We start from the raw sequence: 113,500 nt of genomic DNA, 5'->3' as shown, positions 1-113,500 counted from the left end.
TGCTGCTTGAGTACTTCGATGACATCGACCAACAGCTCTTCCAGGGCCAGGTCGGTGTGTTCATCCTGATAGACCCAGGCATCGAAGAACTCGTCGGCGAGATTGGCGGCCAGGGCCTGGAACTGCGGCCCGCGCATGCCTTCGACGGTGCCCTGCAGGAGGCGTGCGGCGATATCGCTGAGCGCGTCGTCGAGCGTCGCGGCCAGTCGATTGCCGAGCGGCAGCCTTCTGAGGCTGTGCATCTCCGGATTGTCCTGCAGCGCCTGGTGGATCAGCTGGCTGACATAGCCTTCAATGGCGCCGCGATTGTCCCGGTAACCGGTCTCCAGCATGTCCCGCAGGCGCCGCGACAGGTCGTTGAGCACGCGCTGCTTGCGCGGTCGGACCACCTCCTGCAGAAGACGCCGGGAGAGGTCATCGCTGGCGCCGATCTCCTGCTGCAGGCGGCCGAACAGGCGCACCATCACCCGGTCGGAGAGCTCCTCGATCAACAGGTAGTAGTAGCGGCTGAACAGCCCGTAGACGGCCCAGCGGCGCATGTCGATCAGGCCCAGACGCTGCAGGCGGATCAGCAGGCTGCCAACCCGCAGTACCCGCAGCCAGCGGAACCCCGCCAGCGGAATGCAGCCGAGCACGTCATACCAGTGGGCGAACGGGTAGTAGTACCAGCGCGCATAGCGGCGCTCGAACAGCGCGACCGTCCAGCCGAGCAGCACGTCGAGAAGGAAGACCGCGACGAACCACAGGTCGATGTACTGGAAGTTGGCGTGGATGCTTTGCTGATAGCGCTCGTGCAGTTGCGGCATCAGGTTGGCAAGCGCCGTGTTGACTGGCTGCAGCGCGAACAGGCTGTCGAACAGGATCAGCGCCAGGTTCACGCAGACCAGCAGGACGATGAAGGCTTCCCAGGCGGCATGCAGCCCGTCGCGCCGTCGCGCCTGTTGATCCACGCGGTGCTCAGTCATCCGCGCGGGCTGCCGCGGCGGCGGGTTGCCAGAGGATCTCGCCACACCCCTGGCGCCGCGCAATCAGGCGGGCGGCGACGAACAGCGCATCGGACAGCCGGTTCAGATAGGCCAGCAGCACCGGGCGCACGGTTTCGCTGGCATTGAGCTGCTGGCAGCGGCGCTCGGCAGTGCGCGTCACGCTGCGGCACAGGTGGGCGAGGGCGATGAGCCTGGAACCGCCCGGCAGGATGAACTCCTTGAGCGGCCCCAGCTCCTGATTCCAGCTGTCGATGGCCTGCTCCAGGCGCTCGATCTCGCTTTCCTGCAGCGCCTGGTAATCGGGCATGGCCAGCTCGCCGCCAAGATCGAACAGGCGGTGCTGACAAGGCCCGAACACGCTGATCAGCTCATCGAGCGCCGGCCATTGCACCTGCGCCTCAGCCAGTTCGGCAAGCAGCAGACCGAGCTGACTGTTGAGCGTGTCGACCTCGCCCATGGCTTCCACACGGGGATGATCCTTGGCGACCCGGCGGCCATCGCCCAGGCCGGTTTCACCGCTATCGCCGGTACGGGTATAGATCTTCGACAGTCGATTGCCCATCTATTGGTTCCTTGTTCAGGCCGCCGGCGGCTCGCCAGGCGAACTCAGTGGCAGGCGCAGGGTAAACGTGGAGCCATGGCCGGGTTGGCACTGCACCTCCATCTGGCCCTGGTGGTTGTTGGTAATGATGAAATACGAGACGGAAAGGCCCAGTCCGGTTCCCTGACCGACTTCCTTGGTGGTGAAAAACGGTTCGAATATGCGTTTGCGAACGTTCTCCGGAATGCCGCCACCGTTGTCTTCGACCTGAATCTCTGCCCATGGCGGGTTCAGTCGAGTGCGCAGGATGATGCGCCCGCGTTCCTGAGCCTGGTTCTGGTGGATTGCCTGGGCGGCGTTCTTCAGCAGATTGAGCAGAACCTGTTCCAGTTCGTTGGCGATGCAGGGCACGCGATCGATCTGCGGATCGAAGTCGCGAACGATCTCGATCGACCTGAAATCGAAACCCTCCATCAGGGCGAAATCGTTGCCGGCGATCTCCAGCGCCTGGTCGATCAGCATCGGCAGCTGACAATCGGCCAGCTGCCGGTTGCTCATGCGGCTGAAGCTGAGCATGTGGCTGACGATCTTCGCGGCCCGGGAGCCGGCCTGCTGGATGCCGTCGAGCAACTGCGGTACTTCGCGGCGTTGCAGATACTGGTTGACCGCCTCCAGGCGCACGCCGGTTTCCTCCGCTGCCTCGCGATTGCGTTCCAGTTCGGGCGAAAGCCGGCGGCGGATGTTCTGCGCGTTGTGCAGGATGGCGCCGAGGGGATTGTTGATCTCGTGAGCCATGCCGGCGGCCAGGCTGCCCACCGAGAGCATCTTCTCCGACTGCACCATCATCTCTTCCATGTTGATGCGCTGGGTGATGTCGTCGATGCGGATCACCACGCCGCGACCACCTGCCCCGCTGAGCGGGTAGAAGGTCAGTGCATAGTGGTGCGGCTCGTCGTTGCGCTGCCAGGTCACCCGCTCGATCTTTTCCACCACATGCTGCTCGGAAGTGCGGCGGATCTGCGCCAGGAAGGGCTTGAGCGGCTCGAAGGCGACGAACACCGGCTGATTCAGCGCGTCGTCCAGCGGCGTTCCGGAGAGGGCGCTGGCTTCCTGATTCCACTGGGTGACGTAGAGCTGCTCATCGAGGGCGATCAGCGCAGAGGGCATCGAATCGATGATGCTGTTGAGGTACTTCTGGAAGCCGGTGAGCTTCTGCTCGATCTTGCTGCGAACCTGGACCTCCAGCTCCAGCTTGCGGTTGGAGTGCCGCGTTTCCTCGGCCAGCCCCTGGGCGTGATCGAAGGCTTCCTGGGCATCGTCACGGGCGCGCTTGAGCTGCTGCTCGCGAGCCTCCATGCGTGACAGCATGGTGTTGAAAGCGTCGGCCAGGCGACCGATCTCGTCCTGGTTGCCGGGCTTGGCCCGTAGCGAGTAGTTCTCCTCGCGGGTTACCTGGCGGGACAACGCTTCGAGGTCGCGAATTGGCCGCGTGATCAGCTGGCGGATCTGCCGGACGACCAGAACCCACAGCAGCAGACTGGCCACGAGGATCGCCAGGCTCGCGGTCAGCGTGCCGGTGTAGAACGCCCCGGGCAGTTCGCTGCTGGCGACCATCAGCAGATGCCCGGCGCTGCCGTCCGGTTGTGGCAAGCGGACCAGCAGATTGGCGCGGATCTCGCCGGCGCGCCAGTCGGCGACCGCGCTCAGCCGTTCCGGCAGACGCAGGCGCTCGCCCTGCTGGACCTGTGCCAGGCTGTTGCCGTCGCGGTCGTAGATGACCGCTGCGCGCAGCGGCGCATAGCCGTCCAGGCGTCTGAGTAGCGAATTTGCCGCTTCTGGTGAGGTCAGCGCGCGCGTGCTCAGTTCTTCGGTAGCGAACAGTTCGCCCAGCGTATGCATGGCCTGGGGCGCTACGCTCTGCCGCGAGATCCAGTAGGCGGCGCTGATGAAGGTGAGGTTGGACACCAGCAGGACCGCAGCCAGGAGAACGAGCAGGGCGAGTAGCAGCTTGCGGCCGACCGGGAGGTTTTCGAGGCGTTGACGCAGGATCATTGGCGGTACGAGGCGGCAGAGGTTTCTGCAGGGTAGCCGCGGCTCAGTCGGTGGGCAATCCGCGCTGGCGCAGGTGCTCGCGAAGACGCTGGTGCAGCGCGTGCAGCTTCGGCGTGGGCAGCCCCAGGGTTTGCGCCGTGGCACAGGCGTGGCCGAGCAGATAGGCGATCTCCGTGCGTCGGCCAAGACGGACGTCCTGATGCATGGACGAGTAGTTGGCCGCCGTGGCTTCGATGACCCGTAGCACCTCGTTCTCCAGGTCGTTGGCGGCCGCTGGCTGGCCGCTGGCTACGAGCAGTCTGCCGAGTTCTTCGCTCAGCGCAGCGAGTTGCGCAGGGTGCTGCAGCAGCTCGCCGTTGCGGCAGTCATGGAGCACTGTCAGTGGATTGATTGCACAGTTCAGCGCGAGTTTGCGCCAGAGCCGCGAGAGAATTTCCGTGCTCCACGTCTGCGCGATGCCGGCCCGGTCCAGCTCGCCCAGCCAGGCAGGCGCTGCGCCGCCATGCGGGTCGCCCAGCCAGTTCTGCCCGCGGCCGGCGAACAGTACCTGGAAATCAGTCTCGCGATAGGCCCCTTCGGTGCTCGACACGAAGATGCAGCGGGCCTGCGGCCAGCGCTCGGCGATCGCTTGCTGACTGCCGAGACCGTTCTGCAGCAGGAGCAGTTCGGCGCCCGGGGCCAGGCGAGCGGCGATCTGGGACACAGCGGCTTCGGCATCGTAGGCCTTGCAGGCAACCAGCAGTCGTCTGATGGTGGTCGGTGCGTCGGGCAGTTCCGCCGGGATGTCGAAGCGCTCGAGATTGCCGTTCTCCCGCAGGCCGAGCCCGCCGGCGCGTTGGTACTCGTCCAGGCGTTGCGCCGAGCGCAGGATCAGCCGTACCGGCAGACCGGCACGAGCCAGCCGGGTGGCCCACAGGCTGCCGAGCGCACCGGCGCCGAGAATGTACCAGGTCATCGACTCATGCCGACTGCTTGAGCCGGAAGGGAACGATACGGCCCGTGCTGTAGGCGCTCGGCAGCAGCGCAGCGGCACGTTCGATGATGGCCTGCGGTGTGACCGGGAGCGCGTCGGCATCGAGGCTGATCAGGCTGATGCCTGCCTTGATCGAAATGAAGCCTTCGCTGGTCTTCAGCGCGCGCAGGTTCAGACCCTCGTGCAGGCGTTTGAAGCTGCTCGGCGAACAGCCCTTCAGGTCATCGACCAGCGCCAGCAGGCCGAACTGTTGCTCGTCGATCCGGCACACCACATCCAGTGGGCGGACCAGCTGCTGCAGGCGAGCACCGATGGCACAGAGGATTTCCGCATAGACGGGCTTTCCGTAACGTTCGCGCAGTGCATCGGCGTCCGGCAGGCCGATCTGCAGGTAGTACAGCGCGGTACCACGATTCTCCATTTGCCGCAGGCTGGCGGCCAAGCGCTGCTGTAGATAGCGGCAGTTGCCCAACCCGGTCAGTGGGTCGTGCAGGCTCTGTTCCTCGAGGCTGGCGACGCTTTCGGCCAGCTGATGGTTCTCCTGCTTCAGCTGCTGCAGCGAGGCGCATAGCCGGTCGGCAGCGAAGATTCTCGGCAGTAGTTGCTCGTTCATTGCCGACTTGCTGATGAAATCGTCGACGCCATGGTCGAATGCCAGGCCGAGCGCATTCTCGCTGTCGCGCCCGGTGAGCAGGATGACGTAGCTGTAGTGGCCGCTCAGGGCGTCGCGTTGGCGGATCTGCCCGGTCAGCTCGAGACCGTCCATCTCCGGCATCAGCCAGTCGGCCAACAGTACGTGGGCAGGACGTTGCGCATGCTGCGTCAGCGCGTCAGCGGCGCTGCTGGCGAAGCGGATATCCTGGTAGCCGGCCTTGCTCAGGGCACGACCGATCATGACGCTGGAGAACTTGGCGTCATCGACCACGAGGATGCTCAGGTGGGGGTTGGGCATGGCAAGCTCAATCAGTTGGAGGGGGACGTCCTGTCACTCCGTAGGGGCGGGCGCTGAAACGTCGAAGCGTTATAATGACCGCGCTTTCTTAACCGTCAAGACACGCGCGCTCGGCTCATGCGGCCCGTCGCGCTACATAGTGGAGGAATCCCATGCCCTCGTTCGACGTGGTGTCCGAACTGGACAAGCACGAAGTCACCAACGCGATCGACAACGCGATCAAGGAACTCGATCGTCGCTACGACCTGCGTGGCAAAGGCAGCTTCGAGCAGAAGGACCTGACCGTGCAGCTGACGGCAGAAGCCGAGTTTCAATTGGAGCAGATGCTAGAGATTCTCAAGTTGAGCCTGGTCAAACGCAAGATCGATATCCAGTGCCTGGAAGTCAAAGAGCCCTATGCCTCCGGCAAGACCACGAAGCAGGAAGTGACGCTGCGCGAAGGCATCGACAAGGAGCTGGCGAAGAAGATCGTCGCGCACATCAAGGACGCCAAGCTCAAGGTGCAGGCTGCCATCCAGGGCGAGCAGGTGCGCGTCACCGGCAAGAAGCGCGATGACCTGCAGGAAGCCATCGCCCTGCTGCGCGGACACGAGTTCGGCATGCCGCTGCAATTCAACAACTTCCGCGACTGATTCCCGCCGCGCTTCGGCGCACGCAACCCCGCTGTTCTCGGTGCCCGGCCCGCCGGCACCGATTCCTGAAGGAGCATTTCTGCATGGACCTCTCTATCGACTATCTGGTCGATCTCTCCGAAGCCTGGCTGCCGGTCGTTCTGCAATACGGCGCCCAGGTGACGCTGGCATTGCTGACCTTTCTATTCGGTTGGTGGCTGATCAATACGCTGACCGCCAAGGTCAGCGGCCTGTTGCAGCGGCGCAAGGTCGATCCGACCCTGCACGGTTTCATCGGCAGCCTGGCCGGTATCATCCTCAAGGTATTGTTGCTGGTCAGTGTGGCCTCGATGATCGGGGTGGAAACCACTTCGTTCATCGCCGTGATCGGTGCTGCCGGCTTGGCCATTGGTCTGGCCCTGCAGGGCAGCTTGGCGAACTTCGCCGGCGGCGTGCTGATCCTGCTGTTCCGCCCGATTCGGGTCGGCGAGTGGATCGAAGCCCAGGGCGTAGCAGGCACTGTCGATTCGATTCAGATCTTCCATACGGTGCTCAAGTCCGCCGACAACAAGACCATCGTGGTGCCCAACGGTGCTCTGTCCAACGGGCATATCACCAACTACTCCCGCGAGCCGCGGCGTCGTGCCGACATCAACGTCGGTATCGACTACGGCGCGGACATCAAGCTGGCACGGCAGATCCTGCTGGAAATCGCGCAGGATGAGCGTGTTCTGCGCGATCCCGAGCCGGTGGTGTTCGTTACCGGTCTGGGAGACAGCTCGGTCAATCTGTCGTTGCGGGTGTGGGTCGCAACCGGTGATTTCTGGCCAGTGACCTTTGGCTTCACCGAACTGGTGAAGGAGCGTTTCGACGCTGCTGGGATCGGCATTCCGTTTCCGCAGCGCGTGGTGCACCTGGTTCAGAGCTGAAGTCTTGCCTAAACGAAGCGAAGCCGGCATCTGCCGGCTTCGTCGTTTCTGCTGGTCGCCTCAGGACTGTTCCGAGGCTGCTTCGCGCTGCGCCTCGCCGGGTTGCTGGCGGTCTCGGCTCCATTGCCAGGCGATCAGGATCAGCGTCGGCACGCCGAGCAACGCGGTGACCAGGAAGAAGTCGCTGTACCCGAGGTGTTCCACCATGACCCCGGAGTAGCCACCCAGCAGACGGGGCAGCAACAGCATGAGCGAACTCAGCAGCGCGTACTGGGTGGCCGAGAACTTCAGGTTGGTCAGGCTGGACAGGTAGGCGACGAAGGCGGTGGAGGCGAGGCCGCCGCTGAAGTTGTCGCAGGAGATGGTGACGATCAACATGTTCAGGTTCGCGCCCATCTCCACCAGCAGCATGAACATCAGGTTGGTCGCCGCGGAGGCGACGCCACCGATGAACAGGATCGGCAGGATGCTGAAACGCACGATCAGCAAACCGCCGAAGGCCGCTCCCAGCAGCGTCATCACCAGCCCGAACAGCTTGCTGACGCTGGCGATCTCGTCCTTGGAAAAACCCTGATCGATATAGAAGACGTTGGCCATCACGCCCATCACCGTGTCCGACATGCGATAGGTGGCGATCAGCCCCAATAGCAGCAGCGCCTGCCAACGGTAGCGCACGATGAAATCGGTGATCGGCGTCAGCACCGGCCCCATCAGGATGCGTCCTGGGGCAGACAGGCAGCCCCAGCAGATCAGCAGGTACATGGTGCCGCGCGGCCAGTAGCCGCCCCAGTAGGACTGGAACATGCCGGTAGTGGAAACCATCAGGATGATCAGCACGATTACCGACACGGCCTGGTGGGCGAAGTCGAAGCGCACCGGTCGCTGGCGTTGCTTGGCTTGACTGAAGATATGCCGTACCGGGACGAACAGCGCCCGGCCCACCGGCGATACGCTGCCGAGGATGAACAGGGCGTACAGCGTGGCGCGCGGCCAGGCCTGGGCGATCAGCGCATTGATCATCGCCGGCACCGAGACCAGCAGGACCAGCAGCAGGCCGACCGCGGCCAGCTGATGATTGAAGGTGTAGCGCGAGGGCTCGTTGGGCAGTGGCGCGGCTACGTCCGGCTCGCGGATCACCAGGCTGGTGATCAGGCCCGGCAGGATCAGCAGCGCGAAGACGAAATAGGTCGTGGTCCAGGCCGCCTGGTTGTAGTCGAGGCTGCTCGAACCCAGCCATTCGGCGAGGAAGAGGGCGCCGGCGCTGGCGAGCAGCATGGCGATGCGATAGCCGGTCATGTAACTGGCGGCGAGGGTCGCCTGCAGCTTGTCCTCGACGATCTCCAGGCGATAGGCGTCGATGGCGATGTCCTGGGTGGCCGATGAGAATGCCACGACCACCGCCAGGGCGATGAGCATCGTCAGGTTGTGCTGCGGGTTGCACAGGGCCATGCCAATCAGGCCGACGGCGATCAATGCCTGCGACAGCACCAGCCACGAGCGGCGTCGGCCCAATGCGCCGATCCAGGGCAGCCGCCATTGGTCTAGCATCGGCGACCACACCCACTTGAAGGCGTAGGCCAGGCTGATCCAGCTGGCGAAGCCGATGGTTTCCCGCGAGACGCCCGCTTCGCGCAGCCATACCGACAGTGTGGAGAACACCAGAACGGCGGGAAGACCCGCAGCGAAACCCAGCAACAGCAGGGCTAGCGTAGCGGGACTGGCGTAGGCGGCTAGCGCATCGCGCCAGGTTTCACGGGACATACATCGAGGTTCTGCACGGATTGGACGAAGGGCGCACTCTAACCGCTGTGCTCCGTCGAATGCCAGCCATGCTGACGCATGTCCACTCGGTCGTTGACGATGGTCAGGCCCTCTGCCCGCAGGCGCATCCGCTGTTCGTGACCTGCTGCTGTTCCGGCTGGCAGGCTGAGGCGGCCGCCGGCGGCAATCACCCGATGCCAGGGGAGTGTGGTGTCGTCGGGCAGCTGCGACATCAGCCGACCGACCCAACGTGCAGCCCGGCCGAGCCCCGCCATGGCGGCCAGCTCGCCATAACTCACCACCTTGCCGGGCGGGATTTGCGACATCACCAGATAGACGGCAGCTCGGCGCGTTTCAGCGTCGGCGGAGGGCGGCAGCAGCGGTGCGTGGTCATTCATGCTGGGGCTTCCGGGGAGGTAAATCGACGGGCCAGAGAACTCGGGTTCCGTTCGGCGGTCTGTGCTTGCTGTGGTTAGACGCATAGGGATAATGCCAGCCTTTCAACCGACCCAGACCTGATTTCAATACCCGTATGTTCCCCAGAACCCTGCTTTGCGTGACCCTCTCCGCTCTTGCTCTGCCATCGTTCGCCGACACCGTATGGCTGAAGAACGGCGATCGCCTGACCGGCAAGATCAGTGTGCTCGACGGCGGCAAGCTGCTCATCGAAACCGAGTATGGCGGTTCGATTCCGCTGAAGTGGAGCAAGATCGCCACGCTGGAAAGCGACCAGAAACTGCTGATCAAGCAGGACGACGTGACCGGCGAGGTCGCGCAATCGCTGCAGGCAGCCGACGAGGGCAAGGTCGTCATCGCCAACGGTGCCGCGCCGCGCACGGTGGAGCTGGCGAGCATCACCCAGATCATCCATCCCAAACCGCTCGTTCAGGATTTCACCTGGAGCGGCAACGTCGATGTGGCGATGGACTACAAACGTGCCGAAACCGATACGGATGACTATGACGTCTCCTTCGACACCAAGGCGCGGCACGGGCTGTGGCGCCACAACGGCACCGGCAACTACAACCGCGAGTACCGCGACGGCGTGACGGTCACCGACAACTGGGATGCCGAGTACGCGCTGGACCGCTTCCTCGATCAGCACTGGTTCTGGCAGGGGCGGTTGAGCTACAAGCGCGACCAGATTGAGGACGTGCGCCGTCAGCGCACCATCGGTACCGGTCCCGGTTACCAGTTCTGGGACAACGAGCTGGGCGCCTTCTCCCTGGCAGGGCTGATCAACCGTAGCGACTACGAGTTTGCCGACGGCGAAAAGGAGAACTTCTACCTGGCGGCGATGAAGTGGGACTACAACCGCTACCTGGTGGGCAAGACCTTCGAGCTGTTCAGTACCGGCGAACTCGGCAAGCCGCTGGAAAACGTGGCCGATTACGCGCTCGATGCCGAGGTCGGCCTGCGTTACAAGGTGACCGACTGGGCTTCGCTGAACATGAAGGCAGAGAAGGACATCATCAGCGGTGCCGACAACGATCTCGACGAGACCCGCTACAGCATCGGTTTCGGCGTGGGCTGGTAAGCCTTATCGATCCGGTGTGCATATATAAGAAAGGCAGCCATCTGGCTGCCTTTCTTCTTTGGCCCTGACGCCCCGATCAGAGACGCAGCCCGCCGTCCAGTTCGAGGATGCGGCCGGTGTAATAGTCGTTCTCGAAGATGTACGCCACCGAGTGGGCGATCTCCGCCGGCTTGCCCATGCGCTTGAGCGGAATGCCGGACGTCATTTTCTCCAGGGCTTCGGGCTTCATGCTGGCGACCATCTCGGTCTCGATGAAGCCGGGCGCCACGCCTGCCACGCGAATGCCGTAGCGCGCCAGCTCCTTGGCCCAGACCACGGTGGCCGAGGCCACGCCGGCCTTGGCCGCGGAGTAGTTGGTCTGGCCCATGTTGCCGGCGCGGGAGATCGACGAGATGTTGATGATCGCGCCTTCGCTCTTCAATTCGACCATCTTCGCCGCGACTTCGCGGGTGCAGAGGAACACGCCGGTGAGGTTGACGTCGATCACCGCCTGCCACTGCGCCAGGCTCATCTTGCTGATCTCGCCGTCCTTGACCTTGAGCAGCAGGCCGTCGCGCAGGATGCCGGCATTGTTCACCAGGCCATGCAGGCCGCCGAAGTCTTCGGCCACTCGCGTGACCATGTCGCTGACCTGCTCTTCGTTGGCGACATTGCACAAATAGGCGCGTGCATCGCCGCCGGCGGCCTTGCAGGCGGCGACGGCCTCGTCCAGACGCTCCTGGTTGAGGTCCACCAGCGCCAGCCGCGCGCCCTTGCTCGCCAGGTACTCGGCCATGGCCCGGCCGAGGCCCTGGCCACCGCCGGTGACGATGATGACCTTGTCTTGCAGTTGCATGCGCGTCTCCTGTTGTCCTTGTAAGGCGGGAACGACGCCCGCCAGGGAAATCGTTATGCTGGGCGCTCCGTCGTCCCGGACCCGTCTCGAGGAGCCACAGGTGAGCGCCGAAGCCCGCAAGCATGCCCGACAACTCCTGCTCAAGGAATACCGCGGTGTGCTCTCCACCCATTCCCAGGCCATGCCCGGCTTTCCGTTCGGCTCGGTCGTGCCGTACTGCCTGGACGCCAATGGCTGGCCGCTGATCCTCATCAGCCGGATCGCCCAGCACACCCGCAATCTCAAGGCCGACGGGCGCTGCTCGTTGCTGGTCGGCGAGCGCGCCGCCGAGGACGTGCAGGCGGCGGGTCGGCTCACGCTGCTGGCCGAGGCCCGCCAGCTCGACGACGCGGCGACGGTCGAGGCGGCTGCCCAGCGTTATTACAGCTACTTCCCCGAATCGCAGGATTACCACCGCGTACACGACTTCGACTTCTGGGTGCTGGAACCGGTGCGCTGGCGCTACATCGGCGGTTTCGGTGCGATCCACTGGCTGGATCAGGTCGCATTGGCCAACCCCTTCGCGACGGAGAACGGCGAGGTGGAGCGGGGCATGGTCGAGCACATGAATGACGATCACGCCGCGGCCATCGCGCACTATGTCGAACAGGCCGGGCTGCCGCGCGAATCCGCGGCGCGGATGACCGGCATCGACAGCGAAGGCTTCCACCTGCGCATCGGCCAGGCGCTGCATTGGCTAGCCTTCCCCGAACCCTGCGTGACGCCCGGGGCGGTGCGGCAGGCGTTGGTGGCGATGGCGCGTCGCTGATTCGATTCAGCTTGGCTTCAGCGGCGCCGCGCATAATCCGGTTACAGGGCTTTTTTCACCCGGGTTGAATTAGACCCGGGATGCCGCCATCTACAGAGGACTGGAAGCTGATCTTCCGCCAAGGACCATCGATGCGAATCTTTTTTGTGCTGTTTCTGTTGTTTCCGCTGGCCGAGCTGTATGTGCTGATCAAGGTCGGCAGCTCCATCGGCGCGCTGGCCACCATCCTGCTGCTGGTGCTCAGTGGCATCGCCGGTGTCCTGCTGCTGCGTCTGGCCGGTTTCGCCACCGCCTGGCGTGCCCGCGAGCGCCTGGCGCGCGGCGAGCTACCCGAGCGCGAGATGCTGCAGGGTCTGATGATGGCTATCGGCGGCGGCCTGCTGTTCCTGCCCGGCTTCATCAGCGACGTGCTGGCGCTGATCGTGCTGTTCCCGCCGACCCGCAACTTCCTCTTCCGTCAGATCAACCGGCGCATGGAGGCGCAGGTGCGCCGCCAGCGCGCCTTTGCCGATGATTTGCAGGCGCGGTCCAACCCGCAGCGGCCGAATGTGATCGAAGGCGAATGGGAGCGGCGCGATCAGGACAAATGATCCGCTCGCTCGAAGACCGGCATGCCAGCAGGCATGCCGGTTTGCATTTGTAGCCATGAAAATTTCATCCGCGCCCCTTGAAATGCTCTTGAACGCCCGCATGTAGCGGACACCGCAAGGTCGCTGTCGTGTTCGACAGTCCGTCTTCTGCGGCTCGCATTGCGGGCCGCAACCGGCACCGCCGGATTTGCCCAACCCGCCGATGAAGGGTCATCGGCATGGAACCACTCTACTAGGAGAGATCGACAATGAAGCTTCGTCCTCTGCATGACCGCGTCGTGATTCGTCGCAGCGAAGAAGAAACCAAGACCGCAGGCGGCATCGTCCTGCCGGGCTCCGCTGCCGAAAAGCCGAACCGTGGCGAAGTCGTTGCTGTGGGTACCGGCCGTGTGCTGGACAACGGCGAAGTGCGCGCTCCGGCCGTGAAGGTTGGTGACAAGGTGGTCTTCGGCCCTTACTCCGGCAGCAATACCGTCAAGGTCGACGGCGAAGACCTGCTGGTGATGAGCGAGAACGAAATCCTCGCTGTCATCGAAGCCTGATCACCCGCGAATCTCCATCGATAATTCAAGAATTGAGGATCAATCAACATGGCTGCTAAAGAAGTCAAATTCGGCGATTCCGCACGCAAGAAAATGCTGGTCGGCGTGAACGTCCTGGCTGATGCGGTAAAAGCGACCCTCGGCCCGAAAGGCCGCAACGTGGTGCTGGAGAAGAGCTTCGGTGCTCCGACCATCACCAAGGACGGCGTTTCCGTCGCCAAGGAAATCGAGCTGAAGGATCGCTTCGAGAACATGGGCGCCCAGCTGGTCAAGGACGTTGCCTCCAAGGCCAACGACGAGGCCGGTGACGGCACCACCACCGCCACCGTGCTGGCCCAGGCCATCGTCAACGAAGGCCTGAAGGCCGTCGCTGCCGGCATGAACCCGATGGATCTGAAGCGCGGCATCGACAAGGCCACCATCGCCATCGTCGCCGAGCTGAAGCAGCTGGCCAAGCCGTGCACCGACTCCAAGGCCATCGCTCAGGTCGGCACCATCTCCGCCAACTCCGACGCATCCATCGGTGACATCATCGCCGAAGCCATGGAGCGTGTAGGCAAGGAAGGCGTGATCACCGTCGAAGAAGGCTCGGGCCTGGAGAACGAACTGTCCGTCGTAGAAGGCATGCAGTTCGATCGCGGCTACCTGTCGCCGTACTTCATCAACAAGCCGGACACCATGGTCGCCGAGCTGGACAGCCCGCTGCTGCTGCTGGTCGACAAGAAGATCTCCAACATCCGCGAACTGCTGCCGGTGCTGGAAGCCGTTGCCAAGGCCGGTCGTCCGCTGCTGATCGTTGCCGAAGACGTCGAAGGCGAAGCCCTGGCGACTCTGGTGGTCAACAACATGCGTGGCATCGTCAAGGTTGCTGCGGTCAAGGCCCCGGGCTTTGGCGATCGCCGCAAGGCCATGCTGCAGGACATCGCCATCCTGACTGGCGGTACCGTGATTTCCGAAGAAGTCGGCCTGAGCCTGGAGACCGCTACCCTGGAGCACCTGGGTAACGCCAAGCGCGTCGTGCTGAACAAGGAAAACACCACCATCATCGACGGCGCTGGCGCCCAGGCCGATATCGAAGCCCGCGTTGCGCAGATCCGCAAGCAGGTCGAAGACACCACTTCCGACTACGACAAAGAGAAGCTGCAAGAGCGTCTGGCCAAGCTGGCCGGCGGTGTTGCCGTGATCAAGGTCGGTGCCGGTACCGAAGTCGAGATGAAAGAGAAGAAGGCCCGTGTCGAAGACGCCCTGCACGCCACCCGTGCAGCCGTCGAAGAAGGCGTGGTGCCTGGCGGTGGCGTGGCTCTGGTACGCGCTCTGCAGGCCATCTCCGAGCTGAAGGGTGACAACGAAGACCAGAACGTCGGTATCGCGCTGCTGCGTCGTGCCGTTGAAGCGCCGCTGCGCCAGATCGTCTCCAACGCCGGTGGCGAGCCGAGCGTGGTGGTCGACAAGGTCAAGCAGGGTTCGGGCAACTACGGCTTCAACGCTGCGTCCGACACCTATGGCGACATGATCGAGATGGGTATCCTCGATCCGGCCAAGGTCACCCGTTCCGCGCTGCAGGCTGCTGCCTCCATCGGCGGTCTGATGGTCACCACCGAAGCCATGGTTGCCGAAGTGGTAGAAGACAAGCCGGCCCCGGCTATGCCGGACATGGGTGGCATGGGTGGCATGGGCGGCATGATGTAAGCCGACCGGCCTCTTGGCACCATAAAAAAGAACCCCGCCTCGTGCGGGGTTTTTTTTGCGTGCCGTTCAGTGCATCCTCGACCGTTCGTCAAAAACAACGCAGGAATTAACTAGCTGAGCTACGGTCAGTTAACCACCGCCTAATCAAGGGTTTACGCCATGAAGCTGGAAATCGCTCGAGGATTGTTCCTCATCGGCGCGCTCGGAGTGACCACGCTTTGCGTAGCGGCATGGAATGAGCCCGGAGCGACACTGGTGCAGAGCAGCGAAAGCCGCAGCTACTGCCCGTTGCCGCCAGGCGGCAAATCCCGCTTCGAGGCGGTGCGTCCCGATCAGGATCTGCTCTTGCTTCTCTACGGCCTGTCACAAGGCATGCGCTAACGCCTCTGGCGTTAGGCGATGCCGGGCGTGCTAGCCGGCAGCGGTGCCTTGTCCGGCCTGGCCAGCAGTTCATAGACGGCAGGCAGCACGAACAGGGTGAACAGCGTGCCGACCGACATGCCGGTGGCAATCACCAGGCCGATGTCGAACCGGCTGACCGCACCGGCCCCACTGGCGATGATCAGCGGCACCATGCCGAACACCGTCGCCGCGGTGGTCATCAGCACTGGCCGCAGGCGAATCGCTGCCGCTTCCTCCACCGCTTCACGGCGGCTCAGGCCGCGCTCACGGCGCAGCTGATTGGCGAACTCGACGATCATGATGCCGTGCTTGCTGATCAGGCCGATCAGCGTCACCAGGCCCACCTGGGTATAGATGTTCATGCTCGACAGGCCGAGGAACAGTGGCACCAGCGCCCCGCACACCGAAAGCGGTACGGTGACTAGGATCACCAGCGGATCGCGGAAGCTCTCGAACTGCGCGGCCAGCACCAGGAAGATCACCGCCAATGCCAGGGCAAAGGTCAGGTACAGCGCATTGCCTTCCTGAATGTACTGGCGCGAAGCGCCTGCGTAATCGAAGCTGAAGCCCTCCGGCGCTTCCTCGCGGGCGATCCCCTGCAGCGTCTCGATCGCCTCGCCCATGCTGACGATGGGGAAGCCCTGGATCATCGCGGCGTTGAGTTGCTGGAATTGCTTGAGCTGAGTCGGCCGGGCGCGGTCGTGCACCTTGATCAAGGTCGAGAGCGGCAGCATCTGGCCCTGCTGGTTGCGTACGTAATAGTTGCTCAGCCAGCCGGGATTGTCGCGGTAGGCGCGCTCGACCTGGGCGATGACCTTGTAGCTGCGGCCTTCGATGGTGAAACGGTTGATCTCGCCTTCGCCGAGCAGGGTGCTCAGGGTCAGGCCGAGGTCTTCCATGGACACACCCATCTGCGCGGCTTTCTCGCGGTCGATATCGACCACGATCTCTGGCTTGTCGAAGGCGAGATCCACGTCGAGGAAGGCGAACTTGCCGGACTCCTCGGCGCGTTTGCGGATGCGCTCGGTCACTTGCAACAGCGTCTCGTAGTCGTTGGCGGTGTTGATCACGAACTGGAATGGCAGGCCTTCGCCGGTGCCGGGCAGCGAAGGAAGGTTGAAACCGAAGATCTGCAGGCCAGGCAGGCGATCGAGCTTGGCCTGGACCTCGGGCAGGATTTCCATCTGCGAGCGCTCGCGCTCGTCCCAGGGCTTGAGCAGGAAACCGCCGATGCCGCTCTGCACGCCGTCGAAGCCGTTGATCTGGAACCAGGAGTAGTACTCCGGAAAGCTCTGGAAGATCTCCAGGAACTGATCGGTGTAAGCGTTCAGGTAGTCCAGGTTGGCGGTCTTCGGTGCGCTGGCCATCATGAACACGATGCCCTGGTCCTCCTCCGGCGCCAGCTCGCTTTCGGTGAACATCAGCAGCACCGGAATCAGCGCGAGCACGAGCACGGCGAACACCAGGACCACCGGGCGGGTGTTCAGGGTGCCGTGCAGGGCGCGCTGATAGCGCTGCTTGAGGCGCTCGAACAGCTCGTCCAGGCGATGGGCGAAGCCGCTGGGGTTCTCTTCGTGGCGCAGCAGCTTCGAGCACATCATCGGCGATAGCGTCAGTGCCACCACACCGGAGATCAGTACGGCGCCGGCCAGGGTCAGGGCGAACTCCTGGAACAGCGCACCGGTCAGCCCCTGCAGGAAGCCGATGGGGGCATAGACCGCGGCCAGGGTGATGGTCATCGAGACCACCGGCATGGCGATCTCCCGGGCGCCGTCGAGCGCCGCCTGGAACGGCGATTTGCCCTGCTCGATGTGCCGGTGAATGTTCTCCACCACGACGATGGCATCGTCCACCACCAGGCCGATCGCCAATACCATGGCCAGCAGCGTCAGCAGGTTGATCGAGTAACCCATCGTCTGCATGAAGAACAGCACGCCGATCATCGACAGCGGAATGGTCACCACCGGGATCAGCACCGTGCGCAATGAGCCGAGGAACAGAAAGACAACGACGATCACGATCACCGCGGCCTCGGCCAGGGTCTTAACCACCTCGTCGATGGAGGCCTGGATGAACTCGGTGGCGTCGTAGGCAATGGTCGCCTTCAGACCCGGCGGCAGCTGCGCCTCGATCTGCGGCATGACCGCGCGCACTTCCTTGATCACGTCCAGCGGGTTGGCGCTGGGCGTGCCCTTGATACCGATATAGACTGAGGGAATACCGTCGAACGAGCTGATCGAGTTGTAGCTTTCGGCGCCCATCTCCACCCGTGCCACGTCGCCCAGCAGGACGCGGCTGTCGCCCTGGGTCTTGAGCGGGATGGCGGCGAACGCTTCCGGTGTCTTCAGCTCGGTGTCGGCGTTGATGCTGGTGACCACGTACTGGCCTTTCACTTCGCCAGCCGCGGAGAGGAAGTTGTACTTGCGCACCGCCTCGTTCACGTCGCCCGCGGAGACCCCGTAGGCGGCCAGCTTCACCGGGTCGAGCCAGAGGCGCATGGCGAACACCTGGTTGCCGAGGATTTCCGCCTCGGCCATGCCCGGCAGCGTCGCCAGCTTGGGCTGGATGACCCGCGACAGGTAGTCGGTGATCTGCGGGTTGCTCAGCTGGTCGCTGTAGAAGCTGATGTACATCAGCGCGGTGGAGTCGGCTGCCTGCTTGTTCAGCACCGGGTCCTCGGCATCCTGCGGCAGCTGGTTCTTCACCGAGTTGGCCTGGCTGAGCAGCTCGGTGTAGAGGCGATCAGTGTCGGCACCGATGCGCGCATAGACCGAGATCACCGAGGCGTTCTGCTGGCTGACGGAGGTCATGTAGTCCACCCCTTCGGCGCTGGCCAGGCTCTGCTGCAGCGGCTGGGTGATGTAGCCCTGGATGGTTTCGGCGTTGGCGCCGGGATAGGCGGTAGTCACCGTGATCAGCGCGCTTTCCATCTGCGGATACTGGCGAATGGTCAGGCTGTTGAAGGCCTGAATGCCGAGCAGCACGATCAGCAGGCTGATGACGCTCGCCAGTACCGGGCGGCGGATGAAGGGATCGGTGAAGGCCATGGGCAAGTCCCTGGAACTGTTCGATGTGGCGCTGCCGCCGGAGCGGCAGACCGCTTATTCGGACGCCGGCTCGGCGCCGTCCAGCTTGAGCGTGCGGCTCTCGGCGATGGCGACATGGGTGCCGCTGTCGAGCTTGAGCTGGCCGGCAGTGATCACCTGTTCGCCGCCTTCCAGGCCGTCGAGGACCACCACCAGGCCGTCGCGACGCTCGCCCGTGGTGACGAAGCGGCGCTCGACCACCAGGTACGGCTCGTCACTGCTGACGCCTTCCGGCGGCGTGCCCTCGGTCACCAGCAGTACCGAGTTGCCGTACAGGGTGTAGGTGATGGCGGTTTCCGGCACCACCACCTGCGCGGTTTCGGTCGGTAGCAGCACCTGCAGGTCGGCAAACATGCCGGGCAGCAGACGCCCATCCGGATTGCCGAGTTCGGCGCGCACCTGAACGTTGCGGGTCGTGGTCTCCACCTTCGGGTTCAGCGCGCTAATCACGCCTTCGAAGCGCTCGCCGGGATAGGCGGCGACCTGCAGCTGCACTCGCTGGCCGAGCTTCAGCAGCGGCACATGCTGTTCGGCCAGGAAGAAGTCGACGTACAGCGTGGACAGGTCCTGAAGCGTGGCGATCGGCGTACCGGCGGCGAGGTAGTCGCCGACATCCACCTGGCGGATGCCGATGGTGCCGGAGAAGGGCGCCAGCACACGCTTCTTCGCCAGGCTGGCGCGCAACTGGGCGACGCTGGCCTCGGCCTTCTGCGACTGGGCGTTGAGGCGGTCGTACTCGCTGCGGGAAATGGCCTGGCGGTCGAGCAGGCTGCGGGCGCGCTGGAACTCCAGGCGGGACAGGTTCAGGTCGGCCTCGGCGCTGGCCAGGCTGGCCTGCTCCACTTCACTGTCCAGCAGCACGATGGCCTGGCCCTTGCTGACCTTCTCGCCGGACTGGAACTGCACGTCGCTGATGGTGCCGGCGATCTCGACGCTGAGGTCGATGCCCTGCGATGCCTTGAGCGTACCGATCGCCGGCAGGCGGCTCTGCCAGTCCATGCGCCGGGCGACCTCCGCCTCGACGTTGATCGCCGGCTTGGGCGCCTGGAACTGCTGAACCTGTTGGTAGATCGAGTTGAACTTGAAGGCGGCGAGGATCGCAACGACGACGACCACCGCGCCCAGCATGAACAGCATGCGGCGCAACATTTTCCGATTTCCTTGGAGATGTGAGCCGGCTGTCTACTGCCGTGATCGAGGCAGCCGTTCGAACGTCCGGTCAGCGTCGCTTGGACGATGGCTGCACTGGGGCAGCCGAACCGGGGAGGGAGGAACTTAGCCCCGAATCGGAGGCAAGTAAAGGGGGAGAGAGGGCGCATGACTGCTGAAATGCGGGGCAGGCGACAGACTGTCGAGCCGCCCCGCTGATCGTCAGCCTGCGAGGCGGCGGGTAACCTCGGTAAGCTGCGCCGACAATCCGTGCAGGTTCTGGCTGGCGGCTTCGGTGCGTTCGACGTTCTGCTGGTTGGTGGTGGCGATGGACGTGATCTCGGTGAGGTTGCGCGAGATGTCCTCGGCCACGGCGGTCTGCTCCTCGGCTGCGGTGGCGATCTGGCGGTTCATGTCGCGGATCGCTTCGACCGCTTCAGTGATGCGTTGCAGCATCTGGCCAGCTTCGGTCACCTGGCCGACGCCCTGTTCGCTGCGCGCCTGGCCGCTCTCGATGGCGCGCACGGCGTTGCTCGCGCCGGTCTGCACGGTGTCGATGATCTGGTGGATTTCGGCGGTGGATTCCGCGGTGCGCTGGGCCAGCGTGCGTACCTCGTCGGCGACCACGGCAAAGCCGCGGCCGGCGTCGCCCGCGCGAGCGGCCTCGATGGCGGCATTGAGCGCGAGCAGGTTGGTCTGGTCGGCGATGCCGCGGATCACTTCCAGCACCTTGCCGATGCGCCCGCTGTCACCCTCCAGGCGGCGGATGACATCTGCCGTGCTGGCGATCTCGTTGCTCATATCGGTGATCGTGGCGATGGTGCCGCGCATCACCTCTTCACCCTGTTGGGCGGAATGGTCAGCGTCGTCGGCAGCCTGCGCGGCTTCGGCGGCATGCCGCGAGACTTCCTGAGCGGTCGCGGACATCTCGTGCATCGCCGTGGCGACCTGATCGGTACGCGAGAACTGCTCGCGGGCGCCTTCGGCCATCAGCCTGGCGATGGCGTTCAGCTCGCCGCTGGCACTGTCCAGATTTGAGGTGCTCTGTTGCAGGCGGGTGAAGGTATCGGCGAGGAAGTCGCGCAGCACGTTGGCGGCGGCGGCCAGGCGGCCCAGTTCGTCAGCGCGGCTGGCATCCACGCGGTCGGCGAACTTGCCCTGGCTGAGGCGCGCGATGTGCTCGATCAGGTTGCGAATCGGTTCGATGATCCGGCGATTGACCAGCCACAGGCTGAACAGCGCCACCACCACGCTGGCGAGGATCATGATGATCGGGCCGAAGGATGCGGTGCTCTGTGCATCGGCACGGATGGTCTCCGAGCGCTGCGCGGCGGCTTCTCCCAGCTGCTCGACCAGCTCGCTCAGCTGAGCGCTGGTCGCCCGGTCGATACCGGCGACCGCGGCGTCCCCGGCGAGCGGGTCGCTGTCGGCGGCAATGTAGGCATCCAGGCCCTTGCGGTAGGCAGCGCCGAGAGTGCGGTGCTCGTTGCGCAGGCTCTCGATCTGTCTGGCCAACTCCGGCTCGTCAGCGCTCAATACGAGCAGGTCGCCGAGGATCTTCTGCACCTTGGCTTCCTGGGCCTCGAACTGGCTCCAGTAGCGGTTGCGCTGTTCGGGCTGCTTGCCGCGCAGCAGTACGTTCTTCCATTCCTGGACCTGCACCTTGAACTCGAGGTTGGCCTCGTCGATCAGCTGCACTTCGGCCAGCGGGCCGTCGAGCAGCGTCTGGAAGTGGTCGATGTTGTTGCTGAGCAGGCGAATGCAGGCAAGGGCGATGAGGAGGGTCAGCAGCAAGCTGCCGCCGATCAGCGCGAGGATCTGCGCGCGCAGGGATTTCTGGAGCATGGGCAAGGTCTCGTCATTTGAGAAAACGTCAATGAGCATCCCTGCCGTTGCCCTGCATCATCGGCCGGCTGACGTTTTTCTTGAGCTAGACGATGCGCAAATGGTTGTCCCAGAGCCCGGCCGGCATTTTCAGGTGGCTGCTGACGATATGCGCGCCCCGGCAGTCGAACAGCCGGCAGCGGCCCTGTCCGGAGCTGACGACGAAGCCTTCGGTGACGGCGGCGACACCCGCGCAGTCGGGCAGATGGGTCTCCTGACGCAGCTCTGCGGAGTCCAGGTCCCAGAAGAACACCTTGTTGCCACGCGGTGCGGTGACGGCCAACAGGCGTAGTTCATCGTGAATGGCCAGGCTCGCGGTGTACTGGTTCATGCTCTGCCGCTGCGCCTCGCCGAGAGGAAAATGCTGGAACGGCTGACCCGGACGCTTGATCGCCAGCAGCGGGACGCGGTCCATGGCGTCGCCTTCGTACTGCTGGCCGCTGACGATGGTGCCGTCCGCCGCAACCGCGAGGTGACGCACGCTGTTCATCTGCTCGGGCAACTGTTCCTTGCTCACCAGGCTGCCATCGCGGCGCAGCAGCACCAGGCTCGGCTCCATGGCGTCGAGGTTCATCATCTCGCGGCTGTCGGCCTCGGTGCGGATGCCGCCGTTGGCGATGACCAGGGTTTCGTGGTCGGGCATCCACAATAGTTGGTGCGGGCCGATGCCATGGGTGGCATGTTCGCCGACCCGCACGAGCTGCCGGCCGTCCAGGCGGTAGACGCCGAGTACTCCGCGGCCTGGGTCGGCGGTGTCGTTCTCGGTGGCGTAGAACCATTCGCCGTCGCGATGGAACACCCCGTGGCCGTAGAAATGGCGATCCTTCGGCGAGACCAGCACCTGCAAGAGCTGCCCGTCGCGTGAGTCGATCAGGTAGCTCTCGCGGCTCGGGCGGCGGCCGACGAAGACCGCCAGCGGCAGGTAGGGGTGCGGATAGACGTCGTGGCAGCGTTCGGCGACCGGGGTGGCGAACACCTGACTGCCATCGAGCCGATAGCCGACGGCGTAGTGCTGGCCGTCATTGCCATCACGGGCCGAGAGCAGCACCGGTTGCCCGCCGTTACGCGTCAGCGTCCAGCCGGTAATTCCGCCGGCGGCCAGCATGGCACCACCGAGGCCGAGCAGGGTTCGACGCTTCATGTTCAGTCTCCGTCGTGGGCGTTGAACCCGATCTGCACACCTAGCGCGCGGGCCAGTTCCAGCTGATGCAGGCGGTGCAGACGGTCGATTCGCGCGTACAGCTCGTCGAGTTGTGCTCGACCCTCTTGCTCGGCGAGCAACTTGCCGAACGGCTGCTTCAGGCTCGCCAGTTGCTGCAGCACCTCGCCGTAGCTGGCATCGATACGTGCAGCCAGTTCGCTCTGCTCCTGGCCCAGCAGCGCGCGCAGCCCGTTCTGCTCGGCGCCTGACCACAAGCGCTCGGCGCCCTTGACCGCGGCCTCGATGCTGCCGAGCGTCGTGTCGCTACGCCAGCCTTCGGCCTGGTAGGGCTGCGGATGACCCTTGGACTGCCGGCCGAGGGGCGCGCCGAGTTTCTTCTTCAGGCCATCGAGGGCGGTGACCTGTATCCGCAGTAGCTCGGCAATGGCCTCGTTCGGTTCGGCATAGCGCTCGTTGGGAAAGCTGCGCAGCTGGTCGGCCATGCCGTCCTTGTCCTGCCAGCGCTGAAGCACGCCCGCGGCGAGTTTCTGCTGATGTTCGCCGATAGCCGCCAGCAGCGGACAATACCGGGCCTTGGTGGCCTGGTCGTTCAGATCGATGCTGCGGTCGAACAGGATGTATTCGTAGGCACTCAGTCCCTGGACCACTACGCTGGCATTGTCGAGGTCGGCCTGGCTGAGGTCGGGTTTGGCTTCGAGCAGGGCGCCGACCTGACGCGCGACCAGGTTCTTCTTGTCCGGCCAGAACTGGACCTGCCAGGCCAGATTGCCCTCGCCCAGCGGGCCGATCAGCAGGGGTTGCAGGCCCGCCCAGGCTGTCTGGGCGTGCACGAAGGCTTCGCGCGCCTCCTCCAGCGTCTGGTTGTCGGCACAATAAGCGATGGCGCTCGCCGCGAGCCGACGATCCACTTCCGACCATTGGGTGTAGGCGGGTAGCAGCACGTCATCGGCCAGCGCCTTGCTGGTTTCCACTTGCGGATCGGCCGGGGTGCAGGCGCTCAGCAGGAGCGCGGCGAGCAATCCGCCGCTGGCGATGCGCAAGGAATTCGAACGGATCATGGTGTCCTCTTTGGCAGAGCCGGTTTGCAGGCCTGCAGCGATACGCAAGCCCGGCTGAATGTTGGATCTGGAGACTCAGAGCGACTCCAGGAAGCTCAGCAGCGCGTCACGCTCCTGCTGGTCGAAGCCGAGCACGACCTGGCGTGCTTTTTCCGCCTCGCCACCGTGCCAGAGTATCGCTTCGAGCAGGTTGCGGGCGCGGCCGTCATGCAGGAACTGGCTGTGGTCGCTGACCGTCTGGGTCAGGCCGACGCCCCAGAGCGGCGGGGTACGCCACTCGCGACCGCTGGCCTCGAACTCGGGGCGGTGGTCGGCCAGGCGTTCGCCCATGTCATGTAGCAGCAGGTCGGTATACGGGCGGATCAGCTGGTTGGCCAGCTCCGGTTCCGCCGCGTCGGCTGCGGTGGTGAACTGCGGCACATGGCAGCTTTGGCAGCCGGCCCGGTGGAACAGCGTCTTGCCGGCCAGGACCTTGGGGTCGTCGACGTTGCGCCGCGCCGGCACGCCGAGGTTGCGCGTGTAGAACAGCACCTGGGCAAGGATGTTGTCGCTGACTTCCGGCTCGCCACCGTGGGGCATCGCCAGGCAATCGGTCTGGCGCTCCGTGCAGCTGTTTCCGCTGAAGAGGCTGGTGGACAAGCCCATGTCGTTGAAGAAGGCATCGGCGTTCTGCTGATTGAGGCTCGGTTGCCCGGCCTTCCAGCCGAAGCGACCCATCACGGTCTCCCGGGTGGTCTGATCGAAAACCCGATTGGGGCGCCCGGAGATGCCGTCACCGTTGCGGTCGTCCGGGTCGGCATTGGCCAGCAGCGCCTGCTCGGGGATGGCTTCGAGCAGGCCGAGGCCGATCATCTGCGGCGCGATGCGCAGCGACACAAGGGTGTCTGGATGCATCTCGCCGTAAGCCAGCTCGCTCAGCTCGACCTCGGGCTTGCGCAGTTCCACCTCGGTGCCATCGGCGAAGCGTACCCGCTCGGTCGAATAACGCAGGCGAGCCTTGCCTTCGGGGGCGACTCCGGGCACCGCCATGTCTTGCAGCTGACCGCCGTAGCACGGCTCCGGAGCGATGCCACGTTCGCGGACGACTTCGGCATGCTCGGGACCCGCCGGGATGGACAGGCGCACCAGCATCGAAACCGCGCTGGCCGCGTCTTCCGCGGGCGGATGGCCACGGCCGTCCTTGATATGGCAGTTCTGGCAGGCATTTGTGTTGAACAGCGGGCCGAGTCCGTCGCGCGCGGTGGTGGAGGACGGCGCGATGACCCAGGGATTGCGGAAGAAACTGTTGCCGACACTGAAGTCGAGCCGGCGCATCGGCGCCAGGTTCGCAGCGGGCATGGAGAAGGCGTTGTGGTCGAACTTCATCACGGTAGCATCGCCTGCGGACAGGGCTTCGCCGGGCTCGGCCTGGGTGAAGCTGGGGGTTTCGTCGTTACAGGCGGCCAGAGCCAGAACCAGCAACGGAAGGAGGCCGCGGACCAACGGGCGCATCGGAAATACCTGCACAGCGGTGAATTAAGCCGCGCAATCTTAGCAGGCTAATCGACTTGAAATAAGAGGGATTTGCATTTGCGCGGGAGGCCTGTCCCGCAGCGCTGAAGGGAGAAGCCTTGGCGCGACAAAGCGTCGCGCCAAGGCTGAGCGATCAGAACTGGTGATCGGCCGTATCGGGGTTGAGGTCGCTGATGCCGAGGGCGGCGGCGGCCTGTTCGATCGATGCGGTCTGCTTGACCAGGGCGGCGATGGCGTTGCGCACCTTTTCCTGGCCTTCGGCATTGTCCGGCGCGATCAACTGATCGAAGGCTTCGCCATCCTCAGCGCTCTGCACCAGCACCTGCAGTTTGGCTTCGGTGCTCTCCAGGTCGGTCTTCAGCGTGCTGTCCACTTCCGGGCTCGCATCCTGAACGAGGGAGGCGAGGGACGGGCCGGTCAGCGTGGTGCCGTCGATGCGCTTGTACTCGCCCAGATAGACGTTGCGGATACCACGCGCATTGAAGAAATGCGAGTTATGCGTGTTGTCGCTGAAGCAGTCATGCTCGTCCTCGGTGGAGTTAGCCTCCAGTGCGACCTTCATACGCTCGCCCGCCAGCTCGCCGAGCGACAGGCTGCCCATGCCGAACAGCATCTTGCGCAGGCCATTCTCGGCGGACTCCGCCTCGAGGCTGGCGCGGTAGTTCTCGGCGCCCGGCTGCCACTGTTCGACCATGTCCTGTAGATCGCTGACCAGCAGGTCGGTCGCTGCCTTCAGATAGGTCCGACGGCGGTCGCAGTTGCCACCGGTGCAGCCTTCGCCTTCGACGTAGTCGGTATATGGACGCTGGCCGGCGCCTGGGCCGGTACCGTTGAGGTCCTGCCCCCAGAGCAGGAATTCGATGGCGTGGTAACCGGTGGCGACGTTCGCCTCCGAGCCGGCAAGCTCGTTGAGGCTGGCCAGCAGCTCGCCGTTGATCACGCTCGTATCGATCTTGTCTTCGCCGATCTGCACTTCCGGATTGGCGATGATGTTCGCCGTCGCGCCCGGGTTGCCCAGGGCATGCTGATAGTCGCCCTCGACGTAGTCGATCAGGCCCTCGTCGAGCGGCCAGGCGTTGAGCTGACCTTCCCAGTCGTCCACCACGGCGTTGCCGAAGCGGAAGACTTCGGTCTGCATGTATGGCACCCGGGCTGCCAGCCAGGCCTCACGGGCGGCCTGCAGCGTCTCTTCGCTGGGATTGGCGAGCAGGCTGTCGACCGCCTCCTGCAGCTTCACGCCGGTGGCATGAGCATCGCTGAACACGGCCAGCGCCAGGTCGGCGTAGTGAGCCACGACGGCCTTGGCGGCTTTTTCGTCGAGCGTCTTTGCCTGTTCGGCAGGCACTGACTCGGTTGTCGCCTGCGGGGCCGCCGTCTGGTTCGTGGGCGTCTTGTCCTCGCCGCAACCGGCGAGCGAAATAGCCACGGCGAGAAGGCTGGCGGTTGCCCAGGTGGGAGTGCGTAGCATGTGCGGATTCCTTTGCGTGCGGGTGAACGAAGCCGAGTGCTGCTCGGAAGCGCCTAATAATGCGAAAGATTTTCATTTTGTGCAAAGCCAATGCGTGCACGAGCTCTCTATTCCGTTCCGCCCCCGTCGGTAGAATGCTGGCGATTTGCTTATGTATCCCCGGAGACGCGACGATGAGCCTTGGCGTAGTGGCTGTGCTGGTAATCCTGTTCCTTATCGCTGCGTATGCGGTGACTCTCTATAACGGCCTGGTCCGCCTCAAACATGGAGTTGGTAAGGCCTGGGCCAACATCGATGTGCTGCTGCGTCAGCGCCACGAGGAACTGCCCAAGCTGGTGGAGACCTGTCGGCAGTACATGCAGCACGAGCGCAGCACGCTGGAGCAGGTGATCAGCGCTCGCAATGCCGTTTCCAGTGCGCGTGAGCAGGGTGATGTCGGTGCACTGGGGCAGGCCGAGACCGGGCTGCGCGCTGGGCTCGGGCGGCTGTTCGCGCTGGCCGAGAACTATCCGCAGCTCAAGGCCGACGAGAGCTTTCGCCACCTGCAGCAGCGCATCAGTGGACTGGAGAGCGGCATTGCCGATCGGCGCGAGCTTTATAACGAAGCGGTCAATCTGAACAACGTGCGCATCGAACAGTTTCCCGACGTAATCCTTGCACGTCTGTTCGGCTTCAAGGAGGCGGCTCTGCTGCAGTTCAGCGAGGCAGAGAAGGCCGATGTGAATCTGAAGGCGCTGTTTGGCTAAATGGATTTCGCTCAGGTCTTCAGCCTTGTCGCAGCCGGTGCCCTCGCCGTCGGTGGTGCAGGGTTAAGCATTGGGCGGTGGGCACGTGCTCGCCATCTGCTCGACACGCCGACCTCGCGCATCCGCTCGGCTGCCCAGGGTTATGTCGAGCTGGTTGGCATCCTGCGCGAACTGGTGGTGCCGCAGCCGGTGGCGCCGCTGACGGGCGAGCAGTGTCTATGGTGGCGCTACCGTATCGAGGAGTACCGCTCCAACGGCAAGCGCAGCAGCTGGCGCGTGGTCGAGCGAGGTGTCAGCGATGCCTGGCTGCGTCTGGCCGATGCCACTGGCGAATGTCTGATCGATCCGCGCGGTGCGGAGGTCCATCCGGCCTTTCGCAGGGTCTGGACCGGCGATCTGCGCCACCCGCGCGGCACTGCGCCGAGTGGCTGGCTGAGCCTGTTCGCTGGCAGCAAGCGCTATCGCTATACCGAGGAGCGCCTGCACGAAGGTGAGCCGCTGTATGCCATCGGCGACTTTCGCACCAGTGGTGGTGGGCGCCAGGGGCTTGATCTCGACGCGGCCCGGCGAGAAGTTATCCGTCACTGGAAGGGCGATTTCGCCGGTCTGTTGCAGCGTTTCGACAGTAATGCCGACGGCGTGCTCGACGAGCAGGAATGGCGCCGGGTGCAACTGGCTGCAACGCTCGAAGCGGAAGACCAGCACCGCCAGCGCAGCGCAGTCCCGGAGCGGCACCAGCTGAGTCGTCCGCAGGAGGCGCTGCCGTTCGTCCTGTCCAGTCATGGCGAGGAGGTCCTTGCTCGACGCTTCTACTGGCAGGCGGCGGGTGGGGTGCTGATGTGTCTGGCCGGCGCTCTATGGCTGGCCTCACAGCTGGGTGTGGACGGCTGGTAAGGCGTACCGCTCCGGCGGCTGCGTCGATGCACTCGGCTCCCACAAGCGCTTGCGGTTGTCCGGGATTTCGCCTCCATGTTCACAAGGCTTGTAGCGGATGCCGGCCTTCCTCGTGAGCGCGCCGAGGTTCGCACAAGCCATTTCTTCTGCGCTTAGCGCAACTCGGAATTGGCGGCCCGATCGAAGGGTTGTGACTGGCGCAGCAGCAGCTCCAGGTCGCGCGCAGGCAGTGGCTTGCTGTAGTAGTAGCCCTGACCTTCCTGGCAGCCCTCGGCGATCAGATAGGCCTCCTGCTCCGGGGTTTCGACCCCCTCGGCGATGACTGTCATGCCGAGGCTCTTGCCGAGCTGGATGATTGCCCGAACGATGGTGGCGCCTTCGTCCTGGCCGATGTCCTGGACGAAGCTCTTGTCGATCTTGATCTTGTCCAGCGGCAGGCTCTTGAGGTAACTGAGCGAGGAATACCCGGTGCCGAAGTCGTCGATGGCGATGAGCGCCCCGGAGCGCCGCAGGCTGTGCAGGTTGTGTGCGGCGGCTTCGATGTCTTCCATCAGTCCGGTTTCGGTCACCTCCAGCTCGAGGGTTTCGGCTGGCAGCTGATGGGCCTGCAGCAGCTCGCCGATCATCTCCGGCAGCTGCGGGTGGCGCAGTTGCACCGTCGAGAGGTTCACCGCCACGCGCAGGCCGGTGTAGCCCAGCGCATGCCAATGGCGCAGCTGGCTGCACGCCTGGTCCAGCACCCATCTGCCGATCTCGATGATGCTGCCGTTCTGCTCGGCGAGCGGAATGAACAGATCCGGCGGAACCAGCTTGCCCTGGGGGTGCTTCCAGCGGATCAGCGCCTCGACGCCGATGATGCGGTTCTGCTGATAGTCCACCTGTGGCTGGTAGACCAGGTGGAACTCATCCCGCTTGAGGGCTTCGCTGAGGTCCTTCTCCAGCTCCCGGCGTGCACGCATCTCGCTGTCGATACTGGCGACATAGAACTGGTAGCGGTTGCGCGAGCGGCTCTTGGCCAGGGTCATGGTCTGCTCCGCCTTCTGCAGGAGCTTCTCGGTGCTGTCGCCGTCTTCGGGGTAAAGAGTGATGCCGATGGTGGCGCGCAGGCGGATCAGATGGCCGTTGAGCTCGATCGGATTTTCCAGGTCGTCGAGCAACTCCTGCGCCAGCTCGGCGGCTTCGTAGGGCTGTTCGATGCCGCCGAGCACCAGGACGAACTGGTCGCCGCCCAGTCGCGCCAGTGCCCCGAGCCGGCTGCCCGAATCGCGTAGTCGGTCGGCCAGCGCCTTGAGCAGATGGTCGCCGGCCTGGTAACTGTACTGTTCATTGATGCCTTTGAAGTCGTCGAGGCCCAGGCAGAGCACCGCGATGCGGCGTTGCAGGCGCCTTGCCTCGTCGAGGATGTGGTCGAGCTGCCGTTGCAGCTGCTGGCGGTTGGGCAGGCCGGTCAGCGAATCATATTGAGTCATGCGCTGCAGGCTGCTTTCGGCCTGCTGGCGCAGGTGCATGTTGTGCTCGATGGAGGCGAGCAGGCCATTGGCGGTTTCCACCCAGAGGCCGAGTTCATTGGCCTCGTGGCCCTTGATCATCGGCAGCTTGTGCGCACCGGGGCGGTCCGGGTTGATCTGCGCCAGGTGCTCGATGAGCTTGGTGAGCGGACGAGTCAGCAGCCACTGATAGATCAGATAGAGAATGAGCCCCAGCGTCAGCGCGCGCAGTATGCCGACGATGAAGATCACCACCGAATCGCTGATGAATTCCTGGCCGTACTGGGCGGTATCCAGGGTGATGCGCAGATCGCCGTAATACTCGTTGTAGGGTGGTTTACCGACCAGGGGAATCGAGAATTGCTGATCGCGGCCGAGGATCGGGTCGGTCAGCCAGCGTGTCGGCAGTTTGATCGGTGGGCGGATCTTCAGCGCCAGCATGCCTTCGTCCGGATGACCGATCGAGGCCATGCGGATCGACTCGTGCTGAAACAGGCCCTCCATCACTTGGGCACCCATCTCCCGGTCGAGGCTGTAGATCGCCTGGGTGGACGGGTCGCGGGTCATGCGCAGGATGCGTTGGGCGTCGGCCTCGATCAGGTGGCGGGTCTTGTAGGCGCCGAAGATGATCTGTGCGCAGCTCAGCACAAGCCCCACCGCCAGGGCTGACAGGAGAACGATACGTAGGAGCTTCCGCGACAGGCTATTGCGCAATTCCAGCTTCAAGTGAAGGTCCTTTTCCGTGCCACGTGCTCGGTTGCGCAAGTATTGATAGTCATTGAGCAATCGTCAAAGAGGCAGTTATCACCGGGAAAACCAGTAGCACCGAATGTGCGGGCGATACAACACGGCATGCAAGTGCGGATTATCCTCGAAGGCCCGCCGTGTGCCGAATTCATCCGTCGGGTCGCAGCTTTACGGGCCCGTAAAGCATATAGCGGCAGGTGATGCAGAAGCCTTAAATGAAAATGCCCGCACGGGTGCGGGCATTCTCTGTACGGCGCTGAGGCGCTTAGCCGGCGAAGTTCTTCGCGACGAAGTCCCAGTTGACCAGGTTCCAGAACGCCTCGACGAACTTCGGACGAGCGTTGCGGTAGTCGATGTAGTAGGCGTGTTCCCAGACGTCGCAGGTCAGCAGCGGCTTGTCGCCCGCGGTCATCGGGTTGCCGGCACCGATGGTGCTGGCCAGGCCCAGGCTACCGTCGGATTTCTTCACCAGCCAGGCCCAGCCGGAGCCGAAGGTGCCGATGGCGGTCTTGGTGAACTCTTCCTTGAACTTGTCGAACGAGCCGAAGGAGGCGTTGATGGCATCAGCCAGCGCGCCGGTCGGCTGGCCACCGGCGTTCGGCGCCAGGCAGTTCCAGAAGAAGGTGTGGTTCCAGACCTGGGCGGCGTTGTTGAAGATGCCACCCGAAGAGGTCTTGATGATGGATTCCAGATCCTTGCCTTCGAACTCGGTGCCCGGGATCAGGTTGTTCAGGTTGGTCACGTAGGCAGCGTGGTGCTTGTCGTGATGGTAGTCGAGCGTCTCGGCGGACATGTGCGGCTCGAGGGCGTTCTTTTCGTAAGGCAGCGGCGGCAATTCGAAAGCCATGATGTATCTCCTACTCAGGTGTCGAGGATTGATGCGGCCAGCTCGGAGGGACGAACGGGGTTTGCCGGCGTAGCCGGTGAGCAGGCGCTGCATCGCGTCCTGCTCTTGCCTCTGTCGTTCCCTTCGCTCGCTACATGCTTGCGCAATCTCTGGCCGTTCACGGTCGGCCGAACAGACAGACTGAAGCCTTCCGCTCCATGTCTGCGAGCCAGCGATCATAGCACCCGACCTGCGGCAAAACCACGCGGCAACTGTATGGACTATTCGTTCCAGAGCGGTTGCGGCGCGGCGCCTTGGATGCCAAGCACTGGCTGCGCCTTGCGTGGACCGCATAGTCGGGCGTGGTGTTCCGTACGATGTGGGAAAAGGTGCGCGGTGCAATGCCGCGCGCTGACGTTCAGGCAGCGAATGCCAGTTGGGCGGCGATGGCGAACATCATGGCGGCCACGCCGAGATCGATCAGCCGCCAGGTCAGCGGACGGGCCAGCCAGGGGGCGAGCCATGCGCCGCCCAGCGCAAGGGTGAGAAACCACAGAGTCGAAGCACTGGCGGCCCCCAGGGTATAAGCCCCGGGTTCGGGCTGCTGCGCGCCGAGGGTGCCGATCAGTACCACGGTATCCAGATAGACATGCGGATTGAGCAGCGTCACCGCCAGCGCGGCCAGCAATACCGCGCGTAGCGGGCGCGGTTGCGCGTCTTCGCTGCGCAGGCTCTGTGGCTTGGCCGCGCGACGCAGGGCCAGCGTGCCGTACCAGAGCAGAAAGGCCACACCGCCCCAGCGGGTGATCTCCAGCAACAGCGGGCTGCTCGCCAGCACCGCGGCCAGCCCGAACACCCCGACGCTGACCAACAGGACGTCGCAGACGATACACAGCGCCGCCACCGGCAGGTGATGCTCGCGGCGCAGGCTCTGGGCTAGCACGAAGGCATTCTGCGCGCCGATTGCCATGATCAGTCCTGCCGCTACCAGAAGTCCGTTGATATAGCTCTGCCAGATCGCACTCATGTCGCACGCCTCGTTCGTTTTCTGCTGGCGAGTCTGCGGATTGACGGGCTATAAGAGAAACCAATTTTGCTCACGTAGCATTAGGGGAACTGATGTTCGACTACAAATTGCTGGCCGCGCTTGCGGCGGTTGTGGAGCAGGCCGGCTTTGAACGCGCCGCGCAGGCGCTGGGCCTGTCGCAATCGGCGATATCACAGCGGATCAAGCTGCTCGAGGCACGCGTCGGCCAGCCGGTATTGCTGCGCGACACACCGCCGAGACCCACCGAGTTGGGCCAGCGCCTGCTCAACCATGTGCAGCAGGTGCGCCTGCTCGAGCGCGACCTGCAGGGGCAGGTCCCGGCGCTCGATGAAAACCGTCTGCCGGAGCGCCTGCGTATCGCGCTGAACGCCGACAGCCTGGCGACCTGGTGGGCCGGTGCGGTGGCGCCGTTCTGTGCCGAGCACCAGGTGTTGCTCGATCATGTGGTGGAAGATCAGGCCGTCGGGCTCAAACGCATGCGCGCGGGCGAGGTCGCGGCCTGCGTCTGCGCTGCCGAGCGGCCGGTGGCCGGCGCGCGCAGCCAGTTTCTCGGGGCGATGCGATATCGGGCGTTGGCCAGCCCGGCGTTCATCGAGCGGCATTTTCAGCGTGGTGCGAACGCCGCGGATCTGGCGCGTGTCCCGGCCGTGGTGTTCGGCCCGGACGATCAGCTGCAGCATCGTTACATGTCGGCGGTCGGTGGCGGTGAGGTGTTCATTCACCATTTGTGCCCCTCGTCGGAGGGCTTCGTGTGCATGTTGCGAAGCGGCCTGGGCTGGGGGCTGGCGCCCGAGCTGCAGGTGCGCGGCGAACTTGCGCGTGGTGAACTGGTCGATGTGCTGTCCGGGCCGCCGATCGACGTGCCGCTGTACTGGCATCACTGGCGTAACGGCGGACAACTGCTCGATGAGCTGACGCGGCATCTGGTGCGTTGCGCCAGCGACTGGCTGTTGGTCGGGTGAGGTGCGAGTCAGGCGAGCACGCGCTGGCCTCGGTAGATGCGAACCGCCGGACCACTGTTGGCCGGACGTGTCGGTGGCGGCGGTGCGGGCGGTAGCTGGTCGCTGAAAGCCGCGAGCTGACGGCCGAGTTCGCGGGTCAGTTCGTCGTTTGAGCGCATGCTCGCTGCGAGCATTGCCACCACCGCGTCCGGCTGGTTGAGGTGGATGTCCAGTTGCTGTTCGTCGCGCAGTCTGCGGCGCAGGGCGCGCATGCAGTCGATCACTGCCTTGTTCAGCTCCATGCTGTATTCCTCGTGATTGCCCTAAGGCCCGACATCCCTGTCGGAAGTGTCTATCCGCTGGCGAGGATGACGGAGCAAGCGGCGTACCAGATCTGCTGGCTGCGTCTCGGCAGAAGTGTGACCGGCAAGCGAAACCCCCGGCCGGCGAGGCGTGCAGACTGTCGATCCATTGCGCAACCGCGTCCAGTGGCTCGTCGGTGATCGAGCCGGCCCCGGCTTTCAATGCACCGTGATGCGCGTTGCCGCCGTCGCGATGCTCCACTGCGGTGCAGCCAGGATGGCAGACTTGAGTCGCTGATGGCCTCACCCCGAACCGTTATACTGCGCGCTGTTTTTCGCACCGCGCCATCGAAGGTAACCCATGCGCAACGATGCTCACGACGAACTGGACAACATCCCCAGCCTGACCGCAGGCCGTGACCGTGTGGAGCCCTATCCGGCGCCGGATCTCGAGCCGATTCGCCGAACGCCGGATGACTACGGCGATGATTCGCGTGCGCGCCAACGGCGTCGCCCGGCAGGCGCTGCGAAGGCCAGCACCGCGCCGCTGTGGGTGATGGTCGTGGCGTTGTTGATCAGCCTCGCTGCGCTGGGCTGGTGGAGTTATCGGCAGATCGCCATGCTGGAACTGCAGCTGGTCGCCACGCAGGAGAGTTTCGCCAGGATCAGCGAAGACGCCGCCGGTCGCTTGCAGGATATCTCCGGCAAAGTGGTCGCCACCGAATCCAACGTGACGACCGAGAGCGAAGCCGTGAAGCTGCGCATCAAGCAGCTCGAGCAACAGACGCAGGAGCTCGCACGCAAGCAACAGGCCTTCGCCACCGAGCAGCAGAGCCTGACGGGCAGGCAGGGCAATCAGGACCAGCGCCTGGATGAGCAGGGCAAGCGTATGGAGCGCCTGACTGCCGATCTGCAGGCCCAGCAGGGCAGCAGTGCGACCCTGGCCGAGACGGTGAAGACTCTGCGCAGCGAGCAGGCCACGCTGAAGTCTGCAGTCGACGAGCAATCCAAGCTAGCGACGCGAATCGATGGTCTGGGCAAGGAGGTCGCGGCGCTGAAACAGGCCGGCAACCAGAGTCAGGCGATCAGCCGTCTCGAACAGGACATCCTGGTTCTGCGCAGCGAGCTGGAGAATCGTCCGGCACCGAGCGCCGCCAACAGGGCCGAATTCGATTCCTTCCGCGCGCAGGTCACCCGCACCATCAATGCCATGCAGGGGCAGATCGCCAATCTGCAAGGGCAGATCGACGGGCGCTGACTATCGCCTCGTTTGGCCGCCGCGCGTATCGCGACGGCGGCCGCTTCCAGCCAGACCCTTTCTTACAGATCCAGTGCCAACGACAGCCCCACCCCATGGTCGCGGTTGTCGTTGCCGCGGTAATGGTAGTTGGCGCGTAGCGCCAGACCTGGCGTCAGACGGTGCGCCAGCCCCACGCTGAAACGCGTCTGGTCGCCGGTCTGCGTTGCACCGGGCAGTTCGAAGCTGTTGCCTGGCACGCTGTTCAAGGACATGCGCAGGTCGCGCCGGTCGTCGTCCTCGCGTTCCACTTCGCGCGCAACCTCACCGAACAGGCGGGTTCTCTCACTCAAGGCGTACTCGCCGAACAACCCGAGCGACAGGCGCAGCGAGTCCAGGTCCTGGTCGTCATAGCTCAATGCCGTGGAGCGGGCACCCTCTTCGCTGTAAGCGTCCACTTCGACCTTTTGATAGCTGGCGCCGACGAATGGGCCGAACTGCATCTGGTCGCCTGGCTGCATCAGATTGAAGCCGACCTTGGCCGCTGCACCCCAAACGGTGCCCTCGGTGTCACCTTTCTCCGCGCGTTCGGTGATGCCCAGGGCGAAGGTGCGTTGCAGGTCGTGGTAGTCCAGATAACCGGCGCTGAGGCTGAAGTCGGCGAACAGGCGGTGTTGCTCGTAACGGGCGAAGGCCGTGGCCAGGTAGCTGCGCATGTCGTAATCGGAGTCGCTGCGACCCAGCTCCAACGAGTTCTCTGCCAGCCCGAGGCTGATGCCGGCAAGCCAGGCTTCGCTCAGTCGATGGGTAACACCCAGCGACAGGCTAAGGCCGTGGCCGTCGCCGCCGCCGTAACCGTCGTACTCAGGTCGGTTGTAACCGCCCTGAACGAAAGTGCGCCAGGCACCGACTGCCTGCCAGTCGCCTCGCTGGGCGGCGAGTTCGCTATCGAGCTGTTGCAGGTGGGCGCGTAGCGCCGAGTGGCCCATTTCCGGCAGAAGCGAGACCTCCCAAGGCGCAGAGATAATCGAGTAGAGATAATCGGCGCTGATCTGATGAACCGCCGCCGTTGGATGGACGCCATCATTGAACATCAGTCGATTCGGGTCCGGCGCGCTGCCACCAAGGCTGTAGACCGGGTCCGGTTGGCAATTGCCGGCCGAGGAGTCAAAGCAGACAGCGGTCTGCGCCACGTTCGGATCGAAGCCGTATGCGGCAAGGTCCGCTCTCACCTCGGCGAGCAGCAGTCGATTGTTCACCAGCACATAGTTGCCGCCCTGAGCTTGCAGCTGGCTGGCCAGTTCGGCATTGAACTGGTCGCTCAGCGAATTGAACGCTGCTTCCTGGGCGATGAAGGCTCCCAGTGGCGTTGTGCCGACATCGGGCAGATCGGAGACGATGATGTAGCGCGCTCCAGCTGCCTGCAGCGCACCGACCCCTGCTACCAAATAGCTGGCCGCTATGTTCATGGGGGTCGGGCTGGCGAAGTATTGAAGAACGTCGTTGCCGCCTCCGTTGATGTAATACAGGGCGTTGCGGTCGGCCTGCGGGTTTTCGACCAGATAGCCCAGACGCGGAATTCCTCCTGGGCTCGAAGTAGTCGTGATCGAATCTCTGATCTGGTTAGTGCGATAGCCGCCAACGGCGTAGTTAGTCCCATCCGGATCAGGAAACAGAACGGGAGCGGCGGGTTCCGATTGCAGGCCGAGCATGGAGGCTAGGCGCTGAGTACCCACCTCTGCATAGGGCTCGCCGGGGCCGTAGGTCGGCCCGATACGGTTGGTGAAGCGCAACCCATCGAAGGTCGGACTCGACAGGTCGGGGAACGTGCCGGCATCGCTGAGCGAGTCGCCGAATACGATGAACTGGCTGAACGGTCCGCTATCGGCGGCGCTGACGGCTGTCGTGCAGCCGAGCAGGACGGCTGCCGCAAGCGGCTTGAGGGCGCTATGCACGAAGGTATCTCCTTATTGTTCTTTTTTTGGATACGTCGCCGGATAACAGAGCGACCTGCTCACGCTAATGGCTGTGCTACGCCGGCATAAGCGCCCGAAAGGGCGATTGTCGGTAGCCCAGGGCATCGCACTAAAGGCTTACTGGCGGTTTGACCGTACGCCATTTATTGTCCTGGCTCAAAAGGCGCAGATATCAAACTGCTACCATCTGCCGCGCTTGTGACTCGGGTGACGGAATGCCATGGCCATGAGCAACTGCCTGCTTGGAAAAAGGTGCTGAGGGCCAGTCTGGCGTTTGGATTCGCCGGGTTGCGCTCACCGTGCAAACGATCGTCCCGACATGGGAGCAGAACAATAAAATGCCATCGCTTCTCGATCTGCTGCGAAACCGACTGACGACGCTGCTGCCCAGCGAGCTGAGGTCCAGCGAGCTCCGCCATCTGCTCGACCCCCGGCGCCATCCGGTGCTGCTCTGTCAGCGTCGCGCGACGCTGATCGTCAACCGCGTGCGGCTGTTCGCCTTCCTCTTCGCCGTGCTGACGCCACTGTGGAGCCTGATCGACCTGATGGTGTTCGAGCCGAAGCTCTGGCTGGCGCTGGCCGGGTTGCGCATGATGGCCTGCCTCGCCTTCACGGGCCTGCTCTTGTTCTACCGGCCCAGTGGCAACCTCCTGGATGCCTACCGCGCGATCGCTATCCTCTTTGCCATCCCCACCGCCTTCTATATCGCGTCGCATACCCTGCTCGGCAGCTACCAGCTGGCGCAGTTCTCCGCGGTGGTCGGTGCCGGTTACGCTTTTCTGCCTTTCGTGCTGATGGCAGGTCTGACGATCTTCCCGCTGACGTTGGTGGAGAATCTGGTCCTGTCGAGCCTGTTGCTTCTGGCGCAGGCACTGGCCGGATACCTCAGCTGGGCGACGCTGAACTGGCCATCGTTCGCAGGAGCGTTCTGGCTGCTGATTCTCATCGCCGGCGTTGCCAGCCTGGCCAGCATGAGCCAGCTGGCGTTCATGATCGCACTGGTGCGCCAGGCGATCCGCGATCCGCTCACTGGCGTGTTTTCCCGCGGCAGCGGCGAGGAAATCCTGCGTCTGCAGTGGGACAGCGCGCAGCGCAAGGATTCCGCGCTGGCCCTGGCATTCATCGATCTGGATCACTTCAAGTCGATCAACGATAACTACGGCCACGAAGCCGGCGATCAGGTCCTGCGTGAGGCCGCTCGACGACTGGTAGCGACACTGCGCAGCTCCGACAGCCTGTTGCGGTGGGGCGGCGAGGAGTTTCTCCTGATCATGCCGGAGACCGACATGGAGCAGGCCCACAAGGCCATCGAACGCATCGTCGGCGAGGGGCTGGGCGTGCGGCCGGATGGCCTCGCGCTGACCGCAAGCATCGGCCTTGCCGAGCGCCGCAACGACCGGGTCGATGACTATCGTGACCTGCTCGAACTGGCGGACCGGCGCATGTACCTGGCCAAGACCGGCGGCCGCAATCGGCTGTGCGCCGCGGAGTCGGAGAAGCCCCAGCACCAGCGCGCGCTGGCCCTGGAAAGCTAGGCCCGACGCACTCGTCGCGACGGCCGGGCGCTGCGCTGCTGCTCAGCGTTACGCCAGACCGAAGACATGTCGCAGATAACCGACGAAGGCCTCGTCGCGGCACATGGTCTTGCCCGGTGAGTCGGAAATCTTCGCCACCGGCTGGCCATTGCACGCCGTCATCTTGATGACCATGTTGGTGGGTTCGACACCCGGGATGTCGCAAGTCAGTCCCGTGCCGATGCCGAAGCTCGGATTGCTGCGACCAGCCAGTGCACGATGAATCTGCAGCGCCCTGGCGAAATCCAGACCGTCGGAGAAGATCAACTGGCGCGTCCTCGGGTCGATGCCCAGTCGCCGATAATGCGCGATGGCTTTTTCAGCCCAGACGAGAGGATCGCCGGAGTCGTGGCGCAGACCATCGAACAGCTTGGCGAAGTACAGATCGAAGTCACGCAGGAAGGCGTCCATGGTGATGCAGTCGGTCAGCGCGATACCCAGCGCGCCCCGGTACTCGCGAACCCAACAGTCGAGCGCGGCGATCTGACTGTCGATGAGCCGTGGGCCGAGCTGCTGATGCGCCATGATCCATTCATGGGCCATGGTGCCCATCGGCTTCACGTCCAGCGTGCGCGCCAGATGCACGTTGCTGGTGCCGACGAAACGGCCGGGAAAGTCGCAGCGCAGACGTTCGACCACCATTTCCTGTACCGCGAAGGAAAAGCGTCGGCGTGTGCCGAAGTCGGCCAGGGTGAAGGTGGCCAGCTCTTGTTCGCCGGCCTGGCTGCGCAGCCAGGCCAGTTTCTCGTCGAGCCGGTCGCGCGCCTGCGTCAGGCTCACTTGCGGGTAACGGGCGCGGTTGCGTACTTCGCTGATGATCGCCAGCAGCGGCACTTCGAACAGAATCACGTGCAGCCAGGGGCCGCGCAGATGGATCACCAGCTCGCCGTCTTCCACATCCAGGCGCAGGTAGCGCAGGTCGAAACGAAACAGTCCGAGAAAGCGGATGAAGTCCGGCTGCATGTAGGGGATGCGCTCCAGATAAGCGAGCTCCTCGGGCGTCATCTGTAGCTCGGCGAGCGCTTCGATCTGCTCGCGTATGGCGTCGAGGTAGGGGCGCAGGTCTTCCCCTGAACGGCTGCGGAAAGCCCATTCCACCTCGGCATTGGGATAGTGATGCAGAACCGCCTGCATCATGGTGAGCTTGTAGAAGTCGGTGTCCAGCAGGCTCTGAATGATCCGCTCAGAAAATGCACTACTCATCGGCTGCTCCCGTCTGGAGGGTTCCGGCCGATGGTATCGACAAACGGTAGGTACTGCAGGCGGTATTTCATCGGTGAAACGATGAGATGTCTGGCGTGCAATTAGAATATGGTCGGCACGGCAGCTTCGGCGTGCTCATTTGATATCTGTTTAATATCGAATTTGATGAGTTTGAAGGCTGGGTTTCAATGCCGGGGAAGTTGTCGGAAAGTTAATCGGGACTTATAAAAAAAACAAGGCAGACGCCGAGGCGCCTGCCTTGTTTTACACGCCGTCAGCAATTAGCTGCTGCGGCCACCGCCGTGGCTGTTCTGGCCACCCTTGCGGCCGGCCTCGGAGGCCTTCTCGCGGTCGTTGGCGAAGTTTCCGCCGCTGTTGTGACCACCCTTGCGGCCGGCCTCGGAAGCTTTATCTCGATCGTTGGCGAAGTTGCCAGGATTGTTATTTGCCATGTGTTTTTCTCCTCAATTGGATAGACACTTTCACAAACGGCTGAAAGAGAGATAGTCCATCAGCCTTCACTGTGTCTGAGTGAGGTTCCTCTGATGGAGTTTCATACTGTGGCGAAGTGCAGACGAATGGTTTTCCATATCCGCTGTAGGACTATGGCGCCGTGAAATTACAAGCGAAACGGTAGTTGTCGCCTTGTTGATTTTATATATGTTGCGTCGAGTAACTGGCGAGACGCTTCTGGCGTTCTGCCAGTAGCCGCATCACGTAGCCGATCTTGACTGCGGTCGGGCCGAGAATGACCAGCGAATGGGCAGCGACGATGCCGGCCATCGTCAGTCTGTGGTCGAAGAAGTACGCCCCGGTGATGCCGAGCAGCAGCAACAGCAGGCCGCCGATCATCAAGGCACCGGCGAGGGCCATCAGGTTCAGCGCAGCGGAGCGGGTATGACGCATGGTTCGATCTCCTGTGAAGGAGGCCCGTCCGTGACGAGCCTCGTGATGGGTCAATCGAGGGCAGATGCCGGGCCGAAGAATTCGTAGCGGGTCTGCTGCTCCGGCACGCCCAGGGACTTCAGCTGGCGTTTGATGGCGGCCATGAAGGGCTTCGGGCCGAGGAAGTAGGCATCGACGTCACGGTCCGCCGGTAGCCAGTCGGCCAGCTGCTGCTCGGTCAGCCGTCCGACGGCATCCGGTGCGTCAGTCGAGTCGTCGTGTTCCTCGTAGCAGTAGAAGCGCTTGAGCTGTCCATGTCGCTCGGCGAGTGCATCCACGGTGCGGCGAAAGGCATGCACCCCGGCGTTGCGCGCACAGTGGATGAAGTGCACCGGGCGCGACGTTGCCAGCGCCGTTTCCAGCATCGCCAGCGTCGGGGTGATGCCGACGCCACCGCTGATCAGCACCAGCGGCTTGTCGCCGGGTTCGAGGATGAACTCACCTGCCGGCGCGAACAGCTCGACGGTCGCACCCTCCGGCATGTCGTGCAGCGCATTGGAGACCACACCACCCGGTTCGCGCTTGACGCTGATGCGGTACTCGCTGCCGTTGCCGGCGGCGGACAGCGAGTAGTTGCGGCGTACCTCATTGCCGTCGACCTGGAGCCTGAGGCCGATGTACTGGCCGGGCAGGAAGTCCATCAGCACCCCGCCATCCTCCGGTTGCAGGTGGAACGAGGTGATCTCCTCACTCTCCCTGACCTTGCGCGCGATACGAAACCGGCGCGCACCCCGCCAGCCGCCGGGAGCTTCGGCCTTGGCCTGGTAGAGCCGTTCCTCCTGGCCGATGAGAAGGTCGGCAAGCTGCTGATAGGCTGCGGCCCAGGCGTCGATTACCGCATCGGTGGCGATCGCATCGCCAAGGACCTCGCGGATGGCCCGCAGCAGGCAGCTACCGACCAGTGGGTAGTGCTCGGGCAGCACCTGCAGGGCGACGTGCTTGTTGATGATCTGTGCCACCAGTGGGCCGAGGGTTTCGAGGCGGTCGATATGCCGGGCGTACATCAGCACACCGTTGGCCAGTGCGCGTGGTTGCTCACCGCTGGCCTGGTGCGCCTGGTTGAACAGCGGTTTCACCTCGGGATGTTCGCTCAGCAGGAGCTTGTAGAAGTGAGTGGTCAGCGCCTCGCCGCCGCTTTCCAGCAATGGCACGGTGGCTTTGATTAGGGCGATCTGTTCAGCGCAAAGCATTCAATACTCCTCTGGTGGGAAAAACCGGACGGTGTTCGTCGAAGCGAACACGTGCCGTTGTGCCAGAGGTATTTCAACAATCGTTCCAGGTTGGAATTGACTTGAATCAAGGTTTTCCCGGCCCTCATGGTGAATTTCACCCTCGATCGTCGGGGTGCTAATCACCTTTCATGGTGGTGAGAACCCTGTTGCCGGCGAGGCCGAACCTCGCCGCTTGCCCGCTTTCATATAGGACTCATCAGTCATAACCAAGGAGACAGGCACATGGAGATCTACCACATCACTCACGAAGACGATCGTTGGGTGCTGCGCGAAGAGGGCGATCAGCGTGCGTTGATCGAAGCCGCACGGCGCGAGGACATCCTCGACGAGACGCGGGATTACATGAAATTGCGTACGTCCCTCGTCAAGGTACATGCCGAGAATGGCGAGGTCGCGGAAGAGCATCGCTACCCCCAGGAGCAGGACCCTCTGGCAACCCGAGGCTGAGGCCTGGCGGGCTATTCGACCCGGTCGGGGCGGGGCGCGCGCAGCGTCAGCCCCAGCCAGGTCGCCAGCAGGAACGGCAGGGTCAGGGTCGGCAGGCCCAGCTCGATGCACGCCCGCCAGATCGCCACTGCGGCGGTCATGCCCAAGAGTGGCAGGCGCCAGCCTCCACGCCATTGCGCCAGGGCCAGCGCGGCGAGGGCCGGGTTGAAACCGGCCTGGCCGTCCGCCCAGGGTGCGCCGAACAGGCCCGCAGCCAACAACCCCATCGCCGAGCCCGCCAGCAGCCACAGGGCATCGCGCAAGGAGGCCAGGGCCACGGCCGCCAGCAGGCAGGCGGCCGCGAGCGGCGCGTCGAGAAACACCACCTGACCGATACCCAGCAGCCAGGCGGTCAGCAGCGTCGCTGCGTCTGCCGATGGCATACCGGACGAGGTAACCGGCGCCGGCTCGATGAGCCGCACGGTGAGCAGACCGATCAGCACGAAGGGCAGGGTGAAGCCCGGCAGGCCGTCGCCGCGGCGTAGCCGAGCGAGCAGCCAGGCCTGCAGCGGACAGCTGGCCAGCGCCGCGATGCAGATCAGTGCCAGGCTGGTACCGGTCAATCCCAACAGATCAACCAGCAGCGCGCCCAGCAAGGCGGCGTTGTAACCGTAGAGGCCGTCGTTGCGGTCAGCCGCCGAGTAGCCCAGCCAGCTGGCGCCGCCGTGGGAGACCAGCACGCCGCACAGCGCACCGGCAAGCTGCGCTGGAGCGCCGCTGGCCAGTGCGAGCATGATCAGCGCCCCGCAGCCGGCATGGCGCTGCAGAAAGATCTGGGCGAAGGCCTGCAGCACGGCGCGCAGCTGCAGAGGATCGGGCATCGACGAAATCCGAGGCGAGCGCAAGGGCACCGGCTCGCAAGGAGCCGGCGGCGAAGTCGAAGAGAAACGGCCGGGCCAGCGCCCGGCTCCTGTCAGGGCAGGACTTCGATGCGCAGCGAATTGGTGGTGCCCGGCTGGCCCAGCGGTACGCCGGCGGTGATCAGCACCGTGTCGCCGCTTTCGGCCATGCCCTGCGCCTGTGCCAGCTCGACGGCGTGGCTGCTGACCTGCTCCATGTCGCGCATCGGCGCATCCACCACCGAATACACGCCCCAGGCCACCGTCAGCTTGCGTGCGGTGGCGGTGCTCGGCGTCAGGCTGAGGATCGGCGTGGCCGGCCGCTCGCGCGAGGCGCGCAGGCTGGAACGGCCGGACTCGGTGTAGTTGACCAGCACCGCCACCGGCAGGATGCCGCTGATGCGGCGGATCGCGCAGCTGATGGCATCCGGCAACGTCGCCTCGGCGTTGGGTCGGTGCACGTCGAGCTGCGCCTGGAAGTCCGGACCGCTTTCCACCTGACGGATGATCTTGCTCATCATGCTCACCGCTTCCAGCGGGTAGTCGCCGGAGGCGGTTTCCGCCGACAGCATCACCGCATCGGCGCCTTCGGCCACCGCGTTGGCCACGTCGGTGACCTCGGCGCGGGTCGGGGCCGGCGCGAAGCGCATGGATTCGAGCATCTGCGTCGCCACTACCACCGGGCGGCCGAGCTGGCGGCAGATGCGCACGATGTCCTTCTGGATGCGCGGCACGTTCTCCGGCGGCACCTCCACGCCCAGGTCGCCGCGCGCCACCATGATCGCGTCGGACAGCCGGGCGATCTCGCGCAGGTGCTGCACCGCCGAGGGCTTCTCGATCTTGGCCATGAGGAAAGCCCGCTCGCCGATCAGCTTGCGTGCCTCCTGAATGTCCTGCGGGCGCTGTACGAACGACAGCGCCACCCAGTCCACGCCCAGTTCGAGGCCGAAGGTCAGGTCCTGGCGGTCCTTCGCCGTCAGCGGCGAAAGCTCCAGCACCGCCTCTGGCACGTTCACGCCCTTGCGGTCGGACAGCTCGCCGCCGGCCACCACGCGGGTATCGATGGCGTCGGCATGGCGCTCGGTGACTGTCAGGCGCAGACGGCCATCGTCGATCAGCAGCTGCATGCCCGGCTCCAGCGCGGCGATGATCTCCGGATGCGGCAGATTCACGCGGCGGCTGTCGCCCGGTGTCGGGTCCAGATCCAGGCGAAAGGCCTGCTCGCGCTCTAGCCTCACCTTGCCTTCGGCGAAGCGGCCGACCCTGAGTTTGGGCCCCTGCAGGTCCATGAGAATGCCGATCGGCTGGTTCAGCTCGCGTTCGACCTGGCGAATCCAGGTGAAGCGCTCGGCGTGGTCGCTGTGCTCGCCGTGGCTGAAGTTCAGGCGGAACAGGTTCACGCCGGCCTCGACCAGTGCGCGCACGTCGTCGACGCTGCGGGTGGCCGGGCCGAGGGTGGCGAGGATCTTGACCTTCTTGTCGTGTGTCATGGCGGTGCTCTGGGGCAGTTGTTGTTCTGATGCGCGCCTGAACGAAGTGGAGGCCGTCAATCCGACGACGGCAGGATCAGGATGGCGCGGAAATCGTTGACGTTGGTGCGCGTCGGGCCGGTGACGATCAGGCTGTCCAGCGCGGCGAAGTAGCCATAGCCGTCGTTGTTGGCCAGCGAGTCGGCCGCGCGCAGGCCCAGCGCCTCGGCGCGGGCGAAGCTGTCCGGGGTCATCAGCGCGCCGGCGTTGTCCTCCGAGCCGTCGATGCCATCGGTGTCGCCGGCCAGCGCGTAAACGCCGGGCAGGCCTTGCAGCGCTTCGGTCAGGGCGAGCAGGAACTCGGCATTGCGCCCGCCGCGTCCGTTGCCGCGCACGGTGACGGTGGTCTCGCCGCCGGAGAGGATCACGCAAGGCGCGGCGATCGGCTGGCCGTGCAGCACCACCTGGCGGGCGATGCCGGCATGCACCTTGGCCACCTCGCGTGCTTCGCCTTCCAGATCGCCGAGAATCAGCGGGCTGATACCGGCAGCACGGGCCATCTCAGCCGCGGCATCGAGCGACTGCTGCGGCGTGGCGATCAGCTGGAAATGGCTGCGCGAGAGCATCGGGTCGCCAGGCTTGAGGGTTTCCGAGCGCGGATCCTCGAGCCAGGCGCGCACGTTGGCCGGCACCTCGATGTGGTAACGCTCGAGAATCGCCAGCGCCTCGGCCGACGTGGTGGGGTCGGCCACGGTGGGGCCGGAGGCGATCACCGTCGCTTCGTCGCCGGGCACGTCGGAAATCGCATAGGTGTACACGCTGGCCGGCCAGCAGGCCCTGGCCAGGCGGCCGCCCTTGATCGCCGAGAGGTGCTTGCGCACGCAGTTCATCTCGCCGATGTGCGCGCCGGAGCGCAGCAGTGCCTTGTTGATCGCCTGCTTGTCGGCCAGCGAAATGCCTTCGGCCGGCAACGCCAGCAGCGACGAGCCACCGCCGGAGAGCAGGAAGATCACCCGATCGCTTTCCTCGAGGTTGCTGACCAGCTCCAGCACGCGGCGGGCGACGCGCTCGCCGGCATCGTCCGGGACCGGGTGCGCGGCTTCCACCACTTCGATACGCCGGCAGTCGGCGTGGTGTTCGTAGCGGGTCACCACCAGTCCGGACAGTTCACCTTCCCAGACCTTTTCGATGGCTTCGGCCATGGCCGCGGCCGCCTTGCCGGCGCCGATGACGATGGCACGGCCGCTGCGGTCTTCGGGCAGATGGTCGGCGAGCACATGGCGCGGATGGGCGGCTTCGATGGCGCTGTCGAACAGCTGGCGCAGCAGGGCTTGTGGGTCGAGGGTCATCTGAAGCTCCTTGTATGAGGTCTGCAGCCGATTCCAGACCTTAGGGCTCGCCGAAGCAAGCGCTAAGGGTTGAAATCGACCCGCCCGGCCGTCGGGCCGTGACTCCTTGTGCCGGGCGAATCGAAAAGGTGCCGTCCGCAGACGGCGGTTGGTGTGCAGGCGCGCGGGGCCCTGGTCGTGGGGGAGACGCGATGATTCCGACCCCGCGTACTTGCACACCAACCCTTTGAGCATCACTGGTGCCGAGTGTTGCGCTGATCCCACCACCCGGTCTGTCTGTCCCTGAAGGTGGGGCCGCAAGGCTCGACGCAGCGTGCTCGAAGGCTTTACTCCTTGCGGATCGAGAAATTGGCCATGTGCTCGAGGCCCTTGATCAGCGCCGAGTGGTCCCAGCCGCTGCCGCCGATCGCCGCACAGGTGCTGAACACCTGCTGGGCATTGGCGGTGTTGGGCAGGTTCAGGCCCAACTCGCGGGCGCCGGCCAGGGCGAGGTTGAGGTCCTTCTGATGCAGGCTGATGCGGAAGCCCGGGTCGAAGGTGCCCTTGATCATGCGTTCGCCATGCACTTCGAGGATCTTCGAGCCGGCGAAACCGCCCATCAGTGCCTCGCGCACCTTGGCCGGATCAGCCCCGTTCTTCGCGGCGAACAGCAGTGCCTCGGCGACCGCCTGGATGTTCAGCGCGACGATGATCTGGTTGGCCACCTTGGCCGTCTGGCCGTCGCCGTTCTCGCCGACGCGGGTGATGTTCTTGCCCATCGCCTGGAACAGTGGCAGTGCACGTTCGAAGGCCGCTTCGCTACCGCCGACCATGATCGACAGGGTGGCCGCCTTGGCGCCGACTTCACCACCGGATACCGGGGCGTCGAGGTATTCAGCGCCGGTGGCCTTGATCTTCTCGGCGAACTGCTTGGTGGCGGTGGGGGAGATCGAGCTCATGTCGATCACCACCTTGCCGGCGCCGACGCCGGCGGCCACGCCGTCGGCGCGGAACAGCACGTCTTCGACCTGCGGGGTGTCCGGCACCATGACGATGATGAACTCGGCTTCCTGAGCGACCTCCTGCGGGTTGGCCAGGCCGATGGCGCCGGCCTCGGTCAGTTCGGTCGGGGCCTGGTCGTGGTGTTGGGACAGAAAGATCTGGTGGCCGGCCTTCTGCAGGTTGATTGCCATGGGCTTGCCCATGATGCCGGTGCCGATGAATCCGATCTTAGCCATGAGTGTTCTCCTCAAATCTGGTTGGTTCGCGTCAGTTCAAATGGCGTTGTGGCTCTTCAGCCAACCAAGGCCCGCTTCGGTGGTGGTGGCCGGCTTGTACTCGCAGCCGACCCAGCCCTGGTAGCCGATGCGATCCAGGTGCTCGAACAGGAAGCGGTAATTGATTTCGCCGGTGCCTGGCTCGTTGCGCCCGGGGTTGTCCGCCAGCTGGATGTGGTTGATCGCCGCCAGGTTGGTCTCGATGGTGCGCGCCAGGTCTCCCTCCATGATCTGCATGTGGTAGATGTCGTACTGCAGGAACAGGTTGGGGTGGCCGACCTTGCCGCGGATCTCCTGCGCCTGGGAGGTGTTGTTTAGGAAGAAGCGCGGGATGTCGCGGGTGTTGATCATCTCCATCACCAGGCGAATGCCGGCCTCCTCGAGCTTCTGCGCGGCGTAGCGCAGGTTTTCGATAAAGGTGATTTCCAGCTGGCCGAGATCGGCGCCACGCGGGGCGATGCCGGCCAGGCAGTTGACCTGGGTGTTGCCCAGCACCTTGGCGTAGGCGATGGCCTTGTCCACGCCGGCGCGGAACTCCTCGACCCGCTCCGGCAGGATGGCGATGCCACGCTCGCCCCCGGCCCAGTCACCGGCCGGCAGGTTGAACAGCACCTGGGTCAGCTTGTTGGCCTCCAGCTGAGCCTTGATCTGCTCGGCAGGGAAGTCATAGGGGAACAGGTACTCGACACCGGAAAAGCCGGCCTGGGCGGCAGCGGCGAAGCGGTCCATGAAGTCCTGCTCGGTGAACAGCATCGACAGGTTGGCGGCAAAGCGGGGCATGGTTTTCTCCTGATCTGTAGGGATCACATTCGGTTTCGCGTTGCGGTGGCGTGGTGGCCACCCTGGGTGTTGCCTTTGCGGTGGATATGCTTCGCGATATCCACCCTACGGTCCGAAGTGTTCGTAGGATGGAAGACCGCGAAGCGTCTTCCACGCGTCTGGTTACGGTTGAATCAGTCCAGCAATCCGACCGCGGTCGGCGCATCTTCCCGGCCTGCGGCCAGCGCCTCGAACTCGTTGATCGCGTCGATCTCGGTGCCCATGGCGATGTTGGTCACCCGCTCGAGGATCACCTCGATCACCACCGGCACCTGGTGCTCGGCCATCCAGGCCTGGGCCTGCTCGATGGCCGGGCGCAGGTCTTCCTGCTTGAACACGCGCAGCGCCTTGCAGCCCAGGCCCTCGACTACCGCGACGTGATCGACGCCGTAACCTTCCATGCCGCTCTGGTCGGCATTGATGTTCTCGAAGCCGAGCTGCACGCAGTAATCCATCTCGAAGCCGCGCTGCGCCTGGCGGATCAGCCCGAGGTAGGCGTTGTTCACCAGGATGTGCAGGTAGGGCAGCTTGAACTGCGCACCGACGGCCAGTTCCTCGATCATGAACTGGAAGTCGTAGTCGCCCGACAGCGCCACCACCTTGCGCGCCGGGTCGGCGGCAACCACACCGAGCGCTGCCGGAATGGTCCAGCCGAGCGGGCCGGCCTGGCCGCAGTTGATCCAGTTGCGCGGCTGGTAGACATGCAGGAACTGCGCAGCGGCGATCTGCGACAGGCCGATGGTGCTGACGTAGCAGGTGTCCTTGCCGAAGGCGTTGTTCATGCACTGGTACACGCGCTGCGGCTTCATCGGCACGCTGTCGAAGTTGGTCTTGCGCAACATCGTGCGCTTGCGTTCCAGGCAGTCGGCGGCCCAGGCGCGGCGATCCGGCAGACGGCCTTCGGCCTTGCGCGCCTTGGCCACTTCAACGAACAGCTCCAGCGCGGCGCGGGCATCGGAGACGATGCCGTAGTCCGGCGCGAACACCCGACCGATCTGGGTAGGCTCGATGTCGACGTGGACGAAGGTGCGGCCCTTGGTATAGGTCTCCACGGAGCCGGTGTGACGGTTGGCCCAGCGGTTGCCGATGCCGAGCACGAAGTCGGATTCGAGCAGGGTCGCGTTGCCGTAGCGGTGGCTGGTCTGCAGCCCGCACATGCCGGCCATCAGCGGATGGTCGTCGGGGATCGAGCCCCAGCCCATCAGCGTCGGGATCACCGGCACGCCCACGGTCTCGGCGAATTCCACCAGCAAGGCCTCGGCCGCAGCGTTGTAGATGCCGCCACCGGCGACGATCAGCGGACGCTCGGCGGCGCAGAGCATGTCGATGGCCTTCTCGATCTGCTTGCGGGTCGCCGCCGGCTTGTACACGGCGAGCGGCTCGTAGGTGTCGATGTCGAATTCGATCTCGCCCATTTGCACATCAAACGGCAGGTCGATCAGCACCGGTCCGGGACGCCCCGAGCGCATCACATGGAAGGCCTGCTGAAACACGCGCGGCACCAACGCCGGTTCGCGAACGGTAACCGCCCACTTGGTCACCGGCTTGGCAATGGATTCGATATCGACAGCCTGAAAGTCCTCCTTGTGCAGCTTGGCACGCGGCGCCTGGCCGGTGATGCACAGGATCGGGATCGAGTCGGCCGAGGCGGAATAGAGGCCGGTGATCATGTCGGTGCCGGCCGGGCCAGAGGTGCCGATGCACACGCCGATGTTGCCCGGCTTGGCGCGGGTATAGCCCTCGGCCATGTGCGAGGCACCCTCGACGTGGCGGGCGAGGATGTGGCGGATGCTGCCATCGGCCCGCAGGGCGGAATACAGCGGATTGATCGCGGCTCCGGGGATGCCGAAGGCGGTGTCGATGCCTTCCTTGCGCAATACCGCGACGGCGGCGTCGATTGCTCTCATGCGGGCCATGGACCACTCCTCTTATTCGATAGTTTTTCTACGTGGCTCAAGCATGCCGCCCTGGATTCGCTGGCGGAATTGGTCGAGACTTCAGTTCTGTCGATATCAGGAGTATCGAATGGATCGCTATACGACCCTGCGCAGCTTCGTGCTGGTGGCCGACTGCGGCAGCTTCGCCGCCGCCGCGCACAAGGAGAACGTCACCCCGGTGGTGATGGGGCGGCGGCTGGATGCGCTGGAGCGGCATCTGGGCGTCAAGCTGATGCACCGCTCCACCCGCGGCCTGTCGCTGACCGATCTGGGCGAGCAGTATCTGGAGCGCGCCCGCGGGCTGCTCAAGGACTTCGATGAGGTGGACGCCAGCATCAGCCACGACCGCACCTCGGTACGCGGCCACCTGGTGGTGTCGGCGCCGGCGGCATTCGGGCGGCGGCATATCGGCCCGCACGCACCGGCGTTCCAGGCGCGCTACCCGGACCTGCAACTGTCGTTCAACTTCACCGACAGCGTGGTCGACCTGGTGCGCCACGGTTACGACATGGGCATTCGCATCGGCGAGGTGACCGACCCCAACTACGTGGCGGTGCGGCTTTTCCCGAACAGGCGGGTGGTCTGTGGCTCGCCCGAGTACTTCGCCCGCCACGGTACGCCGACGACGCTGGAGGAACTGACCGAGCACAACTGCCTGGCCTTCAACCTGCAGGGCGGTCAGCAGCGCGGCTGGACCTTTCTGCGCGACGGCCGGCAGGTGGCCATCCGCGTGGCCGGCAATCTGGACTGCAATGACGGTGAGCTGCTGTTCGACTGGGTCAAGCAGGGCCTGGGCATCGGCTGGCGCTCGACCTGGGAGATCCAGGCCGAGCTCAAGCGCGGCGAGCTGGTCACGGTACTCGACGAGTACGCATTGCCGGCCTACGACATCCAGGCCGTCTACCCGCAGCAGCGCTACCTGCCGGCCAAGGTGCGTTTCTTCATCGATTACCTGAAGGACATCTACAACGCACCGGGCTACTGGGAAGTGCGCTGAGCGGCTCAGTTGCCGCGGTAGGTGGAGAAGCCGTAGGGGCTCAGCAGCAGCGGGATGTGGTAGTGCTCGACGCTGCCATCGGCTTCGAAGATCACCGGAACTTCGGGGAAAAAGGTGCTGGCCTTCTGCGTGGCGAACCAGTCGCCGGTCTTGAAGGTGACGCGATAGGTGCCTTTCTCCAGCGCCTTGCCTTCCGGGTAGAGCGCCGTGATGCGACCCTGCGCGTTGGTCTCGCCGCTGTTGAGTGATTTCCAGGTGTCACCCTGACGTTGTTCCAGGGTGACGCGCACATCCGGTGACGGCAGGCCGTTCTCCAGATTCAGCACGTGCACGCTGAGCGGGTTGCCAGCTGCGAGGGTGAGACCGGACAGGCCACTGAGCATCAAGCCGGCGGCGATTGAACGTAGTGCTTTCATGGTGTTTTCCTTTTCTTCAGTGGGAGGAGGGCAGCAGTTTTTCGATGGCGGCCACGGCGCAGGCCTCATCGTTCCTGGCACCGCCGGCACCGGCCACGCCGATGGCACCGATCACCTCGTCGCCGACCTTCAGCGGCACGCCACCGCCGAGCAGCAGCAGTTCGTCCAGGGTGTTGAGGTTGGCGGCATCCGGCGTGCTGGCGGCGCGTTCGGCGAACAGGCGGGTCGGCGTCTTGCTCGACAGCGCGGTGTAGGCCTTGCGCTGCGCGGCCAGGGTGTTGTGCGGGCCGACGTTGTCGTCGCGGCGCAGCGCAACCAGATTGCCGCCGCGATCGACCACGGCGACCACCGCGGTGCGGTTCTGCGCATGGCAGGCATCCAGGGTCTGCTGGATCAGGCCGTCGGCCAGCGCCAGCGAGACGTTCTGCTGGGTGATCGGCGTCGGCGTGGCGGCGTTGGCGCTCAGGGCCGGGGTAAGCACTGCCAGGGTCAGCAGTGACAGGGTGGCGACGATACGCATATCGATTTCTCCGGTGGCTGGGTTTCGAGGCGCATGCTGCCGCCCGCCGACCGTCAGAACCGTTGCCTGCGCATTACGCTTTTGTAATGGCTGCCAAGTCGTTGGCCCCATAACCTATGCGCCATCAATGAGGTGATCCGATGCGAATTCTGGTGGTGGAGGACGAGGCCAAGACGGCCGATTACCTCAAGCGAGGGTTGGAGGAGTCCGGCTACCGGGTGGAGGTCGCGCGCAACGGCGTCGACGGCAAACACCTGATCGAGGAGGAAACGTTCGATCTGGTAATCCTCGACGTCATGCTGCCCGGGCTCGATGGCTGGCAGCTGGTGCAGGTGGTGCGCCAGCGCTCGGCGCACACGCCGGTGCTGTTCCTCACCGCCCGCGATGCGGTGGAGGACCGTGTGCGCGGGCTGGAACTGGGCGCCGACGACTATCTGGTCAAGCCGTTTTCCTATGCCGAGCTGCTGGCGCGGGTACGCACCCTGCTGCGCCGCGGCCCGCCGCGCGAGGTCGAACGTTTCCACGTCGCCGACCTGGAGCTGGACCTGCTGCGCCGCCGCGTCGCCCGTCAGGGCGAGCGCATCAACCTGACCAACAAGGAGTTCGCCTTGCTGCACCTCTTGCTCAGCCGTCAGGGCGAGGTGCTGTCCCGCGCACAGATCGCTTCGCAGGTCTGGCAGATGAACTTCGACAGCGATACCAATGTGGTCGACGTGGCGATCCGCCGGCTGCGCGCCAAGGTCGACGATCCGTACCCGCTCAAGCTGATCCACACCGTGCGCGGCATGGGCTACGTGCTGGACCTCTCGGCATGAGCCTGTGGCCACGTTCGCTCAGCCTGCGCCTGGCGCTGGCCTTCGCCCTCGTCGCGGTGGTGCTGCTCGGGGCCATCGGCCTCTACCTGTACCGCTCGCTGGAACGCGAGATCGTCTGGCGCGACGACCAGGCGCTGCTCGGCCGGCTGGAGCGCATGCAGGCACTGCTGGATGACAGCGCCAGCATCGACGCGCTGCGCCAGCGGCCGCAGCTCTACGAGAACATGCTGGGCAACCGCGACAGCCTGCTCTGGCTGCTGGATGCCCAGGGGCGCGCGCTGATCGAGATCAACCCGGCGCGGCTGCCCATTCCGACGTTGCCGGCTGGCGACGCAGCGGCGCTGACCGATACAGACGGGGCGCGGCTGGCCTGGCGGCGGCTGCCGGGCGAGGCGGGGCTGACGCTGGTGGCCGGGCGCCTGCTCGCCGAGCGCGAACAGATGCTCGCGGCCTACCGTGTGAAGCTGTGGTGGGCGCTGAGCCTCGGTGCGCTGCTGGCGTCCGTGCTCGGCTGGCTGATCAGCCGGCGCGCGCTACGTCCGGTGCGCCAGCTGACGCGTCAGGCCCTGGCGATCGACGTGCAGCATCTGCACCTGCGCCTGGACGACTCGACCGTGCCGAGCGAGCTGGAACCGCTACGCGCGGCGCTGAACCAGATGCTGGGCCGGCTGGAACAGGGTTTCGTCCGGCTGTCGCGCTTCAGCGAAGACCTGGCCCACGAGATGCGCACGCCATTGGGCAACCTCATGGGCCAGACCCAGCAGTTGTTGCACCGCGCGCGATCGGTCGAGGAGTACGAGGCACTGCTGGCCTCCAATCAGGAGGAGTACGAGCGCCTGGCGCGGATGATCGACAACATGCTGTTTCTCGCGCGTGCCGAGCAGCCGGCGGCGGCCATCGAGCGGCAGCGCTTTGCACTGCCGGCACTGGTCGAGCAACTGTGCGACTACTTCGAAGGCGTCGCCGAAGAGCGCGGCATCCAGCTGCTCGACGAAACCGAGGGCGAGCTGTGCGGCGACCCCGAGCTGATCCGCCGGGCGCTGGCCAATCTCGTCGCCAACGCGCTGCGCTACGGCGCGGCCGACAGCCCGGTGCGCATCGTCAGCGGCTCAGAGGACGGCTGGCGGTCGGTCAGCGTGATCAATCTGGGGCCGCCGATTGCAGCCGAGCACCTGCCGCGGCTGTTCGACCGCTTCTACCGCTGCGATCCGTCACGCGCCGAACCGGGCGATTCCGGCGGCCTGGGGTTGGCCATCGTGCGGTCGATCATGCAGCTGCACGGCGGCGAGGTGGTTGTGCATAGCGACACGGAGATGACCGAATTCACCCTGCGTTTCGCCGAAACGCCGGTCTGATTCCGATCATTGGCACCGGATCGGGAAGCTTCACTGCGCTGTCACAGCTAAGGTGGATATAACCGCCTGTGAGAGACGCGCGTGTGGCTAGTCTGAAAATCGCTACCTACAACATCAATGGCATCCGTGCACGCCGGGGCAATCTGCTCGAATGGCTGGCGCGTGAGCAGCCCGATGTGGTCTGCCTGCAGGAGCTCAAGGCGCAGGATGCCGACTTTCCCATCGATGACATCCGCGGTGCCGGCTACGGCGCCATCTGGCATGGGCAAAAGTCCTGGAACGGCGTGGCCATTCTTGCCCGTGACAGCGAACCGCTGGAGATCCGCCGCGGCCTGCCCGGCGACCCGGGCGACAGCCACAGCCGCTATCTGGAGGCCGCGGTGCACGGGGTGATCGTCGCCAGCCTCTATCTACCCAACGGCAACCCGCAGCCCGGGCCGAAGTTCGACTACAAGCTGAGCTGGTTCGAGCGGCTGATCGAGCACGCCGCAGGCCTGCTCGCCAGCGGGCATCCGGTGGTGCTGGCCGGCGACTACAACGTGGTGCCGACCGACGAGGACATCTACAACCCGCGCTCCTGGCTGAAGGACGCGCTGCTGCAGCCGGAAAGCCGCGATTGTTTCGATCGCCTGCTGGCGCAGGGCTGGACCGACGCGTTGCGCGCCAAATACCCGGACGAGCGCATCTACACCTTCTGGGATTACTTTCGACAGCACTGGCAGAAGAACTCCGGGCTGCGCATCGACCATCTATTGCTCAGCCCGAACCTCGCGCCGCGGCTGCAGGACGCCGGCGTGGATCGCTGGGTGCGCGGGCAGGAACATGCCAGTGACCACGCGCCGACCTGGATCAGCCTGGCGCGCGAGGCGGACTGATCGTCACGGCGGCCGTGCCGTGGGTGCGACCGCCCCGATGAGAGGCTGCGTGGCGGCTGGTTGTTGCGCAGCGGATGTGACCGGCCGATAACCCGGCGGGTTATGCAGCACGGCGTAGACCTTGGAGGAAAGGATGCTTGGAAATTTGAGGCCGATTGCAGCCGCTCAGGATCTGAGCGATCCGCTCGCCGTGCTGGCGAAGCTGGAAGCCGGCAATGTGCCGATCGGCTCCATGCTGTGCGAGGCGCTGCATGCGGTGCGCAGCCACCTCGGTATGGAAGTCGCGTTCATCGCCGAGTTCAGCGAGGGGGCCCGGGTGTTCCGCCATGTCGATGGGCGGACCGAGCACCTGGTGCTGTGTGTCGGCGACTCCAATCCGCTGGAGGAGAGCTATTGCCAGCGCGTCGTCGATGGCCGCCTGCCGGAATTGATCAACGACGCCACCCAGCTGCCGGCGGCGCTGGAGCTGCCGGTTACCCGCGAACTGCCGGTCGGCGCGCACCTGAGCGTGCCGATCCGTTTCAGCGACGGTGGGGTGTACGGCACCTTCTGCTGCTTCAGCACGCAGCCGGATGGCAGCCTGAACGAGCGTGATCTAAACACGCTGCGGCTGTTCGCCGCCTTCGCCGGGCGGCTGCTGGAGACCCAGGCGAAAAGCCAGCAGAGCTGCGACAGCAAGCGCAGCCGGGTCGAGAACGTGCTGGCCGAGCGGAGCTATGCGGTGGTCTACCAGCCCATCGTGCATCTGGTGGAGAACCGCATCGTCGGCCACGAGGCGCTGGCGCGCTTCCTCGCCGACCCGCAGCGCACGCCGGACAAGTGGTTCGATGAAGCGGGCCAGGTCGGGCTGCAGAAGGAGCTGGAGATTGCCCTGATCGAGGCCGCGCTGCAGGGCTTCGACCGTCTACCGGCCGACAGCTACCTGTCGCTCAACGTCTCGCCCGAAACCATCCTGGCCGGAGCGCTCAGCGAGGTGCTAGCCCGCCAGCCACTGGACCGGCTGATGCTGGAAGTCACCGAGCATGCCCTGGTGCAGGACTACGAGCGGCTCGCCGAGGCACTGGAACCGCTGCGCCGCGAGGGCCTGCGGCTTGCCGTGGACGATGCCGGCGCCGGCTACGCGAGCTTCCGCCACATCCTCAAACTCAAGCCGGACGTGATCAAGCTCGATGCCAGCCTGATCCGTAATGTCGACAGCGATACCGGCTGCCGTGCGCTGGCCGCAGCGCTGATCCGCTTCGCCGAGGAAACCGGCTGCAAGGTGGTCGCCGAGGGGGTCGAAACGCAGGAAGAACTGGCCATGCTGCGCCGCCTGGAGGTGAACAAGGCCCAGGGTTACCTGCTCGGTCGGCCGGCACCTTTGGGCCCGCTCGCGAAGGCCAACCGAACGTAGCGCGCGTCCAGCTACTGCTGGCGCCTCGGTCTGGTTTCGCTGAACCTTTGGCGCCAGCCGGCAGTCGACTGCTAACACCGGCCGCCATCTGCGGCCTTCTCCGAGTCGACCTGCCAGGAGGTACGAGATGGACACGAAAGAGACGATTTCCGTGCTCAACGATCTGATTGAGACCTGCAAGGATGGGGAAAAGGGCTTTCTCGAGTGCGCCGAGGACCTGCGTGACCCGCAGCTCAAGAGCACCATGAACCAGCGTTCGCGTGATTGCGCCAGCGCGGCCGCCGAGCTGCAGCAGCTGGTGCGCTCGCTGGGTGGCGATCCGGAAACCAGCACCAGCATGTCGGCGGACATCCATCGCCGCTGGGTCGATCTCAAGGCGATGATCACCGGCAAGGATGACGAGGCGATTCTCAACGAGTGCGAGCGCGGTGAGGATGTGGCGGTCAAGAGCTACCGCAAAGCCTTGGAAAAAGACCTGCCGGCCGAGGTGCGCAGCGTGGTCCAGAATCAGTACCAGGGCGTTCAGCGCAACCATGATCAGGTCAAGGCACTGCGAGACGCCGCCCGCGCACGCGGCTAACGGCGCGGCACCCGTCAGGATGAACGCCAGCACTTGCTGGCGTTTTTTATGCGCGGCCGTTCAATCCGGCTCCCACGGCACCTACCTGCGCATGGCGTACTGTGGCGCCGGCGTCAGGCCGGCGTCGGCTCGGCGACTTCGCAGCCCCGCAGTACCAGGCGGATGATGGTGTCGGCGGCGGCATCGTAATCGGCCTCGTCGAGCCGGGCCTTGCCGGTGACAGTGCTAATCTGCCAGTCGAAGTCGGCGTAGGTCTGGGTCGCGGCCCAGATGCTGAAGAGCAGGTGGCTGGGGTCGATGGGGGCCATCAGACCCTGGTCGATCCAGCCCTGAATGCAGGCGATGTTATGCGCGGCCTGGGCGTTGAGCTGGGCGGTGCGCTCCGGTGACAGGTGTGGGGCGCCATGCATGATCTCGCTGGCGAACACCTTGGACGCATAGGCGTGATCGCGGGAGATGCGGATCTTGGTGCGGATGTAGGCGCGCAGCACCTCGGCCGGATGCCCGGGCTGATTGAACGGTGCCGAGGCTTCGAGCAGCGGTTCGACGATGCTCTCCAGCACCTCGCGATAGAGGTTTTCCTTGGACTTGAAGTAGTAGTAGACGTTGGGCTTCGGCAGCCCGGCGCGGGCGGCGATGTCGCTGGTCTTGGTGGCGGCGAAGCCCTTTTCCGCGAATTCCTCGCTGGCGGCTCGCAGGATCACGTCTCGGTTGCGCTCTCGAATGCTGGACATGCGGACCTGTTTGGCTGGCGCCGCCCGGCCTGGCGGCGGTTCGGCATGCTAGCACTCGCTTCTTTGCGGCCTCAACCGAGCCGCCATCCGTCGGTTCAGCCCGAGCCCAGGCTAAACGCCATCAAGTTCCCGACGGCCATGCCGCTAAATGATCTTGCGTGCGTCATAAATTGTGTACAGTAATGGCGCTTTTATGTGTCCAATAATAACGCGAGGGCCTTCCATGCAGTTCTTCAAGCGCAGCATTCAGTGGCAACTGATCCTCAGCATGGGCGCGGCACTGCTGGCGAGCCTGCTGATCGTCATCCTGGTGTATGCCTCGGCTGTCGAGCGCCTCGCCGAGCGCTACCTGCTCGGTGAAGCGTTGCCGGCCAATATCAACGCCATTCGCAACGATATCGAGCGCACCCTGGCGGCGCCCATCACCGCCACCGCCGGTATCGCCGGCAACACGCTGGTTCACGACTGGCTGATCCAGGGCGAGGATTCGCGGCAGGCCGAGGCCATCGGCCGCTACCTCAATGGCGTGAAAGCCCAGCAGAACGCGCTGACCACCTCGATCGCCGTACTCGACAGCGGCCACTATTACTCCGACGCCGGGCTGAGCCGGACCCTGTCACGCTCGGCAGACGCCGACGGCTGGTTCTACAGCCTGGTGGACGGCAGCCTCGAGCGCCGGCTGGAGCTGGACGTCGACAAGGCCACCGGCCAGCCGACCCTGTTCATCAACCAGCGCATCAGTGCTGGCGGGCGAGTACTTGGCGTGGCCGGGCTGGGTTACAGCCTGAGCGCCATGTCCGCACTGATCGCCGACTTCCGCTTTGGCGAGCGTGGCGAGGTCTATCTGGTCGGCAGCGATGGCCAGGTGAAAATCCATCCGCGCAGCGAGCACAACGGCCGCGCCGCGCTGGCCGAGTTGGCCGGCACGCAAGCTGCGCGGCAGTTGGAAGCCCAGGCCGGACAGGTGGTGCGTTTCGAGCGTAATGGCGAAACGTTTCTGGCCATGGCGCAACCGCTGGATGGGCTCGGCTGGACGCTGATCGCCGAGGTGCCCGAGGCGGAAATCTTTGCCGAGGCGCGTCGTACGCTCTGGACGACCAGCCTGATCGGTTCGGCTATCGGCCTGTTCTTTCTCGGCGTGATCGTCCTGCTGGCGCGCGGGCTTGTGCGGCCGATTCGCCAGGTCACGGCGGCGCTGGTGGAAATCGGTGGTGGCGGTGGCGATCTCACCCGCCGTCTGGACGAAAGCCGTGCCGACGAGCTCGGCGACCTGGCGCGTGGCTTCAATCGGTTCATCGGCAGCCTGCGCAGCCTTATCGGCGATGTGCTCAAGACCAGCGAACAGCTGCGCAGTGCGGTCGGTCAGGTGGCTCGGGTGGTGGACGACACCGCGGTGCGCGCCGGGCGCCAGCATGAGATGACCGACATGGTGGCGACCGCCGTGCACGAAATGGGACTCACCGTGCAGGAGATCGCGCGTAATGCCAGCAATGCGGCGCAGGCCTCCCAGGGCGCCCGCAGCGAGGCGCTCGAGGCGCGCCAAGTGGTCGGCGAGTCGATCGGGCATATCGAGCGGATGTCGGGCGACATCGGCCAGGCCGCCGGCTCGGTGACCGATCTGGCGCAGCAGGTGGCCTCCATCGATCAGGTGCTGGCGGTGATCCGCAGCATTTCCGAACAGACCAATCTGCTGGCCCTTAACGCCGCCATCGAGGCCGCCCGCGCCGGCGACATGGGCCGTGGCTTCGCCGTGGTCGCCGATGAGGTGCGCACCCTGGCCAGCCGCACCCAGGCCTCGACCGACGAGATCCAGCAGATGATCGGGCGGCTGAAGAACGGTGCCGAAACCGCCGTCAGCGCGATGCATGCCGGGCAGGCTGCAACGGGTACCGGCGTGCAGGCCAGTCAGCGCACTGGCGAGTCCCTGCAGGCGATCACCGCCCAGGTGGAAGCCATCAGCGACATGAACACCCAGGTCGCCGCCGCGACCGAGGAGCAGAGCAGCGTCACCGAGGAGATTACCCACAACGTGCAGGGTATCGCCGATCTGGCCCAGGCCACCGCCCAGGACGTGCAGGGCTGCCGGGCCGACTGCCAGACGCTGTCGAAACTGGCCGAGGATCTTGGCCGCCAGATGGGCAGCTTCCGCTTGTAGGCGACGGAGCCGCGGAAACAAAAAGGGCGCCTCTCGGCGCCCCTTTTATTGCTCGACCTTTAGAAGTGCGCCTTGACGATGGCACTGAAGGTGTTCTGGTCGGTCTTGCCGACGAAGTTGTCGCTTACGAAACCGCCATCCTTGATGCCGTACTTGTTGGTCCAGTAGTCGTATTCGATACCGACGTACAGCTGCTTCTCGCCCCAGTTCAGCGCCTTGCCCAGGTCGTACTTGATCTGCGGGTTGAAGTGGAAGTTGGCGTGGTATTCCTCGCCGCGGGAGTTGCGGTCGTTGTCCACCACCCAGTCGATGAAACCGTCGATGAGGATGTCGGAATTGCCCACCGGCAGGGTGTAGCCCCACACCGGGGTGATCTGCCAGACGCCATCGCCCACGCGGTCGCCGTCGGTGTCGCGGTGATAGATGTTGACGGAGAAGTAGTCGAAGCCGGGGACGGCCAAGTCGAAGCCCGGGCCGATCATGTAGGTCTCCACATCGCCTTCGCCGAACTCGTAGGTCATGGCGACCAGCACGTCCTTGATCGGGCCGAAGCTCAGGTCCTGCTGAAGGATCTTGCCGAACGACAGGCGCGGCGAGAATTCGCCGTAGAAGGTGCTGTCGTCGCGGCCGTTGTCGTTGCCCTTGCCGTTGTAGTGGATCGAGTCGACGAAGAAGAAGGTATCGCCGTATTTCCAGCCGTTGGCGTGCTCGAAGGTGACGGTCTGCTGGATCGGCGAATCGATCTTGTAATCCTTGCCGTACAGGTAGGTCAGGCTGTTGCTGTGCCAGTAGAGCAGTCCTTCGGCCATTGCCGGGGCGGACAGCAGGCTGCCGGCGACTGCGGCGGCGAGAGGGAGAGTTTTCAGGTGCATGGTGGCGCTCCTAGGGTTCGATGGTGGCTTTTTGTTGTCATTGTCGTCCAATGCCGTCGTGGCGAGAAGCGCATAACACACCGGCTCGCGGCTGAATTAGCCGCATTGACGCGGACATGGTGTCGCAGTACGCCGATTGCCGTAGCGATGTGACCTGACGGCTCGCGGAGTGCGCCGAGGTTACCCGGCGCTCCGGTGTTCAGAAGTGCGCCTTGACGATGAAGTTGACCACGTTGTTGTCGGTGTTGAAGACGCGGCTGTCCTCGATGCCGTACTTGTTGCTCCAGTAGTCGTACTCGACGCCCACATAGAGCCTGCCGGCCCCGTGGTCCAAGGCCTTGCCGAGGTCGTACTTCACCTGCGGATTGAAGTGGAAGTTCTTCGCCAGGTAGTTGCCGCGTGCCTTGGAGCCGGCGTCGTTCACCACCCAGTCGATATAGCCGTCGAACAGGACGTCGGACTTGCCCAGCGGGATGGTCATGGCCCAGGTCGGGGTGATCTGCCATTGGCCACTCGGCTTGCCGGTGGCGCCGTCGGGCTTGCGGTAGTAGGTGTTGATGGCGAAACGGTCGAAGCCGGGCACGCTGAGATCGACGGCCGGGCCGAGCAGGTAGTTCTGGTTCGGTGTGCCGTTGGCCAGGCTTTCGCCACGCTCGTAGGTGGCCGAGATCAGCACGTCCTTCACCGGCCCGAACGACAGGTCCGTGCCGCTGAGTTTCCCGAGCGACAGTCGCGGGCTGAACTCACCGTAGTAGGTGCGGCCGTCCTTGCCCGTGTGGCCGTTGAACCACTTGTGGTCGACGAACAGGAACATGTCGCCCCAGTTCCAGCCGCTGGCGTGTTCGAAGGTGATGGTCTGCTGGATCGAGGCCTCGCGGCCGTCCTCGCCCGAGTCGACAGCGAAGTTCTTGCCGTACAGATAGGTCAGGCTGTTGTTCTGCCAGAGCATGAGGTCGGCGGCGAGGGCAGGAGTCGTCAGCAGGGCGCCGGTGAGCGCCAGGCAGCAGGGAGCAGTCTTCAGTCGCATGGGATATTCCCTTGTGTTCTTGTTATAGGCAGGGCCGCACGACCGGCACTGCTCCGGTCGTACGGTTTGTAACGAAGTGGCGTGATCAGCCTTTGAAGTCGGCGCCTGCTGGTTGCGGCAAGGCGTCGCGACGGTGGCCGTCGTGCTCGCGGTAATCGGGGATGTTCACCGACAGGGTATTGGTGCCCACGGCGTCCTCGATCAGCTCTTCCGGGTCGAAGACATCCGCTTCGCTCGGCTCGCGGGGCAGGAACAGATTGAGCAGGATGGCGCTGAAGGCACCAATGGTGATCGGCGAGCCGAAGATGTTCTTCAGCACGTCTGGCATCGCGCTCAGCACTTCCGGCACGCCGGCCACGCCGAGGCCCAGGCCGAGAGAGATGGACACGATCAGCATGTTGCGCCGATGCAGGCCGGCTTCGGCGAGGATCTTGATGCCGGCGATGGCCACGGTGCCGAACATGATCAGCGTGGCGCCGCCGAGCACCGGTTTGGGCATCGCCTGCAGCACGCCGCCCACCACCGGGAACAGGCCCAGCAGGATCAGCAGCCCGGCGATGTAGAAGCCCACATGACGGCTGGCCACGCCGGTCAGCTGGATCACGCCGTTGTTCTGGCTGAAGGTGGTCATCGGCAGGCTGTTGAACACCGCGGCGGTGGCTGAGGCGCAGCCGTCGGCAAGAATGCCGGACTTGATGCGGCGCATGTACAGCGGGCCGCGCACCGGCTGGCGCGAGATCATCGAGTTGGCGGTGAGATCGCCGGCGGTCTCCAGTGGTGTGATGAGGAAGATCACGGCAATCGGGATGAAGGCCATCCAGTCGAAGGCGAAGCCGAAGCGGAATGGCTGCGGCACGCTCACCAGCGGCAGCTCGGCGAGGCCAGACAGATCGACCTTGCCCATCGCCAGCGCCACGGCGTAACCGACGGAGAGCGCGACGATCACCGCGGACAGCCGCAGCACCGGCCAGGGGAAGCGGTTGAGCAGCACGATGATGCCGATCACCAGACCCGCCAGCGCCAGGTTCGGCAAGGCGCCGAGGTCTGGCGCGCCGTAGCCTCCGGCGATGTCGGTCATCGCCACCTTGATCAGCGACAGGCCCATCAGACAGATGATGGTGCCGGTCACCACCGGCGTGATCACCCGGCGCAGCTTGTTGATGCACTGGCTGAAGGCGATTTCGACGAAGGCTGCGCAGAAGCTCACGCCGAACAGCGTGGCGAGGATTTCCTCCGGCGAGCCGCCGCGCGCCTTGACGATGAAGCCGGCGCTGAGAATCGCGCTGAGAAAACCGAAGCTGGTGCCCTGCAGGCAGAGCAGGCCGGAGCCGATCGGGCCGATGCGCTTGGCCTGGACGAAGGTGCCGAGGCCGGAGACGAACAGCGCCATGCTGACCAGATAGGGCACGTAGGCACCCAGGCCCAGGGCACTGCCGACGATGAGCGTGGGGGTGATGACGCCGACGAAGCTCGCCAGAACGTGCTGCAGCGCCGCGAAGAGTGCCGGGAGGGGAGCCGGGCGATCGTCCAGCCCGTAGATCAGATCCTGCTGGGGTGCAGCGCTACCGCTGCTCGTATCGGTTGCGGTCATGGTCAAGCCTGCCATTTGTTGTTGTACGGTCATGGGCTTTCGAGGGTCACGGCACCTCTCTCCGCGGCGACGGCTGTAGGGCTGGCGTCGGGATGACCTGACTATAGCAATCTGTGGACAAGCGTTGGAACAATAAATTTGTGCATTGTGTACAAGATGACGGGTGGTCGCACCCGTCTCATCGGTCTGGGTGCAGCTCCCGCGCCACGTTTTCGGCGAGGCCGGCGCCGGCCTCGCTCATGGTCAGGTAGGTGCGGTCCGCACCGGCTTCCTGGATGCGCTGAGCGATGTCTTCGTACATGGCATGGGAGACGATCAGCCCGCCAAAGCCGCTTTCGCGCAGCTTGCGGGTGGAGATGATCTTGGCCTCGGGGTCGTTCATCGCCAGGACCACGGCCTCGACCTGGTTCATCTCCAGGCTCTGCCAGAACATCTGGTCCTCGGCATCGGCGAAGAGGATGTGTCGGCCCTCGGCGGTGTTCTTTTCCACCATGACCGGGTCGGAGTCGAGGCTGACCAGCCGATAACCCTTGGCGTTCAGGTGGTCGTAGGCGGCGCGGCCGGTGCGGCCCATGCCCATGATCAGGATCTGCGCATCACCCAACGACACCGGTTGCTCGTCCGGGTGGCGAATGTTGCGCTCGCAGCGGATCAGCCGCGGTGCCAGGCGCTCGTACAGCGGGTGGGCAACGCGGTTGATCTGCGCCGAGATGATGAACGACAGCGCCACGGTGATCGCCAGTGGCATCAGCCATTGCGGCAGGACCACGCTGGCCACGATCAGACCGAACTCGCTGTAGTTGGTCAGGCTGGCAGCGCTGAGGAAGGCGCTGCGCGCACGCAGGCGAAAGGCGATGAACAGGCCGAAGAACAGCACGGCCTTGAGTGGCAGCAGCAAGGCCATGGCGAAAGCGAACCAGAGGGCGTCGGCATCCGGCAGCCCGCCGATGCCGATCTTCAGGAAGAAACCCACGAGGAACACTTCCTTGATTGCCCACAGCGAGTTGGACAGTTCGCTGGCGCGCTTGTGCTTGGCCAGCATGGCGCCGAAGGCGAGGGCGCCGAGCTCGGAACTCAGGCCCACGTACTCGAAGCCGAGCCCACCGGCGACCAGTGCCAGCATCAGGCCGAGCAGCACCATCAGCTCCTCGTGGCCGCTGTGGTCGAGCAGGCGGAACAGCAGCGGTCGCAGCAGCGGCAGCAGGAACACCAGCAGCGCCCAGGCGGAAGGCAGCTTGCCGGCGGCGAGGCTCATCACCACCAGGGCGATGAGGTCCTGGATGATCAGCACGCCGATCGCGACGCGACCGTGGAAGGCGCGCAGCTCGCGCTTGCTTTCCAGCACCTTGGCGGCCAGCACGGTACTGGAGAACGACAGGGCGATGGCCAGCAGCATCGCTTCGCGCCAGTCGCTGTCGAGGATCAGCATGATGGCCGGCAACACCAGCACGCTGGAGATGAAGAAGTGCAGCAGACTGCCGCCAATCACTTCGCGGCGCACCAGGTTGCCGAGCTTGAGCTTGAGCCCGACGGTGAACAGCAACAGCAGCACCCCCAGATGCGCCAGGTGGTCGAGGATGATGCTGTCGTCGCGGGTCACACCCACGTAATCGCCCGCTGCCGCGAGGGCGAAACCGGCGCCTAGATAGCCGATCAATGGCGGCAAGCCGATGAAGCGGGCAAGCAGCCCGAGGGCGAAGGCGAAGGCGATCCAGCTGGCTTCTATCACGGTCGGCATCCGGCGCGGGGGAGGGGCGCGGCATTGTAACGGGATGCAGCCTCTTGTCGAGGCAGGCAGCTGACCGGGGTGGCGAATGGCAGGCGGCGACCCGCGCCGGGTCGCCAGCCGTGGGCTCAGGCGTGGGCGGCGCCGGTCAGCGCTTCGCGCTCGGGGCCGCCGAGCACGTTGAACAGCAGGTTCAAGGTCACTGCGCTCAGCGTCGCCAGGGCGATGCCGCTGTGGGTGATCGGCTCCAGCCAGTGCGGCAGCTGGGCGAAGAACTCGGGGCGCACCACCGGAATCATGCTCAGGCCGATGCTCACCGCTACCAGGAGCTGGTTGCGGCGATCGGCGATGTCCGCTTCCTGCAGGATCTTGATACCGGTGGCCGCAACCATGCCGAACATCGCCAGGCCCGCGCCACCGAGCACCGCGGCCGGGATCGAGGCGACCAGGAAGGCCGCCTTGGGCAGCAGGCTCAGGGCGATCAGGATCAGCCCGGCGATGGCTGTGACGTGGCGGCTGCGTACGCCGGTCATCTGCACCAGGCCGATGTTCTGCGCGAAGGAGGAATGGGTGAAGGTGTTCATGAAGCCGGCCAGGAAGGTCGCCCCCGCATCGCATAGCAACCCGCGACGCAGGCGCTTGGGGTCCACCGTTTCGCCGGTGATCCGTCCGAGGGCGAGGAACATGCCCGCCGACTCGACGAAGATGATCACCACCACTAGGCACATCGAGAGGATCGGCGCCAGCGAGAAGGTCGGCGTGCCGAAGTGGTTGGGCGTCACTACCTGCACTGCCGGCGCTGCCGCCATGCCGGAAAGGTCCACCATGCCCAGCGCGCCGGCCAGTGCGTAGCCCAGGCCCATGCCGATCAGTACCGAAACGTTGACCCAGAAGCCGCGCAGGAAGCGGTTGACCAGCAGGATGGTGGCCAGCACCGCAGCGGCGATGCCGAGATAGTGCACCGCGCCGAACTGACTGGTGGCGCTGCCGCCGCCGGCCCAGTTCACCGCCACCGGAAACAGCGACAGGCCGATGGCGGTGATCACGGTGCCGGTCACCAGTGGTGGGAAGAAGCGCACGATGCGGCAGACGAAGGGCGCGATCAGCAGGCCAAAGGCACCGGCGGCGATGGTCGCGCCGAAGATGCCGGTCATGCCGACGCCCGGCATGCCGGCCATCACCACCATGCTGCTCACCGCCGCGAAGCTGGCGCCCATCATCACCGGCATGCGGATACCCATCGGCCCGATGCCCAGTGACTGCACCAGCGTGGCGATGCCGGCGACCAGCAGGTCGGCATTGATCAGAAAGGCGATCTCATCGCGCGACAGCCCGGCCGCCTGACCGACGATCAGCGGGACGGCGACGGCGCCGCCGTACATCAGCAGCACGTGCTGCAGGCTCACCAGCAATTGCTGCAGCCAGGGCAGCCGATTCGCCCCGGCGGGGCGGGCGTTCAGGTCGTTCATGCAAGATACCTCGGGCGCGTTTGTTATTGATTGTCGCGACAGCCCCTGCACGGGGGCCGGTATGGCCTGCACCGGGACTCGCCCGGCCGTGAAACGTCATTGCAAAAAAAAGCCGCACGCCAGGCGTGCGGCTGGGGTGGGCTCAGTTGGTCGGTGCGCCCTTGGCGATCCAGGCGCCGAGCAGGTCACGCTCGTCCTGGGTCATCTGGGTGATGTTGCCGAGCGGCATGATCTGGCTGGCGACGCTCTGCGCATGGATCTTCGCGGCCTGCTGGCGGATCTGCTCGGGTGTATCGAACATCACCCCGGCCGGTGCGCTGGAGAACATCGGGCTGCTCGGATTGGCCGAGTGACAGACGGTGCAGCGCTGCTCGATCACTTCATTGATCTGGCTGAAGCGCGGCGCGTCGGCATGTGCCTGGGCGGCGGCGCTGGCCTGCTCGGGCGTGGTGGCGGCCAGGTTCGGCGCACTGCTCGGGCGGTTCGGCGAGGTGACGAAGGCCAGGCAGATCATCCCCACCGCGGCGGCCGGCAAGGCCCAGGCGAAGCGGTTACTGTCGTGACGGGTGTTGAAGTAGTGACGGGCCAGTACCGACAACGCACCGAGGGCGGCGAGGATCAGCCAGTTGTACTGGCTGCCATAGGTGCTCGGGAAGTGGTTGCTGATCATGATGAACAGCACCGGCAGGGTGAAATAGTTGTTGTGCCGCGAGCGCAGCAGGCCCTTGGCCGGCAGTACCGGATCGGGCGTGCGGTTCTGCTCGATGGCGGTGACCAGTGCGCGCTGGGCCGGCATGATGATGCGGAACACGTTGCCGACCATGATGGTACCGATCAGCGCGCCGGTGTGGATGTAGGCCGCGCGGCCGCTGAAGATCTGCGAATAGCCCCAGCAGGCGGCGATCACCAGCACGAACAGCACCAGGCCGAGCAGCGCGGGGGTCTTGCCCAGTGGCGAATCGCACAGCAAGTCGTAGACGAACCAGCCGACGATCAGCGAGCCGAAGCCGATCGCCACGGCGGTGGCGGGCGTCAGGTCGCTGCCCGGTGCGATCAGGTACAGGCCGGGGTTGAGGTAGTAGACCACCAGCAGCAGGGCGACGCCCGACAGCCAGGTGGTGTAGGCCTCCCACTTGAACCAGTGCAGGTTCTCCGGCATCTGCGGCGGGGCGAGCTTGTATTTCTCCAGGTGGTAGATACCGCCACCGTGGATGGCCCAGAGATCACCCGACAGCCCTTCGCGCGGGTTGCTGCGGTTGAGGTTGTTCTCCAGCCAGACGAAATAGAAGGAGGCACCGATCCAGGCGATGCCGACGATCATGTGTATCCAGCGAATTCCCAGGTTCAGCCATTCGGTCAGATGTGCGTCCACGTTGATTACCTCTTGTACGGCGGCTGCAGCTGCCGTCCTTTCTTCTTATGGGTATCGGTCCGAGTCACCGCGCACGGTTGGGCTCAGCGCGAAACCTGTTGGGGGTCGAGGAGGAGTTGCTGATCCTCCGTGAAGAAGTACTCGTCGCAGTTGTTGCCAGAACCGCTGCGATCGACCACCAGGAATTCATCCCGCTTTTCGATCGTCAGCACCGGGTGGTGCCAGACGCCGCGGTGGTAATTGACGCCCTGCCTGCCGTTGCTGCGGAAGGCGCGGACGTGGCCCGGTACAGGTGCATCGCCAAGTGGCGCGACCACGACCAGAAAGGGGTGGCCGAGCAGCGGCACGAAGGCCTGGCTGCCCAGCGGATGACGTTCCAGCATGCGGATGACCAGCGGCATTTCCAGCGCCTCGGCACTGAAGATGCTGATGATCGCCCTGTCCTCGGGTTCGGCCGTCTCGACCGTGGCCAACTTGTGATAGCGGCGGGTCGAGCCGTTGTTGATCATGAAGAACTCGCTGCCTTCGGTCTCGATGACGTCGCCGAAGGGGGCAAAGGCTTCCTTGGTCAGTGGCTCGATGGTCAGGGTGCGCATGGCATTCTCGTTATCAAAATTCTGTGTTGTAGCCCCGCATGCTTGCGAGCCTGGTTTATCCGGTGGGCTGAAGCCCACCCTACGGCCGGGGGCCTAGGGCGAGCTCAGTAGGGGGCGGGCGGTGTTCCGCTTCAGTCCACCATGCCCCCTATCGCTACCTTACTTCGCCACCTTGCCGAACAAGCGCAGCCGGCTGACGCCGCCGTCCGGGAAGATGTTCAGGCGCACGTGGGTCACCGGGCCGAGCTTGGCGATCTGCTCGACGAACTCGTGTTCGGCGTGCATGGAGAGCTTCTGGCTCGGCAGCAGTTCACGCCAGAACAGGCTCTGGGTCTCGATCTGGCTGTCGGTGCCGCCCTTCACGTAGGCCGCCTGGATGGTGCAGCTGTCCGGGTAGTTGCCCTTGAAGTGCAGGGTATCGACGACGATGCGCTCGATCTCGCCCGGGTGGCCGAGGGCGACGATCACCCAGTCATTGCCCGGGGTACGGCGGCGGGCGGTTTCCCAACCGTCGCCCATGTTCTCGCCACGGTTCGGGTTGAGGATGTTGCTCATGCGGCCGAAGTGCTCGTCGGAGCAGGCCAGCGCGCGGCCACCGTTGAGGGCGGCGGCGAGGTCGATCTGCTCGTTGTCGCCGACGCTGCTCCAGTCGCGGTACGGAATGCCGTGCACGCGCAGGCGGGCGACGCCGCCGTCCGGGTAGATATTGAAGCGCAGGTGGCTGACCGGCTTGTCGAAGGCGATCTCGTGGTAGTGATGGCTGTTGCCCTTGAGCTCGACGGCCGGCAGGACTTCGGTCCAGACGGTGTCGTCGTTCGGATCGCCTTCGGCGACGAAGCAGGCTTCCAGCGAGGCCGACGGCGGAAAGTTGCCGGTGAAGTGGCTGGTGTCGATGTCCACGCCCTTGATCCAGCCGGGCACGCCGAGGCGGATCACGGCATGGTCGTAGCCTTCGAAGCGCTTGCGGCGCGACTCCCAGCCATCCATCCACTTGCCGTTGTCATCGAACACGCCCTCCTTCCATACGGCCGGCGTCGGCTGGAACAGCCGGTTGACGTCGGCGAACCAGTCGTCAGTGACGGAAATGGCGCGGGTGCCCAGGCGGGCGTCGGCCAGGTTGACGTATTTCTCGAAGGGTACGGCGTAAGCTTTCATCGCGATCTGCCTTGAATTGAGTGGAGCGGTTTCTGCCTTTATTGCCTGTGTTGCGGTGTTGCCTGTTTTCCCGTTCCGGCTACATGGCCTGCAGGCGGAACAGGGCGATCTTGTTGATTTCCGCCAACGCTCGGGCGAATTCCTGCTCGGGGCTGTTGTGGATGCGTTCTTCGAACGCGGCGAGGATCTGGTGCCGGTTGCTGCCCTTGACCGCCATGATGAAGGGGAAGCCGAACTTCGCCTTGTAGGCGTCATTGAGTTCGGTGAAGCGGGCGAACTCTTCTGGTGTGCATTCATGGATGCCGGCACCGGCCTGCTCGGAGGTGCTCGATGCGGTCAGCTCGCCGCGGATGGCGGCCTTGCCGGCGAGATCCGGGTGGGCGTTGACTAGCTTCAGCTGGGTGTCGTGGTCAGCGGCGAGCATCGCCTGGGACAGGCGGGTGTGCATCACCTCGACATAGTCCAGCGTCTCGTCGACGCCGGCGCCATAGACCGTCTCGGCGACCCAGGGCGAATGCTCGTAGACATCGGCGAAGGCGGCGACGAAGGCGTCGCGGTCGAGGGTCGAGGGCTTGATCGTCTTGAACGGGGTCATCAGCTGCGCTCCGCGGTCATGGGGTGGGTGGCGTGCCAGTGGCGGGCGATGTCGACGCGGCGGGCAAACCAGACCTTTTCATGACCCTTCACGTAGTCGATGAAACGGGCCAGCGCGGCCATGCGCGCCGGGCGGCCGAGCAGCCGGCAGTGCATGCCGATCGAGAGCATCTTCGGCGCGCCTTCGCAGCCCTCGGCGTAGAGCACGTCGAAGGCGTCCTTCAGGTAGCTGTAGAAATCGTCGCCGGTGTTGAAGCCCTGCACCTGGGTGAAGCGCATGTCGTTGGTGTCCAGCGTGTAGGGGATCACCAGGTGCGGCTTGACCGGCGCCGAGTCCGGGTCCCAGTAGGGCAGGTCGTCGTCATAGGTGTCGGAGTCGTAGAGGAAGCCGCCTTCCTCGCGCACCAGGCGCCGGGTGTTGGGGCTGGTGCGGCCGGTGTACCAGCCCAGCGGGCGCTCGCCGGTCAGCTCGGTGAGGATGCGGATGGCCTCGAGCATGTGCTCGCGCTCCTGGGCTTCGTCCATGTACTGGTAGTCGATCCAGCGATAACCGTGGCTGCAGATCTCGTGGCCGTCGGCGACCATCGACTTGATGACCTCCGGGTGGCGCTGCGCGGCCATGGCCACGGCGAAGATCGTCAGCGGAATCTCGTGCTGCTTGAACAGCTTGAGCAGACGCCAGACGCCGGCGCGGCTGCCGTATTCGTAGAGCGATTCCATGCTCATGTGGCGCACGCCCTGCAGCGGCTGCGCGGCGACCATCTCGGAGAGAAAGGCTTCGGATTCCTTGTCGCCATGCAGTACGCAGCGCTCGCCGCCTTCCTCGTAGTTCAGCACGAAGGACAGGGCGATACGGGCCTCGCCCGGCCACTGCGGGTGGGGCGGGTTGCTGGCGTAACCGATAAGGTCGCGTGGGTAGTCGGCGCTCACTGGGCTGCTTCCTGTATGGCGGGTCGTGATGTAACGACCGGATGGACAGATTGTATACAAATTGATTGACGGCTTGTAAATAGCTTTTTTCCGAATGCCTTCTGCTCAACCCTGCCGCCAACGGCTCGGCTAAGGTTCGCGCCGACAGGCGGTGCCTGCAGAGAGCGGGCCAACAGTGGATTTTTGAATTGTGTACAAAAATATATTCAAATTGTCTTGAGTGTGTCGGTCGTGCTGGCTATGCTCGGGTCAGTTTCCATTCAACAGAGCGGAGGTGCCCGTGGGCCGTTTGACCACACACGTACTCGATGCCGCCCACGGTTGTCCGGGCAGCGGTATCAAGGTGGAACTGCATCGCGTCGAGGATCAGGGCCTGACCCTGGTCGCCACGCGTGAAACCAACGCTGATGGCCGCTGCGACAGCCCGTTGCTGGAAGGCGCGGACTACCGGTCCGGGGTCTATCAGCTGCATTTCCACGCCGGCGACTACTACCGCGGTCGCGGTGTGCAGCTGGGGGCGCCGGCCTTTCTCGACGAGGTGGTGCTACGGTTCGGCATCGATGCCGCGCAGGATCACTACCACGTGCCGTTGCTGATTTCGCCGTACAGCTATTCGACCTATCGGGGTAGCTGAGGCGTTTTTAGTTCAGTGCTGACTCTTATGGAGTCCCTTTTACCCGCCGTAATGGCGGGTTTTTTATGGGCTGAGTCTGGTCGGCGGGCGTTGTTGTGCGCGGGGCCACAGGTTGCGCCGAGGAAGGTGTATCGCCCCGCATTAAGTTGTGAGTCGGTGCTACCAGCGCAGCCAAGTCAACGGCTTATCAGAGACGCCGCCCCCGCGCCTCCAAACAGTGCCGCGCTGGTCCGGTTGAACCACACATGCCCCCTACCGGTGCGCAGATAGCGCGCCGCGCTTTGCGCCCCCAGCCCATAGGCGAGCTTGCAGCAGAGGTCGAGCACCGACCAGGTCAGGATCATCGCCAGCAATTGCGTTAGCAACGGCTGCTCCGCGTTGAGGAACTGTGGCAGGAAGGCGGCGAAGAAGAGAATGTCCTTGGGGTTGCTGCCACCCAGGATGAACGCCCGGCCGAACAGCCGACTGAAACGCGGCGCGAGGGCCGGGGTTGCGATCTCGCGTGCTGCCGGCGCCTGACGGGCCTCCTGCCAGCTCTGCCAGGCCAGATAGAACAGATACAGCGCACCGATCAGCTTGAGTGTGCTGAACAGCCTTTCCGAGGCCATCAGGATGGCGCCAAGGCCCAGCGCCGAGGCGCTAAGCAGAAGGATCGAGGCGGTCACCCCGCCGAGGAAGGCCGGCCAGGAGCGGCGCACCCCATGGTTCAGGCTGTTGCTGATCATCAACAGCGACAGCGGGCCGGGGATCAGGATCACCACCAGCGCCGCACTCGCATACAACAACCAGATTTCCAGACTCATCACACCCTCCTGACAAATGAAAAAGCCCCGCCGCGATACGACGGGGCGGCGATGCGCGCCTCGCTCAGAGGAACGCGAATTTGGCGATGAATACCACGCACAGCACGTACAGGCTCAGGGACACCTTATCGCGCTGGCCGGTCAGCAGCTTCAGCGTGGCATAGGTGAGAAAGCCGAGGGCGATGCCGTTGGCGATGGAAAAGGTCAGCGGCATCATCACCACGGTGACGATCGCCGGGATGGTGTCGGTGTGGTCCTTCCAATCGATGTTGGCCAGGCCGCTCATCATCAGCATCGCCACGTAGATCAGCGCGCCGGCGGTGGCGTAGGCCGGAATCATGCCGGCCAGCGGGGCGAAGAACATGGCGATCAGGAACAGCACGCCGACGGTCACCGCGGTCAGCCCGGTGCGGCCGCCCGCGGCGACGCCCGAGGCGCTCTCCACATAGCTGGTCACTGGCGGGCAGCCGACGAAGGCGCCGACCACGCTGGAACTGCTGTCGGCCTTCAGCGCACGGGAGAGGTTCTCGATCTTGCCGTCCTCGTTCACCAGGTTGGCACGATGGGCGACGCCCATCAGGGTGCCGGCGGTGTCGAACATGTTCACGAAGAGGAAGGCCAGGATCACGCTGACCATCGCCACGTTGAGCGCGCCGGCGATGTCCATCGCCAGCCAGGTCGGCGCCAGGCTCGGCGGCATCGATACCAGGCCGCTGTATTCGACCAGTCCCATTGCCCAGCCGATACCGGTGACCGCCAGCATGCTCAGCAGGATCGCGCCGAACACGTTGCGGTGGCTGAGCACTGCGATCATCAGAAAACACACCGCGGCGAGCAGGGCGGTGGGTTCGCCGAACGAGCCCATGGTCAGCAGGGTGGCCGGGCTGTCGACCACGATGCCGGCGGTCTTCAGGCCGATCAACCCGAGGAACAGGCCGACCCCCGCGCCCATGGCGAAGCGCAGGCTCATGGGGATGCTGTTGAGCAACCATTCGCGGATGCGCGACAGGCTCATGATCATGAACAGCACGCCGGAGATGAACACCGCACCCAGGGCGATCTGCCAGCTGTAGCCCATCTCGCCGACGACCGTGTAGGTGAAGAAGGCGTTCAGGCCCATGCCTGGTGCCAGGCCCACCGGCCAGTTCGCGTACAGGCCCATCAACAGGCAGCCGAGCGCGGCACCGATGCAGGTCGCAACGAAGGCGGCGCCGTGGTCGATGCCGGCGTCGGCCATGATGTTCGGGTTGACGAAGATGATGTAGGCCATGGTGACGAAGGTCGTCAGGCCGGCGAGCAGTTCGGTACGGATGCTGGTGCGGTGTTCGCTGAGCTTGAACAGCCGGTCCAGCCAGCCGGGGGCGGTGCGTTGCAAGGGTGCTGCCTGGGGCTTGCGCTTGATGCTTTCCACTGGGCTTTCCTCATCGTTCTTGTTGTCGATCACCCGGAGCACGACACTCCCGAGGGGCGGGTGATGGTGTGCCCTTCGTTCTGTTAGTTGACCGAAAGGTCAGGAAGGGCTGTCCGGATTATGCTTTTGTATACAAGAAATGCAAACAATAATTCGCCCTCGCTTCAGCGTCGGCTGGCATGTGAGCTGAGGGCGGCGAATTGAGCTGCCTTTGGTGAAAAGATGGCGTGGAATTGATTGTGCACAAGCGGAGCGATGATTTTGCCCGTTTTATTTGCTCGACGACTGCCAGTGGAGCAGCTAACGCAGTAAAGTTCGGCCTTGACGACACTTCACTTGCGAGCCATCGATGAACGAACAGTTGCAGCCCCTGAAGAAGCCGACCAAGACCGGCAAGACTCGCACCGGGACGCAGGACGATATCGTTTATGCACACATCTTCGATGCCATCCTCGAACAGCGCCTGGCACCTGGCACCAAGCTCAGTGAGGAAGCTCTGGGCGAGATCTTCGGTGTCAGCCGCACCATCATCCGCCGCGCACTGTCGCGGCTGGCCCATGAGGGCGTGGTGTTGCTGCGCCCCAATCGTGGCGCGGTGGTCGCCAGCCCGAGCGTCGAGGAAGCACGGCAGATCTTCTTCGCCCGTCGGCTGGTGGAAAAGGCCATCACCGAACTGGCCGTGCAGCACGCCAGTGAAGCGCAGCTGGCTGAGTTGCGGCAGATGGTCCTCGACGAGCGCGACTGCTTCGCTCGCGGCGATCGCGGCGCCGGCATCCGTCTGTCCGGCGAGTTCCACCTCAAGCTGGCGGAAGCAGCGAAGAACGCGCCACTGGTGAGTTTCCAGCGCAGCCTGGTGTCGCAGACTTCGCTGATCATCGCCCAGTACGAAGGCGCCAGTCGCTCGCATTGCTCCTACGACGAGCACAACGAGCTGATCGATGCCATCGCCGCGCGCGACGCCGAGAAGGCCGTGCACCTGATGATGCATCACATGGACCACATCGACAGCAAACTCAATCTCGAGGAAGAAAGCGCCTCGAACGACCTGCACGCGGTGTTCTCGCATCTGACCTTGATGAAGAAAAAGGCGCGTACGCCCCGCTGACCTCGCATTCGCGCTGCCGTTGCAGGCGGCAGCGCGCGTATCCCGCTGGCCTCGCCATCTTTCCTGTGTCGGTGCGGCATCGCAGGCGGCAGCGTCAGCCTTCAGCCGCCGGCTGAATCTATCTCATGCCTATTGAACCGCTCTGCTACCGCGCTGTGCCTGCTGGCAAATGTTATGTTATAACTTTTGTTGTTTTGGTTGCTGGCACCGCTTTCCGAGCGGTGCGGAGATGGAGTTTCTTGATCGTGATCGAATGTCGTGAGTTGCAGTGGGGCGCCGGCGGGCGGGCCCTCACGCCGCCGTTGAACCTCAAGCTAGCGGCCGGCAGTCTTACCGCGGTGATCGGCAGCAATGGTTCGGGCAAGAGCAGCCTGCTCAGGGTATTGGCCGGTTTGGATCGCCCGCTGGCCGGTCACATTCGACTGGGCGTGACGCGTCCGGGCGGTGTGGCCTATCTGCCGCAGCAGCAACAGATCGACCGGCAGTTTCCGATACGTCTGCTGGAGCTGGTCAGGGGCGGTTTCTGGGGCAGTCGTCTCGGCCGTAGCGAACGCCACGCTCGGCTACGTCAGGTACTGGCCGATTGGGGCTTGCTCAATCTGCAGACCCAGGGCCTGCACGCGCTGTCTGGTGGGGAACTGCAGCGGGCGCTGCTGGCCCGGATGAGCCTGACCGATGCGCAGGTACTGCTGCTCGACGAACCCGAGGCGGCACTCGACGAGACCGGTGTCGATCTGCTCTGGCAGCACCTCCGACGCTGGCAGCAGCAAGGCAGAACGCTGGTGCTGGTCAGCCACAACCTCGACAGCCTACGGGAAAAGCGCTGCAATGCACTGCGTATCGCGCGCAGCGGCTGCGTCGCAGCGCCGATCGATCAGCTACTCGATCATGATCCGCTCGGACGAGTGGCGTGACGGTCGACCTGCTCTGGAGCCCCTTTGCCGAGTTCGCCTTCATGCGCCGCGCGCTGCTCGGCGGCGTGGCGCTGGCCTGCAGCGCGGCGCCGCTGGGTGTCTTCCTGATCCTGCGGCGGATGAGTCTGATCGGCGATGCCATCGCCCACGGCATCCTGCCGGGTGCGGCGCTGGCATTCTGGCTGTTCGGTCTCAGCCTGCCGGCCCTGACGCTCGGTGGGCTGACCGCCGGGCTCGGCATGGCCGGCGCAGCGGCCTGGGTCAGCCGCCGTACCGGCTTGCGCGAAGACGCCAGCCTCGCCGCGCTTTATCCCATTTCCCTGGCCAGCGGCGTGCTGCTGCTCGGCCTGGCGGGACGCAAGCTCGACCTCCTGCACCTGCTGTTTGGCTCCGCGCTGGCCGTAGATGCCGACACCCTCAGCGGCATGCTCGCCACGGCGGCGTTCAGCCTGCTGGTGCTGGCACTGATCTACCGTGCCCTGGCGCTGGACAGCCTGGCCCCGTTGTTCTTGCGCAGCGTCAGCCGAATCGGGCCATTGGCCCATGCGGGCTTTCTGACACTGGTGGTGCTCAACCTGGTGATCGGCTTCCAGGCCATCGGTGCGCTGATGGTGGTGGGGCTGATGATGCTGCCGGCTGCGGCCGCGCGCTTCTGGAGCCGCCGCCTGCCCGTCCTGTTGCCGCTGGCTGCGCTGCTGGGCGCCCTGTGCGTATGGCTGGGGCTGCTGCTGTCGTTCTACGCCAGCCTGCCCAGCGGGCCGTGCATCGTGCTGCTCGCGGGGGCGTTCTACCTGATTTCAGTCGTTGCGGGCCCGGTATATGGCCTGCTGCGTTCGCCCGCTTCAATCCAGACCGTCTGAGGTATCAACCCATGCGTTACCTGTTTCTGTTATTGGCCCTCTGGCTGCCCCTTTCCCTGCAGGGGGCCGAAAAGATCAGCGTCGTGACCAGCTTCAGCATCCTTGCCGACATGACGCGGGAGGTCGGTGGCGAGCATATCGAACTGACCAATCTGGTCGGTCCCGACGCCGACGCGCATCTTTATGAACCCAGCCCGGATGATGCCCAGGCCTTGCTCCGCGCCGACCTGATCATCGCCAACGGGCTGGGCTTCGAACCCTGGCTGGAGCGCCTGCTGGCCAGCAGCTAGCCGGCGGGCAAGCGGATCGATGCCAGCGCGGGTGTCGTGCCGCTGATGCTGGAAGAGGAGGGCGAGGCGGTGCCTGACCCTCATGCGTGGCAGAGCCTGACCAATGCCGAAATCTACGTGCGCAATATCGCCAAGGCGCTCGTGGCGCTCGATCCAGCGCATCGCAACGACTATGAGCGGCGTCGTGACGCCTACCTGAGCCGGCTACACGCGCTGCTGAAGAAGGCCGATACCCGTATCGGCAGCCTGCCGGCCAGCCAGCGCAAGGTGGTGACCAGCCATGACGCCTTCGGCTATCTGGGGCAGGCCTGGCAGCTCCAGTTCATCGCGCCGCAGGGGCTGTCGACCCATGACGAACCCTCGGCCGCCGACGTGGCCGCGTTGATCCGCCAGCTCCGCCAGGAGGGGGTGAGGGCCGTGTTCGTGGAGAACATTCGTGATCCGCGGCTCATCGAGCAGATCGCCGAAGAGGCGGGCGCCACGGTCGGCGGCACCCTGTACTCCGATGCGCTGGCCAGCGCAGGGCCGGCCAGCACTTACCTGGGCATGTTCGAGCACAACCTCGATACGCTGATGCAGGCGTTGCAGCCCTAGCCAGCCTTGCGATGCACCGAGACGCCGGCGGCGAAGGTTTCCTTCACCGCGCGGTCGTCGCCGAGGATCATCAGGGCGAAGAGCTTTTCCTGCAGGCTCGTCGCCTGGCTCAGGCGATAGTCGATCAGCGGCGTCGCCTTGTAGTCGAGCACCACGAAGTCGGCCTCCTTGCCCGGCTGCAGGTTGCCGATCCGGTCGTCCAGATAGAGCGCCCGCGCGCCGCCGAGGGTGGCGAGATAGAGTGCCTTGAACGCGTCGAGCTTCTGGCCCTGCAGCTGCAACACCTTGTACGCCTCGTTCAGGCTGGCGAGCTGCGAGAAGCTGGTGCCGCCGCCGACGTCGGTGCCCAGGCCGACGCGCACACCGAAGCCTTCCACCTTGGCCAGGTCGAACAGGCCGCTGCCGAGGAACAGGTTGGAGGTGGGACAGAACGACACCGCCGAGCCGGTCTCACCGAGGCGTTTGCACTCGTCGTCGCACAGGTGGATGCCGTGGGCGAACACCGAGCGCGGGCCGATCAGGCCGTGGTGGTCGTAGACGTCCAGATAGCCTTTGCGCTCGGGGAACAGCTCCTTGACCCACTCGACCTCCTGCTTGTTTTCGGAGATGTGGGTGTGCATGTACAGGTCGGGGAATTCGGCGAAGAGCTTGCCGGCCAGGGTGAGCTGCTCCGGCGTGCTGGTCGGGGCGAAACGCGGGGTGACGGCGTAATGCAGACGGCCCTTGCCGTGCCAGCGCTCGATCAGCTCGCGGCTGTCGGCGTAGCCGGACTCGGCGGTGTCGGTAAGGAACTCCGGGGCGTTGCGGTCCATCAGCACTTTGCCGGCGATCATCCGCAGATTGCGCTTCTCGCAGGCCTCGAAGAAGGCGTCCACCGACTGCTTGTGCACCGTGCCGAACACCAGCGCGGTGGTGGTGCCGTTGCGCAGCAGCTCGCCGAGAAACAGCTCGGCCTGCTCGCGGGCGTGGGCCATGTCGCTGAAGCGGCCCTCGTTGGGGAAGGTGTAGGTTTCCAGCCAATCCAGCAGTTGCGCGCCGTAGGAGCCGATGACGCCGACCTGCGGGTAGTGGATATGGGTGTCGACGAAACCCGGAGTGATCAGCGCGTCCGGGTATTCGACAACCTCGGTGCCGGCCGCCAGGGTCGGCAGCAGTTCGGCGGCGTGTCCGATGCGCGCGACCTTGCCGTCCTCGACGACCAGCAGGCCGTCCTCGAAGTATTCATGGGATTGCTCGATGCCCACTTCGCGCGGGTCGGCGAGGCAGTGGAGCAGGGCGGCACGGTAGGCTTTGGTGCTTGGCATGGTGACTCTCGAAAATCGTTGTATGAGGGTGTTGCGTTGACATGGGCAGGCCGCCGCCGATGGCGTGCCTGCAACAATGTCGAGTGGTCAGTTGGTCTGGGCGCGGCGCGAAGCGGGGACCAGCATCGGTACGGGCTTTTCACCGTCTTCGGCGTTCTCCCCACCCTTTTCACCGAAATGCGCGTTGTAGGTGGCGATCACCTCGCCGGCGATGGACACGGCGATCTCCACCGGCAGCTTGCCCTTCACCTCGGCGATGCCCATCGGGCAGCGCATGCGCTGTACGGTCTCCGGCTGGAAGCCGCGGTCCCGCAGACGGTGTTCGAACCTGGCGCGTTTGCTCTTCGAGCCGATCAGCCCGTAGTAGGTGAAATCGTTGCGTGAAAGGATCGCGGCGGTCAGTTCCAGGTCGAGCTGATGATTGTGGGTCATGACGATGAAGTAGCTGCCGGCGGGCATGTTATCCACTTCCTCGACCACATCGTCGTTGACCACCTTTTCCACGCCGCGCGGAATCTCGGCGGGGAATTCGTTATCGCGCGAATCGACCCAGCGCACCTTGCACGGCAGGCTGGCCAGCAGTGGCACCAGCGCGCGCCCGACATGCCCGGCACCGAACACGGCGATATGCGCCTGTGGCTGGCCCATGGGCTCGAACAGCAGCACCGTGGCGCCACCGCAGCACTGGCCGAGGCTGGCGCCGAGGGAGAAGCGCTCGAGGCGGGTGTCACGGCTGCGCTTTTCCAGCATTTCGCGGGCGATCTGCTGGGCCTTGTACTCCAGGTGGCCGCCGCCGATGGTGTCGTACAGGCGCTCACGGCTGACCACCATCTTTGAGCCGGCATTGCGCGGCGTGGAGCCGCGCTCCTCGATGATGGTCACCAGCACGCAGGGTTCGCCTTTGTGTTGCAGCTCGGCGAGTGCTTCGATCCAGTTGTGCATTTCGTTCTCCAGGGGCCGGAACAGTGTGGGGTTGCGCCGGCGCATCCGGGTTGCGGTCATGGTGCTTTGGTGGGCTGAAGCCCACCATTGAGTTTCAGGCCGGTGCGCTTTCCGTGGCGCTTGACACCGCCGCGGTCCGCTTCAACCTGCGCATCTGTTCCACGCCCCAGAGCACGCGCTCGGGGGTCGCCGGAGCATCGATCTGCGGCTGCGCCCGGTAGTCAGCCAGGCTCGCCACCGCATCCTTGATCGCGCACCAGACCGAGATGCCGAGCATGAACGGCGGCTCGCCCACGGCCTTGGAGTGGAACACGGTGTCTTCGGGGTTCTTGCGGTTCTCCACCAGCTTGACCCGCAGATCCAGCGGCATGTCCGCCACCGCCGGGATCTTGTAGCTGGCCGGGCCGTTGGTCATCAGCTTGCCCTTGTCGTTCCAGACCAGCTCTTCCATGGTCAGCCAGCCCAGGCCCTGGACGAAGCCGCCCTCGACCTGGCCGATGTCGATGGCCGGGTTCAGCGAGGCGCCGACGTCATGCAGGATGTCGCTGCGCAGCATCTTGTATTCGCCGGTCAGGGTATCGACGATCACTTCCGAGCAGGCCGCGCCATAGGCGAAGTAGTAGAACGGCCGCCCGCGCGCCTGACTGCGGTCGTAGTAAATCTTCGGCGTGCGGTAGAAGCCGGTGGACGACAGCGATACCTGGCCGAAATAGGCCTGCTGGATCAGCTCCTCGAAGCTGATGTAGTGGTCGCGCAGGCGCACCTGGCCGTTCTTGAACTCGACGTCTTCCTCGAAGATCTGCCACTTGCGCGCGGCGAACTCCACCAGCCGCTGCTTGATGGTCTGCGCCGCATTCTGCGCCGCCTTGCCGTTGAGGTCGGCGCCGCTGGAGGCTGCCGTCGGCGAGGTGTTGGGCACCTTGTCGGTGTTGGTGGCGGTGATCTGGATACGTTCGATATCCACCTGGAACACCTCGGCTACCACCTGGGCGACCTTGGTGTTCAGGCCTTGGCCCATCTCGGTGCCACCGTGGTTCAGGTGGATGCTGCCATCGGTGTAGACGTGCACCAGCGCGCCGGCCTGGTTGAGGAAGCTGGCGGTGAAGCTGATGCCGAACTTCACCGGCGTCAGCGCCAGGCCCTTCTTCAGGACCGGGCTTGCAGCATTGAACGCGCGGATATCTTCGCGTCGCTTTGCATAGTCGCTGCTGGCTTCCAGCTCGGCGGTCATCTCCTCGAGCATGTTGTGCTCGACGGTCTGGTAGTAGTGGGTGACGTTGCGCTCGGTCTTGCCGTAGTAGTTGCGCTTGCGCACCTCGAGCGGGTCCTTGCCCAGCTCGCGGGCCACCGCGTCCATGATCTCCTCGATGGCCACCATGCCCTGTGGGCCGCCGAAGCCGCGGTAGGCGGTATTCGAGGCGAGGTTGGTCTTGCAGCGATGGCCGTTGATGGTGGCGTCGCCCAGGTAGTAGGCGTTATCGGAGTGGAACATGGCGCGGTCGACGATCGAGCCGGAAAGGTCCGGCGAATAACCGCAGTTACCGGCCAGATCGATCTCGATGCCGTGCAGCAGACCGTCATCGTCGAAGCCGACGTCGTACTCGACGTAGAAGGGGTGGCGTTTGCCGGTCATGGTCATGTCTTCCATGCGCGGCAGGCGCATCTTGGTCGGCCGGCCGGTGAGGTGCGCGATCACCGCGCACAGGCATGCCGGGCCCGCGGCCTGGGTTTCCTTGCCGCCGAAGCCGCCGCCCATGCGGCGCATGTCGATGACGATCTTGTTCATCGGCACGCCGAGCACTTCGGCCACCAGCTTCTGCACCTCGGTGGGGTTCTGCGTCGAGGTGTAGACGATCATGCCGCCGTCTTCGGTGGGCATGACCGAGGACACCTGTGTCTCCAGGTAGAAGTGCTCCTGCCCGCCGATGTGCAGCGAACCCTGCAGCCGACGTGGCGCGCTGGCCAGGGCGGTGGCCGAGTCGCCGCGCTTGTGGGTGTGGCTGTCGAGCACGAAGTGCTTCTTGTGCAGCGCCTCGACCACGTCGAGCACCGGCTCCAGATCCTCGTATTCGATGATCGCGGCCATCGCCGCCTGGCGTGCGGTTTCCAGGCTGTCGGCAGCCACGGCGATCACCGGCTGGCCGATGAACTCGACCTTGCCGTCGGCCAGCAGCGGGTCGCCGGGCATCACGGCACCGATGTCCAGCTGGCCCGGCACGTCCTTCGCCGTGATGGCGATGGCCACGCCCGGAATCTGGTAGCAGGGCGCGGTGTCGATGCGGACGATGCGGGCGTGGGCGCGCTCGCTCATGCGCGCATAGACGTGCAGCTGATTGGGAAACTCCAGCCGGTCGTCGACGTACACCGCCTCGCCCGAGACATGCTTGGGCGCGCTGTCGTGCTTGACGCTGCGACCGACGCCGGTGACCAGGTCCTGGGTGAACAGCGCCGCGATTTCTTCCTGAGTGCGGGTGGTTACGTGGTTAGACATAAGCGGTCACCCTCGTCTCGGTCTTCGGTGCTTGTTGTTCGAGGAAGCATTTGCGCAGCAGGTTCTGTGCGACCAGCAGGCGATACTCGCGGCTGGCGCGGAAGTCGGTCAGCGGCGTGAAGTCTTCGGCCAGTGCATCACAGGCGGCTTCCACGGTCTGCTGGTTCCACGGTGCGCCGTTCAGGGTCGCCTCGCAGGCCGCGGCGCGCTTGGGAATCGCCGCCATGCCGCCAAAGGCGACACGGGCATCGGCGACCACGCCATCGGTGATCTGCAGGTCAAAGGCGGCGCAGACAGCGGAGATATCGTCGTCCAGTCGCTTGGAAACCTTGTAGGCGCGGAACAGGCGATCCGGCGTGGCGCGCGGCACCCGTACCTTCTCGATGAATTCCCCGGGCTGGCGCGCGGTGACCTTGTAGTCGATGAAGTAGTCCTCGAGCGGCAGGGTGCGGCTGCTGGCGCCCTTGCGCAGGACGACTTCGGCACCCAGGGCGATCAGCAGCGGCGGCGAGTCGCCGATCGGCGAGGCGTTGCCGATGTTGCCACCGAGCGTGCCCTGGTTGCGGATCTGCAGCGAGGCGAAGCGCTGCAGCAGCTCGCCGAAATCCGGGTACTCGGCGGCCAATGCTTCGTAGCAGTCGGTCAGCGGTGCGGCTGCACCGATCTCGATATGGCGGTCGGCGGTCTGGACCTGCTTCATCTCGGCGATCTGACCGACATGGATCATCACCGGCAGCTCACGATGGAACTGGGTGACCTCCAGCGCCAGGTCGGTTCCACCGGCAAGCAGCCGTGCGTCGGGATTGGCGGCGTAGACCTCGGCCAGTTCGGCGACGGTCAGCGGCGACAGGCAGCGTTTTTCGCCGTCGCTGAGCTCGGCCATTTCTCGCGGGGCGATGGCCTTGAGCTGGGCGATGGTCTCGGCTTCGCGGGCATCGAACTGGTCTGATTGGCGGTTGCCGCAGGCCTGCTCGGCGGCTTCGAGGATCGGCCGGTAGCCGGTGCAGCGGCAGAGGTTGCCGGCCAGGGCTTCGTGGGCCTGGTGCGGATCGTATTCATTGACCGCGCCGGCGTTCTTCTGCAGGGCGAACAGGCTCATGACGAAGCCGGGGGTACAGAAGCCGCACTGCGAGCCGTGGCAGTCGACCATCGCCTGCTGGACGCTGTGCAGCCGGCCCTGGTCCTTGAGGTCTTCGACGCTGATCAACTGCTTGCCGTGCAGCGCGGAGACGAAGGTCAGGCACGAGTTGAGGGTGCGATAGCGCAGGCGGTCGCCGGCCAGTTCGCCGACCACCACGGTACAGGCGCCACAGTCACCGGAGGCGCAGCCCTCCTTGGTTCCGGTCTTGCCACGATACTCGCGCAGGTACTGCAGCACCGTGGTGTTGGGATCGAGCGCGCGTTCGCTGCGCAGTTCTCGATTGAGGAGAAACTGGATCAAGGCGATGCCTCCGCTGTTGTTGTTCTGACGCGCAAACTATCGCTATCTGACTTTTCGGTCAACTAATTCCTGACTCAAAAGTCAATGCGGCAGACGCGCGCAGATCGGGCGAGGCATATCGATGCGCTCGCCCATGTTTGCATACTGCAATTAAAGCCCGTTCAGACGGGTTCGGCCTCGCCCTGCCGTCGGTAGGCGTAGGTCTCGGCGAAGCGCGAGAGCATGTACCGGCTGCAGGTGGTGCTCGGGTATTTCGGCGGGTTGGTTTCGTCGTAGCAACCGGGCAGGCAGGCGATTTCGGTGTCCGGATGCGGCTCGGCGAAGAACGGCATGGAGTAGCGGTCCACGCCCAGCGGGCTGATCACGCGATGGGGCGTCGACTTGTAACGGTCGTTGCTCCAGCGCGCCATCATGTCGCCGATGTTGACCACGTAGGTGCCCTCGATGGGCGGTGCGTCGATCCACTCGCCCTTCACGTTCTGCACCTGCAGGCCGCCGGCCTGATCCTGATAGAGCAGGGTGACGCAGCCGTAATCGGTGTGCGCGCCGGCACCTTGCTGATCGGCACTGGTGGCCGTCTGCCGGGGCGGGTAGTGGATCATGCGAAACACGCTGATGGGCTCGACGAAGCGCTTGTCGAAGAAGTCTCGCTCGATGCCCAGGGCGAGTGCGATGGCACGCAGAAGCGTGCAGGCAAGGTCCTGCATGTCGCGGTAGTGCCCTTCCATCAGCTCGGTCCAGCCTTCGATCTGCAGCGGATGACGGTTGGGCCCGCGCAGTGGTTTGCCGGCCAGTACCTCCGGATGATCGGCAGGCATATGGAAACCCATGTCGAAGGTTTCCTTGAGGTCGCACGGCTGGCTCGGGTCCAGCTGCTCGGTGGCGACGGCACCGTAGCCGCGGTGGTGGCGGCTCTTGGTGATATCGATCTTCAGCTTTTCGTCGGCGGGCAGGGCAAAGAAACGCTGGGCATGGTCGGTGAGGGTGGCGATGCGCTCGGCGCTGATCGGATGACCCTTGATATAGAAGAAGCCCCACTCGCGACAGGCGCGGTCGATCGCCTCGGCGACGGCCAGATGGCCGGCCTCGTCGGCGTTATAGAGCGGGGCAATATCGATGATGGGCAGTGAGTTCATGGCTGACTCCGGGTACGGCGCCGCCGGTCTTCTCGTACCGGCGGCCTTCGAGGGCAATGCCCCCTGCGTGCGGTTCGCCCGGAGGCGGGACGGCACGCGAGATTCCGCAGTGCGCCGGTCGGGCCGGCGCAGGTGACGCTTACTTCGGCATTTCAGCCTTGACGCCCTGGACGTAGTAATTCATCGAGGCGAGGTCCTTGATGCTGGCGGTCTCGCCCTCGGCGATGCGCACTTCGCCAGCCTGATCCTTGATCGGGCCGGTGAACGGATGGAATTCACCGCTCTTGATGCGGGCGATGATCTGCTCGGCCTCGGCCTTCACGTCAGCAGGCACCAGATCGCTGATCGGCAGGCTGATGCTGTCCTGGGCCAGACCACCCCAGAAGTCGTCGGATTTCCAGTTGCCGGCCATCACCGCTTCGGCGGACTTGGTGTAGTGCGGGCCCCAGTCGTTGACGATGGAGGTCAGCACGGCCTTCGGCCCGAAGTGCTGCATGTCCGAGGCGTAACCGACGGAGTAGACACCACGGCGCTCGGCGGCCTGGATGGGGGCCGGGCTGTCGGTGTGCTGGAAGATCACGTCCACGCCCTGGTCGATCAGGGCGTTGGCGGCATCGGCTTCCTTGCCCGGATCGAACCAGGTGTTGACCCACACTACCTTGATCTCGGTGCCGGGATTGTATTTGTCCAGCGCCAGCTGGATGGCGTTGATGTCGCGGATCACTTCCGGAATCGGGAAGGACGCGATGTAGCCGACCTTCTTGGTCTTGGTCATCTTCGCCGCGAGGAAGCCGCCGACGTAGCGGCCTTCATAGGAACGGGTCAGGTAGGTACCGACGTTCTTCGCCTGCTTGTAACCGGTGGCGTGCTCGAAGGTGACCTTGGGGAACTGCTTGGCGACCTTCAGCGTGGGGTTCATGTAGCCGAAGGAGGTGGTGAAGATCAGGTCATAGTCGCTCTTGGCCATGTTGCGGATGACCCGCTCGGCATCGGCGCCTTCCGGCACGTTCTCGACGAAGCTGGTCTTCACCTTGTCGCCCAGCTTCTCTTCCATGTACTTGCGACCCTGCTCATGCTGGTAGGTCCAGCCGTGGTCGCCGATCGGGCCGATATAGACGAAGCCGACCTTCAGCGGATCGGCAGCCGACGCCGCGGCGGTCGTCAGTGCGGCGCTGAAGCCGATCGCTGCGGCAAGGGCGCGCAGCAGGGTTTTCCGTGAGTTGTTCTGCATGGCGGGTGACGCTCCTGTTTGTCTAGCTACAGAGCCTGTGTTGGCTGATAGCTGGTTAGCAAAAAGCTGACCAACTGGACAGATACCTTCGCTGTGCCGGATTGCGGCCATTTCGACTCGACGCCAAGGCCCGATCAAGGCTTGCGCTGGTGCGCCAGTAATCCACGGCGCCCAGCTTTGGTGCAAGCCTCGATCGTGGTTGTTTAGCCGTTTACCAGTTGCCGGGCTGCCTGCTGGTGATCGGCGATCAGTCCCTGCACGTCGAGGCCTTCGACCTGACCGTCGACGACGCGCCATTTGCCGCCGACCATCACCCGGTCGGCACGGTCGGCGGCGCAAAGCAGCAGGGCGGCGACCGGATCGTGGCTGCCGGAGAAGCGCAGTTCGTCGAGCTTGAACAGGGCCAGATCGGCCTGCTTGCCGACCGCCAGTTCGCCGATGTCGCTGCGCCCGAGCAGGCGCGCGGAGCCGCGGGTCGCCCAGCCGAGCACCTTCTCTGGCGTGATCTTCTCGGCGCCGTAGCGCAGCCGCCCGATGAACAGCGCCTGACGCGCTTCGAGCATCATGTTGGAGGCGTCGTTGGAGGCCGAACCGTCCACGCCCAGGCCGATGATGGCGCCCTTGTCCTCGAGCTCGAGCGTGTGGCAGATGCCGGAGGCCAGACGCATGTTGGAACTCGGGCAATGGCAGATGCCCACACCGGCTGCACCCAGGCGGTGAATTTCCACCTGGTTGAAATGGATGCCATGGGCCAGCCAGGTGCGTGGGCCGAGCCAGCCGACGCTCTGCAGATAGTCGACGGTGCGCATGCCGAAGCGTTTCGCGCAGAACTCCTGTTCGTCCAGGGTCTCGGCCAGGTGGGTATGCAGACGCACGTCCCGCGCTTCGGCCAGCTCTGCGCAGGTCCGCATGATGTCGGTGGTGACCGAGAACGGCGAGCAGGGCGCCAGGGCGATCTGGATCTGCGCGCCGTCGCCGCGCTCGTGGTAGCGGTCGATCAGCCGCTCGCTGTCGGCGAGGATGGCCTCGGCGTCCTGCACCACGCTCTTGCATGGCAGGCCGCCGTTCTCCTTGGACAGGTTCATCGAACCGCGAGTGAGCATGGCGCGCATGCCCAGCTCGCGGACGGCCCCGACCTGGATGTCGATGGCGTCCTCGAGCCCGTCCGGAAACAGGTAGTGGTGATCCGCCGCCGTGGTGCAGCCGGACAACAGCAGCTCGGCCAGCGCCACCTTGCTCGCCAGCTGCAGCGCCTGCGGCGTCAGCCGTGCCCAGACCGGGTAGAGGGTAAGCAGCCAGTTGAACAGCGGCTCGTTGACCACCGGCCCCCAGGCGCGGGTCAGGGTCTGGTAGAAGTGGTGATGGGTGTTGACCAGGCCCGGCAGCACCACGTGTTCGCGGGCATCGAAGGTCTCGTTCACCGGCAGCGCGGGCGAGGCCCCGGCGGCGAGCATTTCGACGATGACGCCGTTCTCGATCACCAGCCCGCCAGGGGCTTCCTGGTCGTTGGCGGTGAACAGGGCGAGGGGATTCTTGATCCAGATACGCTCAGCAGGCATGGCCGGCTTTCTCCTGAAGGGTTGAGTTCAGAGTAGCCAGCTCAGTTATGCCCTGTCTGCTGATCCAGGGGCGGAGGGTTGCCTCTTCCGCGGGGCGGAACGATAAGGGATGCCGCGGGGGGCTGCCAAGGGCTGGTTAGTGCGCCGGTCTCGACCGCGAATGGAACTGCAGCGGGAGAGTCCGTTCACGGTCGATCACGGTCTTGCCTCCTCACCAGGGCAGCGCGTCTCCCAGATAGTCGATGTATCGATGCCCGCCCTGACCGATGGCCCGCGTCACCTGCTCGGCCATGCCGCAAGCGCTGGTCTCGACATCCAGCGGTGCCTGGTCGCCGCCCATATCGGTCTTGACCCAGCCGGGATGCATCGACAGCACCGTCAGCTTCGTCTCGCCGAGCGCTGCGACGAAGGTCCGCGTCAGGTGATTGAGCGCCGCCTTGCTCGCGCCATAGAGGTCCATGCCCATGCCCGGGCCAACCTCGACGCTGCCAAGGATTGAGCTCATGAAAACGATCACGCCCTGATCGGGGTTCACCCGCGGCAGCAGCCGCTCGGCCAGGCGCACCGGCGCCACAGCATTAGTGAAGAACAGCTGGCCGACTTCCGCCTGGCTGGCCTGGGTGGCCGGTTTGTCCTGCGGCCCGGCGATGCCGGCGTTGACGAACAGCACGTCGAGCGGGGTGTCGGCCAGGCGCGCGGCCAGTTGGTCGACGCTGGCTGCATCATCCATGTCCAGGGTTTCGATGCGCAGCTGTGGTATTCCACTGAGCGCGTCGGCGCGCTGCGGATCACGCACGGTGGCGATCACCTGCCAGCCTGCGCTGGAAAACTGCTTCGCCAGGCCGAGGCCCAGGCCGCGGGAGGCGCCGACAATCAGTATGTTCTTTGGCATGGAACAATCTCGAAGTTCATGAAGAGGGCAAGAATAGCGCGAGGATCGGCTCGGCGCGCAGCGGGCCGGCATGCGGCAATCGACCACTGCCCGAGTGTTGCAAGCCGTTTCGTTGCGATGGCCAGAGCCGCTCTGTTTCGGCTCTCATGGGCTAGCTTTGCAGTGCGCCCGGCAATGAATCAGCCACCCTGGAGGACCCAATGCCCGAACAGCAGACCCAATCGACCCGCTGGCACGCTCGTCCGGCCGAGGAGGCCCTGCTGGAACTGGACTCCACCAGCGCCGGCCTGACGCACGAGCAAGCACGGGAACGACTGCTCCGCTACGGGCCGAACCGGCTCGACGAGGCCAAGCCGGCGAGCATCCTGCAGCGCCTGCTGCGCCACCTGAACAACCTGTTGCTCTACGTGCTGATGGCCGCGGCGCTGGTCACCGGGCTGATGGGACATTGGGTCGATACCTCGGTGATCCTGGCGGTGGTGGTGGTGAACGTGGTGATCGGTTTCGTCCAGGAAGGCAAGGCGGAAAAGGCGCTGCAGGCGATCCGCCATCTGCTGGCGCCGCATGCGGTAGTGCTGCGCGACGGCCGGCAGCAGGATATCGATGCCGCCGATCTGGTGCCCGGCGACGTGGTGCTGCTGGCCTCCGGCGACAGCCTGCCGGCCGATGTGCGACTGCTGCAGGCGCGTAACCTGCGCGTTGACGAAGCGGCTTTGACCGGGGAGTCGGTGCCGGTGGACAAGCAGGTCGATGCCGTCATCGATGACGCGGCGATCGGCGATCGGCTCTGCATGGGCTACGCCGGCACGCTGGTCACCCAGGGGCAGGCGCGGGCGGTGGTGGTTGCCACTGGCGCGGCCACCGAAATCGGCCGTATCGGCCGCATGCTCGAATCGGTGGAGCAGGGCACCACGCCGCTGCTGCGCAAGATGGCCGAGGTTGCCCGGGCGTTGACGGCGGTCATTCTCGCGGCTGGTGTGCTCTTGTTCCTGTTTGGCACACTGGTGCGCGGCATGGGCGCTGGCGAGATGTTCATGGCCGCGGTCGGCCTGTCGGTCGCGGCAATCCCCGAGGGACTGCCGGCGATCATGACCATCACCTTGGCCATCGGCGTGCAGCGCATGGCCGCGCGCAACGCGGTGATCCGTCGGCTGCCGGCGGTGGAGGCGCTGGGTTCGGTGACGGTTATCTGCTCGGACAAGACCGGCACCCTGACGCGCAACGAGATGACCGTGCAGGAGGTGATCTGTGCGGGCCAGTCACTGGAGGTCGAGGGCGCCGGATATGCGCCGACTGGCAGCTTGCTGCTGCAGGGATCGGCGGTCGATGCGGCAGCATTGACCACCCACTCGCCGGCCGCGGCCGCGCTGGTCGAGGCCGCCGCGCTGTGCAATGACGCCAGCCTGCATGAGAAGGATCAGCACTGGGTGCTGGCCGGCGATCCTACCGAGGGCGCACTGCTGACCCTGGCGATGAAGGCCGGGCTTTCACCTACCGCACGACAGGTCGACCGGCCGCGGCTGGACGTGATTCCCTTCGAATCCGAGCACCGTTTCATGGCCACCCTGCACGCCTGCGACGGCGGCAGCGAGGTATTGGTCAAGGGCGCGCCGGAACGCATCCTGGCCATGTGCTCCCAGCAGCTGCAGGCCGATGGCGTCGAGCAGGGGCTGGACGAGGCGCACTGGCATACGCAGATCGAGGCGCAGGCGCGCGCCGGACGCCGGGTACTGGCCTTCGCCCGCTGCCGGCTGGAGGCGGGCAAGGAGGACCTCGAGCATGCCGATGTCGCCAGCGGGCTGACCCTGCTCGGCCTGGTGGGCATCATCGATCCGCCCCGTGACGAAGCGATCCGTGCGGTGGCGCAGTGCCGCGCGGCCGGCATTCGCGTGGTGATGATCACCGGTGACCACGGCGTGACCGCCAGCGCCATCGCCCGACAGCTGGGCATGGGTGAGGACATCAAGGCGATCACCGGGCCGGAGCTGGAGCCCATGGACGATGCGGCCATGCGCCAGGCCGTCGCCGAGGCCCGGGTGTTCGCCCGTGCCAGCCCGGAGCACAAGCTGCGGCTGGTGCGTGCGCTGCAGGCCAATGGCGAGGTGGTCGCCATGACCGGCGATGGCGTCAACGATGCGCCGGCCCTGAAGCAGGCCGACGTCGGCGTGGCCATGGGCATGAAGGGCACCGAGGCGGCCAAGCAGGCCGGTGCCATCGTGCTGGCGGACGACAACTTCGCCTCCATCGCCCATGCGGTGGAAGAGGGCCGTACCGTCTACGACAACCTGCGCAAGACCGTGACCTTTCTGCTGCCGATCAACGGCGGCGAGTCGCTGTCGCTGCTGCTGGCGGTGCTGCTCGGCCTGGCGCTGCCGATCACGCCGGTGCAGGTGCTCTGGGTCAACATGGTCAGTTCCGTGGCGCTGGCTATGGTGCTGGCCTTCGAGCCGACCGAGGCGGATGTGATGCGGCGTCCACCGCGGCGGCCGGACGAGCCGATGCTGTCGCGCTTCGTGATCTGGCGGATCTTCTTCGTTTCCGCGCTGTTCCTCGCTGGAATCTTCGGCATGTTTCAGTGGATGCTGGCGCAGGGCGCGACGGTGGAAACCGCGCGCACCGTAGCGGTGAACACACTGGTGTGCATGGAGGTGTTCTACCTGTTCAGCGTCCGCTACCTGAAAGCACCGTCGTTCACCGTACAGGGCGTGAAGGGCACGCCGCGGGTACTGTTGGCGGTGTTCGGGGTGTTCGCGTTGCAGCTGCTGTTCACCTACGCGCCGTTCATGCAGTCGCTGTTCGCCTCCGAGGCCCTGCCGTTGGCAACCGGTGCGCTGGTGGTGCTGGCCGGGGTGGCGGTGCTGGTGATTCTGGAGGTCGAGAAGGCGCTGCTGCGGCGCATGGGTGTCGGCACGTCCTGAGGCGGAGCGGGCGGCATGCCGGTCAGAGCGGCGGCAGCTCTTCCATCAGGTCGGTGGAGTTGATGCCGGGGATGTGCAGTTCGCTGTGGGCCAGTTGCTGGCCCTCCATCTGCGGCTGGGTCACCCAGGTGAGGATGTCGTAGTAGCGGCGGATGTTGGCCACGAAATGCACCGGTTCGCCGCCGCGGGCATAGCCGTAACGGGTCTTGCTGTACCACTGCTTCTGCGCCAGGCGCGGCAGCATCTGTTTTACGTCCAGCCACTTGTTGGGGTCCAGCCCTTCGGCTTCGGCGAGCTTGCGCGCATCCTCCAGATGGCCGCCGCCGACGTTGTAGGCAGCCAGGGCGAACCAGGTGCGATCCGGTTCCAGGATGCTCTCCGGCAGTCCGGCATGGACCTTGACCAGATACTTGCCTCCGCCCTGGATGCTCTGCACCGGGTCGAGGCGATTGGTCACGCCCATGGCGTTGGCGGTGCGCAGGGTCAGCATCATCAGCCCGCGCACGCCGGTCTTGGAGGTGGCCTCCGGCTGCCAGTGGGATTCCTGATAGCCGATGGCGGCCAGCAGGCGCCAGTCGATGCCATGCTTCTTGGCCGTCTCGCGAAAGGCTTTCTCGTAACGCGGCAGGCGTTGCTGCAGATGCTTGGCGAAGGCATAGGCGCCGACGTAGCCGAGCACGTCGACGTGGCCGTAGTAGCGCTCGCGCAGGCGCTGCAACGTGCCGTTCTCCTGGGCCTGTTCAAGGAAGGAGTTGGCTGCCTGGAGCAGGCTGTCGTCCTCGCCCTTGGGTACGATCCAGGCCAGGCTATTCTGCTCGCCGACGTCGAAACCGGCACGGATGTTGGTGAAGTACACCTGGTTCATGGACATCTCGTTGGACTCCACCAGGGTCAGGTCGATCTGCCCCTCGTCGACCATGCGCAGCAGGTCGACCACTTCCACCGCATCGGACTGCTCGTAGCGCAGGTCCGGATACTCGGCCTGCAACGCGGCCAGCTTCTCGGCCTGGCTGCTGCCCTTGAGCACCATGATGCGCTTGCCGATCAGATCCTTCGGGCTGGTCGGTCGGCGCTGGCCGCTGCGGTAGACGACCTGGGTGGTGACGTCGAGATACGAGCGGGTGAAGCGCGCCAGCTCCTGCCGACCTTCGCTGGCCACCAGGCCGGCGGCGGCGAGTGCCGGGCCACCGGGGCGATTGAGGCGGTTGAAGATTTCTTCGATGCTGTCGGCGGTTTCGATCTGCAGCTTGACGCCGAGGGTATTGGCGAAGCGCTTGACCAGTTCGTATTCGAAGCCGGCTTCGCCGTTGCGATCCTGGAAATAGGTGGAAGGGCTGTTGCGGGTGATCACGCGCAGTACGCCTTCCTCCTGAATGCGCTCGAGCTCGCTGGGCTTTTCGGCGCAGCTGCCGAGCATCAGGAAGATTCCGATCGCCAACAGCCAGGTGGCGCAGCGCTTGCGGAACAGGGAATGGGCAAACATCGGCGCAGTATACGCAAAGGCGAACCGCCACCATATCTGGACAGCGAACGGCCTCTCTGCTAGACGCAGCCCGGATGGACGACCGCGGCGCGGCAGTTCGGCATAATGCCGGCCCTGTTGTCCCCGCTGTCGAGATCGTTGCCAAACATGACCGAGGTCCAGCCAAAGCCCTGGTTCGTCTACCTGGTGCGTGCCGCCAACGGTGCGCTGTACTGCGGCATCAGCGACGATGCCCAGCGGCGTTTCGCCGAGCACCAGCGCGGGCGCGGCGCGCGCTTTTTCCATTCCAGCCCGGCGCAGGCGCTGGTCTATGTCGAGGCCTGCGCCAGCAAGGGCGATGCGCTGCGCCGGGAAATCGCCATCAAGCGTCTGGACAAGCGTGCCAAGGAGCGTCTGGTCAGCACGGCCGGCACCGTCGTGTGAATGACGCGCTAATCAGCCGGTAGGCTCGCCCGAGCGGAGCGTCTAAGCTGATGCTCCTCGATCCAATCCACTCTGGCGGAACCTGTCATGCACGAGCTGATCCTGCACCACTATCCCACCTCACCGTTCGCCGAGAAGGCGCGCCTGATGCTCGGATTCAAGCAGTTGTCCTGGCGTTCGGTGATGATCCCGCCGGTCATGCCCAAGCCTGATCTCACCGCGCTGACCGGTGGTTACCGGCGCACCCCAGTGCTGCAGGTCGGCGCCGACATCTATTGCGACACCGCCCTGATCGCGCGTCGACTCGAGGCCGAAAAGGCCACCCCGGCGCTGTTCCCCGAAGGCCAGGAATTCACCGCAGCTACACTTGCCCAGTGGGCCGACTCGGTGCTGTTCCTGAATGCCGTAAGCCTGGTCTTCCAGCCTGAATCCATGGCCGTGCGCTTCGCCCAGGTGCCCAAGGAGTTCGTCCAGGTGTTCAGCCAAGATCGCGCGCAGTTGTTCGCCAACGGCTCGGTGAACCGGGTGCCGCTGGAGCAGGCCAAGAGTAACTGGCCGGTGTTCATGTCGCGCCTGCAACAGCAGCTGGCGCGCGAGGAGGGCGAGTTCCTGCTCGGCGCTGCGCCTTCGCTGGCGGATTTCGCGGTCGCGCACTGCCTCTGGTTCCTGCGCGCGACGCCGGTCACCGCACCGCTGGTGGACAGCTATCCGGATATCCATGCGTGGCTGGGCAAGGTGCTGGGCGTCGGCCATGGCTCGAGCAGCGAGATGTCCGGCGAGGATGCTGTGCGCGTCGCGCGCGAGGCCGAGCCGGCGGCGCTGCCCGAGGAAGCATTCGTCGATCCGAACGGTTTCCAGGAAGGCCAGCCGGTGACGATCGCCGCGGTGGACTACGGCGCCGACCCGGTCGAGGGTGAGCTGGTGTTCGCTGGTGCTGAGGAGCTGATCCTGCGCCGCAGCGACGATCGCGCCGGCGTCGTGCATGTGCACTTCCCGCGCAGCGGCTATCGTATCGAGGCGCGCTGAGACCTACTGCACCGCCGGGGCCGCCTGGTGCACGCTGGGCAGCTCGGCGGCCAGATCGCGGAAATAGGCGATGCGCTCGTAGCACAGCGTGAGTTCGCCGCTGATGCGGTTGAACCAGGCGTCCGGGGCGCCGCAGGTGGACATGCGCAGGGTCAGATCGCGCGGCAACGCGAAGGCTTCGCTGGCCTTGGCCGCCACCGCTTCGAGTTCGCCGCTGGCACGGATCTTCGCCAGCAGCTCGGCACCACCGGAGAGGTGCGCAGGTGGCGTGTCGTAGACCACCTTGATTCGGTGTCGCAGCGGTTGCGTGGTGCTGCGCCCGAAGTGCTCACGAAACCACTGCACGGCATGGGCGACCTGCTCGTACTCGTCGGGGCAGTACAGTGCGCGCTCCATCGGTAGCCCGCTGACTTCCAGCACCCAGTCCAGTCGGTCCGGATCGCTGCCATAGGCCAGGCAGGCAATGTTGTAGAAACGCTGGGCGTCCAGCGCATGACTGTCCCACACCGGCACCTGCGTGCCGCTGCGTTCGGCGCCTTGCCACTCCAGCCGCCAGTAATCGGCGACATCCATCAGCTTGGCGTAGAAGTCGTCGCGGTGCTGTTCGCGTTGCAGCAGGAACAGGCCCATGAAACCGAGCTGGTCGGCAGCATCCTCCTCGCGACCGAGCACGGGCAGTTGCAGTTCGCTGATCAGCAGGTGCCCCATTTCGTGCATCAGGGTGAACTCGGCGTTGGCCACGGTGAAACGCACCGCGTCCACCGACGGCTCGGGCGTCGCGCCGCCGTCCTGCGCCCGCGCCAGCAACGGCAGTAGCCATAGCAGCCAGGCGAAACGGCTCATGGGGTGCCGTCCAGGTCGGCATGGCTGAACGGCGCCGGGCCGCTCGGCCAGCTCAACGCCAGGCGTTCGAAGTCGCGGGCCAGCAGGCTGGCGACGATGAGGTCGCGCAGCCAGCGATGGTCAGCAGGAATCACATACCAGGGTGCTGCGTCGCGGTGGGTCCGCCTCAGCACATCGGCCCATTGCGCCTGATGCTCGGCGAAGTGGCGGTGGTCGCGCAGATCGCCGAGGGTCAGTTTCCAGCGTTTTTCCGGATGATCCAGGCGGCGATGCAGGCGCCGCTTCTGCTCGGCGAGCGAAAGCTGCAGATAGCACTTGAGCGGGTGAATCCGTCGCGTGGCCATCTGCTGTTCGAACTCGGCGATCGCCGCGTAGCGTTGTGGCAGCTCCGCCGCCGCGCACAAGCCGTCACGTACATCGCTGACCAGCGCCTCGTAGTAGCTGCGGTTGAACACGCCGAGCGTGCCCGGGGCCGGCAGGCGCTCGCGGTAGCGCTGGAGAAACGCCTGGCGGCGCTCGTCCGGGCTCGGCGCCTGGAAGCCGATGGCCGACATGCCGAGCGGGTCGAGGCCGGCAAGAACGCGGCGCACCACGCCGTTCTTGCCTGAGCAGTCGGGCCCCTGCAGCACCAGCAGCGGAACGTCACGTCGGTTGGCCATGAGCATGCTCTGCTGCTCGCGCAGCCAGTCCTTCAGGCCTGCCAGCTGCGCCTGTGCCTGCTGTTTGTCGAGACCATAGTCCCGTGCCGGATCGCGCCCCAGCGGCGCGCCGGGGTCGCACAGGCAGTCGTCGAGCAGGCTGTCCGGCAGGCGCATGGCAGATTCAGTCCTTGCGGCGCTTGAGCTGGTCCTTGAGCTGGGTGGGCAGCTGGCGAATGATCAGCATGTCGCGGTCCTCGTCGTATTCGATCTTCGAGCCCAGAAGGTGCGATTCGAAGCTGATCGACAACCCCTCGGCGCGGCCGGTGAAACGGCGGAACTGGTTGAGGGTGCGCTTGTCCGGCGGAATCTCTGGCGACAGGCCGTAATCCTTGTTACGGATGTGCTCGTAGAAGGCCCGCGGGCGGTCCTCGTCGATCACCCCGGAGAGTTCCTCGAGGGTGATCGGCTCGCCCAGCTTGGCCTGGGTGCTGGCGTAGTCCACCAGTGCCGAGGTCTTTTCGCGCGCCTGCTCCTCCGGCAGGTCCTCGCTCTCCACATAATCGCTGAAGGCCTTGAGCAGGGTGCGCGTCTCGCCCGGGGCGTCGACGCCTTCCTGGCAGCCGATGAAGTCGCGGAAGTACTCCGATACTTTCTTGCCGTTCTTGCCCTTGATAAAGGAAATGTACTGCTTCGACTGCTTGTTGTTCTGCCACTCGGAAATGTTGATGCGCGCCGCCAGATGCAACTGGCCCAGGTCCAGATGCTTGGCCGGCGCCACATCCAGCGATTCGGTCACTGTCACGCCTTCGCTGTGATGTAGCAGGGCGATGGCCAGGTAGTCGGTCATGCCCTGCTGGTAGTGCGCGAACAGCACGTGGCCGCCAGTGGACAGGTTGGATTCCTCCATCAGCTTCTGCAGGTGCTCGACGGCCTGGCGGCTGAACGCTGTGAAGTCCTGATTGCCTTCCATGTATTGCGCCAGCCAGCCACTGAATGGATAGGCGCCGGATTCGCCGTGGAAGAAGCCCCAGGCCTTGCCCTGCTTGGCGTTGTAGCTTTCGTTGAGGTCCGCCAGCAGGTTTTCCATGGCCTGCGATTCGCCCAGCTCCGAATCGCGGGCGTGGAGGACGGCTGGGGTTCCGTCCGGCTTTTTCTCGATCAGATGAACAATGCAGTGGCGAATCGGCATGAGGCACTCATAGAGGTGGGTAGAACAGCTGCAGTTTAACCGAGCGGGACAGTTCGACGAGCAGTTGCTAAGGCTCAGGGTATCCTGAGTAAACTGCTCGCCTTTTCTCCAAGGAATGACGCTCATGACTGCTGCATGGCGCAACTCGGCCTGGATCCTCGCCGGTGGTTCGCTGATTCTCGCCATCTCGCTGGGGGTACGCCACGGCTTCGGCCTGTTCCTGCCTCCGATGAGTGCCGAGTTCGGCTGGGGGCGCGAAGTGTTCGCCTTCGCCATCGCCGTGCAGAACCTGATCTGGGGCCTGGTGCAGCCGGTCACCGGCGCGTTGGCCGATCGTTTCGGCGTCGCGCGTGCCGTGCTCATCGGCGGCATTCTCTATGCGGTGGGCTTGGCGCTGATGGCGCTGTCCGATTCGCCGATGACGCTGACCCTCAGCGCCGGGCTGCTGATCGGACTGGGGCTGTCGGGTACCTCGTTTTCGGTGATTCTCGGCGCAGTCGGCCGGGCGGTGCCACCGGAAAAGCGCAGTATGGCGATGGGCATCGCCAGTGCCGCAGGCTCATTCGGCCAGTTCATCATGCTGCCGGGCAGTCTGGGACTGATCGAGTGGCTGGGCTGGTCTTCGGCGCTGCTGGCGCTGGGCTTGCTGGTCGCCCTGATCGTGCCGCTCGCCGGCATGATGCGCAGTCCCGCGCAGGCACCGGTAGCGGCCGGTACGCAGCAGTCGCTGGGCGAGGCGCTGCGCGAGGCGGCTGGCCATTCCGGATTCCGCATGCTGGCGCTGGGCTTCTTCGTCTGCGGCTTTCAGGTGGTATTCATCGGTCTGCACCTGCCGGCCTATCTGGTCGACCAGCACCTGCCGGCGCAGGTCGGCACCACCGTGCTCGCGCTGGTCGGGTTGTTCAACGTGGTCGGCACCTATACCGCCGGCTGGCTGGGCAGCTGTTATTCCAAGCCGAAGCTGCTCGCCGGGCTGTACCTGGTCCGCGGGGTGGTAATCAGTGCTTTCCTGCTGATGCCGCTGAGCATCTGGAGCGCCTATGCGTTCGGCATTGCCATGGGCCTGCTGTGGCTGTCCACGGTGCCGCTCACCAACGGCACGGTGGCGACCATGTTCGGTGTGCGCAACCTGTCCATGCTCGGTGGCATCGCCTTCCTGTTCCATCAGTTGGGCTCGTTCTTCGGCGGCTGGTTGGGCGGCTGGCTGTACGACCGTACTGGCAGCTATGACCTGGTCTGGCAGATCGCGATCGCCCTCAGCCTGATCGCCGCGCTGCTGAACTGGCCGATTCGCGAGCAGCCGGTGGATAGGTTGCGTACGGCGCAGGCCGGCTGATGCGTCGGCTTTGGCTCGGCGCGGCCGGTGTCCTGCTATTGGGCGCGCTGGCTCTACTCGCCTGGTGGGGCTGGCAGCGTGGCGGTCTGGCGCTGCTGCAGCTGGGCCTGGGCACCTGCTGAGAACACGCCGTTCTGGCGGTTCCAACCTTTCCTGTGCTTCCTAACCTTCCTGCCTGCAGGCACGGCGGCCGCAACGGCCGCCAAACGGTACGGTGGGTAGGGAATCAATCGGCCAATCACTGCTCAAAGACGAAGCGGCGTAGAAGAAGTTAAGAACAAATCGCCGGTTCTTAGCAGCAAGCTATCGGCATTTGTGCGTGCACGCCCATGAACACGCGGCAGTCCGGGTCCCTGATTCCAGGCGCGGCTGTCGCATAACCGTCATCAACAGTTGGTAAATACCTGCCGCACGCAGTCAATGGAGCAATAACCGATGTCCACTCTCACCGAACTCGCCCAGCAAATCGCCAAGCTCTATCCGCTGCAGGACAAGCGCGTCGGCAAGCGATACCGCGTGGTAGGCGAGCTGGCCGGGATGACCGAACTGGAAGAGATCAACGGCGAGCCGCGCTACATCCGTACGCTGGCGCTCAAGGACCGTCAGGTCTGGGATCTCGCCGTCTGATGCATCGGCAGTCGAGCGCCGCCGCGGTTCAGGTCTGCGGCCAGCGCTCGGCGCGCCAGGCAGCCTGTTCGGCTGCATCGAGAAAGGTCCAGGCGACGAAGCGGCTTTTCTTCTGCCCCTGGGCCATATCCAAAGCCTGAACCTGCCGCGCACCCAGGCGTTGCAGGCGTGCCATCAGCGGTGCCACGTTGCCGCCCTTCGATACCAGCGTGCTGAACCAGTAGACCTGCCTGGCGAACGCCACGCTCTCGTCCGCCATGCGCGCGACGAATGCCGCCTCGCCACCCTCGCACCAGAGCTCTGCCGCCTGGCCGCCGAAGTTCAGCTTCGGCAGCTTGCGGCTCGGGTCCAGTTTGCCGAGATTGCGCCACTTGCGCTGGCTGCCGCTGGCCGCCTCGCCCTGCGAGGCGTGGAACGGCGGATTGCACAGGGTCAGCTCGAAGCGATCCTCCGCCGCCAGGATGCCTTTGAAGACCTGCTTCGGCGTGTCCTGTCGGCGCAACTCGATAGCCTTGTCGAGCCCGTTGGCGGCCACGATGGTGCGCGCCGAGGCCAGCGCCGTGGCGTCGATGTCGCTGCCAGTGAAGCGCCAGCCATATTCGCGATGGCCGATCAGCGGGTAGATGCAGTTGGCGCCGGTGCCGATATCGAGCACCCGGACCGCGGCGCCACGCGGGATGACGCCGCCGTTATCGGCGGCCAGCAGGTCGGCCAGACCGTGCAGGTAATCGGCCCGTCCCGGCACCGGCGGGCAGAGGTAGCCGGCGGGAATGTCCCAGTGCTGGATGCCGTAGAACTGCCGCAGCAGCGCGCGATTGAATACCCGCACCGCATCCGGATTGGCGAAGTCGATGCTCTGCTTGCCGTAGGGATTGAGAATGACGTACTCGCCCAGCTCCGGGCAGGCGGCGATCAGCTTGGGAAAGTCGTAGCGGCCGCTGTGGCGGTTGCGTGGATGCAGCACCGCCTTCGGCTCGGCAGGGCGCGGCTGGGACGAGGTTTTGCGTGGCATCGGATCGACTGAAGGTTGGCGGCTGGGCGCGCATTGTCCCACAACCGCCTCGGCTGGCTAGTGCCGGCGCGGCACCATCAGCATCCACAGTAGCCCCCAGAGCAGCGCGCCGGCGCCAAGCCAGAAGGCGCTGTGCAGGCTGCCGCCCATGCCCATCCAGATGCTGGTCAGCCAGGGCGCGGCGAGCTGGGTCAGGCCGTACAGCGCGATCAGTGCCGCCGACAGGCGCGGGCCCTGATGCGGCTGCAGCGCGCGGGCCAGGCGCTGGGTCAGCAGTACGGTGCCGAGGAAGGTACCGCCGACCAGCACCGCACACAGCAGGATGCCGACGGCCCCCGGCAACAGCAGAGCGGCCAGCACGCCGAGCAGCTGGGTCAGATAGCTCAGGCGCAGGGCGATGTCGTCGCCCAGGCGCACACCCAGACGGTTCCACAGCCAGGGCGAGGGCAGGGTTGCCAGCGCCACCACCAGCCAGCTGCCGCCGATGAGAAAGTCGCCGGGCTCCACCTGCAGGCGCGCCACCATGGGCAGAAAGGTCATCGGTAGGATGTAGCCCATCCCGGCGCCGGCGTAGGAAAGAAACAGCGGCGTGCTGGCGCGGTCGAGCAGCTTGCCACTCGGCGCCGTCGCGGACGGGGCGGGTGCCTGCTCGGTTGGCAGGTCCAGCCGCGACAGCTGGCGCCAGCCCCACCAGGCCAGCGGTATCGACAGCAGCGCCGCCGGCCACCAGCGATCGGCGCCCAGCAGGTAGCCGTCGCTCAGGCTGACCAGCAGGCTGGACAGGATCAGGCCGACGCAGACCCCGAGGTAGACCAGCCCGCTGGCCGACACGCGTTGCTGGCGCGCCAGCCACTCGAGGATCAGCGAGGGCGCCTGGACGAACACCAGGCCATTGCTGATGCCGTTGGCCAGGCGCAACGCGGCGAGGGCATCGGCGGATTCGGCCTGGGTCTGCAGCAGGCTGCTGAGCACGTGCAACGCCAGTGCCCAGGGCAGGCTGCGGCGGATCTGCGCGACGCGGTGCCAGCGCACCGCGAGCAGCGCGCCGATCAGGTAACCGAGGTAGTTCCAGCTGGCGATGCTGGCGCCTTCCTGCACGCTCAGCAGGCCGTCTTCCACCAGCCAGGGCAGCAGCGGGGTGTATACGAAGCGGCCGAGGCCGTGGACGACCAGCAAGAGAATGGCACCGGCCAGCAGGACCGGAAACAGTGCGACGCGTTGAGGCATGGAGTTGTTCTTTTTCGAATGAGGCCCCGAGCTTAACGGCTGTGCCACTTGCCCGCCATGCCACATTGAGCGTCACGGTGCCCAGCGCGATGCCGCCCTCAGAGCGGAAACACCAGTGGTACCAGCAGCACCGCGACGATCATCACCAGCACGGTGAAGGGCACGCCGATGCGCACGAAGTCGCCGAAACGGTACTGCCCCGGGCCGAGCACCAGGGTGTTCACCGGAGAGGAGATCGGCGTCATGAACGCGGCCGAGGCGGCGAGCGCGACGATCATGGCGAACGGATAGGGCGAGGCACCCAGCTGTTCGGCGGTGGCCAGCGCCACCGGTGCCATCAGCACGGCGGTGGCGGTGTTGGAGATGAACAGGCCGATCAGTGCGGTGAGCAGGAACAGGCAGGCGAGCAGCGCGTGCGGGCCGGCATCGCCGAGCAGACCGACCAGCCCCGAGGTGGCCAGGGCGATGCCACCGGTCTTCTGCAGCGCGAGGGCGAAGGGCAGCATGCCAACGATCAGCACCAGGCTCTGCCAGTGGATCGCCTTGTAGGCGCTGTCCATGTCGATGCAGCGGAACAGGCCCATGACCAGACAGCCGATCAGCGCCGCCAGCACGTTGGGCACCAGGCCGCTGACCATCAGTGCAACCATCAGCGCCAGGCCGAGCAGGGCGAATGGCGCCTGGTTGGCCGCGGGCGCCACGTCGTCCACCTCCGCCGGCAGGCTCAGCACCAGGAAGTCGCGGCTCAGGCCCTGCAGGCGGTGGATGTGCTTCCAGCTGCCGGCAACCAGCAGGGTGTCGGCCGGCTTGAGCTTCTCGTCCACCAGCAGCCCCTGCAACGCCTCGCGGTTGCGCCTGAGACCGACGACGTTGAGCTTGTGCCGGCTGCGAAAACCCAGCTGCTGGATGGTCTTGCCCGGCAGGCGCGAATCCGGTGGCAGCGCCACTTCCGCCAGGCCCAGCTCGCGGGCGTGGTCGGCATAGTAGGAGGTGCTCAGCTGCAGCGGCTCCAGACCGAGTTCGCGGTAGGCACCAAGCAGGCCGATGGCCGGGCTGGCCAGGTCCACCAGCAAGACGTCGCCGACGAACAGTTCGGTGTTGCCGGTGGCCATCAGCAGCAGGTTGCGCAAACGTTCGTGGCGCTCCACCGCGATCACGTTGATGCCGTACTCGCTGCGCAGCCGCAGGGCGTCCAGTGCCTGATTGGCCAGGATCGAGCCGGGCAGCACACGCAGGCGTCGCTCGCGCTCGTCGAGCCGGTAATCTCGCGCGAGATCGGCCAGGGTGTGTCGCGGTTCTAGGGCCGGGCCGTGCTTGTCGGAGCCGAGCCAGCGACGCGCCAGCAGCATGTAGCCAATCCCGAGCAGCAGGATCGCCAGGCCGATGGGCGTGAAATCGAAGAAGGCGAAACCGTCGAGGCCGGCGCGGCGCAGTTCGCTGTTGATCACCAGGTTCGGCGGCGTCGCCACCAGGGTCAGCATGCCGCTGATGAGGCCGGCAAAGGCCAGCGGCATCAGCAGGCGCCGCGGCGAGACCTTCATGCGGTTGGCGATACCCAGCACCACGGGAATGAAGATGGCCACCACACCGGTGGAACTCATCACCGAGCCGAGCCCGGCGACCGCCATCATCAGCAGCACCAGCAGGCGCGTTTCGCTGCTGCCCGCGGCGCGCATCAGCCAGTCGCCCAGGCGGTAGGCAATGCCAGTGCGTACCAGGCCGTCGCCGATGACGAACAGTGCGGCGATCAGCACCACGCTCGGATCGCTGAAGCCGGCCAATGCTTCCTGCACGCTGAGCACGCCGGTCAGGGGCAGGGCGACCATGGCTAGCAGCGCGACCACGTCCATACGCGGCCTGTTCAGCACGAACAGGCCGACGCAACCGGCCAGCAGGGCGAGGACCAGCAGCAGGTCGCCACTCATGGCAATCAGGGGTAATCGAGAATGGATTTGATGCGCGGCAGGTGGCGCTCGATCCAGCCCCTGTCGATGGCGCCCCAGTCGCGGATCACATAGTGCCCGGCGTTATGCCGTTCGCCGTCGTCCTGGACGAAGCCGCAGTCGATATCCAGGTCGGCCAGGGCGGCCAGGGTGTCCTGGGCGGTGCGGCGCGGCATACCGGTGGCTTCCATCAGCGCCGGGACGCTGCAGGCGGTGCCGCTGTCGATCAGCCAGGCGACGTAGAGTCGGCGGTAGAAGCTGGTTTTGGTCTTGCTGACGGTCATGGAAGGTCCCTGGCCAGTTCGTCTGTGGGGACAGCGACCTGGCCGGGCTCGCTACGTTCAGCGCAGGGCGAGCATGCCGATGTAGGTCGCGGCGCCCGCAGTGTAACCGAGGAAGGCCAGCAGGCTGACGCGCTTGATGTACCAGGTGAAGCTGATCTTCTCCATGCCCATCGCGGCGACACCCGCGGCCGAGCCGATGATCAGCGTGCTGCCGCCGGTGCCGGCGCAGTAGGCCAGCATTTCCCAGAAGTTGCCGTCGACGACGAACTGCGACATCCAGCCGAGTTCTTCTGCAGCGGTAGCCGCCAACATCTTCTCGCTTACCAGCGGGTACATCTTCATCGCACCGGCCACCAGCGGCACGTTATCGACCACGGCCGAGAGCAGGCCGATGGCGTAGTTGATTGCATAGATATGGCCCAGCGATTCACGCAGCGCAGTGGCGACCTGGGTCAGGTGGCCGGCGGTGGCGAGGCTGGAAACCGCCAGCAGGATGCCGAGGAAGAACAGCACGCTGGGCGTGTCGACCTTGCGCAGCACGCCGACCACCGAGAGCGGGTGCTTGTCCTCGGCGTTCTTGTTGCGGTGGATGAATTCGGTGGTCACCCAGAGCACGCCGAGACCGAAGAGAATGCCCATGTACGGCGGCAGGTGGGTCACGGTCTTGAATACCGGCACGAACAGCAGGGCGGCGAGACCGAGGCCCAGCACCAGGTTGCGCTCGAACACCGTAGTGGTCGGCGGATGCTTCTCGGCCAGGTGGGCACGCGGCCGCGGCCGTGGCGCTTCGCCGCGCAGGGTGAAGCTGAGGATGCTCAGCGGCACCAGCAGGCAGACCAGGCTCGGCAGGAACAGTCCGCTGATCACGCCCGAGGCGGTGATCTGGCTGCCGATCCAGAGCATGGTGGTGGTCACGTCGCCGATCGGTGACCAGGCACCGCCAGCGTTGGCCGCGATCACCACCACGCCGACGAACAGCCAGCGCTCAGGGCGGCCGCGGATCAGCTTGCGCAGCAGCGAGACCATGACAATGGTGGTGGTCAGGTTGTCCAGCGCCGCGGAGAGGAAGAAGGTGAGGAAACCGACGATCCACAGCAGGTGTACGCGCTTGCGGGTCTGGATGCGGTCGGTGATGGCCTTGAAGCCTTCGTGGGAGTCGATCAGCTCGACGATGGTCATCGCCCCGAGGAGGAAGAAGAGGATCTCCGAGACTTCGCCCAGGTGGTGACGCAGCGCCTCCACCACCACCGCCGACGAGTCGGCCGGGTCATGGCTGCCATGCTGCAGCAGCGGCAGGATGTGGTCGGCGCCCAGTACCAGAATGGTCCAGGTGAGCACGGCGGTGAGGATCGCCGCGGCGGCCTTGTCTATTTTCAGTGGATGTTCAAAGGCTATGCATAGATAGCCTATGACGAACACGACAGCCATGAGTGCATACATCGGAGGGACTCCATCTTAAGGAACCTTGCCGGGCATGCGGACGTGGCGACGCAGCCTCGGCGGCTGGCAGGGGCACGATTGGCTGTCACTGGTGAAACAAGTCGGGAACCGCGAAGGTGAGGCAGTCGCCTGCCACGGGAAAACGGTCGCGCGTCAGCGGAATGCATCAGGCATCACGCCTCGCTGCTGAGGGCTCATTTCATGTTGTCGAGCTGATCGTCTGGGCTTTAACGGCCTGCCAGTTTGTAAAGGGGTGTTTCGTGTGCGACATAGTGTAACAGCCTTGCCAGTAATAACTTGTCATCAATCAAGATGACCTCCTTAAGCAAAAAGGCCAGCACCTTTCGGGCTGGCCTTTTCATTTTTTTGCCGCTTCGCGGATCAGAGCGTGGCGATCCGCTGGCGCTGCTCCAGCAGCCTGGCCTTGGCCTGTTCGGCCTCGGCCAGCTTGGCGCGCTCCTTGTCGATCACCTCTGCCGGCGCCTTGTCGACGAAGCCGGCGTTGGACAGCTTTCCGCCGACGCGCTTGACCTCACCGTCCAGTCGCGCGATCTCCTTGTCCAGACGCGCCAGCTCGGCATCCTTGTCGATCAGCCCGGCCATCGGCACCAACACCTGCATGTCACCCACCAGCGCAATGGCCGATAGCGGTGCTTCTTCACCGTCGCCGAGCAGGCGCACGCTTTCCAGCTTGGCCAGTTTCTTCAGCAGCGGCTCGTTGTCCGCCAGGCGGCGCTGGTCGCTAGCCGAAGCGTTGCCGAGCACCACGTCGATACGCTTGGCCATGGAGATGTTCATCTCGCCACGGATCTGCCGAATGCCCAGCATGAAGGCCTTGACCCACTCGATATCGCCTTCGGCCGCTTCGTCGATGCGCTCCGGGTTGAACTCCGGCCAGGGCTGCAGCATCAGCGTCGGCCCGGACTTGCCGGCCAGCGGCGCGACGCGCTGCCAGATTTCCTCGGTGATGAACGGCATGAACGGATGGGCCAGGCGCAGCGCGGTTTCCAGAACACGGACCAAGGTGCGGCGGGTACCGCGCTGGCGCTCGACGCTGGCGGTCTCGTCCCACAGCAGTGGCTTGACCAGCTCCAGGTACCAGGCGCAGTACTCGTCCCAAATGAACTCGTAGAGCGCCTGCGCGGCCAGGTCGAAGCGGAAGGCTTCCAGCTGGCGCGTAACTTCGGCTTCGGTACGCTGCAGCGCGGAGATGATCCAGCGGTCCACCGAGGACAGCTCGACCGGCTCGTCGTTGGCGCCGGTGTCCTTGCCTTCGGTGTTCTCGAAGACGAAGTTGGCGGCGTTCCAGATCTTGTTGCAGAAGTTGCGATAACCCTCGACGCGGCCCATGTCGAACTTGATGTCGCGACCGGTGGATGCCAGCGAGCAGAAGGTGAAGCGCAAGGCATCGGTGCCGTAGCTGGCGATGCCTTCGGGGAACTCGGCGCGGGTCTGCTTGGCGATCTTCTCGGCCAGCTTGGGCTGCATCATGCCGCTGGTGCGCTTGGTCAGCAGTTCATCGAGGGTGATGCCATCGACGATGTCCAGCGGGTCGAGCACGTTGCCCTTGGACTTGGACATCTTCTGCCCCTGGCCATCGCGGACCAGACCGTGCACGTAAACGGTCTTGAATGGAATCTGCCCGGTCAGGTGAGTGGACAGCATGATCATCCGGGCGACCCAGAAGAAGATGATGTCGAAGCCGGTAACCAGCACGTCGGTGGGGTGGAAGGTCTTGAGGAACTCGGTCTGCTGCGGCCAGCCGAGGGTGGAGAAGGTCCACAGGCCGGAGCTGAACCAGGTGTCCAGCACGTCCTCGTCCTGCCGCAGTTCGACGTTGTTGCAGAGGTTGTACTTGCTGCGTACCTCCACTTCGTCGCGGCCGACATAGACGTTGCCGGCTTCGTCGTACCAGGCCGGGATGCGGTGGCCCCACCAGAGCTGGCGGCTGATGCACCAGTCCTGGATGTCGCGCATCCAGCTGAAGTACATGTTTTCGTACTGCTTGGGCACGAACTGGATCTCGCCATTTTCCACGGCGGCGATGGCCTTCTCGGCCAGCGGTTTGGTGGAAACGTACCACTGGTCGGTCAGCCAGGGTTCGATGATGGTGCCCGAGCGGTCGCCGCGCGGCACTTTCAGCGCGTGGTCGTCGATCTTCTCCAGCAGGCTCATGGCGTCAAATTCGGCGACGATGGCCTTGCGCGCATCGAAGCGATCCATGTGCGCGTAGCCGTCCGGCAGGCTGGCGTCGATCTTGTCGTTCACCGAACCGTCGAGGTTGAACACCTGGGCACGGGCCAGGATGCAGGCGTTCTGATCGAAGATGTTGATCAGCGGCAGGTGGTGGCGCTTGCCGACTTCGTAGTCGTTGAAGTCATGCGCGGGGGTGATCTTCACGCAGCCGGTACCGAACTCGAGGTCGACGTAATCGTCGGCCACGATGGGAATCAGGCGATTGACCAGCGGCAGCATGACATGGCGGCCGATCAGGCTCTTGTAGCGCTCGTCCTCCGGGTGCACCGCGATGGCGGCGTCACCGAGCATGGTTTCCGGACGGGTAGTGGCGACCACCAGGTAGTCCAGCCCATCGGCGGTCTTGCAGCCATCGGCCAGCGGATAGCGCAGGTGCCAGAGGTGGCCCTTCTCGTCGTGGTTCTCCACTTCCAGATCGGAAATGGCGGTGTGCAGCTTGGTATCCCAGTTGACCAGGCGCTTGCCGCGATAGATCAGGCCATCCTCATGCAGGCGGACAAAGGCTTCCTTCACCGCCTCGGAGAGGCCGTCGTCCATGGTGAAGCGCTCGCGCGACCAGTCCACCGACGAGCCCAGGCGACGGATCTGCCGGGTAATGTTACCGCCGGACTCTTCCTTCCACTGCCAGACCTTCTCGAGAAACTTCTCGCGTCCCAAATCGTGACGGCTGGTGCCCTGCGCGGCCAGCTGGCGCTCGACCACCATCTGCGTGGCGATACCGGCATGATCGGTGCCCGGCTGCCACAGGGTGTTGCGGCCCTGCATGCGGCGCCAGCGGATCAGCGCATCCATGATTGCGTTGTTGAAGCCATGGCCCATGTGCAAGCTGCCGGTGACGTTCGGCGGCGGAATCATGATGGTGTAGGGCTCGCCGGAGCCTTGTGGGGCGAAGTAGTTGTTCGATTCCCAGGTCTGGTACCAGGAAGTCTCGATGGCGTGCGGCTGGTAGGTCTTGTCCATGCGGCGGGACCCTTAAAACGGCTGGTCGGAAAAACGGGCAAGTATAAAGGCAAACGGCCGCGAGATTTCGCGGCCGTGCGGATTAACTACGCATTCACGGATCAGCTGCGAGGCGGGGGTGTACGCACCAGGCGGTCGATGCGGCTCTCGAGGCGGCGCTTGAGTTCGGCCTCGATCTGCGGCACGAAGTCGTCGATCACTTCCTGCAGGATCAGGTTGGCCGCGGTGCGCAACTCGTGATCGATATGCCGCTCGGCCAGGGAGCGGAAGGCGCTGCGCACGCTGGTTTCCCGTGGCTCGTCGTCACTGGGGGTGGTGGCTGCGACGGCCGGTCCGGGTTCGACGATATCGGAGAGCAGCGGAATGCTATCGGGATCCACCGGGGCGCCTGTTGTGGCGGTGTCGGGGAAATCGTCGCCGAGCAGTGCGCGAATGGATTCGAGATCGCTTAGCAGTTCGGCGGGTTTGTTCGGGGTTTTCGGTGTCATCTGCGTGGTTCCGGGCTGGTGCATCCCGGCTGTTTGCCAGGGGGTATCCCTTGCTATCTAAATTGGAGCGGCTAGAGCTCGACCCTTTTTGGATCATAGCCCTGGCGCCGATACAGGCGAAAATTCTCCCGGCAGGCGGTCAGCAGCTGCGGCTCCTGGTTGACGATCTCGATGACCCGGCTGAAGCGGTCGATATGTGCCGAGAGTGTCGGTGCCAGGTTGATCAGCAGACCCTGGGCGGTTGGTGGTTCCTGTTCGAGCCCGATGACCACTGGCGCCTGCACCTCCTCGGCGTACTGCTCGTGCGGGATGAAACGTTCCGCGCGAAAGCTCCAGAGCAGCTCGTCGAGCCGGGTCGACTGTTCTTCGTCGCTGCAACGGACGAACACCTGCAGGCCATGCTGCCAGCCCTTGGCTGCCAGCTGGCAGGCCGCGCGCAGCCGCCCGAGCGGGTTGTCGTCCGGCAGCACGTAGAACTCGATGCGTGTCATGGGCGTGCGCCCGCCGGGCCCGCGAGCGCGGGGCCGTGCCGGCCGCTGTCACGCGCGGTGATCGGGCTCATCCGTTGATCCGGTCCAGCAGGTACTGGGTCAGCAGGGGCACGGGGCGGCCAGTGGCGCCTTTTTCCTTGCCGCCACTGGTCCAGGCGGTGCCGGCGATGTCCAGGTGGGCCCATGGGTACTTCTTGGTAAAGCGTGAGAGGAAGCAGGCGGCCGTGATGGTGCCGGCCTTGGGCCCGCCGATATTGGCGATGTCGGCGAAGGGGCTGTCCAGCTGCTCCTGATACTCGTCGAACAGCGGCAATTGCCAGGCGCGGTCGGCTGCGCTCTCGCCGGCCTGCAGCAGCTGTTGGATGAGCTCGTCGTTGTTGCCCAGCAGGCCCGAGGTGTTGCTGCCCAGCGCGACGATGCAGGCGCCGGTCAGGGTGGCCACGTCGATTACGGCGCGTGGCTCGAAGCGCTCGGCGTAGGTCAGGGTGTCGCACAGCACCAATCGGCCTTCGGCGTCGGTGTTGAGGATTTCCACGGTCTGGCCGCTCATGGTGGTGACGATGTCACCCGGGCGAGTCGCGCCGCCGCTGGGCATGTTCTCGGCGCAGGCCAGCAGGCAGACCAGGTTGATCGGCAGCTGCAGTTCGAGCACGGCCTTGAGCGTACCGAGCACACTGGCGGCGCCGCCCATGTCGTACTTCATCTCGTCCATGCCCAGGCCCGGCTTGAGGCTGATGCCGCCGGTGTCGAAGGTGATGCCCTTGCCGACCAGTGCATAGGGCTTGTCGCCTTTCTTGCCGCCGTTGTACTGCAGAACGATGATGCAGCCGGGCTGTTCACTGCCCTGGGATACCGCGAGGAAAGCGCCAGCGCCGAGTTCGCGCAGTTTCTTCTCGTCCAGCACATCGAGCTTGACGTTCTTGTAGGCCTTGCTCAGCTGCCGGGCCTGGTCGGCGAGGAAAGTCGGATGGCAGACGTTCGGCGGCAGGTTGCCCAGGTCGCGGGTGAAGGCCATGCCGGTGGCGATCGCCGAAGCCTCGTTGGTGGCACGCTCGACGCCGGCCTGTTCGGCCTTGTCGCAGAGCAGGATGATCTTCTGCAGTGCACGCGGTTCGGCCTTCTTGCTCTTGAAACGGTCGAACACGTACTGGCCGTCGGCGATGATTTCTACCAGCAGGCGCGTACGGGCATAGCTGTCGCGCCCCTTGACCTGTACGTCCTGCATGGCGAAAGCAGCATCGCCGCCACCCAGGTTCTTGATGACCGCCAACGCTGCATTGACCACTTTGCGCCATTGGCGGCTGTCGAGTTCATCCGCCTTGCCGGTGCCGACCAGCAGCACTCGCTCGGCCTTGAGACCCGGCAGGCCGTGCAGCAACAGCGTCTGGCCCGGCTTGCCCTGGATGTCGCCACGCTTGAGCGCGGTGCTGAGCGCGCCAGCGCTGGCACTGTCCACGCTCTGTGCGACGCTGCCGAGTAGGCAGTTCTCGCCGAGCGGCAGAATCAGGGTGGCGGTCTTCTGGGTGGAGGCTTTAGCGCTTTTGACAACAAATTCCATGACGTGGTGTCCCCAAGACAAAGAGTCGGGTTTGCAGGATAATGCCGGGCTTATTTTCCGGTGGTTCGCCTGTTCGGTCGTTGTTAGCGACTGCGCTAGGCTAGAAACGTTGCAATCACCTGAGCTTGTCAGTGATCGCGCCGACGCGACTTGCGCGCCATTACCAATTCCAACGGTCTGCTGCGGCGGGCCGGCAACTGGCGGCTAGTTTGAGCGTTGCCGCCAGAGCCTGACAACCCTGGAGTGTCTGGTTTGATCGTCTTTCGTTACCTGTCCCGAGAGCTGCTGATCACCATGAGCGCGGTCAGTGCCGTGCTGCTGGTGATCATCATGAGCGGCCGCTTCATCAAGTATCTGGCCCAGGCTGCGCAGGGGGTGCTCGATCCGGGTGTGCTGCTGCTGATCATGGGCTTCCGCCTGCCGGGCTTTCTGCAGTTGATCCTGCCGCTGGGGCTGTTCCTCGGCATCCTGCTGGCCTACGGGCGCCTCTATCTGGAAAGCGAAATGACCGTGCTTTCGGCTACCGGCATGAGCCAGCGCCGGCTGCTGGTCTACAGCTTGGCGCCGGCTGCGCTGGTCGCCGCGCTGGTCGGCTGGCTGAGCCTGGGCCTGGCGCCGCAGGGGATCGCCGAGGTCGAGCGCATTCTCAGCCAGCAGGATTCGCTGACCGAGTTCGACACCCTCGTTCCGGGACGTTTCCAAACCCTGCGCGGCGGTTCGCGCGTGACTTATACCCGTGAGCTGTCGGCCGACCGCAGCGAACTGGGCGGGGTGTTCATTTCCGAGACCAATGTTTCACGCCAGACCGGCAAGGAAAGCGGGCTGTCCGTGCTCGTTGCCGAAAGCGGGCGTCAGGAAATTCAACCGGACGGCAGTCGTTATCTGATCCTGGAAAACGGCTACCGCTATGACGGTAACCCGGGGCAGGCGGATTACCGCGCGATCCAGTACGACACCTATGGTGTGTTGCTGCCAAAGCCGGAGGTGAGCATGGAGCTGAGCGAGCGCGAGGCCATGCCGACCCACGAGTTGCTCGGCAGCGACAACCTCAGGCACCGAACCGAGCTGCAATGGCGGCTGTCATTGCCGCTGCTGGTGTTCGTCGTCACCGTGCTCGCCGTGCCGCTGGCCAAGGTCAGCCCGCGGCAGGGGCGCTTCCTCAAGCTACTGCCGGCCATCCTGTTGTACATGACCTATCTCGCGTCGCTGATCGCGGTGCGCGGCGCGCTGGACAAGGGTCGCCTGCCCATGGCTCTGGGCTTGTGGTGGGTGCACGGGCTGTTCTTGGCGATCGGCCTGCTGATGCTGTTCTGGGAGCCGATCAGGCTGCGAATGAAGAAGCGCCACGCGCAGCTGGAGGTGGCTCGTGGTTAAGCTCGATCGCTACATCGGTATCCATGTCTTTCTCGCCATCCTCACGGTGCTCGGCATCATCGTTGGGTTAGCGCTGTTGTTCGCGTTCATCGACGAGCTGGGTGACGTCCAGGGCAGCTACGGTCTGGGTGATGCTCTGCAATACGTCCTGCTGACCTCGCCGCGCCGGCTGTACGAAATGCTGCCGATGGCGGCGCTGATCGGCTGCCTGATCGGTCTCGGCACGCTGGCCAGCAGTAGTGAGCTGACCATCATGCGCGCCGCCGGGGTTTCCCTGGGACGCATCGTGCTATCGGTGATGAAGCCAATGCTCGTCCTGCTCGTCGCCGGAATCCTCATCGGCGAGTATGTCGCGCCGCTGAGCGAAGACATCGCCCAGGCCAGGCGCTCCCTGGCGCAGGGGGCAGGTGAGGCGCAGAGCAGCAAGCGTGGGCTGTGGCATCGTCAGGAAAACGAGTTCGTGCACGTCAACGCGGTGCAGCCCGGCGGTGTGCTGGTGGGCGTCACGCGTTACCGCTTCGACGAAGAGCGTCGCCTGCTGTCGTCCAGTTTCGCGCGCCGCGCCAGCTACCAGGGCGACCATTGGCGGCTCGAGAACATCGCCACCACCCACTTCCGCGGTGATCACACCGAAGTCATGCGCGCGCCAGAGGAGCGCTGGGACGTCCAGTTGACGCCGCAGCTGCTCGGCACCGTGGTGATGGAGCCGGAGGCGCTGTCGATCACCGGCTTGTGGCGCTATATCCACTATCTAGGCGAGCAGGGGCTGAACAACAGCCGTTACTGGCTGGCTTTCTGGACCAAGGTTCTACAGCCGGCGGTCACCGTTGCGCTGGTGCTGCTGGCGATTTCCTTCATCTTCGGACCGCTGCGTTCGGTGACGCTGGGGCAGCGGATCTTCACCGGCGTGGTCGTCGGCTTCGTGTTCCGCATCATTCAGGATCTGCTGGGGCCGGCGAGCCAGGTGTTTGGTTTCTCGCCGCTGCTGGCGGTGGTGTTGCCGGCCTGTGTCTGTGCGCTGATCGGCGCCTGGTTGCTGAGGCGCGCCGGCTGAGGCTACGCCGTCGCGCATGGCGGTCGCGATGGATTGAGGGGCAAGCGCCCGGGCGTGAGAGATGGCCGGGCGCTGCGATTATTTCTTGTGGATGTTCTTCGGCAGTTGCACCGCCTGGCTCTCGGAGTAGATGTCGTGCCAGGTGCGCTTCTGCTTGTCGATCAGCATCCACCAATAACCCATTCCCAGGCACAGCAGCGAGACGATCGCGATGAGGAAGCGCAGCAGCGCCTGCCACAGATCGATGGCGCGTCCGTCGCTGTTCTGGATACGGATACCCCAGACCTGCATGCCCAGTGTCTGACCGT

At 64.8% G+C, this 113,500-nt stretch carries 100 protein-coding genes and 1 pseudogene (2 of these 101 cut by a window edge); 34 read left to right on the top strand and 67 right to left on the bottom strand.

Annotated elements, in window-relative coordinates; translation table 11 throughout:
* The 5 genes in view from OUY36_RS16870 to OUY36_RS16850 are tightly spaced (at most 43 nt apart) and all read right to left on the bottom strand, a layout consistent with a single transcriptional unit that may run on beyond the window.
* Positions 1-965 carry the 5' portion of an ion transporter gene (locus tag OUY36_RS16870; RefSeq protein WP_267935201.1) on the bottom strand. The gene continues 64 nt to the left of window position 1, outside the view, so 965 of the gene's 1,029 nt are visible here — the first part of the coding sequence; the start codon lies at positions 963-965; the stop codon falls past the left edge of the window.
* A complete protein-coding gene (locus OUY36_RS16865; RefSeq protein WP_267935200.1) occupies positions 958-1,548 on the bottom strand; it encodes a cob(I)yrinic acid a,c-diamide adenosyltransferase in 591 nt (196 codons plus the stop codon). The genes OUY36_RS16870 and OUY36_RS16865 overlap by 8 nt, the downstream gene beginning before the upstream one ends.
* Positions 1,549-1,563: 15 nt before the next feature.
* The gene (locus OUY36_RS16860; protein WP_267935198.1) at positions 1,564-3,579 is read right to left on the bottom strand and encodes a sensor histidine kinase; all 2,016 of its coding nucleotides are present in this window, start codon (positions 3,577-3,579) and stop codon (positions 1,564-1,566) included.
* Between the two features lie 43 nt (positions 3,580-3,622).
* Complete coding sequence (locus OUY36_RS16855; RefSeq protein WP_267935197.1) at positions 3,623-4,534, bottom strand: putative 2-dehydropantoate 2-reductase; 912 nt, start codon at positions 4,532-4,534, stop codon at positions 3,623-3,625.
* Between the two features lie 4 nt (positions 4,535-4,538).
* Positions 4,539-5,504 carry a GGDEF domain-containing response regulator gene (locus tag OUY36_RS16850; protein ID WP_079329198.1) on the bottom strand — a complete coding sequence of 322 codons (966 nt, stop codon included), beginning with the start codon at positions 5,502-5,504 and terminating at the stop codon, positions 4,539-4,541.
* Positions 5,505-5,656: 152 nt separating this feature from the next.
* On the opposite strand from OUY36_RS16850, the gene OUY36_RS16845 reads away from it, so the two are divergent.
* Both OUY36_RS16845 and OUY36_RS16840 read left to right on the top strand, forming a co-directional pair.
* Positions 5,657-6,136, top strand: a complete 480-nt coding sequence (locus OUY36_RS16845) for a YajQ family cyclic di-GMP-binding protein (RefSeq protein ID WP_063540074.1) — start codon at positions 5,657-5,659, stop codon at positions 6,134-6,136.
* An 83-nt stretch (positions 6,137-6,219) separates the two neighbouring features.
* Complete coding sequence (locus OUY36_RS16840; RefSeq protein ID WP_063540073.1) at positions 6,220-7,044, top strand: mechanosensitive ion channel family protein; 825 nt, start codon at positions 6,220-6,222, stop codon at positions 7,042-7,044.
* 60 nt (positions 7,045-7,104) lie between these two features.
* Here the strand turns inward: OUY36_RS16840 and OUY36_RS16835 are convergent, their stop codons facing one another.
* Together OUY36_RS16835 and OUY36_RS16830 are read right to left on the bottom strand one after the other, a co-directional pair.
* Positions 7,105-8,805, bottom strand: a complete 1,701-nt coding sequence (locus OUY36_RS16835) for an AmpG family muropeptide MFS transporter (protein WP_110776126.1) — start codon at positions 8,803-8,805, stop codon at positions 7,105-7,107.
* Between the two features lie 38 nt (positions 8,806-8,843).
* Positions 8,844-9,203, bottom strand: coding sequence for an MGMT family protein (locus OUY36_RS16830; protein WP_267935195.1), 360 nt, complete (start codon positions 9,201-9,203; stop codon positions 8,844-8,846).
* Between the two features lie 134 nt (positions 9,204-9,337).
* Between OUY36_RS16830 and OUY36_RS16825 the strand changes: the two genes are divergently transcribed.
* Positions 9,338-10,342 (top strand): DUF481 domain-containing protein, encoded by a 1,005-nt coding sequence (locus OUY36_RS16825; RefSeq protein WP_156244745.1) that lies wholly within the window; start codon positions 9,338-9,340, stop codon positions 10,340-10,342.
* Positions 10,343-10,418: 76 nt separating this feature from the next.
* Here OUY36_RS16825 and OUY36_RS16820 read toward each other — a convergent pair whose 3' ends face one another.
* Positions 10,419-11,177: an SDR family oxidoreductase gene (locus OUY36_RS16820; RefSeq protein WP_110776127.1), complete on the bottom strand. Its 759-nt coding sequence runs from the start codon at positions 11,175-11,177 to the stop codon at positions 10,419-10,421.
* Between the two features lie 100 nt (positions 11,178-11,277).
* On the opposite strand from OUY36_RS16820, the gene OUY36_RS16815 reads away from it, so the two are divergent.
* The 5 genes from OUY36_RS16815 to OUY36_RS16795 all read left to right on the top strand — a co-directional run bounded on the left by OUY36_RS16815 (position 11,278) and on the right by OUY36_RS16795 (position 15,187).
* Positions 11,278-11,985: a HugZ family pyridoxamine 5'-phosphate oxidase gene (locus OUY36_RS16815; protein WP_267935194.1), complete on the top strand. Its 708-nt coding sequence runs from the start codon at positions 11,278-11,280 to the stop codon at positions 11,983-11,985.
* Positions 11,986-12,116: 131 nt separating this feature from the next.
* Complete coding sequence (locus tag OUY36_RS16810) at positions 12,117-12,575, top strand: FxsA family protein (protein ID WP_063540069.1); 459 nt, start codon at positions 12,117-12,119, stop codon at positions 12,573-12,575.
* Positions 12,576-12,823: 248 nt separating this feature from the next.
* A complete protein-coding gene (locus OUY36_RS16805; protein WP_011914234.1) occupies positions 12,824-13,117 on the top strand; it encodes a co-chaperone GroES in 294 nt (97 codons plus the stop codon).
* Positions 13,118-13,165: 48 nt separating this feature from the next.
* Complete coding sequence (groL, locus tag OUY36_RS16800) at positions 13,166-14,806, top strand: chaperonin GroEL (RefSeq protein ID WP_110776130.1); 1,641 nt, start codon at positions 13,166-13,168, stop codon at positions 14,804-14,806.
* A gap of 159 nt (positions 14,807-14,965) precedes the next feature.
* The gene (locus tag OUY36_RS16795; protein WP_049326101.1) at positions 14,966-15,187 is read left to right on the top strand and encodes a hypothetical protein; all 222 of its coding nucleotides are present in this window, start codon (positions 14,966-14,968) and stop codon (positions 15,185-15,187) included.
* 11 nt (positions 15,188-15,198) lie between these two features.
* Here the strand turns inward: OUY36_RS16795 and OUY36_RS16790 are convergent, their stop codons facing one another.
* The 7 genes from OUY36_RS16790 to OUY36_RS16760 form a co-directional block, all read right to left on the bottom strand.
* Positions 15,199-18,255 carry a multidrug efflux RND transporter permease subunit gene (locus OUY36_RS16790; protein WP_267935193.1) on the bottom strand — a complete coding sequence of 1,019 codons (3,057 nt, stop codon included), beginning with the start codon at positions 18,253-18,255 and terminating at the stop codon, positions 15,199-15,201.
* A 54-nt stretch (positions 18,256-18,309) separates the two neighbouring features.
* On the bottom strand, positions 18,310-19,443 hold the full coding sequence (locus OUY36_RS16785) for an efflux RND transporter periplasmic adaptor subunit (protein WP_267935192.1): 1,134 nt from the start codon (positions 19,441-19,443) through the stop codon (positions 18,310-18,312).
* A gap of 222 nt (positions 19,444-19,665) precedes the next feature.
* Positions 19,666-21,288 carry a methyl-accepting chemotaxis protein gene (locus OUY36_RS16780; protein WP_267935191.1) on the bottom strand — a complete coding sequence of 541 codons (1,623 nt, stop codon included), beginning with the start codon at positions 21,286-21,288 and terminating at the stop codon, positions 19,666-19,668.
* 85 nt (positions 21,289-21,373) lie between these two features.
* Complete coding sequence (locus tag OUY36_RS16775; protein WP_267935189.1) at positions 21,374-22,468, bottom strand: DUF1513 domain-containing protein; 1,095 nt, start codon at positions 22,466-22,468, stop codon at positions 21,374-21,376.
* Positions 22,469-22,470: 2 nt separating this feature from the next.
* Positions 22,471-23,547, bottom strand: a complete 1,077-nt coding sequence (locus tag OUY36_RS16770) for an imelysin family protein (protein WP_125869065.1) — start codon at positions 23,545-23,547, stop codon at positions 22,471-22,473.
* Positions 23,548-23,622: 75 nt separating this feature from the next.
* Positions 23,623-25,038, bottom strand: a complete 1,416-nt coding sequence (locus OUY36_RS16765) for a di-heme oxidoreductase family protein (protein ID WP_267935187.1) — start codon at positions 25,036-25,038, stop codon at positions 23,623-23,625.
* A gap of 154 nt (positions 25,039-25,192) precedes the next feature.
* The gene (locus OUY36_RS16760; RefSeq protein WP_208216589.1) at positions 25,193-26,527 is read right to left on the bottom strand and encodes an imelysin family protein; all 1,335 of its coding nucleotides are present in this window, start codon (positions 26,525-26,527) and stop codon (positions 25,193-25,195) included.
* A gap of 173 nt (positions 26,528-26,700) precedes the next feature.
* Between OUY36_RS16760 and OUY36_RS16755 the strand changes: the two genes are divergently transcribed.
* Complete coding sequence (locus tag OUY36_RS16755; protein ID WP_110776138.1) at positions 26,701-27,273, top strand: LemA family protein; 573 nt, start codon at positions 26,701-26,703, stop codon at positions 27,271-27,273.
* Positions 27,274-28,167, top strand: a complete 894-nt coding sequence (locus tag OUY36_RS16750; RefSeq protein ID WP_063540059.1) for a GIDE domain-containing protein — start codon at positions 27,274-27,276, stop codon at positions 28,165-28,167.
* A 152-nt stretch (positions 28,168-28,319) separates the two neighbouring features.
* Here the strand turns inward: OUY36_RS16750 and OUY36_RS16745 are convergent, their stop codons facing one another.
* The 3 genes from OUY36_RS16745 to OUY36_RS16735 all read right to left on the bottom strand — a co-directional run bounded on the left by OUY36_RS16745 (position 28,320) and on the right by OUY36_RS16735 (position 32,254).
* Entirely contained in the window at positions 28,320-30,380 is a 2,061-nt protein-coding gene (locus tag OUY36_RS16745) for a putative bifunctional diguanylate cyclase/phosphodiesterase (protein ID WP_110776140.1), read from the bottom strand.
* A 286-nt stretch (positions 30,381-30,666) separates the two neighbouring features.
* The gene (locus OUY36_RS16740) at positions 30,667-31,248 is read right to left on the bottom strand and encodes a superoxide dismutase (RefSeq protein WP_003299885.1); all 582 of its coding nucleotides are present in this window, start codon (positions 31,246-31,248) and stop codon (positions 30,667-30,669) included.
* 397 nt (positions 31,249-31,645) lie between these two features.
* Entirely contained in the window at positions 31,646-32,254 is a 609-nt protein-coding gene (locus tag OUY36_RS16735; protein ID WP_267935186.1) for a LysE/ArgO family amino acid transporter, read from the bottom strand.
* 92 nt (positions 32,255-32,346) lie between these two features.
* Between OUY36_RS16735 and OUY36_RS16730 the strand changes: the two genes are divergently transcribed.
* Positions 32,347-33,237 carry a LysR family transcriptional regulator ArgP gene (locus OUY36_RS16730; RefSeq protein ID WP_125869069.1) on the top strand — a complete coding sequence of 297 codons (891 nt, stop codon included), beginning with the start codon at positions 32,347-32,349 and terminating at the stop codon, positions 33,235-33,237.
* A gap of 8 nt (positions 33,238-33,245) precedes the next feature.
* Here the strand turns inward: OUY36_RS16730 and OUY36_RS16725 are convergent, their stop codons facing one another.
* Positions 33,246-33,518 (bottom strand): hypothetical protein, encoded by a 273-nt coding sequence (locus tag OUY36_RS16725; protein ID WP_267935185.1) that lies wholly within the window; start codon positions 33,516-33,518, stop codon positions 33,246-33,248.
* A gap of 361 nt (positions 33,519-33,879) precedes the next feature.
* On the opposite strand from OUY36_RS16725, the gene OUY36_RS16720 reads away from it, so the two are divergent.
* On the top strand, positions 33,880-34,776 hold the full coding sequence (locus OUY36_RS16720; RefSeq protein WP_267931063.1) for an ATPase: 897 nt from the start codon (positions 33,880-33,882) through the stop codon (positions 34,774-34,776).
* A gap of 62 nt (positions 34,777-34,838) precedes the next feature.
* On the opposite strand, the gene OUY36_RS16715 is transcribed toward OUY36_RS16720, so the two are convergent.
* Positions 34,839-36,710, bottom strand: a complete 1,872-nt coding sequence (locus OUY36_RS16715; protein WP_267935184.1) for an autotransporter domain-containing SGNH/GDSL hydrolase family protein — start codon at positions 36,708-36,710, stop codon at positions 34,839-34,841.
* 359 nt (positions 36,711-37,069) lie between these two features.
* On the opposite strand from OUY36_RS16715, the gene OUY36_RS16710 reads away from it, so the two are divergent.
* Entirely contained in the window at positions 37,070-38,266 is a 1,197-nt protein-coding gene (locus OUY36_RS16710) for a GGDEF domain-containing protein (RefSeq protein WP_267935183.1), read from the top strand.
* Between the two features lie 48 nt (positions 38,267-38,314).
* On the opposite strand, the gene pncB is transcribed toward OUY36_RS16710, so the two are convergent.
* The 4 genes from pncB to hmpA all read right to left on the bottom strand — a co-directional run bounded on the left by pncB (position 38,315) and on the right by hmpA (position 41,643).
* Positions 38,315-39,508 (bottom strand): nicotinate phosphoribosyltransferase, encoded by a 1,194-nt coding sequence (gene pncB / locus OUY36_RS16705; RefSeq protein ID WP_267935181.1) that lies wholly within the window; start codon positions 39,506-39,508, stop codon positions 38,315-38,317.
* Between the two features lie 281 nt (positions 39,509-39,789).
* On the bottom strand, positions 39,790-39,960 hold the full coding sequence (locus tag OUY36_RS16700; protein ID WP_102839785.1) for a general stress protein: 171 nt from the start codon (positions 39,958-39,960) through the stop codon (positions 39,790-39,792).
* A gap of 202 nt (positions 39,961-40,162) precedes the next feature.
* The gene (locus OUY36_RS16695; protein WP_110776147.1) at positions 40,163-40,414 is read right to left on the bottom strand and encodes a hypothetical protein; all 252 of its coding nucleotides are present in this window, start codon (positions 40,412-40,414) and stop codon (positions 40,163-40,165) included.
* Between the two features lie 50 nt (positions 40,415-40,464).
* Positions 40,465-41,643: an NO-inducible flavohemoprotein gene (gene hmpA, locus OUY36_RS16690; protein ID WP_267935179.1), complete on the bottom strand. Its 1,179-nt coding sequence runs from the start codon at positions 41,641-41,643 to the stop codon at positions 40,465-40,467.
* A gap of 264 nt (positions 41,644-41,907) precedes the next feature.
* Between hmpA and OUY36_RS16685 the strand changes: the two genes are divergently transcribed.
* Positions 41,908-42,132: a DUF2188 domain-containing protein gene (locus tag OUY36_RS16685; protein ID WP_156244728.1), complete on the top strand. Its 225-nt coding sequence runs from the start codon at positions 41,908-41,910 to the stop codon at positions 42,130-42,132.
* 11 nt (positions 42,133-42,143) lie between these two features.
* Here OUY36_RS16685 and OUY36_RS16680 read toward each other — a convergent pair whose 3' ends face one another.
* The 6 genes from OUY36_RS16680 to gcl all read right to left on the bottom strand — a co-directional run bounded on the left by OUY36_RS16680 (position 42,144) and on the right by gcl (position 49,819).
* A complete protein-coding gene (locus tag OUY36_RS16680; RefSeq protein ID WP_267935178.1) occupies positions 42,144-42,992 on the bottom strand; it encodes an urea transporter in 849 nt (282 codons plus the stop codon).
* Between the two features lie 92 nt (positions 42,993-43,084).
* Positions 43,085-44,500 (bottom strand): pyruvate kinase, encoded by a 1,416-nt coding sequence (gene pyk, locus OUY36_RS16675; protein ID WP_267935177.1) that lies wholly within the window; start codon positions 44,498-44,500, stop codon positions 43,085-43,087.
* Positions 44,501-44,556: 56 nt separating this feature from the next.
* Positions 44,557-45,828, bottom strand: a complete 1,272-nt coding sequence (locus tag OUY36_RS16670) for a glycerate kinase type-2 family protein (RefSeq protein ID WP_156244725.1) — start codon at positions 45,826-45,828, stop codon at positions 44,557-44,559.
* A 326-nt stretch (positions 45,829-46,154) separates the two neighbouring features.
* A complete protein-coding gene (locus OUY36_RS16665) occupies positions 46,155-47,060 on the bottom strand; it encodes a 2-hydroxy-3-oxopropionate reductase (RefSeq protein WP_267935176.1) in 906 nt (301 codons plus the stop codon).
* Between the two features lie 21 nt (positions 47,061-47,081).
* Entirely contained in the window at positions 47,082-47,864 is a 783-nt protein-coding gene (hyi, locus tag OUY36_RS16660) for a hydroxypyruvate isomerase (RefSeq protein ID WP_125869080.1), read from the bottom strand.
* Between the two features lie 173 nt (positions 47,865-48,037).
* Positions 48,038-49,819, bottom strand: a complete 1,782-nt coding sequence (gene gcl, locus OUY36_RS16655; RefSeq protein WP_267935175.1) for a glyoxylate carboligase — start codon at positions 49,817-49,819, stop codon at positions 48,038-48,040.
* Between the two features lie 109 nt (positions 49,820-49,928).
* On the opposite strand from gcl, the gene OUY36_RS16650 reads away from it, so the two are divergent.
* On the top strand, positions 49,929-50,837 hold the full coding sequence (locus tag OUY36_RS16650; protein WP_013983705.1) for a LysR family transcriptional regulator: 909 nt from the start codon (positions 49,929-49,931) through the stop codon (positions 50,835-50,837).
* A gap of 5 nt (positions 50,838-50,842) precedes the next feature.
* Here OUY36_RS16650 and uraH (OUY36_RS16645) read toward each other — a convergent pair whose 3' ends face one another.
* Positions 50,843-51,253, bottom strand: a complete 411-nt coding sequence (uraH, locus tag OUY36_RS16645) for a hydroxyisourate hydrolase (protein ID WP_013983704.1) — start codon at positions 51,251-51,253, stop codon at positions 50,843-50,845.
* Between the two features lie 16 nt (positions 51,254-51,269).
* Positions 51,270-51,773: a GlcG/HbpS family heme-binding protein gene (locus tag OUY36_RS16640; protein ID WP_267935174.1), complete on the bottom strand. Its 504-nt coding sequence runs from the start codon at positions 51,771-51,773 to the stop codon at positions 51,270-51,272.
* A 140-nt stretch (positions 51,774-51,913) separates the two neighbouring features.
* Here OUY36_RS16640 and OUY36_RS16635 point away from each other — a divergent pair, with 140 nt between their 5' ends.
* From OUY36_RS16635 to OUY36_RS16615, 5 genes are all read left to right on the top strand, one after another.
* On the top strand, positions 51,914-52,588 hold the full coding sequence (locus OUY36_RS16635; protein WP_267935173.1) for a heavy metal response regulator transcription factor: 675 nt from the start codon (positions 51,914-51,916) through the stop codon (positions 52,586-52,588).
* Positions 52,585-53,943 (top strand): heavy metal sensor histidine kinase, encoded by a 1,359-nt coding sequence (locus tag OUY36_RS16630; protein ID WP_267935172.1) that lies wholly within the window; start codon positions 52,585-52,587, stop codon positions 53,941-53,943. The genes OUY36_RS16635 and OUY36_RS16630 overlap by 4 nt, the downstream gene beginning before the upstream one ends.
* An 83-nt stretch (positions 53,944-54,026) precedes the next feature.
* Complete coding sequence (gene xth / locus OUY36_RS16625) at positions 54,027-54,818, top strand: exodeoxyribonuclease III (protein ID WP_267935171.1); 792 nt, start codon at positions 54,027-54,029, stop codon at positions 54,816-54,818.
* Between the two features lie 133 nt (positions 54,819-54,951).
* Complete coding sequence (locus OUY36_RS16620) at positions 54,952-56,211, top strand: sensor domain-containing phosphodiesterase (RefSeq protein WP_267935170.1); 1,260 nt, start codon at positions 54,952-54,954, stop codon at positions 56,209-56,211.
* Positions 56,212-56,338: 127 nt separating this feature from the next.
* Positions 56,339-56,791 (top strand): PA2169 family four-helix-bundle protein, encoded by a 453-nt coding sequence (locus OUY36_RS16615; protein WP_267935169.1) that lies wholly within the window; start codon positions 56,339-56,341, stop codon positions 56,789-56,791.
* A 113-nt stretch (positions 56,792-56,904) separates the two neighbouring features.
* On the opposite strand, the gene OUY36_RS16610 is transcribed toward OUY36_RS16615, so the two are convergent.
* Complete coding sequence (locus OUY36_RS16610; protein ID WP_110776158.1) at positions 56,905-57,525, bottom strand: TetR/AcrR family transcriptional regulator; 621 nt, start codon at positions 57,523-57,525, stop codon at positions 56,905-56,907.
* A 223-nt stretch (positions 57,526-57,748) separates the two neighbouring features.
* On the opposite strand from OUY36_RS16610, the gene OUY36_RS16605 reads away from it, so the two are divergent.
* Complete coding sequence (locus tag OUY36_RS16605; protein WP_267935168.1) at positions 57,749-59,680, top strand: methyl-accepting chemotaxis protein; 1,932 nt, start codon at positions 57,749-57,751, stop codon at positions 59,678-59,680.
* A gap of 59 nt (positions 59,681-59,739) precedes the next feature.
* Here the strand turns inward: OUY36_RS16605 and OUY36_RS16600 are convergent, their stop codons facing one another.
* The 10 genes from OUY36_RS16600 to puuE all read right to left on the bottom strand — a co-directional run bounded on the left by OUY36_RS16600 (position 59,740) and on the right by puuE (position 71,012).
* On the bottom strand, positions 59,740-60,552 hold the full coding sequence (locus tag OUY36_RS16600; protein WP_267935166.1) for an outer membrane protein OmpK: 813 nt from the start codon (positions 60,550-60,552) through the stop codon (positions 59,740-59,742).
* A gap of 199 nt (positions 60,553-60,751) precedes the next feature.
* Positions 60,752-61,579 carry an outer membrane protein OmpK gene (locus OUY36_RS16595; protein WP_267935164.1) on the bottom strand — a complete coding sequence of 276 codons (828 nt, stop codon included), beginning with the start codon at positions 61,577-61,579 and terminating at the stop codon, positions 60,752-60,754.
* Positions 61,580-61,664: 85 nt separating this feature from the next.
* The gene (locus OUY36_RS16590; protein WP_267935163.1) at positions 61,665-63,170 is read right to left on the bottom strand and encodes a uracil-xanthine permease family protein; all 1,506 of its coding nucleotides are present in this window, start codon (positions 63,168-63,170) and stop codon (positions 61,665-61,667) included.
* Between the two features lie 178 nt (positions 63,171-63,348).
* On the bottom strand, positions 63,349-64,899 hold the full coding sequence (locus tag OUY36_RS16585) for a cation:proton antiporter family protein (protein WP_125869090.1): 1,551 nt from the start codon (positions 64,897-64,899) through the stop codon (positions 63,349-63,351).
* Between the two features lie 125 nt (positions 64,900-65,024).
* Complete coding sequence (locus tag OUY36_RS16580; RefSeq protein ID WP_267935162.1) at positions 65,025-66,365, bottom strand: nucleobase:cation symporter-2 family protein; 1,341 nt, start codon at positions 66,363-66,365, stop codon at positions 65,025-65,027.
* 142 nt (positions 66,366-66,507) lie between these two features.
* Positions 66,508-67,737, bottom strand: a complete 1,230-nt coding sequence (locus OUY36_RS16575; RefSeq protein ID WP_267935160.1) for a urate hydroxylase PuuD — start codon at positions 67,735-67,737, stop codon at positions 66,508-66,510.
* Between the two features lie 83 nt (positions 67,738-67,820).
* Complete coding sequence (locus OUY36_RS16570) at positions 67,821-68,333, bottom strand: ureidoglycolate lyase (protein ID WP_043218997.1); 513 nt, start codon at positions 68,331-68,333, stop codon at positions 67,821-67,823.
* Positions 68,334-68,492: 159 nt separating this feature from the next.
* Positions 68,493-69,488, bottom strand: coding sequence for an allantoicase (gene alc / locus OUY36_RS16565; protein ID WP_003298235.1), 996 nt, complete (start codon positions 69,486-69,488; stop codon positions 68,493-68,495).
* A 79-nt stretch (positions 69,489-69,567) separates the two neighbouring features.
* Positions 69,568-70,083 (bottom strand): 2-oxo-4-hydroxy-4-carboxy-5-ureidoimidazoline decarboxylase, encoded by a 516-nt coding sequence (uraD, locus tag OUY36_RS16560; protein WP_063540026.1) that lies wholly within the window; start codon positions 70,081-70,083, stop codon positions 69,568-69,570.
* Positions 70,083-71,012, bottom strand: a complete 930-nt coding sequence (gene puuE, locus OUY36_RS16555) for an allantoinase PuuE (protein WP_267935152.1) — start codon at positions 71,010-71,012, stop codon at positions 70,083-70,085. The genes uraD and puuE overlap by 1 nt, the downstream gene beginning before the upstream one ends.
* A 280-nt stretch (positions 71,013-71,292) precedes the next feature.
* Between puuE and uraH (OUY36_RS16550) the strand changes: the two genes are divergently transcribed.
* Complete coding sequence (uraH, locus tag OUY36_RS16550) at positions 71,293-71,646, top strand: hydroxyisourate hydrolase (RefSeq protein WP_125850931.1); 354 nt, start codon at positions 71,293-71,295, stop codon at positions 71,644-71,646.
* Between the two features lie 176 nt (positions 71,647-71,822).
* On the opposite strand, the gene OUY36_RS16545 is transcribed toward uraH (OUY36_RS16550), so the two are convergent.
* Complete coding sequence (locus OUY36_RS16545; RefSeq protein ID WP_267935151.1) at positions 71,823-72,449, bottom strand: LysE family translocator; 627 nt, start codon at positions 72,447-72,449, stop codon at positions 71,823-71,825.
* 64 nt (positions 72,450-72,513) lie between these two features.
* Positions 72,514-73,860, bottom strand: coding sequence for an NCS2 family permease (locus OUY36_RS16540; protein WP_267938195.1), 1,347 nt, complete (start codon positions 73,858-73,860; stop codon positions 72,514-72,516).
* A gap of 349 nt (positions 73,861-74,209) precedes the next feature.
* On the opposite strand from OUY36_RS16540, the gene OUY36_RS16535 reads away from it, so the two are divergent.
* From OUY36_RS16535 to OUY36_RS16520, 4 genes and pseudogenes are all read left to right on the top strand, one after another.
* Positions 74,210-74,965, top strand: coding sequence for a GntR family transcriptional regulator (locus OUY36_RS16535; protein ID WP_156244716.1), 756 nt, complete (start codon positions 74,210-74,212; stop codon positions 74,963-74,965).
* Positions 74,966-75,204: 239 nt separating this feature from the next.
* A complete protein-coding gene (locus tag OUY36_RS16530) occupies positions 75,205-75,879 on the top strand; it encodes a metal ABC transporter ATP-binding protein (protein ID WP_267935150.1) in 675 nt (224 codons plus the stop codon).
* A 41-nt stretch (positions 75,880-75,920) separates the two neighbouring features.
* Positions 75,921-76,739 carry a metal ABC transporter permease gene (locus tag OUY36_RS16525; protein ID WP_267938193.1) on the top strand — a complete coding sequence of 273 codons (819 nt, stop codon included), beginning with the start codon at positions 75,921-75,923 and terminating at the stop codon, positions 76,737-76,739.
* Positions 76,740-76,750: 11 nt separating this feature from the next.
* Positions 76,751-77,623: pseudogene (locus OUY36_RS16520) on the top strand (metal ABC transporter substrate-binding protein).
* Here the strand turns inward: OUY36_RS16520 and guaD are convergent.
* From guaD to OUY36_RS16480, 8 genes are all read right to left on the bottom strand, one after another.
* Complete coding sequence (gene guaD, locus OUY36_RS16515; RefSeq protein ID WP_267935149.1) at positions 77,620-78,927, bottom strand: guanine deaminase; 1,308 nt, start codon at positions 78,925-78,927, stop codon at positions 77,620-77,622. The pseudogene OUY36_RS16520 and the gene guaD overlap by 4 nt on opposite strands.
* Positions 78,928-79,014: 87 nt before the next feature.
* The gene (gene xdhC / locus OUY36_RS16510) at positions 79,015-79,869 is read right to left on the bottom strand and encodes a xanthine dehydrogenase accessory protein XdhC (protein ID WP_156244712.1); all 855 of its coding nucleotides are present in this window, start codon (positions 79,867-79,869) and stop codon (positions 79,015-79,017) included.
* A 94-nt stretch (positions 79,870-79,963) separates the two neighbouring features.
* Positions 79,964-82,360 (bottom strand): xanthine dehydrogenase molybdopterin binding subunit, encoded by a 2,397-nt coding sequence (gene xdhB, locus OUY36_RS16505; protein ID WP_267935148.1) that lies wholly within the window; start codon positions 82,358-82,360, stop codon positions 79,964-79,966.
* Positions 82,353-83,801 (bottom strand): xanthine dehydrogenase small subunit, encoded by a 1,449-nt coding sequence (gene xdhA / locus OUY36_RS16500; RefSeq protein ID WP_267935147.1) that lies wholly within the window; start codon positions 83,799-83,801, stop codon positions 82,353-82,355. The genes xdhB and xdhA overlap by 8 nt, the downstream gene beginning before the upstream one ends.
* 161 nt (positions 83,802-83,962) lie before the next feature.
* Complete coding sequence (locus tag OUY36_RS16495; RefSeq protein ID WP_267935146.1) at positions 83,963-84,937, bottom strand: 2-oxoglutarate and iron-dependent oxygenase domain-containing protein; 975 nt, start codon at positions 84,935-84,937, stop codon at positions 83,963-83,965.
* Between the two features lie 139 nt (positions 84,938-85,076).
* Positions 85,077-86,168, bottom strand: coding sequence for a BMP family ABC transporter substrate-binding protein (locus tag OUY36_RS16490; protein ID WP_267935144.1), 1,092 nt, complete (start codon positions 86,166-86,168; stop codon positions 85,077-85,079).
* Positions 86,169-86,371: 203 nt separating this feature from the next.
* A complete protein-coding gene (locus tag OUY36_RS16485) occupies positions 86,372-87,727 on the bottom strand; it encodes an 8-oxoguanine deaminase (RefSeq protein ID WP_267935143.1) in 1,356 nt (451 codons plus the stop codon).
* Positions 87,728-87,938: 211 nt separating this feature from the next.
* Positions 87,939-88,619: an SDR family oxidoreductase gene (locus tag OUY36_RS16480; protein ID WP_267935142.1), complete on the bottom strand. Its 681-nt coding sequence runs from the start codon at positions 88,617-88,619 to the stop codon at positions 87,939-87,941.
* A gap of 200 nt (positions 88,620-88,819) precedes the next feature.
* Here OUY36_RS16480 and OUY36_RS16475 point away from each other — a divergent pair, with 200 nt between their 5' ends.
* Positions 88,820-91,537 carry an HAD-IC family P-type ATPase gene (locus OUY36_RS16475; protein ID WP_267935141.1) on the top strand — a complete coding sequence of 906 codons (2,718 nt, stop codon included), beginning with the start codon at positions 88,820-88,822 and terminating at the stop codon, positions 91,535-91,537.
* A 22-nt stretch (positions 91,538-91,559) separates the two neighbouring features.
* Here the strand turns inward: OUY36_RS16475 and mltF are convergent, their stop codons facing one another.
* Entirely contained in the window at positions 91,560-93,020 is a 1,461-nt protein-coding gene (gene mltF, locus OUY36_RS16470) for a membrane-bound lytic murein transglycosylase MltF (protein WP_253748252.1), read from the bottom strand.
* 147 nt (positions 93,021-93,167) lie between these two features.
* Here mltF and OUY36_RS16465 point away from each other — a divergent pair, with 147 nt between their 5' ends.
* On the top strand, positions 93,168-93,443 hold the full coding sequence (locus tag OUY36_RS16465) for a GIY-YIG nuclease family protein (protein ID WP_063542391.1): 276 nt from the start codon (positions 93,168-93,170) through the stop codon (positions 93,441-93,443).
* Between the two features lie 87 nt (positions 93,444-93,530).
* Positions 93,531-94,469 carry a glutathione S-transferase family protein gene (locus OUY36_RS16460; RefSeq protein WP_152481614.1) on the top strand — a complete coding sequence of 313 codons (939 nt, stop codon included), beginning with the start codon at positions 93,531-93,533 and terminating at the stop codon, positions 94,467-94,469.
* 3 nt (positions 94,470-94,472) lie between these two features.
* On the opposite strand, the gene OUY36_RS16455 is transcribed toward OUY36_RS16460, so the two are convergent.
* From OUY36_RS16455 to yejK, 3 genes are read right to left on the bottom strand one after another with little or no spacing between them, the layout of a single operon-like run.
* Entirely contained in the window at positions 94,473-95,312 is an 840-nt protein-coding gene (locus OUY36_RS16455) for a DUF4344 domain-containing metallopeptidase (protein ID WP_267935138.1), read from the bottom strand.
* On the bottom strand, positions 95,309-96,127 hold the full coding sequence (locus OUY36_RS16450; protein ID WP_267935137.1) for a polyphosphate kinase 2 family protein: 819 nt from the start codon (positions 96,125-96,127) through the stop codon (positions 95,309-95,311). Before OUY36_RS16450 ends, OUY36_RS16455 begins: the two co-directional genes overlap by 4 nt.
* 7 nt (positions 96,128-96,134) lie before the next feature.
* Positions 96,135-97,142, bottom strand: a complete 1,008-nt coding sequence (yejK, locus tag OUY36_RS16445) for a nucleoid-associated protein YejK (protein ID WP_063542399.1) — start codon at positions 97,140-97,142, stop codon at positions 96,135-96,137.
* 124 nt (positions 97,143-97,266) lie between these two features.
* Here yejK and OUY36_RS16440 point away from each other — a divergent pair, with 124 nt between their 5' ends.
* The 3 genes from OUY36_RS16440 (at position 97,267) to OUY36_RS16430 (ending at position 99,105) form a co-directional block, all read left to right on the top strand.
* The gene (locus OUY36_RS16440; protein WP_125869111.1) at positions 97,267-98,478 is read left to right on the top strand and encodes an MFS transporter; all 1,212 of its coding nucleotides are present in this window, start codon (positions 97,267-97,269) and stop codon (positions 98,476-98,478) included.
* A complete protein-coding gene (locus tag OUY36_RS16435) occupies positions 98,478-98,600 on the top strand; it encodes a hypothetical protein (protein WP_256359738.1) in 123 nt (40 codons plus the stop codon). The genes OUY36_RS16440 and OUY36_RS16435 overlap by 1 nt, the downstream gene beginning before the upstream one ends.
* Before the next feature lie 313 nt (positions 98,601-98,913).
* The gene (locus OUY36_RS16430; RefSeq protein WP_063542403.1) at positions 98,914-99,105 is read left to right on the top strand and encodes a hypothetical protein; all 192 of its coding nucleotides are present in this window, start codon (positions 98,914-98,916) and stop codon (positions 99,103-99,105) included.
* A gap of 28 nt (positions 99,106-99,133) precedes the next feature.
* Here the strand turns inward: OUY36_RS16430 and rlmF are convergent, their stop codons facing one another.
* From rlmF to OUY36_RS16385, 9 genes are all read right to left on the bottom strand, one after another.
* Positions 99,134-100,117, bottom strand: a complete 984-nt coding sequence (gene rlmF, locus OUY36_RS16425; protein WP_125869112.1) for a 23S rRNA (adenine(1618)-N(6))-methyltransferase RlmF — start codon at positions 100,115-100,117, stop codon at positions 99,134-99,136.
* A gap of 57 nt (positions 100,118-100,174) precedes the next feature.
* Complete coding sequence (locus OUY36_RS16420) at positions 100,175-101,344, bottom strand: YbfB/YjiJ family MFS transporter (protein ID WP_125460428.1); 1,170 nt, start codon at positions 101,342-101,344, stop codon at positions 100,175-100,177.
* A gap of 98 nt (positions 101,345-101,442) precedes the next feature.
* A complete protein-coding gene (locus tag OUY36_RS16415; RefSeq protein ID WP_267935136.1) occupies positions 101,443-103,269 on the bottom strand; it encodes an SLC13 family permease in 1,827 nt (608 codons plus the stop codon).
* 5 nt (positions 103,270-103,274) lie between these two features.
* Positions 103,275-103,571: a winged helix-turn-helix domain-containing protein gene (locus tag OUY36_RS16410; protein WP_156244697.1), complete on the bottom strand. Its 297-nt coding sequence runs from the start codon at positions 103,569-103,571 to the stop codon at positions 103,275-103,277.
* 57 nt (positions 103,572-103,628) lie between these two features.
* Positions 103,629-105,011, bottom strand: a complete 1,383-nt coding sequence (gene nhaD / locus OUY36_RS16405) for a sodium:proton antiporter NhaD (RefSeq protein WP_110776187.1) — start codon at positions 105,009-105,011, stop codon at positions 103,629-103,631.
* 381 nt (positions 105,012-105,392) lie between these two features.
* The gene (locus OUY36_RS16400) at positions 105,393-108,227 is read right to left on the bottom strand and encodes a valine--tRNA ligase (protein WP_267935134.1); all 2,835 of its coding nucleotides are present in this window, start codon (positions 108,225-108,227) and stop codon (positions 105,393-105,395) included.
* A gap of 101 nt (positions 108,228-108,328) precedes the next feature.
* The gene (locus OUY36_RS16395; protein ID WP_267935132.1) at positions 108,329-108,715 is read right to left on the bottom strand and encodes a DNA polymerase III subunit chi; all 387 of its coding nucleotides are present in this window, start codon (positions 108,713-108,715) and stop codon (positions 108,329-108,331) included.
* A 71-nt stretch (positions 108,716-108,786) separates the two neighbouring features.
* Complete coding sequence (locus OUY36_RS16390) at positions 108,787-109,206, bottom strand: DNA polymerase III subunit chi (RefSeq protein ID WP_267935131.1); 420 nt, start codon at positions 109,204-109,206, stop codon at positions 108,787-108,789.
* A gap of 67 nt (positions 109,207-109,273) precedes the next feature.
* Entirely contained in the window at positions 109,274-110,764 is a 1,491-nt protein-coding gene (locus OUY36_RS16385; RefSeq protein ID WP_267935129.1) for a leucyl aminopeptidase, read from the bottom strand.
* A gap of 252 nt (positions 110,765-111,016) precedes the next feature.
* On the opposite strand from OUY36_RS16385, the gene lptF reads away from it, so the two are divergent.
* Together lptF and lptG are read left to right on the top strand one after the other, a co-directional pair.
* Positions 111,017-112,138, top strand: coding sequence for an LPS export ABC transporter permease LptF (gene lptF, locus OUY36_RS16380; RefSeq protein ID WP_267935128.1), 1,122 nt, complete (start codon positions 111,017-111,019; stop codon positions 112,136-112,138).
* Positions 112,131-113,192, top strand: a complete 1,062-nt coding sequence (gene lptG / locus OUY36_RS16375; protein ID WP_017246451.1) for an LPS export ABC transporter permease LptG — start codon at positions 112,131-112,133, stop codon at positions 113,190-113,192. Before lptF ends, lptG begins: the two co-directional genes overlap by 8 nt.
* 78 nt (positions 113,193-113,270) lie before the next feature.
* On the opposite strand, the gene OUY36_RS16370 is transcribed toward lptG, so the two are convergent.
* Positions 113,271-113,500 carry the end of an RDD family protein gene (locus OUY36_RS16370; RefSeq protein ID WP_011914148.1) on the bottom strand. Its footprint extends 268 nt past the window's final position, so the window shows 230 of its 498 coding nt (coding positions 269-498); its start codon lies off the right edge, out of view; it ends in the stop codon at positions 113,271-113,273.

The sequence above is a fragment of the Stutzerimonas sp. R40042 genome (assembly GCF_026642215.1).
Taxonomy (GTDB): Bacteria; Pseudomonadota; Gammaproteobacteria; order Pseudomonadales; family Pseudomonadaceae; genus Stutzerimonas; species Stutzerimonas frequens.
Note: the sequence above shows the minus strand (reverse complement) of the source record. Positions and strands in the feature narration are given on the sequence as shown.

What these genes read in the sequence shown, in the direction of transcription:
- OUY36_RS16605 (WP_267935168.1), top strand. Translation starts at nt 57,749, where the DNA reads ATGCAGTTCTTCAAGCGCAGCATTCAGTGGCAACTGATCCTCAGCATG.
- OUY36_RS16780 (WP_267935191.1), bottom strand. Translation starts at nt 21,288, where the DNA reads ATGCTCCAGAAATCCCTGCGCGCGCAGATCCTCGCGCTGATCGGCGGC.
- OUY36_RS16775 (WP_267935189.1), bottom strand. Translation starts at nt 22,468, where the DNA reads ATGAAGCGTCGAACCCTGCTCGGCCTCGGTGGTGCCATGCTGGCCGCC.
- OUY36_RS16670 (WP_156244725.1), bottom strand. Translation starts at nt 45,828, where the DNA reads ATGACCCTCGACCCACAAGCCCTGCTGCGCCAGCTGTTCGACAGCGCC.
- mltF (WP_253748252.1), bottom strand. Translation starts at nt 93,020, where the DNA reads ATGTTTGCCCATTCCCTGTTCCGCAAGCGCTGCGCCACCTGGCTGTTG.
- pyk (WP_267935177.1), bottom strand. Translation starts at nt 44,500, where the DNA reads ATGACACACGACAAGAAGGTCAAGATCCTCGCCACCCTCGGCCCGGCC.
- alc (WP_003298235.1), bottom strand. Translation starts at nt 69,488, where the DNA reads ATGAAAGCTTACGCCGTACCCTTCGAGAAATACGTCAACCTGGCCGAC.
- OUY36_RS16835 (WP_110776126.1), bottom strand. Translation starts at nt 8,805, where the DNA reads ATGTCCCGTGAAACCTGGCGCGATGCGCTAGCCGCCTACGCCAGTCCC.
- OUY36_RS16465 (WP_063542391.1), top strand. Translation starts at nt 93,168, where the DNA reads ATGACCGAGGTCCAGCCAAAGCCCTGGTTCGTCTACCTGGTGCGTGCC.
- OUY36_RS16495 (WP_267935146.1), bottom strand. Translation starts at nt 84,937, where the DNA reads ATGAACTCACTGCCCATCATCGATATTGCCCCGCTCTATAACGCCGAC.
- OUY36_RS16640 (WP_267935174.1), bottom strand. Translation starts at nt 51,773, where the DNA reads ATGCGTATCGTCGCCACCCTGTCACTGCTGACCCTGGCAGTGCTTACC.
- OUY36_RS16730 (WP_125869069.1), top strand. Translation starts at nt 32,347, where the DNA reads ATGTTCGACTACAAATTGCTGGCCGCGCTTGCGGCGGTTGTGGAGCAG.
- hyi (WP_125869080.1), bottom strand. Translation starts at nt 47,864, where the DNA reads ATGCCCCGCTTTGCCGCCAACCTGTCGATGCTGTTCACCGAGCAGGAC.
- OUY36_RS16710 (WP_267935183.1), top strand. Translation starts at nt 37,070, where the DNA reads ATGCCATCGCTTCTCGATCTGCTGCGAAACCGACTGACGACGCTGCTG.
- OUY36_RS16825 (WP_156244745.1), top strand. Translation starts at nt 9,338, where the DNA reads ATGTTCCCCAGAACCCTGCTTTGCGTGACCCTCTCCGCTCTTGCTCTG.
- OUY36_RS16680 (WP_267935178.1), bottom strand. Translation starts at nt 42,992, where the DNA reads ATGCCCGATCCTCTGCAGCTGCGCGCCGTGCTGCAGGCCTTCGCCCAG.
- OUY36_RS16420 (WP_125460428.1), bottom strand. Translation starts at nt 101,344, where the DNA reads ATGCCTCAACGCGTCGCACTGTTTCCGGTCCTGCTGGCCGGTGCCATT.
- gcl (WP_267935175.1), bottom strand. Translation starts at nt 49,819, where the DNA reads ATGGCCCGCATGAGAGCAATCGACGCCGCCGTCGCGGTATTGCGCAAG.
- OUY36_RS16400 (WP_267935134.1), bottom strand. Translation starts at nt 108,227, where the DNA reads ATGGACAAGACCTACCAGCCGCACGCCATCGAGACTTCCTGGTACCAG.
- OUY36_RS16440 (WP_125869111.1), top strand. Translation starts at nt 97,267, where the DNA reads ATGACTGCTGCATGGCGCAACTCGGCCTGGATCCTCGCCGGTGGTTCG.
- xdhB (WP_267935148.1), bottom strand. Translation starts at nt 82,360, where the DNA reads ATGTCTAACCACGTAACCACCCGCACTCAGGAAGAAATCGCGGCGCTG.
- xdhC (WP_156244712.1), bottom strand. Translation starts at nt 79,869, where the DNA reads ATGCACAACTGGATCGAAGCACTCGCCGAGCTGCAACACAAAGGCGAA.
- OUY36_RS16650 (WP_013983705.1), top strand. Translation starts at nt 49,929, where the DNA reads ATGGATCGCTATACGACCCTGCGCAGCTTCGTGCTGGTGGCCGACTGC.
- OUY36_RS16760 (WP_208216589.1), bottom strand. Translation starts at nt 26,527, where the DNA reads ATGCTACGCACTCCCACCTGGGCAACCGCCAGCCTTCTCGCCGTGGCT.
- OUY36_RS16580 (WP_267935162.1), bottom strand. Translation starts at nt 66,365, where the DNA reads ATGAACGACCTGAACGCCCGCCCCGCCGGGGCGAATCGGCTGCCCTGG.
- OUY36_RS16735 (WP_267935186.1), bottom strand. Translation starts at nt 32,254, where the DNA reads ATGAGTGCGATCTGGCAGAGCTATATCAACGGACTTCTGGTAGCGGCA.
- OUY36_RS16850 (WP_079329198.1), bottom strand. Translation starts at nt 5,504, where the DNA reads ATGCCCAACCCCCACCTGAGCATCCTCGTGGTCGATGACGCCAAGTTC.
- OUY36_RS16415 (WP_267935136.1), bottom strand. Translation starts at nt 103,269, where the DNA reads ATGAGTGGCGACCTGCTGCTGGTCCTCGCCCTGCTGGCCGGTTGCGTC.
- OUY36_RS16595 (WP_267935164.1), bottom strand. Translation starts at nt 61,579, where the DNA reads ATGCGACTGAAGACTGCTCCCTGCTGCCTGGCGCTCACCGGCGCCCTG.
- OUY36_RS16545 (WP_267935151.1), bottom strand. Translation starts at nt 72,449, where the DNA reads ATGAGTCTGGAAATCTGGTTGTTGTATGCGAGTGCGGCGCTGGTGGTG.
- nhaD (WP_110776187.1), bottom strand. Translation starts at nt 105,011, where the DNA reads ATGTATGCACTCATGGCTGTCGTGTTCGTCATAGGCTATCTATGCATA.
- uraH (WP_013983704.1), bottom strand. Translation starts at nt 51,253, where the DNA reads ATGAAAGCACTACGTTCAATCGCCGCCGGCTTGATGCTCAGTGGCCTG.
- OUY36_RS16590 (WP_267935163.1), bottom strand. Translation starts at nt 63,170, where the DNA reads ATGACCGCAACCGATACGAGCAGCGGTAGCGCTGCACCCCAGCAGGAT.
- OUY36_RS16490 (WP_267935144.1), bottom strand. Translation starts at nt 86,168, where the DNA reads ATGCAGAACAACTCACGGAAAACCCTGCTGCGCGCCCTTGCCGCAGCG.
- OUY36_RS16845 (WP_063540074.1), top strand. Translation starts at nt 5,657, where the DNA reads ATGCCCTCGTTCGACGTGGTGTCCGAACTGGACAAGCACGAAGTCACC.
- OUY36_RS16765 (WP_267935187.1), bottom strand. Translation starts at nt 25,038, where the DNA reads ATGCGCCCGTTGGTCCGCGGCCTCCTTCCGTTGCTGGTTCTGGCTCTG.
- OUY36_RS16455 (WP_267935138.1), bottom strand. Translation starts at nt 95,312, where the DNA reads ATGAGCCGTTTCGCCTGGCTGCTATGGCTACTGCCGTTGCTGGCGCGG.
- OUY36_RS16700 (WP_102839785.1), bottom strand. Translation starts at nt 39,960, where the DNA reads ATGGCAAATAACAATCCTGGCAACTTCGCCAACGATCGAGATAAAGCT.
- OUY36_RS16460 (WP_152481614.1), top strand. Translation starts at nt 93,531, where the DNA reads ATGCACGAGCTGATCCTGCACCACTATCCCACCTCACCGTTCGCCGAG.
- OUY36_RS16860 (WP_267935198.1), bottom strand. Translation starts at nt 3,579, where the DNA reads ATGATCCTGCGTCAACGCCTCGAAAACCTCCCGGTCGGCCGCAAGCTG.
- rlmF (WP_125869112.1), bottom strand. Translation starts at nt 100,117, where the DNA reads ATGCCACGCAAAACCTCGTCCCAGCCGCGCCCTGCCGAGCCGAAGGCG.
- OUY36_RS16615 (WP_267935169.1), top strand. Translation starts at nt 56,339, where the DNA reads ATGGACACGAAAGAGACGATTTCCGTGCTCAACGATCTGATTGAGACC.
- OUY36_RS16695 (WP_110776147.1), bottom strand. Translation starts at nt 40,414, where the DNA reads ATGCGTCATACCCGCTCCGCTGCGCTGAACCTGATGGCCCTCGCCGGT.
- OUY36_RS16610 (WP_110776158.1), bottom strand. Translation starts at nt 57,525, where the DNA reads ATGTCCAGCATTCGAGAGCGCAACCGAGACGTGATCCTGCGAGCCGCC.
- hmpA (WP_267935179.1), bottom strand. Translation starts at nt 41,643, where the DNA reads ATGCTTTGCGCTGAACAGATCGCCCTAATCAAAGCCACCGTGCCATTG.
- OUY36_RS16790 (WP_267935193.1), bottom strand. Translation starts at nt 18,255, where the DNA reads ATGGCCTTCACCGATCCCTTCATCCGCCGCCCGGTACTGGCGAGCGTC.
- OUY36_RS16840 (WP_063540073.1), top strand. Translation starts at nt 6,220, where the DNA reads ATGGACCTCTCTATCGACTATCTGGTCGATCTCTCCGAAGCCTGGCTG.
- OUY36_RS16385 (WP_267935129.1), bottom strand. Translation starts at nt 110,764, where the DNA reads ATGGAATTTGTTGTCAAAAGCGCTAAAGCCTCCACCCAGAAGACCGCC.
- OUY36_RS16435 (WP_256359738.1), top strand. Translation starts at nt 98,478, where the DNA reads ATGCGTCGGCTTTGGCTCGGCGCGGCCGGTGTCCTGCTATTGGGCGCG.
- OUY36_RS16785 (WP_267935192.1), bottom strand. Translation starts at nt 19,443, where the DNA reads ATGTTGCGCCGCATGCTGTTCATGCTGGGCGCGGTGGTCGTCGTCGTT.
- OUY36_RS16630 (WP_267935172.1), top strand. Translation starts at nt 52,585, where the DNA reads ATGAGCCTGTGGCCACGTTCGCTCAGCCTGCGCCTGGCGCTGGCCTTC.
- OUY36_RS16635 (WP_267935173.1), top strand. Translation starts at nt 51,914, where the DNA reads ATGCGAATTCTGGTGGTGGAGGACGAGGCCAAGACGGCCGATTACCTC.
- OUY36_RS16750 (WP_063540059.1), top strand. Translation starts at nt 27,274, where the DNA reads ATGGATTTCGCTCAGGTCTTCAGCCTTGTCGCAGCCGGTGCCCTCGCC.
- OUY36_RS16855 (WP_267935197.1), bottom strand. Translation starts at nt 4,534, where the DNA reads ATGACCTGGTACATTCTCGGCGCCGGTGCGCTCGGCAGCCTGTGGGCC.
- pncB (WP_267935181.1), bottom strand. Translation starts at nt 39,508, where the DNA reads ATGAGTAGTGCATTTTCTGAGCGGATCATTCAGAGCCTGCTGGACACC.
- uraD (WP_063540026.1), bottom strand. Translation starts at nt 70,083, where the DNA reads ATGACCCCGTTCAAGACGATCAAGCCCTCGACCCTCGACCGCGACGCC.
- OUY36_RS16725 (WP_267935185.1), bottom strand. Translation starts at nt 33,518, where the DNA reads ATGGAGCTGAACAAGGCAGTGATCGACTGCATGCGCGCCCTGCGCCGC.
- OUY36_RS16410 (WP_156244697.1), bottom strand. Translation starts at nt 103,571, where the DNA reads ATGACCGTCAGCAAGACCAAAACCAGCTTCTACCGCCGACTCTACGTC.
- OUY36_RS16430 (WP_063542403.1), top strand. Translation starts at nt 98,914, where the DNA reads ATGTCCACTCTCACCGAACTCGCCCAGCAAATCGCCAAGCTCTATCCG.
- OUY36_RS16475 (WP_267935141.1), top strand. Translation starts at nt 88,820, where the DNA reads ATGCCCGAACAGCAGACCCAATCGACCCGCTGGCACGCTCGTCCGGCC.
- OUY36_RS16820 (WP_110776127.1), bottom strand. Translation starts at nt 11,177, where the DNA reads ATGCAACTGCAAGACAAGGTCATCATCGTCACCGGCGGTGGCCAGGGC.
- OUY36_RS16620 (WP_267935170.1), top strand. Translation starts at nt 54,952, where the DNA reads ATGCTTGGAAATTTGAGGCCGATTGCAGCCGCTCAGGATCTGAGCGAT.
- OUY36_RS16865 (WP_267935200.1), bottom strand. Translation starts at nt 1,548, where the DNA reads ATGGGCAATCGACTGTCGAAGATCTATACCCGTACCGGCGATAGCGGT.
- OUY36_RS16535 (WP_156244716.1), top strand. Translation starts at nt 74,210, where the DNA reads ATGAACGAACAGTTGCAGCCCCTGAAGAAGCCGACCAAGACCGGCAAG.
- OUY36_RS16450 (WP_267935137.1), bottom strand. Translation starts at nt 96,127, where the DNA reads ATGCGCCTGCCGGACAGCCTGCTCGACGACTGCCTGTGCGACCCCGGC.
- OUY36_RS16720 (WP_267931063.1), top strand. Translation starts at nt 33,880, where the DNA reads ATGCGCAACGATGCTCACGACGAACTGGACAACATCCCCAGCCTGACC.
- groL (WP_110776130.1), top strand. Translation starts at nt 13,166, where the DNA reads ATGGCTGCTAAAGAAGTCAAATTCGGCGATTCCGCACGCAAGAAAATG.
- OUY36_RS16525 (WP_267938193.1), top strand. Translation starts at nt 75,921, where the DNA reads ATGCGCCGCGCGCTGCTCGGCGGCGTGGCGCTGGCCTGCAGCGCGGCG.
- OUY36_RS16805 (WP_011914234.1), top strand. Translation starts at nt 12,824, where the DNA reads ATGAAGCTTCGTCCTCTGCATGACCGCGTCGTGATTCGTCGCAGCGAA.
- OUY36_RS16795 (WP_049326101.1), top strand. Translation starts at nt 14,966, where the DNA reads ATGAAGCTGGAAATCGCTCGAGGATTGTTCCTCATCGGCGCGCTCGGA.
- OUY36_RS16390 (WP_267935131.1), bottom strand. Translation starts at nt 109,206, where the DNA reads ATGACACGCATCGAGTTCTACGTGCTGCCGGACGACAACCCGCTCGGG.
- guaD (WP_267935149.1), bottom strand. Translation starts at nt 78,927, where the DNA reads ATGCCAAGCACCAAAGCCTACCGTGCCGCCCTGCTCCACTGCCTCGCC.
- yejK (WP_063542399.1), bottom strand. Translation starts at nt 97,142, where the DNA reads ATGCCGATTCGCCACTGCATTGTTCATCTGATCGAGAAAAAGCCGGAC.
- OUY36_RS16810 (WP_063540069.1), top strand. Translation starts at nt 12,117, where the DNA reads ATGCGAATCTTTTTTGTGCTGTTTCTGTTGTTTCCGCTGGCCGAGCTG.
- OUY36_RS16485 (WP_267935143.1), bottom strand. Translation starts at nt 87,727, where the DNA reads ATGCCTGCTGAGCGTATCTGGATCAAGAATCCCCTCGCCCTGTTCACC.
- OUY36_RS16830 (WP_267935195.1), bottom strand. Translation starts at nt 9,203, where the DNA reads ATGAATGACCACGCACCGCTGCTGCCGCCCTCCGCCGACGCTGAAACG.
- OUY36_RS16395 (WP_267935132.1), bottom strand. Translation starts at nt 108,715, where the DNA reads ATGACACCGAAAACCCCGAACAAACCCGCCGAACTGCTAAGCGATCTC.
- OUY36_RS16570 (WP_043218997.1), bottom strand. Translation starts at nt 68,333, where the DNA reads ATGCGCACCCTGACCATCGAGCCACTGACCAAGGAAGCCTTTGCCCCC.
- OUY36_RS16685 (WP_156244728.1), top strand. Translation starts at nt 41,908, where the DNA reads ATGGAGATCTACCACATCACTCACGAAGACGATCGTTGGGTGCTGCGC.
- OUY36_RS16480 (WP_267935142.1), bottom strand. Translation starts at nt 88,619, where the DNA reads ATGCCAAAGAACATACTGATTGTCGGCGCCTCCCGCGGCCTGGGCCTC.
- OUY36_RS16740 (WP_003299885.1), bottom strand. Translation starts at nt 31,248, where the DNA reads ATGGCTTTCGAATTGCCGCCGCTGCCTTACGAAAAGAACGCCCTCGAG.
- OUY36_RS16770 (WP_125869065.1), bottom strand. Translation starts at nt 23,547, where the DNA reads ATGATCCGTTCGAATTCCTTGCGCATCGCCAGCGGCGGATTGCTCGCC.
- OUY36_RS16600 (WP_267935166.1), bottom strand. Translation starts at nt 60,552, where the DNA reads ATGCACCTGAAAACTCTCCCTCTCGCCGCCGCAGTCGCCGGCAGCCTG.
- OUY36_RS16755 (WP_110776138.1), top strand. Translation starts at nt 26,701, where the DNA reads ATGAGCCTTGGCGTAGTGGCTGTGCTGGTAATCCTGTTCCTTATCGCT.